This is a genomic window from Telluria sp. ZB4P36 (assembly GCF_059685865.1).
In genome coordinates this window covers 458,781-574,123 of record NZ_JCASIE010000002.1, presented here as the reverse complement: position 1 = coordinate 574,123, position 115,343 = coordinate 458,781, and the positions used below count along the sequence as shown (strand labels likewise).

The window sequence follows — 115,343 nt, the reverse complement described above, 5'->3', positions numbered from 1 at the left end:
CGGTGGCGCAGGCCTGGCTGGCCACGGTGGACGACGCCAAATACGAGGACAGCTGGAGCCAGGGCGCCGCCGCCTTCCGCAGCGCGGTGACCGGTCCGCAGTGGAACGATGCCATGCGCGCCGTCCGTGCGCCGCTCGGCGCCGTGAAGTCGCGCAAGCTCCTCGCCGCCCAGTACACCCGCAAGCTTCCCGGCGCCCCCGAGGGCGAATACGTCGTGGTCCAGTACATGACCGTGTTCGCCACCAGGTCGGCCACCGAGACCGTGACGCCGATGCGCGAGGCCGACGGCAGCTGGAAGGTGTCCGGCTACTACATCCAGTAAGTGTGAAGTTGGCCGCCGGCCGGCTTGCTCATGCCGCTCCTCGCATGGCGGCTGCCGCCTTCCGGCGGCGCGGCGCAGCTGCCTCCTTTCCGGGTGCGGCGGCGCGCTCCTTTTCGCGTTTTTTCTCTTCTTCCTGCTCGTGGCGCAGGCGCTGCTGCAGCATCGCCAGCACCGCGGCTTCCTCCGGCTGCAGCGCGTGCAGGTCTTCGGTGAGCTCCTGCTCGGTGCGCTCGCGCAGCGCTTCCAGCACGGTGCCGTCGAGGTAAGCGTCGAGCACCACCGGGTGGACGTAGCACTTGCGGCAGACCGAGGGCGTGTTGCCTAGCTTCTCGGCCACCGATTCGATGGCGCGCACGATGTTCTTCTTGGCCTGGGTTTCGGAATCGAATTTCTCGAATTCCTGCAGGGCCAGCGCCGCCAGTACCGTGCCCGACCAGGTGCGGAAGTCCTTGGCGGTGTAATCCTCGCCGGTGATCGAACGCAGGTAGTCGTTGACGTCGCTCGAATCGATGCTGTGGGTCTCGCCCCCGTCGTCCACGTACTGGAACAGTTCCTGGCCGGGCAGGTCGCGCGCGTGCCGGATGATGCGCGCCAGCCGGCGGTCGTGCACCTGCACCTTGTGGTAGACGCCGCTCTTGCCGCGGAAGCGGAACTCGACGTCGCTGCCGTCGACCTTGACGTGGCGGTTGCGCAGCGTGGTCAGGCCGAAGGACTTGTTGGTGCGGGCATATTCCTCATTGCCGACACGCATCATGGTCGCTTCGAGCAGGTAGACGATGGTGGCCAGTACCTTCTCGCGCGGCAGACCGGGCAGGGACAGGGCGCGGTTCACTTCCTTGCGGATGGCGGGCAGCGCCTGGCCGAAGTTCAGCATGCGTTCGTACTTCACCTCGTCGCGCACGGCGCGCCACTTCGGGTGGTAACGGTACTGCTTGCGGCCCCTGGCGTCGCGGCCGGTGGCCTGCAGGTGGCCGTTGGCCTGGGGGCAGATCCAGACATCCGTCCAGGCCGGCGGAATCACCAGCGACTTGATGCGTCCCAGCGTCGCGTCGTCCGTCACCGGGTCGCCGCCGGCGTCGAGGTAGCGGAAGCCGTCCCCCAGCTTCTCGCGCCGGATGCCGGGACGGTCGTCGTGGACGTAGCGCAGCCCGGCGGCTTTCGCGGCGGCGGGCGGATCGCTGAGCGGGATGTCGGCAGTGCCATTCTGTTCGCTGTGCATGTGGGGCTTCCTTGGGTCAGGTTGCCCGATGCTACGCCGATCAGAGGTGCCGCCACCGTTCGGGAGATAACTTAGGCGGACCCGTGCAAGCTCGCGGGCGGTGGCCTGGCGATAAGCTCATGGACTGTCTGTCGTTGAGTAGTATGATGTGCCGGCCGTCGAGCAACTGTGAGAGACCGCTCTCGGCCAAAGGCAGGCGCGGAGAACATTAGACGCTGATGGCCGTTCCCCGACGTTTGCATCGCACCTCCGTTCTCTGCCGCGCCGGTTTGCCGGAACTCACCGGTGACGGCCTCTGGGCTTAGATGAGCGTCAGATCTGGCGCATACCGCCATCCACGAACAGTTCAATACCATTGACGAAACTGGCGTCATCGGATGCGAGGAAGACCGCCGCCTTCGCGACCTCGTCCGGGTCGCCCACCCGGCCCATCGGAATCAAGGACGCGAGTTGGTCGAGGAATCCTTGCTGCTGATCCGGATCGGTGCCAACCAGCTCGACCAGCCCCGGTGTCTTGATTGGGCCCGGGCTGAGCGTGTTCACGCGAATGCCCTTGCCTTTCAGGTCGACGATCCAGTTCCGGGCAAACGCCCTCACAGCGGCCTTCGAGGCGGCATACACGCTGAACGCTTCGGTACCGCCGCTGGCAGCGGTGGAGCCGGTCATGATCACCGATGATCCCGGGCTCATCAAGGGCAGGGCTTCCTGCACTGTGAACAGGGTGCCTTTCACATTGCGTGAGAAAGTGTCCTCGTAGTGTGCTTCGGTGATCTTCCCCATAGGTAGCAGGGAGCCGCCGCCGGCATTGGCCACGAGGACGTCTAACTTGCCGTGCTCCTGCTTGATCCGCTCGTACAGCGCCTGCAACTGGCCGACGTCGGCCGAGTCGACCCGCACGCCGGTGGCGGCGCCACCGATGGCCGCGGCCGCGGCATCGAGTTCCGCCTGACGACGGCCGGTGATGTAGACGGTCGCGCCTTCGCTGACGAAACGCCTGGCGATGGCTAGGCCGATACCGGTGCTTCCGCCGGTAACGACCGCTACTTTTCCTGCAAGTTTCAGTGACATGGATTTTCCCCTGAGGATGGATTTCAATAAGCGCTCGGCATTGAGCACAGGATCTAGTGTGGGGCGGAGGAAGCCAAGGCGGAAGACAGGCCAGACGCATATGATTTATGCTCGGACTGCATGAATTGCGTAAGGGGCTCTCAAATTGGATAAATTACTTTGGATGCATTGCTTCGTACGGGCCGTGGAGACGGGAAGCTTTTCTGCGGTAGCGCGGGAACTGCAGATCGGCCAACCCAACGTCAGCAGGCACATCGCATCGCTCGAGAAGTTGCTCGATACCCGGCTCCTGCACCGTTCGACCCGCCGGCTGGCCACGACGCCCGAAGGACAAAGCTATTACGCCCAGGCCCGTCACGCTCTCGATGTCATTGCGCAGGCAGAGTCCGATGCGCGCGGAGAAAAGAACCCGCATGGACTCCTGCGGGTGTCTTGTGCGGAAAGCCTGGGTACGGAAGTAGTGATGGGTGCCATGCCGGCCTTCCTTGCGCGCTATCCTGACGTGCAAGTCGAGCTGCGACTTAGTGACGGCTACATCGACTTGGTGGCGGAAGGTGTCGATATCGCGCTGCGCGGCGGGGCATTGAAGGATAGCGCGCTGCGCGCGCGCCGGGTCGGAACGTCCGAGCGCATCTGCGTGGCAAGCACGGCCTATATAGCGCGGCATGGCAGGCCAGCCGTCCCTTCCGATTTGCCGCAGCATGAGTGCCTGATTTACACATTGCTGGGCAGCGGCAGCGCAAGCGGACGCTGGCCGTTCAGCAGCGGCGACGTCCATGTGAGCGGTCGCCTGAGGCTTAACAGCCTGGAGGGCATCCGTCGCGCGGTATTACGCGACATGGGGATCGGCTATCTTCCCTCATGGATGCTTGCCGCCGAACTCGAGCGTGGCGAGGTGACGGCCCTATTGGTAGACCATGCTGCGGCCGGCACACCTCTTAATGCGCTGTATTCGGCTGAGCGTCTGCTTCCACGGCGGGTCTCCGCCTTCATCGAATTTATGAGAGGGGTCTTTGCCAACACGCCAGGACTCGACGGCGTATCCTTGGTCTGAGCGCTAGCTTCAGGGCACTGCCGCACCAGCGTGATCCGTTTGCCGTAAGGGATCTGGCCCGAGGCTGAAATGGCGATTGAAGACGCCGGTGTCCCGCGCTCAGGATGCGGTCTGAAGCGCGCTGGCAAGCTGGCATCTCGGCCTGCTTGAGCCTGGCGCGGCACGCTCAATGCAACGAATGTCGGACAGCGCGCGGCAGCTGGTACGGCGCGCAATAGCGGTAGGTCGTCGACGTGCCCTTGACGGTCTGCGTGAATGTCAGGGCGTCATGGACGGTCACCAGCTGGCGCTGCATTTCCCGGCGCTTTGATCCCATTTTGGTGCCGACGCAGCTTTGGTCGACTGTGGCGCGGTTGGCCTTGAGCGCCAGCACCTTGGCCCTGCATGTGTGGGTGTGCGTCGTACTGATGCCACGGCCGTCGTACTGGCGGATCGCGGCATTGGCAGGCGCTGCGCACTCGGTGCCGCGGGCCACGTAGATCCCGGGTTTAAGCGGGTACACACCGCCTGGTTTCGCAGTGGTATCGACGCTGGCCGATACGCTCGTGCCGCATCCGAGCGCCGCGAGCAGCAGCACAGCCCGCGCGATCCGTCGTTGTTGGAGCTTCATGTCATCCTTGTGGTCGGTGGGGCGGTCCCCAGGGGAGGCGATTTTACCTGCGGCGCCTGGTGAACCAGCGTCCCGCGACAGAAGCGCGACAGCTCGATACATTCGATGACAGCCGGCTGGGCGGTGGCAGGCTAGGGCTCGAGACTGGGATGGGTCCGCAAGTGTTCGACGATGCCGTCGATGAACCTGCGGATTTTCAGGGAACCGTACTTCCCCTCGCGATGGACCACCTGCACCGGCCATGGCGCTTCCTCGAAGTTCTCGAGCAGGAGGCGCAGCTGGCCGGCATTGACCGCGTCCGCCACCTGGTAGGAAAACAGGCGGGTGATGCCGACTCCGGCAATCGCTGCCGACAGTGCCGCATCGTTGCTGGTAACGGTCAGGCGCGGCTTCATCCTGACGGTGAATGGCTCCGGGTCGCGCCCAAAGCGCCATTCGACCCTAGGGGACACGGCACTCGAGGACACCACCGTATGCTGCAGCAGATCCGAGGGATGGGATGGAACGCCGGAGGCCTCGAGGTAGCTCGGTGCGGCGCACAGAACGCGTCGAACCTGGCCGACGCGGGTGGCGCGCAAGGCCGAATCGGGCAAATGGCCAATCCGGATGGCGACGTCGATGCCTTCCTCAACAACATTGACCACTCGGTCCAGGAACTGCGCGGTAACTTCGACCTGAGGATACTGCCGCATATATTCGACAATGCAAGGCAGCACCATCATTCGGCCGAACAGTATTGGCGCTGTGATAGCCAGCGTACCTTGCGGCTGGCTACTGGTGCCCGAAACAGCTTCATTGGCCTCGGCTATGCTGGCCAGGATTGCGCGGGCTGAGTCGAAATACTGGCGCCCGGCGTCCGTCATGCGGACATTTCGCGTAGTTCGCAGCAATAGCCGCACGCCTAGCTGCTCTTCGAGAGCAACGATCGCACGCGTGACCGCAGCCGGAGAGACGTCCAGTTTGCGCGAGGCAGAGGCAAATCCGCTTTCTTCGCCAACCGTCACGAACACTTGCATGAGGTGGATTTGGTCGATGACTGTTCTCCTGACGAAAAAAGTAAAAACCTCAAATGGTCTTGCACAGGCATTATTTCGGAAAAGCCAGGTAAGCACAATCGTCCCTGGCGAGCTCGCATTCCGGAGCCCATGGGCAGGGCAGCGCCGAGGGCATACAGGGATACCAGCAGGGCAGAGCGCCCTGGATCACCTGCCCGCACGACCAGTGCGAGTGTGGAAGCAGGGGAGAACGCAGGGTGACGCTATAGTGGCAGCACCGGCCAAGAAGGCCAGAACGAAATCGATCGTATTGGACAAGGAACACTTCGCGGCTGATGGAAGCCACCGTCAGACGCGGCACATGTATCGGGCACATGTTGGCCGAGCCGGGGTTATGTATGCGTAGGTATCTGGAGCGGGTTGCGCTACCTGACGCAACTTACCGGTCAACACGTGGGCGCTCGTGGGCACGAAACCGGTCACGCCCCAGGTCCACCAGTGCCCGAAGACTGGGTGAGACGTGCCGTCGCCCAGGGTAGTAGAGGCATAGTCCCTCGACCTCCAGGGTGGCATCGTCGAGCACCTGCTCCAGACGTCTGCTAGAGATGTCATCGGCGACGTGCCACTCCGCGAGGTAAGCCAGACCCAGTCCCCCGCGCGCGGCTTCCCTTGCCAGAGCCGGATTGTCGAAGGTCAGCGTACCGCTCACGTCGATCTCGACTGGTAGGCCGTTGGCCATGAATTCCCAGCGATAGAGTGCGCCGCTAGGCATGCGCATCCGGATACACGGTTTGGTGCGCAAGTCGGCTGGGGTGGCTGGCGCACCGATTGCCTCGATTAAAGCCGGTGCGCCGACGACGAGGTAGCGCAGTGCCGGTTCGATCTGTATTGAAATCATATCTTGCGGAACACTCTGTGCCAGCCGGATGCCAGCATCATAGCCACCGGCGACAATGTCAATCAGCCGGCCTTCGGTCACGACGTCGAGATACACCGCCGGATAGCGGGCGGCGAACTCCATGAACAAGGGCATGCAGCGCAAGGCGGCGGCCGCCGAGGTGTTGATGCGAAGCGTACCCGATGGCTGGCCGCTGCTGCTGCCCGCCGTTTCCATCGCACGCCGAATGTCCAGGAGCGCCGGTGCAATTACAGCCATGAACTCGGCGCCGGCGTCCGTTACTGCCACGCTACGGGTCGTCCGATTGAACAAACGCGTACCCAACCGCCCCTCTAGCCCGGCAACCGTATGGCTGACAGCGGAAGTCGAGACGCCAAGTGAGGTAGCAGCCGCGCGGAAGCTGCGCATGCGCGCGACGGTGAGTACTGCTTCAAGTTCAGCAAGTGTGGTCATGAATCCGAAGGAGGAATTTCGCGGTTCATTGCGGGTGACGATCAGGTACCGGAGGGACTTCAGGCGCCAGCATGGGCTGGCGTCGCATCCTGGTGTGGCCGGCAAGCATCGCAGCTGCCGGCCGTCCGGGTCATTTGCGCATGGCTTTGGCCAGGAAGGGACGCATCAGGGCGCCTATCTTGGCACTGTCTTCTTCGAGGGCGAAGTGACCGGTATCGAGAAGGTGCAGTTGCGCCTTCGGCAGGTCGCGCAAGTAAGGGCTGGCGCCAGCCGGTGGGAAGATTTTGTCGTTCTTCCCCCAGACAATCAGCATGGGTGGCTGATGCTTGCGGAAATAGGACTGCCACTGTGCGTAACGCCCCGGATTGCTGCCATAGCTGTAGAACAGTTCGAGCTGGATGTCCTTGTTGCCGGGGCGGTCCATGTAGGCCTGGTCCACGGTCCAGGCATCGGGACTAATCCGGGTGACATCGCGCGCGCCTTCCGTATATTGCCATTTGGTGGCGCCCAGTTCGAACAATGGTCGCAGTTTCGCGCCATTGGCTTCGGACTTGTCCGCCCAATATTGCTTCAAGGGCTTCCAGAAGTCGTTGTCAATACCTTCATCGTAAGCATTACCGTTTTGCACGACGATGGCGGTGACACGTTCGGGATGCGCAGCGGCGATCCGGAAACCGATCGGCGCACCGTAATCCTGCACGTACATCGCATACTTGGTCACGCCCACAGCTTCGGTGAATTTGTCGACCACCTTGGCCAGGTTGTCGAAGCTGTAGGTGAAGTCCTTCATCGCAGGCATGTCGCTTTGCCCATAGCCCGGATAATCCGGCGCGATAACATGGTAACGGTCAGCCAGCAGCGGAATCAAGTTGCGGAACATCTGCGATGAGGTTGGGAAGCCATGTAGAAGCAGAATGGTCGGGGCATCCTTCGGGCCGGCTTCACGGTAAAAAATATTGACGCCATCGACCTTGACGGTGCGGTAGCTGACGCTGGCAGTACTGGCCACGTTGGGTGCGGCCTTGGTGGGAGCCGGGGCCTGCGCCGCGTGGGTCGCATGGGAAGCGAAGACAAGGGTGATCGCTGCTGCGAAAGGGGCGAGAATGCGGATGATGCGCATGATGTTTCTCCTGTGGACGAATCAGTTGAATGAAGTTCGTATGCGCTGTGCCAGACTGCGCAATTTGGCGCCTGCCGGGTCTGCTATCGCTCACGCATTTGATTGGCGAGAACCGTGCAGCAGATGAATCCATTCTAGGGAAGGTCGTGAAGGAGAAAAATGGTGGGGGTCTCAATTCAGTATTTCGCTTGCCGAAACCGAGGTGCCATTTGATAGGGCGCCGCATGCCTATCCAGTTGACATCGCCAGCCCTGTTGGTGGCTATCAGTGGGAAGTTCGGATTGATCCTGCGCCGCCCAAGTTCATGTGCGTGCACTGCGCGGGAGGACTCGTGTATAGAGCCTGTACACCGGCGTCCTCGATATCTTCGAGAAGCCGTATCAAGATTGTAGAGACCTGTTTTAGTTCATACAGCAGAGGGACAATATCATTGAGCTCCGCGCCTGCGCGAATACGGCCGACGAGTTGTCCCCCTACATCGTGCAGGCTCCGGTGCGGCGCATCGATGGCCTGATACATGGGTGTATCGGCAAAATAGCGCCCATCGCCGATATACCATTTTCCAAGCGCACATTTGGTTAGACAGAGGGGGGGAAAGCCCTCCACCTGCCGGAGCGGGGAATCTGCTGGGAGAGCGCTGCGCTGGATCGCGTAACTGACCATCTGACGCCGCCATTGAACGTGGTCGACGATGGCCATGTGTACCAGCCCTATCGGCATGCCCCGGCATTTGCCAATGTTATGTCGGAACACATCGAATTCTGCCAGGGGCAACGGGTGGCTCACCAGGTAGCCTTGCGCGATCTCGCAGCCAGCCTCGACCAGGAAGTCATGCTGCTCGGACGCCTCGACACCCTCGGCGACCACATGCAGTCCGAGTTCGTGCCCGAGCCGGATCGAGGAGCGAACGATGGTGGCGTTCTTGGTTGAATTCAGCATGCGGCCGACGATGCCCTGGTCCAGCTTGATGCTGGTAAACGGCCACTGGCTGAGGGTATCGATGGAGGAGTAGCCGACGCCGTAGTCGTCCATTGCAAGCCCAATACCCGCCTCGGCCAGCGCATCGACATTGCGCACCATCCTGTGCCCGGCCTGCATGGCCTGGGTCTCGGTGATCTCGAGTTCGAGCGAGCCCGACAGCAAGCTGCCGTGTGCCACGCTGGCAAGAATCTGTTCCGTCAGCACGTCGTCTTCGAGGTCGGGCGCCGTGACGTTGAACGAGACGCACATGTCGCTGCCGATCCCTTTTGCTGCAAGGTCATCCATCAGCTTCGGCAGCAGTTGCAGCGTCAAGCGGTTGATCAGGCCGGAGCGCTCCGCCACCGGGATAAAGGCGCCAGGCGGGAGCAGCACGCCGTCCGGGCGCTGCCAGCGCGCCAGCGCTTCGGCCCCGACGATGCGGTTACTGATCAAGGACGCTTTGGGCTGGTAGTGAAGGATGAATTCGCTACCTCGCAAGCCCTGCATGACCTCGTTCCTCGTTACCGTGACCATGGCGACTCCCATGCGGAAAGGATGTGTCCTTTATCCGCCGATCGGTTGGTAACGTCAAGCGATTCTACAGGCTGTGGCACTCCGGGACGCCGGTGTGCGGGTCATTCGCGGGAACAAGGGAGGCAGCCGCCAGGCTAGGGCCGTCGCCAGCCCGATGAGGGAACCGAGCAGGCTGCGCAAGAGCCCGAGGGCGGGACAGGCAAGCTCGTTGCCAGGTAACGCATAGCATTCTCCGGTGGGTTCCGGGTGAGAACCGGTTGACAGGTATAGGCTGTGCGAGCTAGTCCCGCAGGTCGCGTTGGCGGCGACATGGAGCCATTCTAGGGAGCGCCTGCACAAGCAGAAACGGTCCCGCCCAGTACCGGGCCGAACGGCAGGAACACGGCGGCGTCTTCGCCGCGCTCGAAGAGCTGGGATGCGCAGTGCGCATTGCTGGCCCGATCGATGCCAGGCACGGGCACCTGATTCCAGTTCGCGGTTGCGAACGGCAACGGTGCTGAAGGCGCCACGAAAGCCTGGTCGTGTTTGCCCCGCACGAGCAGGGTCGGCAGCTGCTGCTTGCGTAGCCAGGCCTGCCACTCGGGGTAGCGGTTGAGGCGATGCGGGTAGTCGTGGGGTGATTAAGCCATGCACATCGGGAATTTGTTTTCGATTGTCCCAACTTGCTCAACAAGGCATCAAGCTTTATCGATCTAGTCTCATCAATGCGCTTGTCCTATGCTTGGGTCATGCGGCGCAGACACCGCGCCATCGACCAAGAGGATCAAGCAATGACATCGATGATTACCACCCCATTCGGCTTCGCCTCCACCGCGGACGAGGTTCTGCAAGGCGTCGACCTGCGCGGCAAGCGCGCCGTCGTTACCGGTGGATCGTCCGGTATCGGTACCGACACAGCGCGCGCCCTGGCCGCCGCTGGAGCCGAAGTCACCATCGCCGTGCGCAACCTGGAAGCAGGCCACCGAGTCGCCGCCGACCTCAAAGCCGCATGCGGACACGGCCTTGTGAAAGTCGGCGTTCTCGACCTTGCGGACCAATCCAGCGTACAGGCCTTCATCGCCGCTTGGCAGGGGCCGCTTCACATGCTGATCAATAACGCTGGCGTGATGGCCATTCCCGAGCGGAACTTGACAGCGGAGGGCTGGGAAATGCAATTGGCCACCAATTACATCGGGCACTTCACGTTGACGCTGGGCCTGCATGGCGCACTGGCCGCGGCGAAACCGGATGGCGGGGCGCGTGTCGTGTCGGTAAGCTCCAGCGGCAACCTGATCGCGCCTGTGCTCTTTGGTGACATACATTTCAACTTCCTGGCCTACGATCCTCTCGTGGCCTACGGCCAGTCCAAGTCAGCTTGCGCCCTGATGGCGGTCGAAGCAACCCGGCGCTGGGCCACAGACGGCATTTTCGCCAATGCCCTTAACCCGGGTGCAATCGCCACTAACCTGCAAAAGCATACCGGTGGCCTCAAGGCGCCCCGGGAACGACGCAAGAATGCGGCGCAGGGCGCGGCCACCTCGGTGCTGCTAGCAGCCTCACCCCTGCTCGACGGCATCGGTGGACGCTACTTCGAAGACTGCAATGAAGCGCCAGTCATGGACCACCGCCCCGTCGACTTCCGTGGAGTAGCCGCTTATGCAATCGACCCGGTGCTGGCCGAGAGGCTGTGGGAAGATACGCTGCGGATGATTGCCCGATGAAGCCGCCAACCCTCGCTGACGATCGGGCGCTAAAGGTCGGCTTTATTGGCCTGGGCGGCCAGGGCAGCCCGATCCGCGCAGGAGAGGGTTTCGGAAAGGCGGGCTCGATAGAAGCGGCACCGTCCGTCGCCAAAGCCGGATACGCCTGGCGGTCAGGAATTTCCTTCCATGTCTGAAGGCTGTCGCCGTCTTCATGGCATTTATCATGACGCTCCCGGATGGCTGACCGCTGCCCGCTTGCGTTGCCTGGATCGGTGTCAGGATGAGCGTGGAATTTTCCTACTCACCGAGCTCGTAAGGGGGTTTAAAGATCGTCACTGCCGAGTCCTGGCTGTCGGCGGGCTCAAGGCCCGTCAGCGAAGCGTCAAGGGCAGGCACCTCCAGCCGCACACCCTGCTTGCGTTTTTCGGCTTGGGTGATAAGCATGATCTGCCGGCGGATCGCCTCGACCATCTCCTCCACAGCAGTAATCTGGCGCCGGAGCGCCATCCGTTCTCCGATGGTCCCGGCACTTTCCAGCTGCTTGTGCAGCGAGCGCAGCTGTTTTCTCAACTCCTGCAGGGTCTTGTACAACTGTTCGAGCTTGGAACGCGAATCCGATGCCTTTGCATCAGGTAAGCGGGAAAGCGAATTTCGGCTGATCACGGTCATGGATTTGTCTGGGCAGGTCTGGTTGAACTACATCGACCGCACGTGGTTTAGTAATTAGCGAGAAAAGATTTTAGACAAGCTCGACTACTAGAACGTCTAAAAATTGTCATCTGGCAACAGATAGAGCGGTTACTGCATTCTGCATCAACAGCCTGGCATGTCCTGGACATTCCATTTCGCGAAACAATCCATTTCTCCACGCCCCGTTTCTCGATATGCGTCGGTCGGCCAGAATGACTTCCATGCCGTAACGACGGCTACCGATTCAACCGAACCATCCCAAGCAGGAGCGCATCATGAAAGCAGTGGACGGGAGTCACGCATCGCCACTACCGTCCCGGGAGAGCGCCATCGAAACGATCCGCCTTGCGGAGATGGCTGGAACAGCCGTGATCCCGCCCGGGTTGCCCTGGCCTACAGCTTGGATACCCGCTGGCGCAACCGCGCTGAATTCGCGCATGGACGGGACCAGGCACAGGCCTTCCTCGAGCGTAAGTGGCGCAGGGAGCTGGAGTACCGGCTCATCAAGGACATGCTGGCATGGCTAATGAGATTACTAGTGCGTCCCCCTCACCAGAGGCCCGCGGACGCGTCGCAAGACAGCGCGGAATGGCGGGCCGACCTTGGGGCATGGATGATGGTGCCATGGCGGTAACCCAGGTAGGGCATTGCGGCAACCCAAATGAATGCGCCTATCGGCACGGGCAGCACTTTCTACATCACTTCCTTTCATGCAAAGGCTTGAGATCATGCGCTACCTCATTCAAACCGTTGTGCAGCACGGCCCCCATGTGAAGGAGTTCCGCATGATGCCCGCCGATGGTCGATCGCAGCCAGGCGGCCGTTGACGCGGTAGCGCCGTCGGCTCCCTAACTCAATGAACAACATACCGATGCTCGGGTTCGCGCCTATGTTTGCCCAGAACGGATCGGTCTGGTCGCGCTCCTGCTCCGGTACCGACAGGCCGATCGCCTTGCCCGTTTCGGTTTGTGCGAACCCGGGCTGGCCGAAGAGGACCGATGCCCAGACACCACCGCCACCGTCGATGCTCGCAACGACAGCCATGGCCTGCTTGCCGATGCGCTCCACCGATGACCGTGTCGGTCAGCACGGAGATGTTCCGGTCAGCTTGGGCTGTTTCTCCGGCACGTTCCTGGATGACGCGCTCGCGGCGGTGAAACTTGGAGTGTTCGCTCATTGATGTCTCCGCTCATGGTGTGGAGTTAGTCACATGCACTGCGTGAGTGCGGCAAGAATAGTGCGCCATCATTCTTTCGTATTGACAGTCAAGCATAGGCCTGCATGCCCCCAAGGGCAAGGACCATGCTGGATCGGCATCCGCGCTGATTGTTTGCCGGACAAGCGCTTCCTACCGAAACAATCAATTTCTCCCTGCACTGTTTTTCCGCATCTCTTTAACCTCCAGAATGTGATCCATGCCTTGAACGGCTACCTCTCCCAACCGCAACATCCCAGATCAGGAGCACATCATGAAAGCAGCGATCATCATTTTTTCGGACCTAAGCCATGGCGGCGAAGAAGCCCTTGGACGCCTGTTTAACGGCCTGGCCGCAGCCTACGATTTCAAACAGCGCGGCACCGACGTTGCGATCTACTTCCAAGGCACCGGTACCCGCTGGGCCGGCGTGGTCGGCAACCCCGCCCACCCGGTCCATGCGCTCTACCAAGCAGTGGCCGATACCGTCGCCGGCGTGTCATGCGGCTGCGCCGACGTCTTCGGGGCGCGCGAGGACGCTGAGAAAAACGGCTTCGACCTGGTGACCGACAACAGCGTGCCAGGTACCTCGGGCCTGCCGATCATTGCTCAGCTTGCCGCGGACGGCTATTCCATCTTCAGCTTCTAGCCCAGCGCACAGGCGGGCGGTGCTCGCCGCTGCCCATATACAACATGGACGTCGGATCGTCGGATTATGAGGTGACGCATGGAAGACCAAGCGAACACGGGCAGGGACGCCGAGAGCAGAGCTGGCGCACGCAATGCTGTCGATGGACTGCCGGACCTGAAACGCCACCGCGATACGCTGGCCCAGTCCTGGCACGATGCGCGTTCGGCCGGCTCGGCGCTATCGTTGCTGCACCTGCAACTAGGCCGTCTGCGAGAGATCGGCCAGGTGTTTGGCGACGAGATTGCGGACGAACTTTTTTGGCAGGCCATTGTCCGGCTCGAAGCAAGTCTTCCCAGGGATAGCATCCTGGCACGCTTCAGCGACGATACGTTAAGCTTGATCCTGCGCGGCAGTGCGACGGACGATGCCGCAGAGTACGCTGAAGCCCTGTGCCATCTCATGGATCGGCCTTTTGCAGTCGCCGGAATGTCTTTTTGCATCCAGGTCAGCGGCGGACTGGCCGGCGATACCGACGACGTAGTCTCGCCAGCCGCGCTTTGCCGTCGAGCCAATGCTGCCCTCGCTCAGACCAGGCCCGGCGGCAGGCGAGTCGCTCTATACACCAATGCACAGCAGCGGATGCAGGCAAGCCGGCTGGCACTGATGGGTGACCTGTTCGGCGCCGTTGAACGCGACGAACTACGCTTGTACTGCCAACCGAAGATCGATTTACGCACGGGTCGCATTGCGGGCGCTGAGACCCTTGTGCGCTGGGCCCATCCCAGGCTGGGCCTGATTCCTGCCGCACAGTTTATCGCGCTGGCGGAACAAAGCGGCATGATCGGCCGGGTGACCAGTTGGGTCTTGAACGCGACGCTGGGTTTTTTGCGCGGCTGGCAGGCGTATGACGACGTGCAGACGCTAGCGGTGAACCTGTCGGCGCACGACATTCGGCATCCGGCGATGGCGCAACGGGTCCAGAACCAGCTCGATGCCTGGGGCGTGCGCCCCGAACTGCTGCAGTTCGAGCTGACCGAAAGCGCGTTGATCGAAGATCCCGATGCGGCCTTGGCGACGCTCAGGCGTTTGAAGGATTGCGGCGTGGAGATCATGATCGACGATTACGGAACCGGCTACGCCAGCCTGAGCTATCTACGGCAATTTCCAATGGACGGCATCAAAATCGATCAGTCCTTCATTGCGCCGATCCTGGGCGACGTAGAAGCGGCAGCGATCGTTCGGTCGACTATTGCCCTCGGCCATGCACTGGGACGGAAAGTTGTCGCAGAAGGTGTGGAGTGCAGGAACGTGTCGAACTGCCTGGCCCAGCAGGGCTGCGATTTGGCGCAGGGCTATCTGTTCAGCATGCCAATGCCCATCGAAGAATTACCTGGCTGGCAAGCCGCTCATATAAAAGGGCCAGCCGTGTAAGCCAATGTATCTGCCACGGGCCCAGCTACATTCGGAAGCAAAAAGAGCCCGTTCGGAACACAAGAGGGATACATCCGTTTGATGTAATGGATGTGCGCCATTGATGTGTACGGTTAGAAGCCATTCATTTATCGCCAACGTTCAGCCGAAAGAGGACCATGTCCAGCCGCCACACCTATGACCAGATTGCTCCGGCAGCACTACAAGCGCACGAGGTGCGTGTCGTTGTCGGCCGATCTGCACACGGCAGGTAATCGTGGCGCATCGAGCGCGCATTGCGTAACCGGCAGGGCGACTCATGCGCAGCGGGATTCAGCGTCAGCTCGCCGGCGCAGGAATCCATCGCAGTCTATTACCCTCATTTAAACAAACCCTTGCATGATCCTTAGGATACCTATGAAAACTCTCTCTAAAGCTGTGATGGCTACCGTGTTCTTCGCGTGTTTCTCCAGCCAAGCCCTTGCTTTCACGCCGAACGCCGATGCGCTACCGGCGCCGGCGTTCGATGCCAAAGGAATTGCCCGCACAGAGACCGTGCGTCGGGAATACGACAGCAAGACCCTCGCTATCCAGGTTCGCGTCGACTTCGCTCCCCAGGCATCGTTTCCAAAGCACTCTCACCCAGGCGTCGAAATTGCCTATGTTCTAAGAGGCACGATCGAGTACGAGATGGACGGGAAGACCTATCGCCTCAGAGCAGGCGAGTCGCTCTATATTCCAGCCGGCGCCTCGCACTCGGCACGCAACGTAGGCTCTGACGTTACTTCTGAGCTCGCGACCTACCTGGTCGAAAAAGACAAACCCATCGTAGTTATCGATAAGTAATCGCATTCGTGCATTGCCTTCGTGTAGCCAGCCGTTCCGGCCGCAATAGTGTTCGTAGGTCTGGCATCGCGGCACACTCTCTTCATTGGCAACCACCTTACTTACCGGCGACATGGAAAATTCACCGCACATCTTGATTGTCGACGACTGAGCGATACGTCCATCTTGGGTCGGATTCGGTCCTTGGTGACAATATGCGATTTTTCGTCCCTTGCAGCTTGCTATGCTGAGCTTGATGGCGGGGAGAAAAAAGTCCCGCACTGTACCCGTTTCTCAGGTGATCGCTGTTTAATTCTTAGCTTTCGATGAGCCAAATGTTCAGAACCCGTTCAACCCGCGCACTTGCTGCCATGCTGCTTACCGGTACGCTGCAGGCTGCCGCTCAGGAACTCCCTCTCCCCAATCCGCAATTTCGCGATTGGGAGCAGGAGCACGGCGGCCCTGCGCGTTGGTTCATGAACCTGAAGGGCTATGCGGCCGAGCAGGTGTGCGATGCGGCGCCGCCCGCGCCCTGCGCTGTGAAGCTGAGCGCAACGGCGTCGCGCGCAACCGGGCAGTTTGGTGCGTTCTGCCATGACCTGCCAGTCGCCGGGGCGGGAGGCCATGCGGTTACGCTGTCCGGACGGATTCGAACCCAGGCGGTAAAAGATGGCTGGGCCGGTTTGTTCGTGAGCGTTCAAGCGACAGGGCAGTCAGTCGCTTACAAAAATTCTGGAGAAGATGGGGCGCGCGGCGACACGGAATGGCGCGAATTCAGGATCCTCGTGCCTGTCGCGCCGAATGCGGAGACGGTGCGGATTGGCACCCTAATGACAGGAACCGGCAGCGCCTGGTTCTCCGACTTGAAACTGGCGGTGGACGGACAAAGCAAAGTAGCACCTGCTGTTCTCCGAGAAGTGCAAGTTCCGCCGCGGCCGACGCCATCACAAACTTTGCTGGCAGACAGCGATCTGACCTTGCCGGCGGCGGCCGTGCCGACTGTTCGCCCTGCCTGGCGTCGCGACGTGCTTGCGCATCGCCATCCGATCCGCTCTTTGTTCAGCGACGATTTTTCCGATCTCGCCTTTCTCGGACCATTGCTCAGGGATCGACGCGTCATCCAACTGGGCGAGAGCAGCCACGGCATCGCTGAATTCAATTGGATGAAAGTACGGCTGATCAGATTCCTTCACGAAAAGCTCGGCTTTGACGTGATTGCGTTCGAAAGTTCGATGACGGACTGTGATGCGGCAGGCGAAACGGCTGGGACGGAAAGTGCGGAGAAAACCATGCGGTCTTGCGTGTTCGGTGTCTGGCACACGGACGAGGTCTTGACCCTGTTCGATTACGTACGCAAAACCCAAGCCGGTCCGCGTCCGCTGCGTATTACCGGCTTTGATAACCAGCCGAGCGGCAGCTCCGGCGCGACCAGCGGCCGATTCCGCACAATGCTCGAAATCCTTGATCCGACCTCTGTGCCTGCCCTGTTGCAGCATGAAGCCACATTGAAGAAGTTCAAGAAGGAAGACGCGGACAGCTTGCTCGCTTACTACATGGGCTTGCTGCACATCCTGGAACAGAACCGTCCACGCTTGCTGGAGCATTTGCCTGAACATCCAAAATGGGTCGACCTCGCCATTCAGGAAGCGCGCTCGCGGATTGCCTTCGTCCACATGCGCAGTTTGCCGATGGCGGAAGGGATGTCGGTAAGGGATCGTGCGATGGCGGACAATCTGGATTTCGTTGTCGACACACTGTATCCGAAGCGAAAAGTAATCGTTTGGGCCCATAACGCGCACATCGCCTACGCGCCTGAGCACGCCGGAAGCTGGAAACCGATGGGCGCCTGGCTTGCGGAACGGCGCCGCTCCGAGCTGTACACGCTAGGCCTGTACATGGGGCGTGGCGCTGGGGCCATGAACGACCGTCGCATCTACACGATCTTGCCTCCCGCAGCGGAATCGTTCGAGTCGATCCTTGCCAACGGCGGCTACAAGATGAGCCTGCTTAATTTCTCCCGCCCGCAGGGCACTCCGGATGCTGCGTGGCTGCACACTGGCCTTGACGCACGGACATGGGGGACCAGACCCGTCCAACTGGTGCCCGCAGACAGCTACGACGGCGTGCTCTACATCGACACCGTGACGCCGCCGCGGTATCGCTAGTTCGAGGCCTACCGGGTGTCAGGCCGGGAGCGAAAGAAGGTGGAAATGCTGTTTGCCCACCTCAAATTCGATTGCCGTAGTGCAGGCAAGATCGCATTTGCCTGGCAGGCAACTTTGGCGCCCGCCCGCGCCGGTCAAAGCGCTGTCCTGCCCAATGACACCGCGCCACGCCTATCGCGCCACTGGCGTCGCGCTGGCCTGCGCCAGCAGCTCGCTCAGCTGCACCGTATTCACCGGCTTGACCATGTAGTGGTCGAAGCCGGCCTCATGCGCGGCATTGCGGTCCTGCTGGCGGCCGTAGCCGGTGGCGGCGATCAGGGTGGCGCCGCTGGTTTGCGGCAGTTGGCGCAGCCGGCGCGCCAGTTCGTTGCCGTCCATGTCGGGCAGGCCGATGTCGAGCAGGCAGACCTGGGGCGTGAACACCTTGGCCACCTCGATGGCGTCGAGCGCGTTGTAGGCGATCTCGACCCGGTGTCCGGCGGCGGCCAGGAACAGGTTGAGGGTGTGGGCGGCGTCCAGGTTGTCGTCCACCACCAGCACCCGCAGCGGCGCCTGGGCGGTGGCGGCGTGGCGCACCGCCTCCGCCACCGGCGACTCGATTTCCTGGCTGAAGCGCGGCAGGCGCACGGTGAAGGTGCTGCCTTTGCCCGGCCCCGGGCTGGCGGCGCTGACGCCGCCGCCGTGCAGTTCGACCAGGCTCCTGGCCAGCGCCAGGCCCAGGCCCAGGCCGCCCTGCGAGCGGTCCGGGCTGCGTTCGGCCTGGGTGAACAGGTCGAACACGCGGTCCACCAGCGCGGCGTCCATGCCGATGCCGTCGTCGGCTACCGTCAGCACGTAGTTGTCGCCATCCTCGGCCAGGCGCAGCTCGATGTGGCCGCCCTCGGGCGTGTACTTGGTGGCGTTACCCAGCAGGTTCGCGACCACCTGCACCAGGCGCTTGTGGTCGCCCTTGGCCCGGGCCGGGCCGGGCGGCAGGTCGAGCACCACCTTGTGGCGGCGCGCGGTGATCAGGGGGCGGATCTGTTCGGCGGCATCGTCCACCACCTTGCGCAGGTCCAGCACCTGGGTCGAGATCGACACCAGGCCGCGGGTCACGCGCGAGACGTCCAGCAGGTCGTCGACCAGGCTGGTCATGTGCTCGACCTGGCGCGCGATGATGGCGCAGGTCTGGGTGATTTGAGTATTGTCCGAATGCAGGAGCTTGAGCAGGTGGGCGCCGGTGCTGATCGGCGCCAGCGGGTTGCGCAGCTCGTGGGCCAGCATTGCCAGGAATTCGTCCTTGCGCTGGTCGGCCGCGCGCAGCTCGCGCTCGGCCTGGCTGCGCGCCGCTTCCTTGGCCTGCAGCGCGGCCGCCATTTCGTCGAGGGCCGCGGCCAGGCGTCCGATTTCCTCGTTGCCGTAGCTGATGCCGGAACGCGCCTGCAGCTCGCCGGCGGCGATGCGGCGCGCGGTGTCCATCAGCTTGCGCACCCGCTGGACGATCAGGATGTCGCCCGCGAGCCAGGCCGCCAGCATGGCCAGCATGGTGGTCACGCCCAGTCCCAGCAGCGACATCAGCTGGGCCTCGCGCGCCGCCGCCGTGATGGTCTCGACGGGCACGCCGATCGTCACCGTGTATTCCGACAGGGACGGACCGCCCACGCGCGCGAAGGCATGCAGGCGCTCGATGCCGTCTTCGCCGCGCAGCAGCAGCGGGCGCTGTTGCGGATCGCGCATGGCAGCCAGCAGCGGCTGGCTGATCTTCTTGCCGAACCAGCGCTCGGGGTCGGGCCGGCGCGAGATCAGCAGGCCGTTCGAATCGGCCGTCTCCAGGATCGAGCCGGCCGGCAGGTTGATGTCGTTCACGAAGGTGTCGAGCCCGGCCAGGTCCATCGCCGAGAACACCACCGCCACCACCTTGCCGCTGCGGTCGGTGACCGGATAGGTGAGGTTGATGGTATGGCGGCGGATGACGCGGCCGAACACGTAATCGCCGGCGATGAAGCGGCGCTCGGCGATGGCGCGCCGGAAGTGGCGGCGGTCGCCCAGGTTTACCGGGTGCAGCATCGGCACCGCGCTGCAGGTCACTTCGCCGTCCATGCGGATCAGGCCGAAGTTGACGTAGCCTTCGTTGCGGTCGAGGACGTCGGACAGCAGGGCGTTGCAGCGCTCGCTCGGACCCATCAGGTCGGGAACGCTCACCAGGTCGACCAGGATCTGGCGCGCGCGGTCGAGCGACTGCGCCTCGTTGGCGGCGGCGAGGTTGGTCAGGCGCTGGAGGTTTTCCTCGGAGGCCCGGATCGCCGTTTCGCGCTCGCGGACGCCACCGAGCACCGTCATCACGGCAATCGGCGTGATCGCCAGCGCAACCAGCAGCATCAGGCGGCTGCGCAGGCTGTTCAGGCGTAGGCGCTGGAGCAGGGGATTCATCGACATCGGCGAGACTCGCGGTTGCGGTGCACCGAAGTGGTGCGACCGTTTCCGTATTGTACTAAAACAGCGTCGCCAGATATATGGGGATCGAATGCCCGGCCACGATTACTTGACACCTAAAGCATTCGCCCATGTAAGATGTCGGCAACACCAGACAGGGAGTGGGAATGAACATCGTGTGCGTGGGCGGTGGCCCGGCGGGCCTGTACTTCGGACTGCTCATGAAGAAGCGCCATCCGGACTACGCCGTGACCGTCGTCGAGCGCAACCGCGCCAGCGACACCTTCGGCTGGGGCGTGGTGTTTTCCGACCAGACCCTCGGCCACCTGGCCGGCGCCGACGAAGAGAGCGCGCGCGCCATCCTGCAATCCTTCAACCACTGGGACGACATCGACGTCCACTTCAAGGGGCGCACCCTCACGTCCGGCGGACACGGCTTCTGCGGCATCGGCCGCAAACGCCTGCTGAACATCCTGCAGGAGCGCGGCGCCGCCCTCGGCGTGCGCCTGGAATTCGAGCATGAGGTGCGCGACGATGCCGAATTGGCACGGGCCGAAATTGGTCACTACAACGCGGACCTGGTGATCGCCTGCGACGGCGTCAACAGCGCCGTACGCAGCCGCCACGCCGAGGTATTCCAGCCCGAGGTGGAGCAGCGCCACTGCCGCTTCGTCTGGCTCGGCACGCGCAAGAAATTCGATGCCTTCACGTTCGCGTTCGAAGAGACCGAACACGGCTGGTTCCAGGCCCACGCCTACCAGTACGACGGCGACACCTCGACCTTCATCGTCGAGACGCCGGAGGAAACCTGGCGTGCCGCCGGGCTGGAAGCGATGGACCAGCGGGAGGCGCTGGCCTTCTGCGAGCGCCTGTTCGCGCGCTACCTCGACGGCCAGCCCCTGATGGCCAACGCCGCCCACCTGCGCGGCTCGGCGATGTGGATCCGTTTCCCACGTATCGCCTGCCGCCGCTGGGTCCATTGGAACGAGATCGACGGGCGCAGGGTGCCGACGGTGCTGATGGGCGATGCGGCCCACACTGCCCACTTCTCGATCGGCTCGGGCACCAAGCTGGCGCTGGAAGACGCGATCGAGCTGGCGCGCTGCCTCGACGATCCGGCCGCGCCGATCGAAGAGGCGCTGGCCGCCTACGAGGAAGCGCGCCGGGTCGAGGTGCTCAAGCTGCAGAGCGCGGCGCGCAACTCGATGGAATGGTTCGAGAACGTGCGGCGCTACACGGCGCTGGAGGCCGAGCAGTTCGCCTATTCGCTGCTCACGCGCAGCCAGCGCCTGTCGCACGAGAACCTGCGCCTGCGCGACCCGGACTATGTCGCCGGCTTCGAAGCCTGGTTCGCCGGACGGGCCGCGGCCCAGGCCGGCGTGGCGGCGCCGGGCGGGCCGACCCCGCCCATGTTCACCCCCTATAAAGTACGCGGCCTGCTGCTGAAGAACCGCGTGATCGTCTCGCCGATGGCCCAGTACTCGGCCGTGGACGGCACGGTGGGCGACTTCCACCTGGCCCACCTCGGCGCCCGCGCCCTCGGCGGCGCGGCCCTGGTGATGGCCGAGATGACCTGCGTCTCCGCCGACGCGCGCATCACGCCCGGCTGCCCCGGCCTGTACTCGCAGGAACACACGGCCGCCTGGGCCCGCATCGTCGGCTTCGTGCATGCGAATGCGGACGCGAAGATCGGCATCCAGCTGGGCCATGCCGGCGCCAAGGGCTCGACCCGGCCGATGTGGGACGGGATCGACCTGCCGCTCGATGAAGGCAACTGGCCGCTGGTGTCGGCATCGAGGCAGCAGTACCTGCAGGGCGTGTCGCAGGTGGCGCGCGAAGCCGGACCGGACGACCTGGAGCGCATCAAGCTGGACTTCGTGCGCGCCACCCGGGCCGCCGCCGAAGCGGGCTTCGACTGGCTGGAACTGCATTGTGCCCATGGCTACCTGCTGTCGAGCTTCATCTCGCCGCTGACCAACCACCGCCAGGACGCCTACGGCGGCAGCCTGGAAAACCGCTGCCGCTATCCGCTCGAGGTATTCGCCGCGATCCGCGCCGTCTGGCCGGTCGATCTGCCGATCAGTGTACGCTTGTCGGCCCACGATTGGGTCGAAGGCGGCATCACGCCGGATGACGCCGTGGCGATCGCGCGCCTGTTCAAGGCGGCCGGTGCGGACATGATCGACTGTTCCTCGGGCCAGGTCAGCAAGGAAGAAAAGCCGGTGTACGGACGCATGTTCCAGACCCCGTTCGCCGACCGTATCCGCAACGAGGCCGGCATCCCGACCATCGCGGTCGGCTCGATCTACGAAGCCGACCACGTCAACGGCATCGTCTCGGCCGGCCGCGCCGACCTGTGCGCCGTCGCCCGCCCGCACCTGGCCAACCCGGCCTGGACGCTGAACGAGGCCGCCCGCATCGGCTACACGGGCGCGGCCTGGCCGCGCCAGTACCGCGCCGGCAAGACCCAGCTCGAACGCAATCTCGAACGCGAGCGCCAGATGCAGGCAGCCGGCAATGGCTTGACGCCGCAGCAACTGGCCGCGCGCCTGCTCGAAGGCTGAATCACCCTTATCAGGAGCTACCGCATGCATTACTTACCGGGCGAAGCGCACCGGCTGCCGGGCAGCCGCGCCAGCCTTGCCGCCTACCAGGCCACCCATTTCCATTTCGCCGTGCAGGAGCGGGTCGCCACCATCACACTGAACCGGCCGGAGCGCAAGAATCCGCTGACCTTCGAGTCCTATGCCGAACTGCGCGACCTGTTCCGCGCGCTGGCTTATGCCGACGACATCAAGGCGATCGTCATCACGGGCGCCGGCGAGAACTTCTGCTCGGGCGGCGACGTGCACGAGATCATCGGGCCGCTGACCAAACTCGACATGCCCGGCCTGCTGGCATTCACCCGCATGACCGGCGACCTCGTCAAGGCGATGCGCGCCTGCCCGCAGCCGATCGTCGCGGCCGTGGACGGCGTCTGCGCCGGCGCCGGCGCGATCCTGGCGCTGTCTTCCGACATCCGCTACGGCACCACGCGCAGCAAGACCGCCTTCCTGTTCACCCGGGTCGGCCTGGCCGGCTGCGACATGGGCGCCTGCGCGCTGCTGCCGCGCGTGATCGGCCAGGGCAGGGCGGCCGAACTGCTCTACACCGGCCGCGCCATGAAGGGCGAGGAGGCCGAGCGCTGGGGTTTCTTCAACCGCCTGTGCGAGCCGGATGCGCTGCTGGGCGAGGCGCAGGCTTTCGCGGCGACGCTCGCGAATGGCCCGACCTTTGCCCACGGCATGACCAAGAAAATGCTGCAGCAGGAGTGGAACATGGGCGTCGACGAAGCCATCGAAGCCGAAGCCCAGGCCCAGGCGATCTGCATGGCCACCAATGACTTCCACCGCGCCTACCACGCCTTCGTGGCCAAGGACACGCCACATTTCGAAGGGGATTGAGATGGCTGACCGCGATTTCCTCGACTGGCCTTTCCTGGAGCCGCGCCACCGCGCACTGGCGCTGGAACTCGACGCCTGGGCCGGCGACCACCTGCGGCACGCGCACGGCAGGGATGTCGATGCCGCCTGCCGCGCGCTGGTCGCGGCGCTCGGCAGCGGCGGCTGGCTGCGCCATGCGATCGGCGGCGCGGATCAAGCGATCGATACCCGCGCCATCTGCCTGATCCGCGAGACCCTGGCACGCCATGCCGGCCTGGCGGACTTCGCCTTCGCCATGCAGGGCCTGGGTAGCGGGGCAATCTCGCTGTTCGGCACGGCGGCGCAGCAGGAAGCCTGGCTGCCGCGCGTGGCGAGCGGCGCGGCGATCGCCGCTTTTGCGCTCTCCGAGCCGCAAGCCGGTTCCGACGTGGCGGCGATGCAGTGCGCTGCCCGGCGCGAGGGCGACAGCTATGTGCTCGATGGCGAAAAGACCTGGATCTCGAACGGCGGCATCGCCGACTTCTACGTGGTGTTCGCGCGCACCGGCGACGGCGGCGGCGAAGGGGGACGCGGCGCGCGCGGCATTTCCGCCTTCATCGTCGAAGCGGGCATGCCCGGCTTCGAGATCGCCGAGCGCATCGACGTGATCGCCCCCCACCCGCTGGCGCGTTTGCGTTTCGATGGCTGCCGGGTGCCGGCCGCCAACCGCATCGGCGAGGAAGGGCAGGGCTTCAAGGTGGCAATGGCCACGCTCGACGTGTTCCGCACCTCGGTGGCGGCGGCCAGCCTCGGCTTCGCGCGCCGCGCGCTGGACGAAGCCCTGAAACGCGCCCGCGAACGTGCCATGTTCGGCAAGACCCTGGCCGACTTCCAGCTCACCCAGGCCAAGCTGGCCCAGATGGCGACCGGCATCGACGCCGCCGCGCTGCTGACCTACCGCGCGGCCTGGATGCGCGACCAGGGCAAGCGTGTGACCAAGGAAGCGGCCATGGCCAAGCTGACGGCGACCGAGACGGCCCAGCAGGTCATCGACGCGGCCGTGCAGATGTTCGGCGGCCAGGGCGTGGTCAGCGGCGAGACGGTCGAGACGCTGTACCGCGAAATCCGCGCGTTGCGCATCTACGAAGGGGCGAGCGAGGTGCAGCTGCTGATCATCGCGCGCGAACTGCTGGCAGGGGAGGCCGCATGATCGAGATCCTGCAACCGCCGGGCTGGGTACGCCCGAAAGGCTACGCCAACGGCATCGCCGCCCGCGGCCGCCAGGTCTACGTGAGCGGCATGATCGGCTGGGATGCCGAATGCCGCTTCCAGACCGACGACTTCGTGGGCCAGGCGCGCCAGGCACTGGAGAACGTGGTCGCGGTGCTGCGCGAAGCGGGGGCGGGGCCGGAGCACATCGTCCGCATGACCTGGTACGTGCTCGACCGGCAGGAATACCTTGGCGCCGGCGCGGCACTGGGGGCGGCCTATCGCGACGTGATCGGGCGGCATTATCCGGCCATGAGTGCGGTGCAGGTGGCGGCCCTCATGGAAGAGCGGGCGCGGGTGGAGATCGAGGTCACGGCGGTGATACCGGACCGCGAGCCTGGCACCACCGTAGGCCGGCCTCGCGAGTAAGCGGCGCCGCTAGCAGACTTGACAGGCATGGTACAGACGACGTTGTACTGCCTTACATACTCGGCTTGCCGGGCTATATTGCGGCGCTTCTCATCGGCATTCCCGTGCATGTGCTTCTACAGCGAAAAGGCGTCCGCGGCCTGTACGCCTATGTGCTGGCCAGGATTCGCGATTCCCATGGTGTGGTGCCGTCAGGCAAAGAACCGCTGTTCATTGATGAGCTTCCGGCAATGGCGGCCCGCCCGAGCGCCAGCCCCGTCCCATTTCTGGTACGGTAACCTCCAACAGGAACCGAAGGAGGCGCCATGAACAAGCAGATCGTCAGGGTGATCGACAACTTCGCGGATGCCGAGCGCGCGCGCCAGGCGCTGCTGGACGCGGGCTTCGACCGGAACGGGATCGACATCACCCATACCGGTGACGAAGCCGGTCCTTCCGAAGCCAATTTCACGGTGGGCGATTCGCCCTCGGTGAAGGGCGGCACCGACTACAAGGACGTGTACACGCCGGGGCTGGAGATCGGCAAGTGCGTCGTCACCATCACCGCCGACGAAGCGCTGCTGGAAAGGGCGGCGACGATCCTCGACTACCACGGGGCCAAGGACAACGATCCCGCGCACCGCCATTGAAGCCCGACCTCAGCTCCAGCTGAGGTCGGTTTTGCTCAGCGGCAGCTGACGCACCCGCTTGCCCGTGGCGGCGAAGATCGCATTGCACACGGCCGGCGCCAGCGGCGGCAGGGCGGGCTCGCCCAGGCCGGTCACCGGATTGTCGGTCTTGATGAAGTGCGTCTCGATCCTGGCCGGCGCGTCCGGCATGCGCAGCAGCTGGTAATCGTGGAAGTTGCTCTGCACGATGCGGCCCTTCTCGATGTTCAGCTCCGGGAACATCATGGTCGACAGGCCGTCGATGACCGAGCCTTGCACCTGGTTCTCGGCGCCCGACAGGTTGACGATCTGCGCGCCGACGTCGGCCGCCACCACCACCCGATCCACCTTCAGCTTGCCTTCACGCGACACCGTCACCTCGGCCACTTGCGCCACATAGCCGCGGTGGCTGAAGTGGAAGGCGATGCCCTGGCCCTGGCCGCGCGGGAATTTTTTCTTGCCCCAACCGGCGCGCTGCGCGACTTCGACCAGCACATTGCGCATGCGCTTGACGTCGTAGGGCAGGCCGCGTTCGCTGCTGGCCGGCACGAGATCCTTGTTACCCAGCAGCTCCAGGCGGAACGCCAGTGGATCGCGTCCGCCGGCGTGCGCCAGCTCGTCGATGAAGCTGTGCAGCACCCAGGAGAACACGCAGCTGCCCGGTGCGCGCCATGGACCCATTGGAACGCGGGTTTCCAGCATGGTCTGCTCGAACAGGCAGTGATCGATCCAGCGGCCCGGGAATTCATCGGCAGACAGGTTGCCGCCGCTGCCCGGCTGCAGCACGCTCTTGCCCTCGCGCTCGACCCGGTTGGCGAAAGTCACGAAATGGTTGTGCCAGGCCACCGCCTTGCCGGACGCATCGACGCCGCCGCGCAGGAAGTGGAAGCCGCCCGGGCGGAAGTGGTCGTGCTGCAGGTCGTCCTCGCGGGTCCAGGTCAGCTTGACCGGGGCGCCGGCCTTGCGGGCGATCGCGGTGGCCTCGACGATGAAGTCCGAGCTCAGGCGCCGGCCGAAGCCGCCGCCGCTGCGGATGATGTGCAGGGTGATGTTTTCTTTCGGGATGCCGAAGGTGGTGCTGACCAGTGCCTGGCCGGCGCCCGGATTCTGGGTCGGCGCCCACAGTTCGAGTGCGCCGTCTTCCTTGAGCCAGGCGGTGCAGTTCTGCGGCTCCATGCTCGCGTGCGAGATGAAGGGGTAGCTGTAGGCGGCCTCCACCACCTTGGCCGCGCCCGCCAGTGCCGCCGGGACGTCGCCGTCCTTGCGCACGGTGCTTGTGCTGCCACCTTCGCCGGCCTTCCTGGATGCCGCCTGGGCCTGGGCCGTAAAGTCGGCCCAGCTGTGGTTCGCGCCTTCGCCTTCGTCCCACACCACCTGCAGCTCGCGGCGCGCGCGCATGGCGGCCCAGGTCGAGGTGGCGACGATCGCCACGCCCGGACGCAGGCCGTTCAGGTTGGCCGTGCCCTCGACGAGGAAGGCGTCCTTCACGCCCGGCATGGCCTTGACCGCGTCCAGGTTGGCGCTGAGCGGCTTGCCGCCGAACACCGGGCACTTGGCATACACGGCGTACAGCATGCCGGGCAGGCGCACGTCGATGCCGAACAGCGGCTTGCCACTGACGATGGCGGCATTGTCGACGCCGCCGATCCGGGTGCCCAGCAGCTTGTAGGCGGCGGGGTCTTTCAGCACCACGCTCTTCACATCGGGCACGGCCAGCTTCGACGCGGCGTCCACCAGGGCGCCGTAGCCGAGCCGGCGCTTGCTGGCGCCGTGCACCACGGCGCCGTTCGCGGCCGCGCATTCGGAAACCGGCACTTTCCAGCTGTCGGCCGCGGCCTGCACCAGCATCATGCGCGCGGCGGCGCCGAGGCGGTGGAAGTTCTCGTAGTTGGTCGGGGTCGAGGTCGAGCCGCCGGCGCCCTGCGGTCCGTACAGCGCGGTGTCGAGGTCGCCCTGGACGATGCGCACGTCCTTCCAGTCCACCTCGAGCTGCTCCGCGATCACCATCGGCAGCGAGGTCTTGATGCCCTGGCCGATCTCGGGCTGCTTCGAGATCAGGGTCACCCGGCCGTCGCGGCCGATGCGGATGAAGGCGTTCGGCCTGAAGTCCGCCGGTGTTCCGGCCGCCGCCTGTGCGGCAGCCGCCAGCTCGCCGTCGGCCGACATGCCGAGCATGAAGGCGCCGCCAACGGCAGTGCTGCGCAGGAAGCTGCGGCGCGACGAAGAAAGCGGTGCGCTCATTTCTTGCCCTTCCCATTGGAATTGATCTCGGCCGCGCGGTGGATGCCGGCGCGGATGCGGGTATAGGCGGCGCAGCGGCACAGGTTGCCCGCCATCGCTTCGTCGATCTGGGCGTCGGTCGGCTTCGGATGCTGCTTGAGCAGGTGGCAGGCCGTCATGATCTGGCCCGACTGGCAGTAGCCGCACTGCGGCACGTCGAGCTCCTGCCAGGCCAGCTGCAGCGGGTGCCGGGCCTTCGGGTCGAGGCCCTCGATGGTGGTGATCTTCCGCTTGCCCAGGCTGGACACCGGCGTCAGGCAGGCGCGCGCCGGAACGCCGTCGATGTGCACGGTGCAGGCGCCGCACTGGCCGAGGCCGCAGCCGTACTTGGTGCCGACCAGGCCAAGCGTGTCGCGCAGGGTCCACAGCAGCGGCGTGTCGGGTTCCACGTCCACGGCCTGTGCCTTGCCGTTGATGTGCAGCGTGTATGTACTCATGCGGACCTCGTCCTTCGCAGGGGGAAATAAAGGCTAATCCGCCATGCTAAACGAATCGGCGGGTCTCAACAATATGGACGATTTCTTTGCGGAACGAAACGTAGCGGGCAGCCGGAATATGTAATACTTTGTCATCCTGCTGATCAGTCTCGTCACCATCCATGACCACACCCGGTCCTCGTCTGACATCGGCGAACCTCAAGTTGCGGCTGGCTTCGGTGGCGGCCGTGCTCGTGTTCGCGGCCACCCTGTTGGTGACGCTGTCGACGCTGTCGGTCGCCGAGCGCGGCATGAAAGGGGTGATCGGCGACCAGCAATACACCCTGCTGTCGGGCGCCGCGTCCTTCATGGATGACCGCCTTGCCGCGCGGCTGGGCCAGGTCGAGGCGCTCGCGGCCGCCATCCCGCCGCGGCTGCGCACCGACTGGACCGGGCTGCGGCCCTTCCTGGCCGCCCAGGTCCGGCTGTGGGCCGCCGACGAGTACCTGAACCTGGTGGTTTTCGACGCCGGCGGCGAGATGCGGATGTCGCTGCGCGAGCTGCCCGGGCCGGCATCGCTGAATGCGCGCGGCACCGACTATTTCGAGCGCACGCTCGAGACGCGCAAGGGCGTGATCTCGCGGCCGCTCCGCAGCCGCCTTACCGGCAACCACATCGTGGTATTCAGCGCGCCGGTGACGGACGAAACCGGCCAGCTCGCCGCGGTCCTGACCGGCAGCGTGGACTTGCGGCGCTCCGGCTTCCTGCGCCAGATCAGCACCCTCAAGCCGGGCAAGACCGGTTATCTGTTCATGATGACGGCCGACGGCGTGGTCATCGACCATCCCGACGCATCACGCCTGCTCCAGCATGTCGGCAGCGTCCCTGGCGTGAACCGGGGCACCGACCGCGCCCTGGCCGGCTTCGAAGGCTGGCTGGAGGCCCGCAGCAAGGACGGCAGCGATTCGATCTATGCGTACAAGCGCTTGCGCACGACCGGCTGGATCCTGGCGGCGCGCTATCCGAGCGCGGAAGCCTTCGCGCCGATGGAGGCGATGCGCCAGAACGCCTTCTTCAGCGCCGGCGGGCTGGCGCTGGCGGCCGGCCTGCTGGCCTGGGTGCTGGTATTCCGTCTGCTGGCGCCGCTGCAGGACCTGCGTGACAACGTCGCCGCGATCCGCGACGAGGGCGCCGACATCGCGGTGCTGCGCGACGGGCGCAGGGATGAAATCGGCGAACTCGGGCGCGCCTTTCATGCCCTGATGGCCGAACGCGAGCGGGCCGAACGCGACCGCGCCGCCAGCGAGAAGCGCCTGCAGCTAATCACCGACAACCTGCCGGTGCTGATCTCCTACATCGACCGCGAGCAGCGCTTCCGTTTCGGAAACGCCACCTACGAAAAATGGTTCGGCGTCACGCCCGACCGGCTGGTGGGCATGCCGGTGGCCGAGGTGCTGGGCGCGGAAACGGCCGCCGACATCGGTCCGCACCTCGAGCAGGCATTCGGCGGGCAGGCGGTGACGCACGAGGTGCGGATTCCGGTGCGCGGGGACCCGCGCATCCTGCAGGCCACCTACATACCCGACTACCAGTCCGACGGCAAGGTGGCGGGCGTGTATTCGCTGGTGCACGACATGACGCACGTGAAGGAAGTCGAGGAACAGCTGCAGCAGCTGGCGCGGATCGACACCCTGACCGGCATCGCCAACCGCCGCATGTTCGGCGAGACGCTGCACCATGCGCTGGACCGTGCCCGCCGCAGCGGCCGGCCGCTGGCGCTGGCCTACCTCGATATCGATCACTTCAAGAAGATCAACGACACCCATGGGCACGGCGTGGGCGACGAGGTGCTGAAGGAGTTTGCGCGGCGCCTGACGGTGGGGGTGCGCGCCACCGACACGCCGGCGCGCCTGTCGGGCGACGAGTTTGTGGTCATCCTCGAAGAGATCGGGGGCAGGGCGGAAGCCGAGCGCATCGCCGTCAAGATTGTCGAGAGTATGCGGGTGCCGTTCCGCACCAGCGCCGGGCTGGTCCAGGCCAGCACCAGCGTCGGACTGGCGCTGTCGCAGGCGCGCCAGCCGCAGGAGCAACTGCTGGCGGCAGCGGACAGTGCGTTGTACGCGGCCAAGGGGCAGGGCAGGAACGGGTATGCCTTCCATGAGGGCTGACCGGAGGCGGGGCGCCGCCCCCGCCTGGCCCGTCACAAGCCCTGCGGATAGGTCTCGGGCGGTTCGCCCGAATGCCAGCCGCTGGTGGCATCCAGCGGGGTCACGGCGCTGGTGCGGTCGATGTGGATCACGGCGTCGAACTGGCGCGGGAGCTGGGCCATGAAGTAATGGCTGTGGCGCTCGGTGCGCGGCAGATAGAGCACGCCGATGGCGCGCTCCAGCCGTTCTTCCATCAGCACGTCGCGCGCCGCGCCGGGCGCACGCAGCGGCAGGAAGAAGCGCTCCATGCCGACACTGTGCAGCAGGTGCTCGTAACTGCCGGGCATGCCGGGCCGCACGTGCTTGTGCAGGGCCGGGCCATCCCATTCCGATGCCGCCGTCACCCGGCCGTCGTAGGTGGTGAAACCGATCAGGCAGGCGTCCGCGCCATGGGCCGTGCGCGCCAGCTGGCCCACGTTCCATTCACCCTGGCGCCCGATCTCGGTGGCGCGCGCGTCGCCGATGTGCGAATTGTGTTCCCAGACGACGATCTTGGCCGGCTGGCCGTCGCGCGACAGGTGCCGTGCGAGCGCATCCAGCGTATCAGCCATGTGGCTGTCGCGCAGGTTCCAGGATGAGATGCGGCCGCGGAACATGGTGCGGTAGTACTCCTCGGCATTCTTCACCAGCCGCGCATTCTGCTGAGCGTAGAAGAAGGCGTCTTCGGGACTCGCATTTGCCCCCCCTTCGGCGCCGGCCACGCCGTCCGCCTGCATGTAGTCGAAGGCACGCTGCTGCAGTTCCTGCAGCGCCGCCTGCACGCCTTGCTGGCAGGATTCCGACATGCCGACGCCGGTAGCGTAGCCATAGTGCTGGCTGTCCTCGCCGTAGTGGTCGAAACAGGCATAGCGGCGGCGCGTCTCGTCGGCCGCCACCGGATCGACCTGGTCCAGGTAGCGCAGCACTTCCTGGATCGAGGTGAACAGGCTGTACAGGTCGAGTCCGTAGAAGCCGGCCTTGGCCGCGTCTTGCCTCGCAGCCGTCGCGTCGTTGCGCTTGCGGAGCCATTCGACGAATGCCAGCACCGGCGTGTTGCGCCACATCCACGCGGGGAAACGCTCGAAGCCGGACAGGGCCGTGCGCCCATCGGGATCGCTCCCCTCGCCGCGCACGTAGCGGTTGACGCGCCAGGCGTCCGGCCAGTCGGCTTCGACGGCAACTGCCGTGAAGCCTTTTTCTTCGATCAGGCGCTGGCTGATGCGCGCGCGCTCGTCATAGAACTCGGCCGTGCCGTGGGTGGCCTCGCCGAGCAGCACGAAGCGCGCATCGCCGACGAGATCGAGCAATGCGTCGTAGTCGGACGCGCCGCCGGTGAGTGGGGTGGCCGCCGCCCGCAGGGCGGCGGTTTCATAGTCGGTAACGGTAGCCATGAACAGATCGACCGGGCTGCGGGAAAATCAATGCAGGTAGCGGCTGCCGGCCTGTTCGCCCGTCGCGCCGAGTGGCGCCTGGCCATGCTCGTCGCCGTCGCGCCCAATGTCACGCATGCTGCCGGACATGTTGTCGCTGACGCGGTAGGTCTTGTTGCGCGTGGCCTGCATCAACACGCCCAGCGCGGCGAGGCCGATCAGCAGGCCGCCCGGCGAGCGCCGCATCAGGCTGAGCAGGCCGAGCATGCCGCCGCCCAGCAGGGCCGGATGCGCCGCGCCATAGTCGCGGCTCGGTTCGTAGCGCTTGTGGGGCGCCGGCGAGCGACTGGACGCTGCTTCGTAGCGGCTGTGCGCATCGGCGCTTTCTTCCCAGGCCCTGGCCCGCGCCCGGGCGCGGTCCGCGTTGTCCTCGAGACGCTGGGTCGCTTCCTGCGCGCCGTGGCGCGCGCGTTCGATCATGGGCGCTGCCTGCGCATGCAGGCGGTCGGCACCGCGCGACAGTGCGCTGGCGGCGCTGTCCTTCAGGCCCACCAGGCGGTCGCCGGCGTTGTGCAGGGCATGGTCGACCGTCGCGCCGGTGCGGGCGCCGGCGGTGCGCAGTGCGGACAAGGCCCGCGAGCGGCGCGCGGAGCCGCGTTCGGGGTCGAGCAGGTACATCAGCAGCGCTCCGGCCGCCGCTGCCCCCAGCCATTTGCCCACGCTGCCCACATCGGTTGCCGTCTCGGTTGGTATCGGTTTCATGTCCGCTCCTTTCGGTTGTCCTGGTTGCCATGCCGCGCGGCGGGCCTTGCCCATGCCTGCGCCAGCAGATCCTGCACTTCTTCGTCCTCCGTCTGCCCGAAGCGGCGGTAGTACTGGCCGACCGCGTGGAAGCGGAAGGGTGCGAGCGGGCAGACGACTTCGTCGGCTTCGCGCTCGAGCAGGCCGATCGTGTCGGGCGCGCCCACCGGCGCCGCCACGACCAGCCGCGCCACGCGCTGCTTGCGCACCACCCGGACCGCGGCCAGCATGCTGGCGCCGGTCGCGATGCCGTCGTCGACCAGGATCACGCAGCGTCCTTCGAGCCGCGGCGGCGGGCGGCCACCGCGGTAGAGGCGGTCGCGCCGTTCGAGCTCGGCCAGCTCGCGCGCGGCCACAGCCTCGACCTGCTCCTGCGTCACGCCCATCAGCCCGGGCACGCCCGGCTGCAGCACGCGCACGCCACCGCTGCCGATCGCGCCCATCGCGTATTCCTTATTGCCGGGCATGCCCAGCTTGCGTACCAGCAGCACGTCGAGTTCCGCCCCCAATGCCTGGGCCACTTCGAAGGCCACCGGCACGCCGCCGCGCGGCAGGCCCAGCACGATCGGGTCGGCCTGGCCGGCGAGGTGGCGCAGCACGCGCGCCAGCTGGCGGCCGGCGTGGGTGCGATCCTTGTAGCCTTCTGTATCGGACATGGTGCAACGACCAAAAAGCTGCGGACATGAAACGAAAAGCGGCCGCGCCGCGCCGCGGCAGGGCGCCGCAACGCGGTAGGCGGACCATGGACAGCGCGAACGCTTACTGGATGGTCAGACGGCGTGCTTCAGTGCCCTGCTTTTTGGGCAGGCTCAGCTGCAGAACGCCGTTCTCGAGCCGCGCTTGTGCCGTACCGTCGTCGACCTCGGTGGGCAGGGCGAAGCTGCGCATGAACCTGCGTGCGGTACGTTCAGCATACACCACGGTTTCGCCCTCACGGCGTTCGTTTGCCTCACGGCATTCAGCTTCGATCGTGACCCGCTGGCCATCGACCGAGACCTTGACGTCCTCCTTGTTTACGCCCGGCAGTTCGGCCTGGATTTCGTAGGACTTTTCGGTTTCCTTGACGTCCAGGCGCGGCGATACGGCGCCTTCACCGGCCCATTGGCCGCCCTGGGAGAGCGGGCTGAAGAAATCCTGGAACATGCTCTCGACCATGCGTCCGAACTGGTCCTCGACGGAACCCGGACGGTAGGCCGGCAGTGGGGAAGCACCCCTCTTGATGAGATTCATGATGGCCTCCATGGATGAACAGTGATCGCTGGTAGATACCAGCAATTTATTTATAGGATGGAGACCGGCTGTTTTCAAGCGGGCGGAGCCGCAACGGGCGGCGCCCTAGCGCCGCTCGGTTTTCGCTTGCGTCAGGTAACTGCGCAGCTCGTCGAAGGTGACGGCGCCGCGGCCCCTGGTGTCGATGGCGTCGAAATGCCGGGCGACGAAGCCGAAGCCCTTCGCCTCCTCGCGCGACAAGCTGCGGTTACCGTCGGTATCGGCTGCCCGGAACTGCGCCTCGAGCTTGGCCAGCGCCTGTGCGCGCAGTGCCGCGCCCGACGCCGGCGGCGTGTCGGCCGGGCGGTTGCGCAGCGCGGGCGGCAGCTGGGCGTCGGCGCCGATCTGCCCCTGTGCGGAAGCCGGGGCTGCCAGATGCGCCGCGCCCAGGAGGAGGAATGATAAGAGATGCATGGTCTTCATTGTGCCACCGATACGCTGTTGTAGAAGGCGCGCAGGTCGGCCTTCTGGAGGCGGCGCACGCGGTCGTCGAGGTAGCTCATGTGCCCGCTGTCGTAGTTGCGGATCTGGATGCCGGGGGCGGGGCCGAGCCGCGCCAGGTCCAGTTCGGTCTGGTAGAAGGGCGTCGCCAGGTCGTGGTAGCCGCCCATGGCCAGCACCTTCATGGACGGATTGAGCGTCAGGGCCGCGGCAAGGTCCGGTATCGTGTCCGGCACCGCCTTGCCGTCGTGGCTGAAGTTCCATTGCTCGAGAACGTTGTTGGAACTCAGGTAGGGCGTCATCGCGGTATAGCGCAACTCGGTCTCGAGATAGGTGCGGATGGTGTTGACGAAGGCGCTGCCGACCAGGTTCATCGACGGATCGCCGCCGGCCGCCAGCGCACTGCCGACCGGCGCTTTCACCCGAGCATCGTAACGCCCGATCACTTGTCCCGGCTGAAAGCGGGCGCGGTAGGCCCCCGGGACCATCGACAGGTCCTGGCGCCAGGTCAGCGCCGCCACGCCGGTATAGGCGGCCAGTTGGGTCACGGTGGCATCGCTCGGCGGCGTGCCGCCGGAGAGGAAGGCGCCGACCTCGCTGCGGTAGGGGCCGGCGGCGAACTCGCGCGCTTTCTGCAGCACCGACGAGAAGTCGGCCGGCAGGCTGCTGCCGTTCTGGTGGTAGGCCGACACCGCCGCATAGCTCGGGATATAGCCTTCGCAGCTGACCTGGCCGGGATTGAACACGCCGCAATTCGCGTTGTAGTTCATGGCGGGCGACTGCAGCATGACGCCGGCCACGCGCACGCCGGCGCTCTCGAGCAGGTTGGCCAGCACGGCCGTGCGCGGCCCGCCATAGGATTCGCCGAACAGGTAGACCGGCGAGGCCTGCCGGTTGTTGGCGGCGAGATAGCGGCGCACGAAGTCGCGGAAGGCCGCCGCGTCCTGGTCGACGCCCCAGAACTGGGCATTGGTGCGCGGCGCGATCGCCTGCGAATAGCCGGTGCCGATGGCGTCGACGAAGACCAGGTCGGAATGGTCGAGCAGGGTTTCCTGGTTGTCGACCAGCTGCGGCGGACTGGTTGGCGGTTCAGTGGATGGAAAGGTGGTGGCCATCCGGCGCGGCCCGAATGCACCCAGGTGCAGCCAGATCGACGCCGAACCCGGCCCGCCGTTGTAGAAGAAGGTGAGCGGCCGCTGCGCCGCGGGCTGGGTGCCGGCGGTGTAGGCGACGTAGAAGAAGGACGCCGCCGGCTGGCCGGTCTGCAGGTCGGTGGCGGTCAGGTGGCCGGCGCTGGCGGTGTAGGCGAGCGCTTTGCCGTCCAGGGTGATGTTCTTGTCGACCTTGGAGGAGCGCTCCTCGGCGCTTGCCAGCGAGGCCGCGGCGGCACCCGAGTAGAGGACGGGATCGGCATAGCTGCCAGGTAGTGCCGCGACCGGCGGCGGCGGCGGCGTCTGGACCGGCGCCGGGGCCGGGGCACTGCCGCCACCGCCGCCGCCGCACGCGGCCAGGGTGGCTGCGAGCAGAACGCTGGCCAGCCAGGGTAGTGGACCGGCGTGGCGCGGCCGTCGCGCAGGAGCATGAGAGGCCATGGTCGTCCTGGTGAGAAACTGTCGGGGTTGGTGCCGATTATGCGCCGACTGAAGAAAAACTCAACAGTAAATACATGGCCCGATACAGGCGCTTACATGCAGACTGGCACGACCGGCAGGATCTGACCTGAAGCAGACCTACAAAAGCTCGCGATTCAGTTTTTGCTGTCGCCCGTGTGCGTGCGCCGTTCATGCGTTTGGCTCACCCAAGCAGCCGGCGATGGAAGCGCAGGTGATCCTCGACGAAGCTTGAGATGAAGTAATAGCCGTGGTCATAGCCCGCATGGCGGCGCAGCGTGAGCGGCTGGCCGACGCGCGCGCAGGCTTGCTCGAAGGCTTCCGGATATAGCTGCTCTTCCAGGAACTTGTCCGCCAGGCCCTGGTCGATCAGGATCCCGCCGGGGAAGGGCGCCGACGTCATCGCGGCCATCAATTCCGTCGCATCGTACTGGTGCCATGCAGCCTGGTCCGCGCCGAGGTAGCCGCCGAAGGCTTTCTGGCCCCAGGGGCAGCGCATCGGCGCGGCGATCGGCGCGAAGGCCGACACCGACCGGAACAGCTCAGGGTTCCTCAGCGCCATCATGAGGGCGCCATGCCCACCCATCGAGTGGCCGAAGATGCCGACCCGCGCCGGGTCGGCCGGCAGGCTCGTCGGCACCAGTTCGCGCAGCTCGAGGATGTGGCTGTACATGCGGTAATGGCGTGACCACTGGGGCTCGGTCGCGTCGACGTAGAAGCCGGCGCCGGCGCCGAAATCCCAGCTGTCGGTCTCGCCGGCCACGCCGGCGCCGCGTGGGCTGGTATCGGGCGTGACCAGGATCAGGCCCTCCTGGGCCGCCACGCGCTGGGCGCCGGCCTTGATCATGAAGGTCTCTTCGGCGCAGGTCAGGCCGGCGAGGAAGAACAGCACGGGCAGGCGCTTGCCTTCGGCGCCGGGCGGCAGGTAGACGGAAAAGCGCATCGGCAGGCCGGTCGCCTGCGAGTCGAAGCGGTAGAAGCGCTGGACGCCGCCGAAACAGGCGTGCTCGCTGAGGAGTTCAGGCATGGGGTCACTGGATGAGTGGTCGATTCCGCAAGTATGCCTTGCCGGGACCGGGTCTGCCAGTCACACGAAGCCGAACGCGCCCAGCAGGGCGCCGGCGCCGAGCACCCACAGCAGGTGCAGGCGGGTGCGCCAGACCACCAGGCAGCTGAGCGCCGCCAGCAGCCAGAGCGGCCAGCTGCTCCGTTCCGATCCCGCACCGGCAAGCAGCCAGCTGGTCGCCAGCAGCATGCCGATCACGACCGGTGCCATGCCGAGGCGGAAGGCGCGCACCGCGCGCAGCTCGCGGTTGCGGTGGCCCCATTGCGCGACCTGGTAGTTGAGCAGGGAAGAGGGCAGCAGGATGCCGAGCATGGTCAGGGCCATGCCGGCGAAGGCGGCGCCCAGGCTGCCCGTGTTCATGCCCAGGTTCCAGCCCATCAGGGCGACGAACAGCACGTTCGGCCCCGGCGCTGCTTGCGCCAGCGCAATCGAGTCGCTGAACTGCGACTGGCTCAGCCAGCCCTTGTCCTCGACCAGGTAGCGCTGCATGTCGGCGGTGACCGAAATCGCGCCGCCGAACTGCATCAGCGACAGCATCAGGAAATGGACGAGCAGGCCGGTCCAGTCGTCCGGGCCCAGGACCAGGCCGGGTGGGAGCGCCGGCATCATGGGCGCAGCCTGCGCCAGGCCAGCACGCACCCGAGCCCGCCCAGGGCCGGCAGCACCCAGACCAGCGGCACCCGCAGCCAGGCCAGCAGCACGAAGGCGGCAGCGGCGAGGCCGATGGACCAGGGCAGCGGGATCGGGTTCCTGGCCAGTGCGGTGGACAGCTTGAAACCGGTGGCGGCGATCAGGCCGGCCGAGACGGCCGCCATGCCGCGCAGCGCGCCGGCCATCGCAGAGTGGCCGGCAAAGCGTGCGTGGATAGCGGCCAGCAGCAGCACCAGCGCCAGCGGCAGCACCAGCAGGCCGGCCATCGCGGTCAGCGCCCCGACCGGTCCGAACCAGCGGGCGCCGAGCATGATCGACAGGTTGACCACATTCGGCCCCGGCATGATCTGCGCCACCGCCCAGTCCTCGATGAACTCTTCTTGGGTCAGCCAGCGCTTGCGCTCGACGACCTCGCGCTGCACGACCGCCAGCACGCCGCCGAAACCCTGCAGGGCCAGGACGGTGAAGGAGACGAACAGGTCGAAGAGCGAGGCGGGACGGGGGCGGTCGGGAGCGGAAGGCGGAGAACTCATCCGGGGATTATCGCCGCCCCGGTCCCGTCCTGTCCATGCATGCCCGGACCTTCAGCCGCCTCCGATGCCCCGCATGACCTTGCCGCTGCCGCCGCAGTTGGGGCAGGGCTTGCCGTCGACCTTGCCGGTGCCGGCGCAGTCGTCGCAGACGTCTTCGCCGGCGCCGGGCGTGCCGGGCTGCGCTTCATCGCCGGGATTCAAGTCGGGGTCGGGTTGCATGCTCATGGCGTCCTCGCGTGGTTGGTGTGCGCGGCCATTGTAGGCGGCGTCCGCGCGGGATGGCGCAGCGCTGCTTCCTGTGCATACGGGAGCGCGAAAACCAGGCGCGCTTCGATTCGACTCTGGTATTGACATTGCTCGCGCTTCGCCCATACTCCGGTGCAGCCGACCACCCTTTATCCGAAAGGCCAGGCGCATGATGAATCCTCTCCGCAACTCCCAAGCCAGTCCAGACGCCGCCGTTATTGATGCACGGCACGACCAGCGCCAGCGCGACATCGTGGACGACGGCCTCGCCCTGATGCGTGTCGCGGGCACCCTATCCGCACTTGAATACCTCAAATCCCATGCCGTCGACGGACGGGTCATCGCACGCGTGCTGCTGGAGCCCGGCAGACGGCGCGGCAGCGCCGGACTGGCAGCGGCCTGAGTTTGCCCTTCCGCGGCAGGGACAGCGTCGGGTCAGCGTACACTGGCTTATGCACAAAGATTTCCCTAAAATAATTTTGTGCTTTTACGTGCCGACTGCGCGACAAGTGCGCCTAAGCCCTTGATTTGCGGGGCTATCGGCCCTGCCTTCCCAATAGGCAAATTGTTGAAAGCCGCACGGAAGGCCGCATTCGGCGTGTCAAGCCCCCGCTTTTCCACATAGTTATTCACAGAGTTTGTGGATATCCGGAAAACTTTTTAAATATTAACTACTTAGCACGCATTTCGCATGTATTCCATGACCTGATGCCCAGCAATAGGCGGCTGTGAATCGCGTGCGCACTTGACTGTGGAATTCTTTCGACTTGCGCATTAGAACTGGATAAATGTACAGTACGGCATTTCCAAAGATCTAAGCCATGTCAGCCTCCCTCGACCAGCCCGCTACCGACGATCCCTTCGCCGGCCTGAATGCCGAACAGCGTGCCGCGGTCGAGCACGACATCGGCGCCGCCGGCGTGCGGCCGCTGCTGGTCGTGGCCGGTGCGGGTTCGGGCAAGACCAACACCTTGGCGCACCGGGTCGCCCGCCTGATCGGGACCGGGGCCGATCCGCAGCGTATCCTGCTGCTGACCTTTTCGCGGCGTGCAGCCGGGGAAATGAGCCAGCGCGCCAGCGGCGTGCTGCAGCGCCTGCTGGGAAAATCCGGTTCGCAGGGAACGGTGACCTTGCCCTGGGCCGGCACCTTCCACGCGATCGGCGCACGCCTGCTGCGTGAATACGCGGGCCGCATCGGCCTGGACGAGTCCTTCACCATCCATGACCGCGGCGATTCCGAAGACCTGATGGGACTGGTGCGCCACGAGATCGGCCTGTCGAATACGGAGAAGCGCTTTCCCCTGAAGGGTACCTGCCTGTCGATCTATTCGCGGGTGGTGAACAGCCGCGCACCGCTCGAGGAAGTGCTGCAGTCTACCTTCCCCTGGTGCAGCGAGTGGGAAGGACAGTTGAAGACCCTGTTCGGCGCCTACGTCGACGCCAAGCAGGAGCAGAACGTGCTCGACTACGACGACCTGCTGCTGTTCTGGGCCGAGATGGCGGCCGACCCGGAGCTGGGGCCGGAGATTGGCGCCCGCTTCGACCACGTGCTGGTCGACGAATACCAGGACACCAACCGCCTGCAGGCGGCCATCATCACCGGCATGAAGCCGGACGGCGCCGGCGTGATGGTGGTGGGCGACGATGCCCAGTCGATCTATGCCTTCCGCGGCGCGACGGTGCGCAACATCCTCGATTTCCCGAAGCAGTTCTCGCAGCCCGCCGCGCTCATCACGCTGGAGCGCAATTACCGCTCGACCCAGCCCATCCTCGACGCTTCGAATGCGATGATTGCCGGTGCGCGCGAGCGTCATGCGAAGACGCTGTGGACCGACAAGGTGTCCAGCCTCAAGCCGCAACTGGTCCTGATCCCGGACGAAGCCGAACAGGCGCGCTGGGTCTGCAATCGCATTCTCGAACACCGCGAAGCGGGCATCACGCTGAAGTCGCAGGCGGTGCTGTTCCGCGCGGCCAGCCACAGCGCCGCGCTGGAACTGGAGCTGATGCGCCGCAACATCCCCTTCGTGAAGTTCGGCGGCCTCAAGTTCCTCGAGGCCGCCCACATCAAGGATGTGCTGGCAGTTCTGCGCTTCGCCCAGAACCCGAACGGCCGCATGGCGGGCTTCCGCGTGGCCCAGCTGATTCCGGGCATCGGTCCGGCCACCGCCACCCGCCTGCTGGACGCGGTGGGCGAGGCAACCGACCCGGCGGCCGCGGTGGAAGCCTTCGCTCCGCCGGCCAGGAGCAGCGCCGACTGGGCCGCCTTCAGCGCCCTGTACCGGCGCCTGCGGACGCCGGGGCTGCGCTGGCCGGCCGACATCGAGCTGGTCAAGCAATGGTATCTGCCGCACCTGGAGCGCATGGTCGACGACGCCACGGTGCGCGTGGCCGACGTCGAACAGTTGACTGCACTGGCGGGCGGCCACGCGACGCGTGAAAGCTTCCTGGCCGAGATCACGCTCGACCCGCCGGAAGCGACCAGCGACCGCGCCGGCCCGCCGCTGCTGGACGAGGACTATGTGATCCTGTCGACCATCCATTCGAGCAAGGGACAGGAGTGGAAGTCGGTGCACGTGCTGAACGTGGTGGACGGCTGCATTCCCTCGGACATGAGTACCGGGAGCCAGGACGACATCGAGGAAGAGCGGCGCCTGCTCTACGTGGCGATGACGCGCGCCCGCGAGCACCTGCACCTGGTGCTGCCGAACCGCTTCTTCATCAAGCAGCAGGCACAGATGGGCGACCGCCACGTTTATGCGGCGCGCACCCGCTTCATCACGCCGGCCATGCTCAAGCTTTTCGAGGAAGTAGCCTGGCTCAATGCCGATATCCGAGAGGTTCGCAGACCGGTTCCAGAGACCGTCCGGATGCTGGTACGCGAGCGGTCGAAAAACGCGTGGAAATAGCAGGAGATGCCGACATCTAGAGGACTTCTCCCCGGCAAGAAGGTTTTGTAGGATTTCGCCGCATATTTTTACATGCTCTAACGTAGTCCATATTTAAGTCATTGATTTATATGGAAGTTTTCTATTGCCTTCTTAATGGGCAATTTGTTGAAAGCCGCATTCTTACTACACTTGCAGCTTGTCAAGTAGTGCTTATCCACAAAGTTATCCACTTTTCTTGTGGATAGTTAAAAGGCTTTGAAAAATCAGTAACTTGCAGACACTTGTCCAGTGCAGTCTGGTGACGCCGCTGAAGAACTTGCATTTAATGCAATTTCATCGGTGGAGTGCCATTCCGGCGGCGTCCTCTTCTTGCCATACCATTGCTATCCATTCAGCATCGCCAAACTCGACAGTCCCATTTTGTCTGACTTGAAAGACGTCAGGATGCCGGTTCCTGTCCATGCAATCCCATATCAGCCTACCGACGCTCTGACATAGGTAGAGCGTTTAATTCTCCGCAAGGTTTTTATGAATCCGCGTGCAGCCCACGGTAGCGCCCCGCGTCGGTGCTCGCAATTCAACAGGTATATCTTGAACTGTTGAATGCCGGATTGTGCGGCATTTCTGGTCACTACAAAAAAATTCCGGACATAATGGCCGCGTGTTCGATAAATGTCGAGGTTCGCCATGTCATGTTGAACACCGGACAGTTTATACTTATACAGATTACGGCCCCAGCAGAAATGCGCTTTCCGTGCTCCGCGCAGAATGATTTCCTTAACGGTCAGGTAACAGCAGAGGGTTCCCAGTCCGTATCTCGCGAACCTGGCATCGTATGCCAACACGTGCACGAAGTAGTTGTCGCAAAGACGCAGGCTCAAGGTGCCTCCACACATCCTATTCTCGAGAATCGCTACTGTCAGCAAGCCTCCCGCCTTCACCCGCTCTACCAGCCATTCTGTCTCTGCTTGTGTCATGCCGAACTTCAGTCGCCTCTCTTCAAAATTCGCTTTTTTCAGTTCGACCAGTTCATATATATCCTGCTGCGTGATGTCATGGTCTTCATAGGTCTTGAACTGCAAGTCGGGGTGATCCCGCGAAATTGCCTTGAAGTGGCGTTTTAAGGAGTAACGCGTACTCGGGCTGAGGCTGGACAGATACGCATCCTCTGTTCGCGGCAAATTAACGACAATATCTTCGGAATGTCCGTGTTGCTGGTGAGGAAGCGAAAGAGGCCCGATTTGTTTTCCGATGAGTGAAAAGCTAATCAACGATACCGACGGGCAGCGTTCAAACATATATCTCGTAAAGCGCTCAATCTCTTCGCGGTCGATCTCGATCAATTCATTGAGAACGCTGATCCTGTTTTTGTCACGCTTAAGCAGTAGGATCGCCACTGCTTGGGCTCCCCGCCGCGCAACGTACACACTCGCATCCTTCGCTCGTCGTCGGAATTCAAAGTGACTCATGGAGGAAATCAGATGTTGATACAAATGGTCGAGCTCCGCTTCCACAAACTGTGGTAAGGATTCAAAATATGAAATGGTGATGTCGGAGCCGGGTCCAGGTGCGCACGGCGGGTGGTTTGGACGATCGACAGACGCGTCAGCGATAAGCGAACTATCAGTGTTCTGCATCCAATCCTCCCTAAAGGCCATATTGCAATCAAAGCGTCGGTATCAATAGCATCCTCATCCCTGGACCTGCGATCCGATCTGAGGGGGGCGCCAATATGAGCTTAACTGTTTGTATAAACTGTGCATAAAATTTTCCGCGAGTTTGATCCGGATCAAATCTCTTGCGTTCTCTCGTTCATTCTTCCACGTGATCGGCTTTCCCTCGCTTCCGATTGCGGTCAAATGCCTAGAATGCATGAGTTATCTTTGATCTGTATCAAAGGTCGGATTCCTATAGCGTATCTATCTGACTTTTATCAGTTGTGCTATGAGTGAACTTAATTTCATCCAAATTTGAGTTTCCTGTGGGAAGCATTCGTGCGGTAGTAGCTTTTTGATCTATATCAAGCTGTTCGGCTCGCTTTCTTCTACGATTGACCCATCTCATTTCAAATCGTGATAAAGCTCAAGCAAGAGCTTCTCCTCCAGTAATTTGCTCGGTTGTAAATAGAGTTCGGCATAGCGAGTGTGTCAGCATCGCTCCACGCCGAACATCTATCTGTGCTCAGAAGAATGGGTGTTTCTTGCTCGATCACGATGGCGCATTTATCGACCATGCCAGCCATGTTTGTTCCGTGGATGTCACTGCGTGTGTCGTCGAAGTTCCTCCAGTATGGCTGCCTCGTGTGGACTCATGAGAATCTTGTTTATCCACAATTCATATCAGCGTTTCGGAGGCGAGGACGCGGTCGTCCAGGCTGAAATCGCGCTATTGCGTCTCAACGGGAACGTGGTGCATTTGTACAGCCGGAGCAATAGCGAACTTCATCATCTGCGGGCGGTGACGGCGGGTATGTCGGCAGTGTGGTCGAGACGTGCGGCCGCCGATATCGACGAGATATGCGAGGAATTCAAGCCTGATGTACTACACGTCCACAATACATTTCTCGTTATATCGCCGTCAATTTATTGGGTAGCGGCGAAAAGGCAAATCGCACTGGTGCAGACACTGCACAATTTTAGGCTGTTATGTCCGCAAGGGACATTCCTGAGGAATGATACGGTATGTGAGGACTGCCTGAACAAGAAGCTGTGGCGCCCAGTGATCAGAAAATGCTACCGGGGCAGTGCATTGCAGTCGTCGATGCTGGCCGGCCTGCTGACCGTGCATGCATGTCTTGGCACCTACCAGAACAAAGTGACGCGTTACATTGTGTTGAGCGCGTTCTCGCGGGCCCGGTTTGTCGCGGGAGGGCTGCCAGCGGCAAAATTTCGCATCAAGCCGAATTTTGTCGACAGTGAGCCCCATCCGCAATGGAAAAACCGGAACGGCGGACTATTTGTCGGAAGACTCTCGAAAGAGAAAGGTATCGAGACCTTGCTCGAGGCTATTCGCATCGCCAATAACAGGGGAATACGTGTTATCGGTGACGGCCCCTATGAGCGTGATCTTGCATCGTGCCTGGGCAAGCAATATTTAGGCTTCCTGCCGGCAGATCAAGTCAGGAAAGAGATGCATGCATCGGCGTTTCTTGTATTGCCGAGTATCGGTCACGAACAGATGCCGATGACAGTGCTTGAGGCATTTGCGTGCGGCTTGCCGGTTATTGCAAGCCGTCGTGGAGCGCTTGCGGAAATTGTCGAGGATGGCGTTACCGGCATGCTGACCGTGCCGGGAGATGCCTTCGACCTGGCCGAAAAAATCCGTTGGGCAGAAAGCCATCCTGCGAGCATGGAAGCAATGGGGCGTGCAGCCCGCTGCGACTACGAGGCTAAGTACACCGGAGGGAAGAACTACCAGATCCTGATGGATATCTACAAAGACGCAATTGCAGCTGTGCATTAAGAATAGCCATGTTGCAGACAAAGGGGGCCGGTATGACGATGCGACTTCAGCTACGTGCGGAAAAAGATGTTTTACGAAAAGGCGGAATGGTTCTCGGTACCTGGATTGATGCCCTGGCGTGGGACGAAGCAATAGAGACAGTCATTCGTTGGGGCTCTACCTGTAACTCACGGTATATCTGTGTCTGCAATGTACATTCCGTGGTGACGACCAAACGCGATCCCGTGTTCAAGCGTGCCTTAAGTGGGGCTGACATGGCAACCTGCGATGGCGAGCCGGTGGCATGGGCACTGCGGCATCTGGGATTTCCTGGGCAGGAGCGGATTGCAGGTCCAGACCTGATGGCACGATATCTACGGCGGGCCGAGCCGCTGGGCCAACGGGTGTATTTATATGGGAGCACTGAGGCCACGCTGTCGAAATTGCAGACCTGGCTGATGCGTGAGTTCCCTGGAATCGTTCTGACAGGAATGCACTCTCCACCGTTCGAACCGTCGTCGCCGACTGAGGACGCGGCAGAGGTGGCAGCGATTAACCTTGCCGAACCGAATGTGGTGTTTGTCAGCCTTGGATGTCCAAAGCAGGAAAAATGGATGGCCGAGCACCGGGGGCGCGTGAATGCGCTCATGATTGGCGTCGGAGCGGCATTCGACTACCATTCCGGAACACTGGCGCGTGCTCCGCTATGGCTCCAGCATCACGGTCTGGAGTGGCTCTACCGTCTTGGCTGCGAACCGCGAAGGCTCATGCGGCGCTACCTCGTCACAAACAGCCTGTTTGTTCTCGGAATCGCGCGGCAACTTCTTCACACCAAGTTGATCAAAGAGAGAAGATTGTCGAATCGATAAGAAAAGGTCGGCGGGGTCCTGCGCTTGCGGCGCGTCGCTGCCTGGCCTTTAGTCTCCGCGTGGCCCAGAGATCGTCAGGGATCGTGCGTCCTGGCCCGACCACAGTTTCCATGCCGAATAGCTGTGGGTGATACCGGCCGAACGGCCATCCCAGGTACGGGCAAAGGTGTCGACGCTGTAGCTGGTGTAGGCATTGGCGTCGAACCTGGCAAAGGTCTTCAGGTTGGTGCCCGCTTCGAGGTTATACGTCTGCTCGGTACCGACCGTCTTGAAGATGTTGTTGGTCACGGTGTTGTTGCGGATCGTGCCACGGTGCTGGGCGAAGACCAGATGAGTGATCCCGCTGCCATTGAAGGTGTTGTTGGTGATGACGTTGTCGAACGCATCGTGCAGGAACATGCCACGGGTATTATTGGTGACAGTGTTGCGGTTGACCGTCACACCATTGGCAAAGTCGTCCAGGTAGATGCCCATACCTTCGGTGCCTTTGACGTTGCTCACGGTGTTGCCTTCAATCTTCAAGCTCAACGGAAGCTGGTCACGCGCACCGGTATAAATGCCGCCGCAGTCGGTCAGGCGGATGCATGCCGAGTCAACCACGCTGTTCAGCACCGAAGTACGACGATTGTGCAGCACGCTGATCCCGTGATAGGACGAGTTCGTCACACGCACGTTCTCGATACGGTTATCCTGGCCGTCACCGAAGAAGATGCCTGCATCCGATGGCGATGGCAGGTTCACCATGCCGGTGTTGCTGATGGTCGAATTGGTCACGACTGCGTTGGTGATCCAGTACCAGCCATCGATACCGCTGTTACGTGAATTCGTCACGGTGCTGCTGTCTACCGTCAGGTACTTGGCGCCGCTGGCCCAGATGCCGTCGTGCTCGCTGTTGACGACGTCGGTGTTCAGTACTTTCAGGTTTGACGAATCGCGGGCGCTGATGCCGTCGTAGGACGAGAAGACCTTGACACCGTTGATCGTCACGCCAGTCGAATTATCGGCATTGATACCGTTGGCCTTGGGGGAAGCCCAGACCTTGCCTTCCGGGCTGAGGCCATCGGCGGCCCAGACATACAGGCGGCCGTTCTGCACTGCCCATTCGCCTGCGCTGTCGAGCATCCAGAGCTTGCCTTCGACATAGAATGGCTTGCTGGTGCTGACACTGTTAGTCGACAGCACCTGCTTCTTGACGACCGACTGATTTTCCAGCCACACCAGGTTCGCGCCGGCCAGGTCGCTGTTCGGAATCGAACCGGTGCTGGTTGCCCACGGTTGGTTAGGCCAGTGTGCCATGGCCACCGGTGCACCCGAGATCGAGACCTGCTCAGGGGTGAAACTGATCGGGGCGGAGTAGATATTGCCCGAGGACTTGGTCCAGCCAGTGATCGGCTTGCCGGCCGTGATGGTGGCCTTGCCACAAGTGCCGGCGGTTGTGACGGTTACGTTGGACTTGCCATTCAGTTGCAGCGGACCCTGGTAGGTCTTGCCGCACTCGAGCGCCACCGTCGCACCGTTGGCGATCGTGCCCGGCAGTGCCAGCAGGCCCGGCGCTGGTTCCTGCGCTGCGGTTGCGGCAGTGGCCACAGCCATCTTTGTGCATAACGCGTACACCCGTGCCTTGCCGCGGTGTCGGGAAAGCGGTGCCAACGGAGCGCTAGGCCTTTCAGAGGAAAAATGGGCAATCCGGTTCACGCGAGGGCCTCATGTGTTACCGCTCAAGCCGTTCTACGTCGTATTCTAAGCGTCTGCCATGCTTTTGCGCGGCACGAACGATGGCGTAAGATAAAAAAAGGAGATCATGATTGATCTCCTGGGTTGAACCAATTCATCAGAGCACTCAGGGACTGTAAGACTAGACAGCGCGGAACAGGCAAGCGCCGCAGTCATTTACATCTTCATGCGACGCGCAATTCCGTCGGCGTGATGCCGACGGAATTGCGCGTATCCCTTACTGCCTGCCGTTCATGGTCGAGGTACTGTCCTGGCCCGACCACAGTTTCCATGCCGAATAGCTGTGGGTGACACCGGCCGAACGGCCATCCCAGCTACGGGCAAAGGTGTTGACGCTGTAGCTGGTGTAGACATTGGCGTCGAACCTGGCAAAGGTCTTCAGGTTGGTGCCGGCTTCGAGGTTATACGTCTGCTCGGTACCGACCGTCTTGAAGATGTTGTTGGTCACGGTGTTGTTGCGGATCGTGCCACTGTGCTGGGCGAAGACCAGATGAGTGATCCCGCTGCCATTGAAGGTGTTGTTGGTGATGACGTTGTCGAACGCATCGTGCAGGAACATGCCACGGGTATTATTGGTGACAGTGTTGCGGTTGACCGTCACACCATTGGCAAAGTCGTCCAGGTAGATGCCCATACCTTCGGTGCCTTTGACGTTGCTCACGGTGTTGCCTTCAATCTTCAAGCTCAACGGAAGCTGGTCACGCGCACCGGTATAAATGCCGCCGCAGTCGGTCAGGCGGATGCATGCCGAGTCAACCACGCTGTTCAGCACCGAAGTACGACGATTGTGCAGCACGCTGATCCCGTGATAGGACGAGTTCGTCACACGCACGTTCTCGATACGGTTATCCTGGCCGTCACCGAAGAAGATGCCTGCATCCGATGGCGATGGCAGGTTCACCATGCCGGTGTTGCTGATGGTCGAATTGGTCACGACTGCGTTGGTGATCCAGTACCAGCCATCGATACCGCTGTTACGTGAATTCGTCACGGTGCTGCTGTCTACCGTCAGGTACTTGGCGCCGCTGGCCCAGATGCCGTCGTGCTCGCTGTTGACGACGTCGGTGTTCAGTACTTTCAGGTTTGACGAATCGCGGGCGCTGATGCCGTCGTAGGACGAGAAGACCTTGACACCGTTGATCGTCACGCCAGTCGAATTATCGGCATTGATACCGTTGGCCTTGGGGGAAGCCCAGACCTTGCCTTCCGGGCTGAGGCCATCGGCGGCCCAGACATACAGGCGGCCGTTCTGCACTGCCCATTCGCCTGCGCTGTCGAGCATCCAGAGCTTGCCTTCGACATAGAATGGCTTGCTGGTGCTGACACTGTTAGTCGACAGCACCTGCTTCTTGACGACCGACTGATTTTCCAGCCACACCAGGTTCGCGCCGGCCAGGTCGCTGTTCGGAATCGAACCGGTGCTGGTTGCCCACGGTTGGTTAGGCCAGTGTGCCATGGCCACCGGTGCACCCGAGATCGAGACCTGCTCAGGGGTGAAACTGATCGGGGCGGAGTAGATATTGCCCGAGGACTTGGTCCAGCCAGTGATCGGCTTGCCGGCCGTGATGGTGGCCTTGCCACAAGTGCCGGCGGTTGTGACGGTTACGTTGGACTTGCCATTCAGTTGCAGCGGACCCTGGTAGGTCTTGCCGCACTCGAGCGCCACCGTCGCACCGTTGGCGATCGTGCCCGGCAGTGCCAGCAGGCCGCTCGACGGGACCGATGTGGTCGGCGTGCTCGGCGCAGTCGTGGTAGGAGGCGTTCCAGCAGAAACTGCGCAGGACTTCTGGACACCAGGGGCTGGATCACCGAAGACGGAGTTCGCGCAAAGTACTGGACCGGTGACGGTTTTGAACACGTATTTTGTAGGCGCGCCATAGCGCACTTGCTTGCTCCCGCTGAACGAACAGGTTTGCCATTCGTTTGCACAGTGGGTCAGGGTCGATTCCGTCGGGGTCGGGGCCGGTGCCGGCGCCGGGGCCGGCGCCGGTGCCGTGGTCGTCGTATTCGCGATTGCACAGGTCTTGCCGATGCCCGGGGCAGGATCGCCGAACACGGCGTTCGAGCAAGCTACAGGGCCAGTGACCGTTTTGTAAACATACTTCGTAGGTGCGCCATAACGCACTTGCTTGCTGCCGGTAAACGAGCAGGTTTGGCTCTCATAGGCACACTGGGTGTAGGTCGTGGTTTGCGCAACTGCCGGGGCGCTACCACCAGCGAAGAGGCCGGACATCAGTGCCGCCCCAACGAAGAGGCGGGGCAGTTGGATACCAATCTGTAAAGCTTTAATTTGTTGCATTTAAAATCCTAAAACATGATAACTATTGCAAAGCGCTATCAGAAACTGCAAAAAGTTTCCTATAGTCAAGAAATGCCGCGTACAAAGCGAAACCTGTCGGCGTTCTTGACCGAAGGTGGACTAATGAAGTTGAGGGAAGTCCAGCTGAGCGCAGCTGTTGTCAGGCACGGTCCTTACCTTGATTTCTCCCTGTCACCTAGTGGATGGGGGGAATTGGCCGTGCTGTGGTCTCTATGTCAAATTGCTTAAAAGATACATTAAATGTTTCCTCCCGTTTTCATGGAAATGTGCAGCGTTTGAGCATGCCCAAGTTCAATTAGTTCCGGCCGTAAAGGAAAAAAAATTCGACGTGGCAATGGCCTTAAATGAATATCAATGGTATGCCATTCATGGCAACACAATTCTTGGCAATATTCCTCATTTCAATGAATAATGACAATCACAGACCTTTATAGATATATGTCCTCAGGAGAAATATTTCCGTCTTGGTATGCTTACCCCGGCTGCTTGATCGATCGTCGATATTGCGGGGCTCGTAGCTGCGGGCGCAATAGGACCTGATTTCCTGGCGGATAATCGCGACGATGAGATGCAGTGGTGCTATAGGTAGCAGTTGCTAAATGCGTTATGCACTTAGAATCTATAGTTCATTGAACATGCGGACTGAGATTGAATGGCTGACAATTGCGTGCGCGGTATAGGCCGACAAGCTCGAGTCTGAGGTGAAAATGTGCTTGAGCACGCCTCAGTTTTTCCGCATGGGCTGGTCCGAGCAAGGGAGCGCAGGGAGGCGGTGGACCGGTACCCGCGTGATCCTGTAGCGGGCTAACGTGAAGACCGTCGGCTTCGGTCGGGGCCTGACAGGCCTTCCATGCGTAACCGGTTCCTGGACGGCGTTGCATCTTTCATTTTCTCAAATTGGCACGCCCCTTCGAGTCCAATAACATGAGGCCGGACATAAGCACGTCCATAAGCGAGAGAACTGATATTTCATCGCTTAGCGAACCTGGCATCCGACGCAACGGCCGTGGGTATGATCGAGTGCCCATGGCTTCTACCTGATCTTGTGCACGACAAGTACGTTAATCAAACCCCTACCCGCCATCCTCGCAAACGTGCGGAGCTACCGCCTACCCATTGTCTGAGGTGTCAGCCCGCCGTTCGGGACAGCGAGCTCGACGATGCAGGTAAGCATGCCCCTCGAGGCCGATGCAGGCGGCGGCCGCTGTCCCGACCACCATGAAGGACCAGAACCAGGCGCCCCACGTGAGCACGGGTCCGTCGGCAACAATTCGCAGCAAGGATGCACGATTGGGGTCACCCGCTCCCAGCACGCTGTGCAATGTGATGTTCATACCTGCGTGCAGGCCAATCGCCGACCACAGTGTCCCGGTCCGTAGGAAACCGAGGCAAAAGATCACTGAGCACAGACTCGTGATCGCTACGGTCTTGAGCAAGGCAAGACCGTGCATACCCGGGAAGTGAAACAGGCCGAAAGCAAGCGAAACGATTACCACCCCAGCCACTCGCCCGTAGGCACAGCGCAGGCGCAGCAAGGGGTAACCCCGAAATGCGAGCTCCTCTGTGATCGATCCGAACAGGTAGACGATAAGTGACAAGGCCAGCCCGGTCACTGTCAAGGTTCCGGCTTCAATGTGGAAAGGCATCAAGCCGCGCAGCAATAGGCACCAGAGCAAGATAATGACAGCAGCCACTAAGGCCCAGCCGCATAACATACCCATGTTTCTCGCGTTGATAGCTAGATCGAGCATGCCTCGCGCTTCACCGTCGCGACGGATAAACAACCAAGTCAGGAGGAACATTAGCGAGGCGCCTAGAACCTTGCAGATCGCTGGTTCCACGCGATCGAACCTGTGCGCCATCGGAACAAAGCTGGGCCCGATGCCGATTACGGTAAAGGCCGCTGCGATGAACAGCAACAACAGCAGTATTGGCTTGAACTGTAATGCTCTCATTTTTGGAGATTTGTTTGTCTAACGCTTCGCGTGAAAGTGTGCGATCACGCGGCGGCGTAAGTACGTCGTCCACCAATCTCATGCAGGTCCGAGCGTAGCGGATTGTCAGCAAACATCTTCTTCCAGATCCGCGGCGTAAGCTGATACACCAGTGACGCCGGGTGCTGGCCGGCACGTCGCAGCACATCGACGAAATAGTCGTACGGATTGATGTCTTGCAGCCGGCAGGTAGCCAGCAGGCTTCGCATAATGCCGGCATGCTTGGCGCCCAGTTCGGTCCACCTGAACAGCCAGTTCTTTCTGCGCATCGGGATGACCTGTAGAGCGCGCTCGAGGCGGTTCGTGTCGATCGATACCTCCGGGTCATCCAGGTACACCGACAGGCCGACCCGGCGTTCGCGGATATACGCCAGCGCAGCAAGAAATGGGCTGCTCGGCAAGAATCCCTGCTTGTCGAACTGCTCGTGAATCCAGGTGAAGAAGCGCTCGAGCATGATTTCACGCTCCTTAGCGTCGAGCAAAGCGCTCATCTCCGGCGCGGTCAATCCCACTGCCGGACTGGCGATGTCGGAAACGGGATGTGGGTCGGAATGCATGCCAATATTATAAAATTTCCCAGGGCGAACAGGCTCACTTTGGGTGCCGGCGACAGGTATTCTGTAGCGCTTGCGAACCTGTCTCGCCTCGATCCCTTCGAGCAGCAGTTTCAGAACGTTGAAGATTTTACTGGACGCTGCGAGCCGAGCGGTGGTTGCCTGACAGGATACTGGCCCTTCGTCATTCGTGTTACCAGTTGGAAGTTGCTTAGGCGGTCTTCAAGCGGGATCCTACTTGCGACATAGGCCAAGAAGAGATCAAGCTCTCGCCAGCCATCCTGTTGATCGATTTCAGCCGAGTGTCCCCATAGATGAAAGGTGCTTGCGTTCTGGCAAGAATAATCAAACAGCCTGAAAATTCGCTCGATCCAACTGTTCGCCTGCAAAGCCAACAGGAGCCCTTGGTAACGTTCACCCCAACGTCCGCTCTTAAGAAAGTTTCTTAAATAGACTGCCTTTGAATGCGGATAAAACTGGATAGTAGTGGGGAGCTGGAATCGGCAGTGGCCGGGATCAAAGCAGAAATTGACGGTTGTCCTCGCGTATGCGAACCCGGCCGCCTCCACCAATGCGGTATGAGCAGGTCTGAGCTTGCCGCCAGGATAGCAAAAGCCTTCTACGGATCGTCCAATAAGGTTTTCCAGTGCAATTTTTCCGGAAGTTACCTGATGAGCAGCTTCGGCATCTGTAAGCCTGCTGAGATAGCAATGATCGTAGGTGTGCGAGCCGATCTCGAATCGCTGTCCTATTTCCCGCATCGCACTGGGGCTTGCTACCGGTGGACCTTCACGATTACGAATCGGTATAAAAAAGGTAGCGTTCAGATCATGTTTGCTCAACAGTTCTGCCATTTTCATGTCTGACGGATGGCCATCATCGATGGAGCATGTAAATACAGTTTTCATATTCAGCCTCGCAACTACATCACGTGTTTAATTTACCCTTTCTTTACTGCCGGTCCGACCTTACGCCGTTTTGCTAGCGCCGCAGCATGGCGACACGCTGCCAGGATGCCCTCAGCCGCCTTCTCCGACGTAAAGTCATTTGCCAGAGCGCGGCTTCGACTTGAGTAGGATTGATAAATTGCAGGCTCCGTCAGCAGCTCGACTGCACGGTCGGCCCACAGGTCGACGTTGAGTTCGCAGACATAGCCGTTCTGTCCATCCAGTACCAATTCTCCGGCAGCGCCAGCATACGGCGATATCAGGACTGGCAGCCCGGCCGCGCAGGCCTCGTTCGCTACCACGCCCCAGGGGTCCCAGGCTGTCGGAAACAGGAAAACGCGAGCCGATCGATATAGCGCCGGCAGTTCGTCCTGAGTCGCCGCCCCGTAGAAATCGGCTTCGACAGAATTGCGAGACAGTGCTGCGCTCTTCTGCACCTCAGCTTCCTTGCTACCCGTGCCGACAAACACTATTTTCGTCTTTCTACCAAGCTTCGCGGCTACGGCTCTGGCAACATCCAAAGCAAAATGCGGGTTTTTCACCGGCTCGACTCTTCCACAAAAGATGAAATCGAAATTGCCATGCGCGCCCGTCTCCGTCCCTGCGAACTTCATGTTTTCCACACATAGTCCGGCCCGGTAACAGCGGCCACCCTCGATGCCATAGCTGGCAAACAGCTTCTGTCCTCCGAGACTTGAGCAAACAAATGCTGACGAGCCGGAAAAGACGACGCGCCTCACCGCGCGGTGCAGGAAATTGAGGATTTTTTCGGAATCGTAGGTGCCATCGGTCATGGCGATATGCGGTATTTTCATGAGCTTCGTATAGGCAAACGCGTAGAGATGGGTAGGGTTGAAGCCGGTGGTAATGATCATTTCTGGTCGCAGTTTTCGTAATGTCTTGACCACATCAATATTATTATGAATATACCGGTCGTTTATCTTCAGCATGCGCTCGCGCAGGAAGGTATAGCAGAATTCGATGGACGGCAGGTTCCACCCGCGATTAGGCTCACGCTTACAGCAGAAAACAACGTGCAGGCTGATTCCCGCCTGTGCTGCCAACTCGTTGAGGGCAGGTATTCGATACGGAGCCGGACCGTTTGTGACTAGAACGACCTTCATGGTCACCACCTTATGGTTCTGCGCCTGCCAGGATCGAGGATTTCACTTCGTGGCTCAGTTCCTGTAAGTCCCGAGCCAGCGTGATGTCATAACGACTTTGGCATATGGCCAGATCCAGAATATCGGCCAGAGAAGGCCGGTATGGCGCCGACAGAGCACGAGCCACGGTCGCCACGGCAGCCCCTTCGGACCCATGATTTTTTTCAGGCGTGAGCTCAGGGGCAACATGCGGTCGGAGAAACCTTCGGCTCCCACGCTATCATTCTCGCAGCGACCGGCGAAGCGCGGCATTACCCACATTGGTACACCGGCGCGTTTTGCACGGAAGCCATAATCGGTATCGCCAATCGCATGGACGAAATCGACGTCCAGATTACCGAGTTGAGTCGCCGCCTGTCGCGAAATCAGGACGCAGTTGCCATTGAACGTATCACAGGACTGGATCTCGTCATTTGGTTCGACCGTCGTCAGCCGCAATGGCCGCAAACGGCTTCTCTGCAGTTCGCCACCATAACTGGTCCGCCCATGTTGGTCGTGCGTCGAACCTATCACGATGCCCGGTCTCCCACACCGATTCATACAGGAGGAATGGGTATCGAGCATTCTCTGCAATGTATCGGGATATAAAAATGTGTCGTCGTTCAGCCATAAAAAGAAGTCGTAAGATCCTTTGAAGGCTTCAGCCCAAGCCAGCCGCATCCCGCCGTTCCAGTACAGGGAGCCATCGCCTCTCAATATCCGCACTTCCGGATAATTGCGTAAAATGGCTTCGCTCGTGCCGTCTTCGCTTGCATCATCGGTAATGAAGAAGTCGAGGGTGACGGTTTCAAGACCCGACTGTGCCAGGATACACGCGATGGATTGGAGCGTTTTCTGTTTACGATTGAAACATGAAATGATTACCGCAATGCTGCATGTGCAAGGAATACTCGTCTCGCCAGTTGTTTGCGTGTTCATCTCCGCGATTCCTTTCGTGTTTCGGTGCTGCGAGGGAGAACTTGCGACCGATAGTGTCAACTGCAGGTTTACTGATCCAGTGATCTTGAGGCATATGGCGCAGGCAGTCTCCAGGGCGCAAACTGTGCAACTGCCGGCCGCAATGAGATCGATAAATTCCTGCTTCTTTCGTACCGAAAATAACTTAGTGCAATCCCAAGCAGAATGCCGCTTTCATAAGCTGCCCAATATGGGATGCAATAGGCAAGTAGGGCGGACATGAAAGAAAGAATGAAAAGCGCGCTAGGCTTCGCGTTTCCCTTCGCATGCATCAATGCGGTCTTCCACACGGTCCAGAAAATTGCCAGCGTCGCCAATAAGCCGATCACTCCACCTCTATACAAAACGTGAATGAAGTGATTATGGGGGACCATGTCATTCATCGTTCCATCCGGGTTCTCGAAGGGGTTGAAGCCGCTGCCATAAGGTTTTCCGATCGAATAGGTGACCGGATCTTTCGAGTCTACCCACTTATTCAACAGATCCTGCCAATTCGTCAGCCTTCCCGCCATGGTTCCCTCGGACAGGCTCATTGCACGATCTGCGGATCCCTTGATCGAAGCTAGGACGCTGTTCTCTTGTGTTGGGAGGCCCAGCATGACCAGCAAGGGAATCGCCAACAGGACGGTGGCTGCCATTGTGCGCGCCGGGCTTGTTCGCGCGGGCCTTACCCACAGCAAGCAGCACAGGCCGACGAATGTGCCGACCCAAACCGAGCGATGTTGCAGAACTGCTATTGTCAGCAGCAGTACTGGCAAGAGCAAACGCACAGGCAGCGGTAAGCGCCCCTGCAATATGCGGAACAGAAGCCCCAGCGCCCCGATAGCGATTACCATCGTAGCGCCGGCGCCTAGCACCCGGAAACGCACCCCAGTTGTGTCTAAACTCATGATTTGCTGTTCATAGGAAGGATCGAGCCCGGAGCGAATCCAATGGTAGTACGCGAGTAAGGACAGGCATACCGCGCATACGATCCACATGTTGATTACTCGGGTGATCATTCCCTCCGTACATGTCGTTGAGCAGAAGTACACAACGGTAATCCAGAGGTAAAAATGTTCTCGCGCATCGACACCGGCGCCGGGGCCAAAAGAAGAAATTCCCCACACTGCGAGCCCAAGCTGTACCGCGCCCAAGACCCACCATGAAGCCGGGACGAGCGTGGTACGGGAAAACAACAGGAACCGGATGATGCAAGCACTCCCTAATAATATGAAAAAGATATCTTTAGGATAGAGCGTTATGCCGAGCTCGAAGGAGAGGGGGATCCTCGATGCGTCTAGAAGAACGAGGAAGAACATGAGCATTGCAGCGTGGACGGGCCTGGACGCGAGCCATCCCGACAGGCAGACGAGCACGATGAATGCGGTGACTGTCAGCACTCCGGCGAAAAGAAGGTCATATGGCACGGGGCATCCTCATTCCTGGTAACCCAACCCGACATGGAAAGGGCAAAACTGATCCAATACGGGGGCGCTTATGGGCCGGCTTTGTATGCTTCTATAACTGACGCGTAAACGTCGAGGTAAGCTGGCACGACTGCCTCGGCGGACCAGAGGCGCAGCGCCCGGTCTCGGGCCGCCTTGCCCATTCGTTGGCGCAAGGACCTGTCGCTTAGAATCCACCGAACGCCATGCGCAAGATCTGCTGGATCGAAAGGGCGCGCGAGATAGCCGGTCACCCCATGCTCGACAACATCCGGAAGGCCGGTACAGTCGAACGCAACGACCGGGCAGCCGCAGGCGTGCGCTTCGGTACCTGACTGCGGCAGATTTTCCAGTCTCGATGGGCTGACCATGACGTCAGCCGCGCTGTAGAGCAGGGCGAGGGTAGTATCATCATGCACGTGCCCCATCCATCGCACCGGAAACGGAACAGGTGATGCCTGTTTTGGCTCACCCTGCCCGAACACAACGCACAGGAGTTGAGTCGCGTCAGCTTTCAGGCATTTCAGCGCTTCCAGCAAGAGGTCGTAGCCTTTGTTCGCGTCCCGTGTTCCACCAAGCGCTCCAAACAATACAATTTGTTTCTCGAGCGGCAAGTTCAGCGCATAACGGCTGTGCTCGCGATCAAGTGGCTTGAACACGTCTGTTTGCAAGACATTGGGTATAACCGTCACTGGCCAGTTGTTCATGAGCGAACTAGTTCTAACGCAATCAGCGAGCCAGCGGCTGGGGGCAATGACGTGGATGGGAGTTCTCCAGGCTCGCCGTTTTCGATTCCATGTATAGCGATCCAGGTCTAATCCCGAAGAACCAGGGGGGCGGTTATGTGAAAAATATCCCATCCGCCATCGCGCATTTGGTCCGCAATCGGTAAAATGTTCCGCCCCACACAATGCCCACATGTCGTGAAAGGTCCAGACCAGGGGCTTCCGAATTTTCCCCAGGTCCTCAATTGACAGCGCCTCCCCACCCACCCAATGGAGGTTGACCAGCTCTACAGCGCTTTTATTGATCCTGGCTGCCATGTTCGACGGCAGAAAATTCATCGAATGAATACACTCGTCTGCACTTCTTTGCAGCGTTACGAGTCTTCCTCCAATCTTGGGCCGGAGGTAGCCGCTCGCTTTCTCGAAAACGTTCGCCGGTCCACGAATTCCCCAGTCGTCGGTCCTTTTCTCCATGACCGTCATACGGGCTCCGGTAACCGAGGAACGCAGCGCTCGGTACAAGCGATATGCCGCGCGGCTTGCTCCACCAACCGTGTCGGACGAGCTGAGAATTTCAATATTCTTCATCTGCGTTCTTTCGTCAGTTCGCCAGCCGCTCCGCATCCGGCACGATCAGCGACGCTCCGGTTCTTTTAAAAAGCCTGTTGCTCCAAGGGTGTTGGAAAGCGGGCAGCTTGTGGAGCTCGTGAATCCATGAGCGCGGCGAGCCAGCGCCTCGCAAGCATGTTGCTGCAGAATTTGCTCCGGTAACGGGACAGTGCGGCGCTGGAGAATTTCCTGTAGATGTCGGCGTCACTGAGTACCTCGATCAACAATGCCGCGGCAGCGTCGACATTGTCGAGCGGCCAGTAGTAGCCTTCCACTGCATTGTCGAATACTTCAGTGATGCCCCCGACTGCGGGCGCGAGGATGGGGCGCCCCGCCGCCAACGCCTCGATCAGCGAAATAGGCAAGTTTTCCATCAGAGCCGAGTGCACCAGAACGCGATGGTGCGGGATCATCCTGGCGGCGTTTTTTTGAAAACCTGCAAAGTTGACCTGTGCCACTATATCCAGCTCTTCGGCCAGATCGACCAGGCGTGCCTGTTCCGGCCCGTTTCCGACGATCGTGAGGGAGTAGCAAAAACCAAGTTGCCCGGCGCGCGCGAGCACCTTGAGGAGGAAAGCATGGTTCTTGCGGGGCTCGAGTGTACCGATTGCGATCAGGTCCCCGGCAATGGCCGGATCAAGCTCGGTACGGGGCTGCTCGCCAATGAAATTCGGGATCACGGTATGCGGGACCTCTGCTACCCTTGGAATACGTTGTAACACCACGCGGCGCATGTAGTCCGAGACAAAGATGACCTGGTCGACATAGGGCAGTGTGGACTCTTCGGTGCGTGCAGCGAGGCGCCAAAGCGGCCCGTGCATGGTCGTCTCACCTTTTACCAACAGCTCGTCCGCTACCGAGACGTTGAAATGAATGACGGTTACTACTCGACAGTGATGCCGCGTTTTCATTTTCAGCGCAATCTTTGCGCTCAACGGATCCTGCGCGTAGAGAGTCACGGCGAAACCCCGGCCGGCGCTGCTCGACAGCGTCTCCATCAACTTTCTTTCGATAACTAGCCCAGCAACGTAGGTCGAAAAGATTTGCGCCTGTTCCCGGCTCACCCCGGCGAGAAGCCGTCTTGCCACGTAGGCAAATTTGGTCCAGGTGCGATTCGATGGAAACGGCGAAATCAGGCGCGCTTCGATGCCATGGGCGCCGGCCTGTTCAATCACCTGATTTAGGTGTGCTTCCACGCCCGTTGGCCCCTTGCCATCCAGCAGGCTGACAATGAGTAGAATGTTGTTCAAGATGGCGACCTCATACGTGAATGAACTTCCGTAAAGGCAAGGACAGGTTCTCGATCTTGACCAGGTTGGGCAGGTTCCTTCTCACGAAGACCGCACCGAAGCGCTTGGCCAGTACGAGTGAGACAGAAGCGCAAGTCAGCGCCACCGTCACTAACCTGGGGGTCGGGGGGAGAAACAGGAAGCATTGCTCCGCAAGCGAGCCAAAGGCTGCGATCAGCACGCCGAAGCATGTGGGAAAGCCGAGACTACGTCCGTAATCGGCGATGGATGCTCCGGTGAAGCGCAAGGTAGCAAGGGAAAGCAGCACCCATCGCACCAGGTAGGTTGCAAGGACAGCCCAGGCTGTAGCGGTCATCGAATACTGGATTGCCACGAGCAGCAGTGGAATGAACACGAGAATGGTGTACATCTGGTTGCGTATCTCGACACCGACCCTGTCGCCGGCCATCAATATCGGTCCCTTGATCGCGAGAAGGACATTCACCAAAACGGCTAACGCCAGCGGTGTGACAAGGGGTACCGACGCTTCCCACTCCGAACCATAGATCCCAAGAATGAGCGTTCTTGGAATGACCGCGGCTGTGGCGAAGAGCGGCACGCATACCAGTGCCACGACCGCGCTGGTCTCAAGATAGATGCCTCGTAAGCGCCCGAAGTCGTGCTGCTCGCGCGAACAGGCCGCGAAGAGGACTCCCTGGAATCCAGTGGCAATGATGCTCATCGGTGTATTCAGAAGGTTCAGAGCGCGGTTGTACAAACCAAGGTTCGATACGCCGAAGGCGCGGCCGACAAAGACGGTATCGAGGTTGCTGATTGCCCAACTGCTCAGATTGGCCACCACGACCTTGCCACCGAATTTGACAATGTCGGGCGTTTTGCAGCGGAATGATGGCGTCAGCGGTATCGGTGCGCTCCGCAGCAGCAGCACGGTATTCAGCAGCGACTGTGTCAGTTGAGCCGCAACCAGACTCCATTCGCCATGGCCGAGGAAGGCGGCTGGCACGCCGACGACCAGGTAACCCATCAGATAGGAGGCAATGCCGATCTGTTGCACGGTCTTGAAATTCAGGGTTCTTCGCAACAAGGCAGCCGAGATCTGCCCCGGACAGTCGACCAGAAATAGAAGGAACAGAACCTGGAGCACCGGCGCAGCCAGTGGCTTGTGGAAGTAGGAGCTAATAGCGTGTGCAGAGAATACCCCTGCGCCCGTCAGCAGGACTGCGAAGCTCATTTGGCAAGTGCAGATGAACCGCAGTTCCTGCGTCGACAAGGTGCTTCGCTGTACCAGTGCTGCTCCGAATCCGAGATCGGCAAACAGCCTGCCCAGCCCCATGATCATCCATGCCAACGCCACGACACCGAAGGGTTCCGGACCAAGCAGGCGGGCCAGAAGGACGCCGATCATGAACTGCGATAATCCTCGTGTCAGGTTACCGAGATAGTTCCATTTCAGGGCGCTCAAGCCGGACATGAGGCCTTTCACTGGTCCCTCTTCGGCTGTATCGTTGTTCATTGCTGGCCCACGTTCGCGTACCAAGTCGGTGTGCACAAGGACATCCCGTCCTGTCTTGCTATGGAATTCGCCTCCTCACTCAGGGATGCCATGCGAGGCGCCTCGGGGCAATATATTTGTCCTGATAATCGAACGCCTGGTGTCGAAGCTTGGCATCGTTGAGCAGGATTCCTTCCGGCGAAATTCCCGCCTGGTTCAGGCATCTGACCGATTCACTGAGCTCTTCCTCGGTTGTCATTCCGGCCCTCGCCACGAGGTAGACAGCGCCGCAATGGGCGCCAATGATGGCTGCGTCGGCAGCGGCCAGGATCGGCGGGGCATCGATCAGCACCAGTTCATAGCCCTCACTGATGGTCTGCAACCAGCGGTCGAAATCGCGGTGCATGAGAAATTCGTTCCGGTCTGCCGTCCACGTGCCGGTCGGGACGAAATCGAGATTTTCCAGTACGCGATAACGTATGCTTCTATCGGTATCGATCGCACCTGTGACCGTTTCGTATAGCCCATTTTCCTGTTCAGTATTGAAGTAGCGGTGCAGATGTCCGTTGCGTACGTCCATGTCGATCAGGAGTACTCTCTTGCCACCAGCGGCAACGACCGCAGCTGTGTTAGCCGCGATGAAGGACTTGCCCAGGTGTGAGGTTGCTCCCGTAATCATGACGATATTGTTTCGAAAGTTCGGCATTGCGAACTGCAGCGATGTTCGAAAGCTGCGCAGGGCTTCGATGGCCGGATCGGCAGGTGCGAGCTTTGCCAGCAGAGGTATGCTGTTCCAGCCTTCGTATGATCGCTTGGCCAGCCGCTTTTGCTGGCGACTGTGCGGGATGTTGGCAAGCACGACCTTGGCACCCAGCGAGTGCTCGATTCTCTTGGCATTTTCGATCCCACCCGACATGGCTCGACGAACGAAAGCAGAAGCCGTCCCGAGAAGCAAGCCGGCCATGACCGCCCCAGAAATAATGACAGGGCGGTTTGGCCCGACCGGCTGCTCTGGAATCGTTGGACTGTCGACGAGCCGGACATTGCTCACAGGGTTGACGGTAGCCAACCGCAATTGTTGGGTCGTATTCAGCAAGGCCGTGTAAAGATCGGTATCGACCTTCACTTCGCGTGCCAGCCGCAGCTCATCTTGTTCGAGCAGAGGAAGCTTGCCCACGTCCTGCGCCACGCTGCTCAGCTCGAGATTGATATCTGCCAATTGCCTGTTGAGGCCAACAACGCTCGGGTGTTGTTCACCCAGGCGTGTCAGCAGCTCGTTCCTTTTTTGCAGCAGGTCGAATCGCTCGGCTTTTGCGGTGGCCGCCTGCTGCAGGCTGATTTTCGCCTCCTCGTCGAGGCTGACTGCACCGTGGCGATGGCGAAACTGGTTGTACTCTGCCTCCGAGCGTTCCAGCTTGCGTTTTAACAGAGGCAGTTGCTTGTCCAGGAATGCGAGGGACTTTCCGGTGTTTTCAATATTGTGGGCGACGTTCTGGCGCAAGTATTCCTGTCCAATTTCAGCGAGTATGTTGCGCACGCGCTCGGGATGGTCTCCTGTGAGCGTTACCTGCATGATCCCCGATTGTTTTCCGATCTCTGCAACTGCCAAGGCTTTTTGCAGTTCGGCAGTAACCGATTGTTTGGACGAGCGACTCAACAGGAACTGCCCTCCCGGCCTGCTAGTGAGACTCTCGACGCGCAACTCGATGTCACCGGCTTGCGTGCGTGCGACCAAGGTCTGTCCAACGCGTCCGGTCCAGGCATTCCGGAACTCGTCCTCGATGCGATAACGGTTGTGGCCCAATGCCGTGATGACGAATCCATGTCCCAGGAGCTGTTCCGGAACGTTAAAAACAGGCACGTCGATTTTTTCCGAACCCCAGACATAACCTCCCCGGCCAAATATTCCTGGCTGGGACAGGCCATCGCGCGCCGCACCTGCGTTCGCGAGATGAATAAACGGAAAACGTTTCGGCTCGGCCACGATATCGAGACGCAGTTTGTCGACCACTGGGGAAATGACCTTGCGTGACTTCAGTAATTCAATCTCGGCCATCATCGTTTTTTTCGTCTCGTACATCGAAGTTGCTTCGCTCAAAGCATTTTTTGCCGCTGTAGAACTCGGCTCCTCGATATGAATCATTAAATTTGCTTCATACATGGATTTGATACTGGACGCATACAGCACACCGGCCGCGCCGATCAAAGCGCCTAATGCCACGATCAACCAACAGTGATCCAACAGGACCCCGAAGTAGGTTTTCAGCTCCTCGGAATTTTCTTCTTGCACCATCCGCTGATTGATATCTTTGCTCTGTTTGCTCATCATGATGGTAATCCGGTAGGGTCTTGCGGGATTGCGGTATCGGTTCGGTGTCCGCGGCTCGCGCTGCCACGTACTATTGCGTATTCAGAAACGAGAGATAGGCGAGCTGCAGGCCGTTTTCCAGAGGCATCCGGGCCGACCAGCCCAGCGATCGGAGCTTCGACACGTCGAGGAGTTTTCGTGGTGTGCCGTCGGGCTTTGAGGTGTCGAAAGCGATGCCTCCTTCATACCCTACAGTTTTGCTGACTAGTTTGGCCAGGCAGCCGATCGTGATGTCTTCCCCGGTGCCGACGTTAATGTGTGATTGCATCGGAGCGGTATGTGCGGAGTAGGTATGCTTGTCGAGCCGCATGATATGCATGCTCGCACTGGCCATGTCGTCGACATAGAGGAATTCACGCATGGGCTTGCCGCTGCCCCAGATAGTGACCTCTTCCGCGCGCGCAAGCTTTGCCTCATGGAAGCGCCGTATCAGTCCCGGTATCACATGGCTGTTTTGAGGGTGAAAATTGTCCCCAGGTCCATATAAGTTCGTCGGCATGACGCTTCGATAATCGGTTCCATATTGACGGTTATAACTTTCGCAAAGTTTGATCCCTGCGATTTTCGCCATTGCGTAGGGCTCGTTGGTCGGCTCGAGAGTCCCATTCATTAAATAATCCTCTCGAATCGGTTGCTCGGCCATCCTTGGATAAATGCAGGAAGAGCCGAGAAACAATAGTTTCTTGACCCCGCAACGCCATGCCTCATGCACGACATTTGATTGGACCATCAGATTGTCGTATATAAAATCCGCAGGATAGCTGTTATTGGCATGAATTCCGCCGACCCGCGCAGCCGCGAGATAGACTTCATCGATTTCTTCCGAGGCGAAGAAATCGCGAACGTCGGCCTGATTGGTCAGTTCAAGTTCAGCATGGTCGCGCGTGACGACGTTTTCGTGCCCGTCAGCCCGGAGGGCACGGAGGATGGCCGAGCCGACCAGTCCCCGGTGGCCGGCAACGAAAATTCGAGCTTGGAGACTGTTCATGTTTACTCCGTGAATCTTTGTGTCCTGCTGGCGGGACGCGGGCATCCGGCGCATTGTGCCGAAGGCGGTTCAGGGTCTCTGTCTCCTGTATTGGACCCCTAAGCTTATTTAGGGCCGGTCCCGGTGTGCCGCTGAGAAACCTTGCTGTCGCGTCGGCGTAATCCATTGGCCATCTAAGTTTATCGAGAACGTTCCGGAAGTTGATAATAATCAATCTTGTGTCCCTGCATTTTAAATATAGTTCGCAGAGATCTTGATAGTACTAATATGGAGGAGTGTCCCTGTGGACCGAAGGTTCTTAAATAAGTTCCTAAGCTTATGTTCGTTTGAATAAAGTCGGGTCGATTTGATCTAGATCAGTTATAACTATTTTGATCGAAAATGGATTCTTAGTAAAAGATTCTCTCAGGAACGTATTCACTCCATCGAATTGCCGGTTAGGCTGAGCGATATACCATACGATTCATTTGAGACTTCAAAAGAGGAAGCTCAGGAGGCATTCGCCACCAGCAACGCGCTGGCGGCGCTGACGGGTGAAGTTCTAGCGACGCGCCGTGCCGGTAGCCGCCTTCAGGCGGTCGAGTTCGGCCAGGAAGCGCTCGGCCGCCACGGCTGGCGGCCAAGGCTCCCAGGGCGCGCAGCCGTAGTGGGCCGCCAGCGGGTCGTGCTCCAGGACATCTGCCCGGATCTTGAGCGTGCGCCTCACTTCGTCGCGGGTCCAGCCGGTGACATGCACTGCCTCGGTAGCGGCGGCCAGCCGGTCGGCCTGCTTGTGTAGCTTGTGCTCGCGCTCGGTCCAGGCGGGCAGGCCATAGCGCAGGAACACCACCTGTTCCAGGCGCTGGGTCAGGGCGCGGAAGCCTTCGCCCAGGAAGGGTTTGATGACCGAGACCGCGTCGAAGCCGAGCAGGCCTTCCTCGGCATCGTGCAGCAACTCGCGCAGTTCCTGCAGCGCGCTCGGCCGAGGTGCCAGCGCACGCCGCAGCAGCATCACGGCGATCGAGTGCTGGGCCACCGACAGCGGCAGCGGCCAGGCCGAATGACCGCCCCAGCGGTAGGTGCGGGCCAGGCCGAGCGCCAGGTCGGCGTCGTCCCAGTCGAAGGGGGTCGGGTTGAGCAGGTCCAGCCGTTTTCCCGAAGGCATGCGGACCCAGGCGCGCACGTCGGCGCTGGAAGAGTTGTGCATGTGCCGATTTTACACACGGGCAGGAGCATTCTCCGCATAATTGATGCATGCAAAGATGCGGCGCCGCCGAGTCCTTACACTGGACCGGTTGGGCGGACCGGGCCCGCGGACAGGAGGCGACATGAAAGATGACACGCAGCTGGAATGTGATGTGCTGGTGGTCGGCGGCGGCATCAACGGCGCCGGCATCGCGCGCGACGCGGCCGGGCGCGGCCTGCGCGTGGTCCTGTGCGACAAGGACGATCTCGGGAGCCACACCTCGTCCGCGTCCAGCAAGCTGATTCACGGCGGCCTGCGCTACCTCGAGCACCGCGAATTCGGCCTGGTGCGCAAGGCGCTGGCCGAGCGCGAGCGGCTGCTGTGCAGCGCGCCGCACATCATGCATGCGCTGCGTTTCGTGATGCCGCACGACGCCACGCAGCGGCCCGCCTGGCTGATCCGCGCCGGCCTGTTCCTTTACGACCGCCTGGCGCCGCGCGCCTTCCTGCCCCCGTCGAGAGCGGTGGCGCTGGCCGGACACCGTGCCGGCGGCCCGCTCCAGCCGGCCTTCACGCGCGCTTTCGAGTACTCCGACGGCTGGGTCGACGATGCCCGGCTGGTGCTGCTCAATGCCCTCGACGCCCACGAGCGCGGCGCGCTGGTGCTCACCCACACGCGCTGCAGCGCCTTCGAGCGCCACCCCGGCCACTGGATGGCGACGCTGGCAAGGGGCGATCAGCGGCAGCGCGTGAAAGCGCGCTGCCTGGTGAATGCCGCCGGTCCGTGGGCGGCGCAGGTGGCCCAGGCCGCCACCGGCAAGGCCCCCGCGCGCCGCCTGCGCCTGGTGAAGGGCAGCCACATCGTGGTGCCGCGCCTGTTCGATCACGACTACGCCTACCTGTTCCAGCACCCGGACGGCCGCATCGTGTTCGCGATGCCCTACGAAGGCGCTTTCACCCTGATCGGCACCACCGACGTCGACTTCCGGGGCGACCCGGACCAGGTCGCGATCGCGGCCAACGAAACCGCCTACCTGTGCGAACTGGCCAACCGCTACTTCCGGCGCCAGCTCGCGCCCGCGGACGTGGTGTGGAGCTATTCGGGCGTGCGTCCCCTGATCGAGGACGAGGCGGCCAGCGCCAGCGCCGCCACGCGTGACTACCTGCTCGGCCACGACCTGGCCGGCGCGCCGCTGCTGTCGGTCTTCGGCGGCAAGATCACCACCTACCGGCGGCTGGCCGAAGAAGCGGCGGACTGGATCGGCGGCGCACTCGGCCGCCCGCATGCGGCATGGACCGCGAGCGCCGTGCTGCCGGGCGGCGACCTGTTCGGCGGCACGCCGGACAGCCGCGGCGTGCTCGAATTCGAGCGCTGGGTGGCCGCGCTCGAACGCCGCCACCCCTGGCTGCCGCAGGCCCTGGCGCAGCGCTGGGCACGCACCTACGGCACCCGGGTCGAGACCCTGCTGGCGGGCGCCGCCTGCATGGCCGGCCTGGGCGAGGAAGTGGCGCCCGGCCTCTACGCCGCCGAACTGCGCTACCTGATGCGGCACGAATGGGCCAGCTGCGCCGACGACGTATTGTGGCGCCGCACCAAGCTCGGGCTGCACCTGCCGCCGGGCTGCGCCGATGTGGTGGATACCTGGATGGCGCCCGCGGCTGCCATGAACGAACCAGCCTGAGCGCGCTATCATGGGCGTCCTGCCCACTGACGAAAGCTTTCATGCGCCTGTACACCAGCCCCCGTGCGCCGAATCCGCGGCGCGTCACCATGTTCATGGCGGCGAAAGGCATCGCCGGCATCGAGCTGGTCGACATCGACCTGAACGCGGGCGCCCACCGCGCGGCGGAGTTCACCGCCCTGAATCCTCTGGCGCGGGTGCCGGTGCTGGTGCTCGACGACGGCCGCGCGCTGAGCGAGACGCGGGCGATCTGCACCTACCTCGAGGGCTTGTATCCAGAGCCGAACCTGATGGGGCGCGACGCCACCGAGCGCGCCTTCATCGAGATGGCCGACCGCCGCATGGAGCTGCACCTGATGCTGGAAACCGCCTTGTGTGTGCGCCACACCCATCCGGGGCTGGCGGTGCTGGAACAGCCGCAGTTCCCGGACTTTGGCGCGGCGCAAGGGGACAAGATGCGCGCGACGGCGCACTGGCTGGACGGCGAGCTGGCAAGGCGGCCCTACGTGGCGGGGGAACGGTTCACGATTGCCGACATCACGGCCTTCTGCACGCTGGAGTTTGCACGGGGACTGCTGAAATTCAGGCCGGGGCAGGAGGGGATGCCCCACCTGCAGGCTTGGCGCGACCGCATCGCGGCCGAATTCCAGGGATAGGGCAGGCGTAAAAAAGGCCGGCATGCAGCCTGCCCCTGATCAGCGTACCCGCTTGTACCACCCGCCGCCATCGAACAGCGGCTGGTAATCGCCGACCGCCGCGTCGGTGGGACCGAGCTCGCGGTCCAGCCCCAGCACCCCGAACAGCGACAGGCTGTCGCGGAACAGGCGCAGCACGCGCTGGCGCAGCACCGGACCGAAGTCGGGCAGGGCGCGGCGGCAGATAATGCTGTGGAATTCCTGGAAGGACGCGTCCGTCACCAGGCTGTACTGGGCCCAGGTGATGCGCTCGCGCAGGCGCGGCAGCAGGCGCGCTTCGCCGTTCGCGACCTCGAAGTAGTCGGCCAGCCTGCCGCTGCCGCCGCTGGCCTCGTACTGCGCCTGCGACTGGGCCAGCTGGGCCACCGGCAGCGAGGCATTGCGCGCCTCGAGCAGCAGTTCGTCGCTGGCCAGCGTGGCGAACACCTCGGTGCGGCCATACAGCTTTTCCTCGGCCAACAGGATCGCCAGCGTCCAGGCCTCGGCCACGCCGGCCGGCTCGGCCAGCCATACCTTGGGCAGGGCGGTCGGGCGCAGGGTGTCGCCGAGCGCGGTGCGCAGGCGGCGCGTATCCTCGGGCAGGTCGAACAGCAGCGCCGGCGCGACCGCCAGCGCCCGCACCACGTCCTGGGCGACGCCGCCTTCGTGCAGCACCCGCTCCTGCAGGCTCGAGATGGTCGCCAGCCCGCGCGCGCGGAGCAGGGCAAGCAGCCGGTCGCGCAGCCCGGAACGGGCATAGCCACGGAAATCGAAACCGAAGCGCTGGTAGACGGCTTCCAGCAGCAGTTCGATCTCGAGGTCCTCGGTAGCCTGGGCGGCGGCAAATCCGCTCCAGGCGCTCAGCTCGCCCATCAGTGCAGCCAAACCCGCATCATCGACAGCAGCTGGGCCACATCGACCGGCTTGGTGATGTAGTCCGAGGCGCCGGCGGCGATGCACTTGTCGCGGTCACCCTTCATCGCCTTCGCGGTCAGGGTGATGATCGGCAGCGAACGGAACTTCGGAATGCGGCGGATTGCCCGCATCGTGTCGTAGCCGTCCATCTCCGGCATCATGATGTCCATCAGGACGATCTCGATGGTCGGGTCCTTTTCCAGCACTTCGATGCCGTCGCGGCCGTTCTCGGCGAACAGCACCTGCATCTGCTGGCGCTCGAGCAGGGTGGACAGCGCGAAGATGTTACGCAGGTCGTCGTCGACGATCAGCACCTTGCGTCCGGCCAAGCCGCCGTCGGCCGCGTGGATCTCTTCCAGGATGCGGCGCTGCTGCTCCGGCAGGCTGGCCTGCGAGCGGTGCAGGAACAGCGCGGTCTCGTCCAGCAGGCGTTCCGGCGAGCGGGCGTCCTTCATGACGATGGTCTTGGCATAGCGCTTGAGCTTCGTGACTTCCTTGCGCGACAGCTCCTTGGCCGTGTAGATCACGACCGGCAGGTCGCGCAGGCGTTCGTTGGCGCCGATGCGGTCCAGCAGGTCGAAGCCCGAGATGTCCGGCAGGGTCAGGTCCAGCACCATGCAGTCGAAGCGCGAGCTCTCCAGCGCCTCCATCGCCGCGGCGCCGGTGTCCACCGTCACAATGTGGATGTCGGTGTTGCCGATCAGGCCCACGATCGACTCGCGCTGGGCCATGTCGTCTTCCACCACCAGCAGCGAACGCTTGCCGCCCAACAGGAACTTCTGGATGCGCTTGAATTCTTCCTGCAGCGCCTCGCGGCTCACCGGCTTGTTGATGTACGAGATGGCGCCCTGGCGCAGCGCGCGCTCGCGCTCGCGCAGCGAGGACATCACGTGCACCGGGATGTGGCGGGTGCTCGGGTCACGCTTGAGGCGGTCGAGCACCGTGAAGCCGTCGATGTCCGGCAGGTCGATGTCGAGCAGGATCGCCGACGGCAGGTAGTCGCGCGCCAGCGACAGCGCCGAGTCGCCGCGCTGGGTGACGATGCCCTTGAAGTTCTTTTCGCGGGCGAAGTCGAGCAGCACCTTGGCGAAGCGCTCGTCGTCTTCCACGATCAGCACCGACGGGTCGCCCGGGGTCACCAGGCCGCGGTCGTCCAGCACCGACGAATACTCGACCAGCGTGCCGGTATCGGCCGCCGTGTCGACGGCCGCCACGTCGGCGGCGGCCTGCGGCACCGGCTGGTAGGACACGGTGGTCGCGGCCGACGGCGGCGGGGCCAGGCGAGCCGGCTGGGGCTGGCGCGTCTGCTCGTAGTTGATGAAGCCGGCGCGGTTGTACGGCAGGTAGAGGGTGAAGGTCGAGCCGACGTTGACGGTCGATTCGACGCGGATCTCGCCGCCCAGCAGGCGCGCCAGTTCGCGCGAGATCGACAGGCCCAGGCCGGTGCCGCCGTATTTGCGGGCGGTCGAGCCGTCGGCCTGCTGGAATGCCTCGAAGATCAGCTGCAGCTTGTCGGACGGGATACCGACGCCGGTGTCGCGCACCGAGAAGGCCAGCACCGCATCGGCGTGCACCAGGTTCGGGTGGTCGTGGGTCCAGCCGCTGTTGACCAGGCTGATGGTCAGTTCGACCTGGCCGTGGCTGGTGAACTTGAATGCGTTCGACAGCAGGTTCTTCAGGACCTGCTGCAGGCGCGTGGTGTCGGTCATCACCGCGGTCGGCAGGTTGTCCGCCAGCCCCACCTCGAAGCCGAGGTGCTTGGCTTCGGCCATGTGGCGGAAGGTGCGGTCCACGTAGTTACGCAGGTTCGAGAAGCGGTATTCCGACACGTCCAGCGTGACGGTACCGGATTCGATCTTCGACAGGTCGAGAATGTCGTTAATCAGGGTCAGCAGGTCGGAGCCGGAGCCGTGGATGGTCTTCGCGAACTCCACCTGCTTGCCCGACAGGTTGCCCTCGGGATTATCCGAGAGCTGCTGCGCCAGGATCAGGAGCGAGTTCAATGGTGTACGCAGTTCGTGCGACATATTCGCCAGGAACTCGGACTTGTACTTCGAGGACAGGGCCAGCTGGGTCGCCTTTTCTTCCAGCGCCAGCTTGGCCTGCTCCACCTCGCGGTTCTTGCGTTCCACCTCGATGTTCTGCTCGGACAGCAGGCGCGCCTTTTCCGCCAGTTCCTGGTTGGTCTGCTGCAGTTCCTGCGCCAGCGACTGCGACTGGGTCAGCAGCGACTCGGTACGGCTGTTCGCCTCGATGGTGTTCAGGACCACGCCGATCGATTCCATCAGCTGGTCGAGGAAGGACAGGTGGGTCTCGGTGAAACGGTCGAGCGAGGCGATCTCGATGACCGCCTTGACCTGCTGTTCGAACAGGATCGGCAGCACCACGATGTTGTTCGGCGGCGCCGAACCCAGGCCGGACGAGACCACGATGTAGTCGCGCGGGACGTCGGTCAGCCAGATACGGTTTTTCTCCAGCGCGCACTGGCCCACCAGGCCTTCGCCCGGCAGGAAGGAAGTCGGCAGCTTGCGGCTGGAACGGTAGCCGTAGGAGGCGATCATGCGCAGGCGCGCGTCGGTCTCCTGCGAGTCCATCATGTAGAACACGCCGTGGTGGGCCGAGACCAGCGGGGCCAGTTCCGAAAGAATCAGCTTGGTCACGGCCTGCAGGTCGCGCTGGCCCTGCAGCAGTCGGGTGAAGCGCGCCAGGTTGGTCTTCAGCCAGTCCTGCTGCGCGTTCTTCTGCGTGGTCTCCTTCAGGTTACGGATCATCTCGTTGATGTTGTCCTTCAGGTAGGACACCTCGCCGCGCGCTTCCACCTGGATGCTACGCGAGAGGTCACCACGGGTCACCGCGGTCGCCACCTCACCGATCGCGCGCATCTGGTTGGTCAGGTTCGCCGCCAGCTGGTTGACGTTCTCGGTCAAGTCCTTCCAGGTACCCGCCACACCGGACACGTTCGCCTGGCCACCGAGTTTACCTTCAGTCCCCACCTCACGGGCGACCCGGGTCACCTCGGATGCGAAGGAGGACAGCTGGTCCACCATGACGTTGATCGTATCCTTCAGTTCCAGGATCTCGCCCTTCACGTCCACGGTGATTTTCTTGGACAAGTCGCCACGCGCCACCGCGGTCGTCACCGCCGCGATGTTACGCACCTGGCCCGTCAGGTTCGACGCCATGAAGTTCACGTTGTCGGTCAAGTCCTTCCAGGTACCGCCGACGCCCGGCACGTAAGCCTGTCCACCGAGTTTACCTTCCGTCCCCACCTCACGGGCGACGCGGGTCACCTCGGATGCGAACGAGGACAGCTGGTCCACCATGACGTTAATGGTGTTCTTCAGTTCGAGAATCTCGCCTTTCACGTCCACGGTAATCTTCTTGGACAGGTCGCCGTTCGCCACCGCGGTCGTCACCTCCGCGATGTTACGCACCTGGCCGGTCAGGTTACCTGCCATGAAGTTCACGTTGTCGGTCAAGTCTTTCCACGTACCCGCAACACCCGGCACGTTTGCCTGGCCGCCCAGGCGGCCCTCGGTACCCACTTCACGCGCCACGCGGGTCACTTCCGATGCGAAGGAGTTCAGCTGGTCGACCATCACGTTGATGGTGTTCTTCAGCTCGAGAATCTCGCCCTTCACGTCCACGGTAATCTTCTTCGACAAGTCGCCGTTCGCCACCGCGGTGGTCACGTCCGCGATGTTACGCACCTGGCCGGTCAGGTTACCCGCCATCGAGTTCACCGAGTCCGTCAAGTCCTTCCAGGTACCGCCGACGCCCTTCACCTGCGCCTGGCCGCCCAGCTTGCCCTCGGTACCGACTTCGCGCGCCACGCGCGTCACTTCGGATGCGAAGGAGGACAGCTGGTCCACCATGACGTTAATCGTGTTCTTCAGTTCGAGAATCTCGCCCTTCACGTCCACGGTAATCTTCTTCGACAAGTCGCCGTTCGCCACCGCGGTCGTCACCGCCGCGATGTTACGCACCTGGCCCGTCAGGTTCGACGCCATGAAGTTCACGTTGTCGGTCAAGTCCTTCCAGGTACCGCCGACGCCCGGCACGTAAGCCTGTCCACCGAGTTTACCTTCCGTCCCCACCTCACGCGCCACACGGGTCACTTCCGATGCGAAGGAGCGCAGCTGGTCCACCATGACGTTGATGGTGTCCTTCAGCTGCAGGATCTCGCCGCGCACGTCCACGGTAATCTTTTTCGACAAGTCGCCGTTCGCCACCGCGGTCGTCACCTCCGCGATGTTACGCACCTGGGAGGTCAGGTTACCCGCCATCGAGTTCACCGAGTCGGTCAAGTCCTTCCAGGTACCCGCCACGCCCTTCACCTGCGCCTGGCCGCCCAGCTTGCCCTCGGTACCCACTTCGCGCGCCACGCGCGTCACTTCGGAAGAGAAGGAGGAGAGCTGTTCCACCATGGTGTTCGCGGTCATCGCCGCGCGCAGGTATTGCCCCTTCAGCGGGTGGCCGTCCACTTCCAGCGCCATGGTCTGCGACAGGTCGCCCTTCGCCACCGCGCCGATGACGCGCGCCATCTCGGTGGTCGGGCGCACCAGGTCGTCGATCAGGGTGTTGACCGAGCTGATGATCGTCGCCCAGCCGCCCACCACGCCCGGCAAGTCCGCGCGCTGGGTCAGGTGGCCTTCGCGGCCGACGACACGCGACACGTCGGTGACCGTCTCCACCATTTTCTGCTTGGTTTCGATGATGTCGTTCAGGGTGTCGGCAATCTTGCCGGACACGCCGGTCCAGTCCGAGGGCATGCGGACCGAGAAGTCGCCTTTCTTCAGCGCCATCAGTGTGGTCAGCAATAGCTTGACGTCCAACTGTTCGCCCATGTCGGTCATGTTGTTCATCGACTAAATCCTTGTTCGGTGAGAGTGGTGCGCCGGAGGCAAAGCCTGCGACTGTGAACTGTGAAATGCAGAGAAGATACTCTTGTGTGAAATCAAGTCAAGCATGGAATGCCAAGTCGTGCCTACTACAAGAAATATTGCAATTTAGAAAACTTCAGATGGGTATCCGGCGGAGGGTAACGCACGGGGGATTTACTAAGCGCACGATTGGAAAGTGGTGTTGCGTAAACACTACACCTAATTAAGGTGCTGACTCGCAATTCAGGAAGGATGTGGCTTTTGGTGAGTATTCCTTTAGGAAACTCATTTACGATGAACAGACATTGACCCGCACTGTCTATGATTGACACCGCATCACTGCTAGCACTGCTGGAAGCCGGAGACGATCGCATCTGGACCGAGCGCCTGTGCGCGTTGGCGCGCAGCCTCGGTTTCGACCAGATGCTCTACGGTGTCGTGCCCTCGCGGCATGTGCGCTTCGAAAACGCATTTACGCGCAGTAATTATTCTCCGGAATGGCGCGACCGCTACGACGCCAATGGTTTTGCCTATCTCGATCCGACCGTCGTTCATTGCGTCTCGAATACGCTGCCGCTGATCTGGGCGCCTTCCACCTTCGGCAACGGGGTGCCCGGCGCCATCTATGAAGAAGCCAGCGCCCACGGCCTGCGCAGCGGCGTCACCCTGCCGATCCACGGACCCCAGGGCGAGCTGGGCATGATCAGTTTCGCCTCCGACCTGCGTCCCGATGCGCCTTTCGAGCGCTCGCTGTTCCAGGCACTGCCGGCGCTGTCGCTGGTGCGCGACTACGCCTTCGCCTCCTCTGCGCGCTTCCGCCAGGCCAGGAATGAACCGGAACTGCCGCGCCTGACCCGGCGCGAGCTCGAGGTGCTGCAATGGGTCATGGTCGGCAAGTCCTCATGGGAGATCGCCCGGATCACCAATTGCTCCGAGGCGACCGTCAACTTCCACCTGGCCAATGTGCGACAGAAATTCGGCGTCAACACGCGCCAGCAGGCGGTGGTCAAGGCAATCTCCCTTGGCCTGATCACGCCTGAAGATCACCATCGCTGACCCGTCCGTTGACGTAGAGGCGCAACAGGATGGCCACCGGGGCAGGGACCGCGAGTCCGGTCTCGAAGCGGCTCCCGCTCGATTGGGTCACCCCGAAACGGCTCCAGAATTTTTCCTGGCTTTCGCGCTTGGCGATGCGCAGGCGCCGCAGCTCGTGCGGCGTGGAGCGCAGCGCGCCCCCGGCCTGCGCCGCGTATTGCGCTTCCAGTTCCGCCGCCAGTGCATCGCACATCATCTCGTTTCCCATCTCTGCTCCTTCCCGTCGTTGACTATGCAAACTGCAAGTATTCCACCAGCCGGCCGCATAGCCACCTAGCAGAGCTGATAGTTCCGGTTTTGCCCTCCATGCATGAATCTTGTATGCGAAGTGCATAGCTTTGAACCACCACAACCAGGGGCCTAAAAATGACGATGCAAATCAAAATCGCAGCACGCCGTGAGTTCAAATCGAAAGACCTGTGGGAAATGCATACCCTGCGCGCCAAGGTGTTCAGCGGACGGCTGGGCTGGGAGGTGCCGGTGATGTCCGGCATGGAAATCGACGGCTACGACGCCCTCGACCCGGCCTACATGGTGATGCGCGAGCCCGGCGGCCCGCTGCTCGGCTGCTGGCGCCTGCTGCCGACCGAGGGCCCGTACATGCTGAAGGATTCCTTCCCGCAGCTGCTCGAAGGCCGTGATGCGCCGAGCGACGCCCGCATCTGGGAACTGTCGCGCTTCGCCCTCGAGACCGACAAGGAGAACCGCTACGGCTTCTCGGACATGACGATGCAATGCTTCGAGGCCGTGGTCCGCTACGGCATCGAGAACGGCCTGACCCACTTCGTGACGGTGACCACGACCGCGATGGAGCGCCTGACGCGGCGCGCCGGCGTGGTCACCAGCCGCCTCGGCGAGCCGCAGCGCATCGGCATCGAGAACGCGGTGGCCTTCTACGTCGACGTACGCGCCACCTGGGAAGCGCTGTACGCCCGGCGTCTGGCTTCCCAGGCGGCCTAGTCTGGCCCGGCTACAGGCCGCCGCGCAGCTGGCGCCGCAGGAAGGTCCAGGTCAGCGCCCACATGCGCGCGGTCTGCGCATTGTCGGCCGCGCCGGCATGGCCGCCTTCGGTATTTTCCCAGTACAGCAGGTCGTGGCCCTGTTCGAGCATGCGCGCAGCCATCTTGCGCGCATGGCCCGGGTGGACCCGGTCGTCGCGGGTCGAGGTGGTGAACAGCACGCGCGGATAGCGCCTGCCCGCCTGCAGCTGGTGGTAGGGCGAGTAGCGGCCGATCCAGGCCCACGCGGCGGGATCGTCGGGGTCGCCGTATTCGCCCATCCAGGAGGCGCCGGCCAGCAGCAGGTGGTAGCGCCGCATGTCCAGCAGCGGCACCTGGCAGACCACGGCATTGAACAGCTCGGGGCGCTGGGTGAGCACGGCGCCGACCAGCAGGCCGCCGTTGCTGCCGCCCATGATGCCGAGGCGGCGCGGGCTGCTGATCTTGCGCGCCATGAGGTCCTCGGCCACGGCGATGAAGTCGTCGAAGGCGCGCTGGCGGTGCTGCTTGAGCGCCGCCTGGTGCCAGCCCGGTCCGAATTCGCCGCCGCCGCGGATGTTGGCGACCACGTAGACGCCGCCGCTCTCCAGCCAGGCGGCGCCGCTGATGGCGCCGTAGGAGGGCTTGAGCGAGACCTCGAAGCCGCCGTAGCCGTACAGGACCGCGGGATTGTCGCCGTCGAGCCGGGTGTCGCGGTGCATCACGGCGAAGTAGGGAACGCGGGTGCCGTCCTTGGAGAGGGCCTCGAACTGGTGAACCTGAAGGCCCTGCGCGTCGAAGAAGGCGGGCGTCGCCTTGAGCTGTTCGCGCTCGTCGCGACCCGCTCCCATCAGGTACAGGGTAGCGGGCTCGGTGAAGCCGGTCACGGTGAGGAAGTAGCGGTTCGAGGCCACGGCATCGAAGGCCCAGGTGTCCAGCGCCCCCATGGCCGGGAGGTCGACGTCGCGCGCCTGCCAGCCGGCGTCCTTGCGGCGCAGCTCGACGATGCGGTTTTTCACCTTGTCGAGCACCGTGAGCAGGAGGGCGTCGCGGGTCACCGTCAGGCCGTCGAGCGAGGTGGTGGGCGAAGGCAGGAACAGCGTCTCGAACACAGCGCTGCCGTCGAGAAAGGCGTCGAAATCCGCGGCCAGCAGCGCGCCTTGCGGGTAGCTGCGGCCACCATGCTCCCAGTCGGAACGCAGTTCGATCACGACCTGGTCGCGCACCGCAAAGGCATTCGCGTCCTCTGGTTTGGGCAGCTTGACCAGGGCGCCGTCGCGGCGCACGAACAGCTCGCTGCTGTAGAAACCGATCTGGCGCTGCACGAACTCGCGCTCGAAGCCGGGCGTCGCGTCGCGCCAGGCCGAGGCCGACAGGTCCTCGGGCCCGGCCTCGTAGACGGTTACGGCGGCGGCGAGCGGCGTGCCGCGCCGCCACTGCTTGACGATGCGCGGATAGCCCGATTCGGTCAGCGAGCCGGGGCCGAAGTCGGTGCCGACGAACAGGGTGTCGCGGTCGATCCAGGCACAATCGCACTTGGCTTCCGGCAGCGTGAACCCGTCGGCCACGAAGCAGCCGCTTGCGGCGTCGAACTCGCGCACCACGTGGGCGTCCCCGCCGCCGCGCGACAGCGAGACCAGGCAGCGGTCGCCTTCCGGCTCGAGCCAGGTCACGCCGCCCCAGACCCAGTTCTCGCCTTCTTCGCGCGCCAGCCGGTCGAGGTCGATCAGGATGTCCCAGCCGGGCGAATCCTTGCGGTACTCATCCAGCGTGGTGCGGCGCCAGATGCCGCGCGCATGGCCGGCGTCGCGCCAGAAGTTGTACAGCAGGCCGGCGTGGCAGCCGGCGTAGGGGATCTTCCCGGTCGAGTCGAGGATGGCGCGCAGGCGCCCGCGCAGGCCGGCGTGGGCCGCCTGCGCCTCCAGTTCGCGCTCGGCGGCCCGGTTGCGCCCGGCGACCCAGTCGAGGGCGCGCGCGCCGTCGACTTCCTCGAGCCAGAGGTAGGGGTCGTCGGTGGCTGGGGAGGGGGGGGCGGTCATGGTGTGAATATAGTTGAGTAAGTGGGCCGTCCGATTGCCTATACTAGCAAGTTGGAGCAGGCAGAACCGCACACATGGAGCCTCATGGATTCGACAGCGAACATCGCAGCCAACAGCGCAGCCACCGCCGACCAGCAGGGCGCAAGCGCCGCACCCTGGGTGGCCGGGCTCGCGCTGTCGCTGGCGGTGGGTGCGCTCTGCTACCGGGTCGCCGCCGGCGCGGTCGAGGACGATGCGCGGCGCCGCTTCGAGACGATGGCCCGGCTGGCGCAGGAGCGGGTGGCGAACGCCGTGGTCTCCTACGCCCGGGTGGTGCGCGGGCTGGCCGCGCTGCACGCGGCCGGCAGCGGGCCGCTCGACCGGCAGCGTTTCCACCGTTACGTGGAAGCGCTCGACCTGCCGGCGCAGTTCCCGGCGATCGAGGCGGTCTCCTTCGTCGCCCACGTGCCCGACGCCCGGCGTGAAGCCTTCATCGCCGGCGTGCGCCAGGACCGCAGCGTCAACCCGGCCGGTTACCCGCGCTTCGATATCTTCCCCCCGGGACGCCGCCCCTACTACGAGGTGATCACCTGGGTGGCGCCGGCCAACTTGCCGAACGACCGGCTCGGCTTCGACCTCGCCGCCCAGCCGTTCGCGGCGGCGGCCATGGCGCGGGCGCGCGACCGCGGGACCATCTCCGCCTCCGGCACGCCGATCCGGCTCGCGCTGCCGACCCCGCACACCGCACTCGGCATGCGCGAACCGCTGTACCTGGGCGGCCGGCTGCCGGCCAGCCTGGAAGAACGCCGCGCGCGCTACTTCGGCAGCATCGGCATCGCGTTCTCGGTCGACGCGCTGGTGCAGCGCGCGCTCGGATCCGGGGCACGCCAGCCGATGACGCTCAGCCTGTACAGCGAAACGCCGCCGCACGGCAGCGGCGCGGCGCCCCTGGCGCTGGATGCGCGCGACCGCCTGCTGGTCGGCCCGGAGCTGCGCAAGGCGGGGCGTGAAGGGCCGGCCCAGGACGGCCGCTTCACCATCCTGCTGCCGATCGACTACGCGGGTACGCGCTGGAAGGCGCACTTCTCGGCCGAGCGCGCCGCCATGGCGGTAGGGGCCGACCGCTACCTGCCGCTGCTGGCCTTTGGCTCCGGCTTCGGGGTCAGCCTGCTGGGCTTCGCCCTGTTCTTCAACCTGGTGCGTTCGCGCCGCGCCGCGCTCGACCAGCGCCTGCTGCTCGATTCGGTGCTCGACAACCTCGATGCCTACGTCTACCTGAAGGACAGCGGCCGGCGCTTCCGTTACGTGAATGCGAAGAGCGCCGCGCTGATCGGCCTCCCGGCGGCGCAGATCGTCGGCCGGCGCGACCTCGAGGTCTTGCCGGGGGGCACCGCCGAGGCCAGCTGGGAACGCGACCGCATGGCGCTGGAGAGCGGCGAGCGGCATGCCTGCCAGGCCGAACTGCCGCTTGCCGACGGCACGGTGCATCAGATGTGGAGCGTGCGCATGCCCCTGCGCCCGGAAGGCGAGGTGCCGGCGGTGCTGTGCATCTCGACCGACGTCACCGCGCTGCACGAGCTCAAGGCGCGCGCCGACGCCGCCAACCGGGCCAAGAGCGACTTCCTGTCGAACATGAGCCACGAGATCCGCACGCCGATGAACAGCATCATCGGCATGACCCACCTGGCCCTGCACTCCCATCCGGCTCCGCAGCTGCGCGCCTACCTGGACAAGATCTACCACTCGGGCCAGCACCTGCTGGGCATCATCAACGACATCCTCGATTTTTCCAAGATCGAGGCCGGCAAGCTGGAACTCGATACGGTCGGCTTCATGCTGGAGGCGGTGATGCGCAACGTCGAGCAGCAGCTGGGGCAGGCCGCCGCCGCCAAGGGGCTCGGCTTCGACCTCGAGATCGCTCCCGAGCTGATGCGCCCCCTGCGCGGCGACCCGCTGCGCCTCGAACAGGTGCTGCTGAACTTCGCCGGCAATGCCGTCAAGTTCTCCGAACACGGCCGCATCCTGCTGCGGGCCCGGCTCGAGCACGCCTTCGGACCGGAACTGCTGGTGCGCTTCGAGGTGCGGGACAGCGGCATCGGCATCGCGCCCGACAAGCTGGCCGGCCTGTTCACGCCCTTCCACCAGGCCGACCCCTCGGCCACGCGGCGCCATGGCGGCACCGGCCTGGGCCTGGTGATCAGCAAGCAGCTGGCGGAACTGATGCGCGGCGAGGTCGGGGTCGACAGCACGCCGGGCCAGGGCAGCACTTTCTGGTTCACGGCGCGCCTCGGGCTGGAAGACGGCGCCGGCAGTCCCGGTCTCGGTGCGGCGCCGCCTTCGCCGGCGCAGGCGCAGGGGCAGGCCACGCGCCTCGACAGCTGCGCCGTGCTGCTGGTCGAGGACAACCCGTTCAACCAGCAGGTCGCACGCGAGCTGCTGCTCCAGGCCGGCGCCGCGGTGAGCGTCGCCGGCAACGGCGAGGAAGCGCTGGAGGCGATGGCGCGGCAGCGCTTCGACTGTGTGCTGATGGACGTCCAGATGCCGGTCATGGACGGCCTGGAAGCAACCCGCCGGATCCGCCAGGACCCGCGCCTGGCCGGCACCCTGGTGATCGCGATGACGGCCAACGCCGGGGTGGAAGACCGCGCACGCTGCCTGCAGGCCGGCATGGACGAATTCCTGAGCAAGCCGGTGGTGCCCGAACTGCTGGCGGCAACCATCGCGCGCTGCCTGGGACGCAGCGCGGCCGCGGCGCCCGACGTGGTGCCGGTCGCGGCCCCCGGGCCCGGCGCCGGCGCGGCCGGTGGCCTGGTCGACCTGGCGCAGCTGGAATCCAGCGTCGGCGGCGACCGCGAGCGGATGCGTAAATACGCCTTCCTGTTCGTGTCCACGGCGCGCGAAGCCCTGGCCGGGATCGACGCCGCGCTCGGCGCCGGCGACCTGGCGGCGGTGGCGGCGCTGGCGCACCGCATCAAGTCCTCGGCGCGCATGGTCGGCGCCGGCGGCTTCGCGGCCCTGTGCGAGGAACTCGAGGGGCAGGACGGGCGCCCGGCCCAGGCGCGGGCCCTGGCGGCACGCCTGCGCGCCCAGCTGGCGCGGGTCGAACGCGAGCTCGTCGCACGGCTCGGCGTGCGCAGCGACGACCGCGCTTGTCGATGAGCTAATGCGCGGCGCCAAGCCTTCCGCCCGGGGGCCAAACCGGGTATCCTTTGCCCCTTGAGCAACCCGACTGTTCCGATGTCTTCCCCGATCACCCCAGGCTTGTTAATTTTGCACGGCAACCAGATGGAATTGCTGCGCAGCGCCATGTTCGACTGGCTGCGCATGCACCCGCTGGGTCCGCTCGAGCAGGAGACCATCCTGGTGCAGTCGAACGGGGTGGCCGAGTGGCTGAAGATCTCGCTGGCCGAGGAAATGGGCGTGTGCGCCGCCACCCGCGTGGCGCTGCCGGCGCGCTTCCTGTGGGAAGCCTACCGCGGCATGCTGGGACGCGAGCGCGTGCCGACCCGTGCGCCCTTCGACAAGGATCCGCTGACCTGGCGCCTGATGCGCCTGCTGCCGGCGCTGCTGGAGGACGCCAGCTATGCCCCGCTCAGGCAGTTCCTCGGAGACGGCTGCCCCGAGCGCCGCCTGCAGCTGGCCGAGCGCCTGGCCGACCTGTACGACCAGTACCAGGTCTACCGGGCCGACTGGCTGGCCGACTGGGAAGCCGGGCGCGACCAGCTGCGGCGCGCGGTCGGCGACCCGGTGCCGCTGGGCCCGGACCTGAAATGGCAGGCCTGCCTGTGGCGCGAAATCCACGCCAGCCTGCCGCCGGAACAGCGCGTGACCGGACGCGCCAGCATCCACGCCCAGTTCCTGGCCGCGGTGGAATCGGGCCGTGAACCGGTCTCGCGCTTGCCGCGCCGCGTGATCCTGTTCGGCATGTCGACCCTGCCTTACCAGACCCTGCAGGCCATCGCCGCGCTGTCGCGCCACACCCAGGTGCTGTTCGCGGTGCCGAATCCCTGCCGCTTCTACTGGGGCGACATCATCGAGGGCCGCGAGCTGCTCAAGGCCGCGCGCCGCCGCCAGCAGCCGCGCGACGGCCGCGAACTGGCCAGCGTGCCGGTCGAGGAACTGCACATGCACAGCCACCCGCTGCTGGCGAGCTGGGGCCGGCAGGGGCGCGACTTCGTGCGCATGCTCGACGAGTTCGACCAGGGCGAAGGGGCGCGCTTCGAGAACCTGCGCGTCGACCTGTTCGACGAGGCCGAAGGCGGGACCCTGCTGCAGCAGGTGCAGGCCGCGGTGCGCGACCTGCTGCCCCCCGGCGAGCATCCGCACACGCCGCCGCCGCGCACGGACCGCTCGATCGAATTCCACATCACCCACAGCGTCCAGCGCGAGGTCGAGGTGCTGCACGACCAGCTGCTGTCCTGGTTCGTCCAGGACCCGAGCCTGCGCCCGCGCGACGTGGTGGTGATGGTGCCGGACATCGACGTGTTCTCGGCCGCCGTCCACGCGGTGTTCGACCAGCACCGCCGCAGCGACCCGCGCCACATTCCCTTCGAGATCGGCGACGTGCGCGACCGCAGCGTGAACCCGCTGCTGGTGGCGCTCGAGTGGCTGCTGCGCCTGCCGCAGCAGCGCTGCCGCCAGAGCGAGGTGCGCGACCTGCTCGACGTCCCGGCCGTGGCCGGGCGCTTCGGCCTGGATGCCGAGGACCTGCCGATCCTGGGCCGCTGGATCGAAGGCTCGGGCGTGCGCTGGGGCCTGGACCGCGAGCACCGCGCCGGCCTGGGACTGGCCTCGGTGGGCGAGCAGAATGCCTGGATCTTCGGCGTGCGCCGCATGCTGCTGGGCTATGCCAGCGGCGCCGGCGCCAGCTTCGGCGACATCGAACCGTATGCCGAAGTGGGCGGCCTGGACGCCGCGCTGGCCGGTTCGCTGGCCGAGTTCATCGACAGCCTGCTGCATTACCGCGCCGCGCTGGCGCAGTCGCGCACCCCGGCCGCATGGGGCGAGGCGGCGCGCGCGCTGCTGGCCGCCTTCTTCCACCCGGGCGACGAGAAAGACCGCCTGACCCTGGCGCAGCTGAACGAGGCCCTGCAATGCTGGCTCGAGACCTGCGACAGTGCCGAGTTCAGCGAGCCGGTGCCGCTGGCGGTGATGCGCGAATCCTGGCTTGGCGAGCTCGACCAGCCGACCCTGAACCACCAGTTCGTCTCGGGCGGCGTCACCTTCTGCACCCTGATGCCGATGCGCGCCGTGCCCTTCCGCGTGGTCTGCCTGCTCGGCATGAACGACGGCGACTTCCCGCGCCGCACCCAGCAGGCCGACTTCGACCTGCTGGCGCTGCCCGGCATGGCGCGCCCGGGCGACCGCTCGCGCCGCGACGACGACCGCTACCTGATGCTGGAAGCGCTGCTGTCGGCGCGCGACAAGCTGTACCTCAGCTGGGTCGGGCGCAACGTGCGCGACAACAGCGAGCAGCCGGCCTCGGTGCTGGTGGCCCAGCTGCGCGACTACCTGCAGAACGGCTGGAATCTCAAGCTGGACGAGCGCACCACGGAACACGCGCTGCAACCCTTCAGCCGCCGCTACTTCGAGCGCGGCGGCCTGCTCACCTATGCGGGCGAATGGCGTTCGGCCCACGGCATGGAAGAAGGCGAGACTGCCGTCGACGGTTTGCCGCCCTACGAGCTGGAGCCGGGATTCGTGCTCAAGCTGGGCGAGCTGGCGGCCTTCCTTCGCCAGCCGGCGCGCTACTTCTTCCGGCGCCGCCTGGGCGTGGTGTTCGCCGACGCCGCCGTGGTCGGCGAGGACGAGGAACCCTTCGCCCTCGACGCGCTCGAACGCTATTTCATCGAAGACCACCTGCTCGACGACAGCGGGCCGCTCGAGGCGCCGCACGAGGTGCGCGCCACGCTCGAGGCGCGCGCCGAACGCCTGGTGCGCGAAGGCGTACTGCCGATCGGGCTGATGGGCCGGCAGTGGCAGCGCGAGCTGGTCGACGGCCTGGTGCCGGTGCGCAGCGCCTGGCTGGCACTGGGCGCGCGTTTCCCGCATGCCGCTCCGAAGCGCGCCGTCAGCCTCGGGCTGGGCGACGCCATCGTGCTGGACGACTGGATCGACCGCCTGCGCACCGACGGCAGTGAAACCGCATGGCTGATGCAGGTGTCCTCGAAGGTGCTGGACCGGGAAGGCCGTCCGCGCGGCGACAAGCTGATCGGCCCCTGGCTGCGCCAGCTGGCCGCCGCCGCCGCGGGCGCCCCGGTGGCCGGCCACCTGGTGGCGCGCGACGCCATCCTGACCATGCATGCGCTCAACCCGACCGAGGCAGCGGCCATCCTGCACGACCTGGTCACGCTGTGGCGCACCAACCTGGACCGGCCGCTGGGCGTGGCCTGCAAGACCGCGCTGGCGCTGCTGCAGGAAGGCGCGCACGACAGCGATGCACGCCTGGTCTACGAGGGCAGCTATGAGCTCTCGGGCGAAGTCGAGGAATTGTGCCTGGCGCGCCTGTGGCCGGATTTCGCGAGCCTGGTGGCGGCCGGCGACTGGCCGCACCTGGCGCGCGACCTGTACGGCCCACTGGCCGAGTGGCTCGAATCCGGCCTGCGGGTCGCGCCATTGCAGGCGGATGCGGCAGGGGAGGCGGCATGAGCCAGCACCTCGAACCGCTGGTCTTCCCGCTGCACGGCACGCGCCTGATCGAGGCCTCGGCCGGCACGGGCAAGACCTGGACCATTGCCGCGCTCTACCTGCGCCTGGTGCTCGGCCATGGCGGCGAAGCCGCCTTCGCGCGCCCGCTGCTGCCGAGCGAGATCCTGGTGATGACCTTCACCCGTGCCGCCACGCGCGAGCTGGCCAACCGGGTGCGCGAGCGCCTGGTCGAGGCGGCGGCCTATTTCCGCGGCCAGCTGGACGAGGGCGATGCCGCACTGGGCGACCCCTATCTGCGCGAACTGGCCGATGCCTATCCGGGCGAGGCCGAACGCAGCGTCGCCGCCCACCGCCTGGTGCTGGCGGCGGAAACCATGGACGAGGCGGCGATCTTCACCATCGATGCCTGGTGCCAGCGCATGCTGCGCGAACACGCCTTCGACTCCGGCAGCCTGTTCGACGAGGAGCTGGTCAGCGACGAACGCGCGCTGTTCGAGGACGCGGCCCACGACTACTGGCGCCAGCACATTTATCCCCTGGGCGTGAACGCCCTGGCCTCGGTGCGCGAATGCTGGAAGGATGTCGAGGCCCTGAAGACCGGCGTGCGCGAGCTGGTGACACGTACCCACCTGCTGGGCGAAAGCGTGCCGGAACCGCTCGGGGTGCTGGTCGCGCGCATCGAGCGCAGCCTGCGTGCCGAGCTGGCCGGCCTGAAGGAAGGCTGGGCCGCGCGCGCCGACGAGATGGAAAGCTGGATCGCAGCCCAGCGTGAGCGCAACCCGAAATGCTTCAACGGGAACAAGATGCGCGCCGATTCGCTGGTCAAGTGGTTCGAGGCGCTGCGCGCCTGGGCCAATGATCCGGCCCAGGTCCTGCCGGAGCTGAACGGGACGGCATGGAAGCGCCTGTGCCCGGACGGCATCGTCGATGCCTTCAGCAAGGACTTCGTGGCCGAGGTGCCGGCCTGCTTCGGATTCACCGCGCCGTTGCAGGAAGCCCTGGAGGCGCTGGAGCCGCTGTCGCATTCGCTGTTGCGCCATGCCGCCAGCCACATCGCCGCCCGTATGCGCGAACTGAAGGCGCGCAACCGCCAGTTCGGCTTCGCCGACATGCTGGAACGCCTGAAGGACGCCCTCGAGGGGCCGAACGGCGAGGCCCTGCGCCGCCGCATCGTGCTGCAGTTCCCGGTGGCGATGGTCGACGAATTCCAGGATACCTCGCCCGACCAGTACCGCATCTTCGACCTGCTGTACCGGGTGGCGGACAACGATCCGGACCAGGGCCTGTTCCTGATCGGCGACCCCAAGCAGTCGATCTACGGCTTCCGCGGCGCCGACATCCACAGCTACCTGGCGGCGCGGCGCGCCACCGCGGGACGGCATTACCAGCTCGGCGTCAACTACCGTTCCACCGCCCAGCTGGTGGAAGCGGTGAACCAGATGTTCCGCCACGCGGAAGGCGATGGCGAGCGCGCCGGCTACCCAGCCGGCGCCTTCCGCTTCCGCCGCGGCGAGGACAATCCGCTTCCCTTCGAAGCGGTGCGGGCCAAGGACCACCGCGAGCGCCTGGTCGGCGCCGCCGGGCCCCAGCATGCGATGTCGGTATGCTGCGCCGGGCCGATGAACCAGGAAGCCTACCGCGAGTACTTCGCTCACCACTGCGCCGAGCACATCGTCGGCCTGCTGGGCGACGAGCGGGTCGGCTTCTCGGACGGCGAGCGCTTCCGCCGCCTGATGCCGGCCGATATCGCGATCCTGGTGCGCGACCGCCGCGAGGCCGCGGCCGTGCGCCGGGCGCTGGTCGAACGCAAGGTGGCTAGTGTCTACCTGTCCGACAAGGATTCGGTGGTCGAAAGCGAGGAAGCCGCCGACGTGCTGCGCTGGCTGTACGCGGTCGCCAATCCGCTCGACGGCACCCTGGCGCGCGCCGCCTTCGCCACCCGCACCGCCGGCCTGCCGCTGGGCGAGCTGGCCAGGCTGTCGTCCGACGAGGTGGCCTGGGAGGGGCGCGTGGAACAACTGAAGGCCTTGCACGGCGCCTGGCAGCGCCAGGGCGTGCTGGCCATGCTGCGCCGCTTCGTCCACGAACTCGGCTTGCCGGCGCGCCTGCTGCGCCAGCCGGGCGGCGAACGGCGCCTGACCAACCTGCTGCACCTGGCCGAGCTGCTGCAGGAAGCCAGCGGCCAGCTGGAAGGCGAGCAGGCCCTGATCCGCTGGCTGGCCGAGCAGCTCGAGGGTGTCGGCGAAGGCAAGGGTGAGGATAGCGAGCGCGTGCTGCGCCTGGAGAGCGATGCCGAACTGGTGAAGGTGGTCACGGTCCACAAGTCCAAGGGCCTGGAATACCCACTGGTCTATTTACCGTTCGCCGTCACCGCGCGCCGCACCGACCGCCGCAATCGCGCCTTCTTCGAATTCGTCGGCCTCGATGGTGCGCGCCGTCTCGACCTGGCGATGGGCGACGAGGCGCTGGAAGCGGTCGACCGCGCACGCCTCGAGGAGGACCTGCGCCTGCTCTACGTGGCGCTGACCCGTGCCCGCCATTTCCTGTGGCTGGGCGCGGCGCCGATCAGCGGCCGCAGCAAGCACGAGAATCGGCTGCACGAGTCGGCGCTGGGCTACCTGCTGGGCGGCGGCGAGAAAATCGAGGCGGAACTGATGCGCGAACGGCTCGAGCGCCTGCGCGGCGGCGCGGAGGGCATCGTGCTGCACGACCTGAGCGAAGCACAGGAACGCACCCTGCTGGCGCGCGAAGACATCCGCCCGGACCTGCTGGCCGCCCCGCGCTATGAAGCGCGCTTCGAACGCGACTGGTCGATCGGCTCCTTCACCTCGCTCGTGCGCCATGCGGTGGCTGTTCAACCCGCGCCGCCGCCGGCGCCGATGCGGGCCCAGGAACAGACCCTGCTCGAGGAAGACCCGCAGCTGGCGACCCCGCCGCGCATCGAAGACGCGCCCTGGCACCGCTTCCCGCGCGGCTCGGTGCCCGGCAACTTCATGCACGAGCAGCTCGAATGGATGGCGGCGGAAGGTTTCGAGCGCGCCGACGAGCCGGATTTCCTTCTCCGTCTGGGCCAGCGCATCGAACGCGCCGGCTGGGGCCATCGCCAGGACGATGCGCTGGCCTGGCTGCATGCGGTGGTAACGACAAAGCTGCCACCCCTCGGCGCGGCCCTCGCCGATATACGCGACCCGGTACCGGAGCTGGAATTCTGGTTCCCCAGCGAGCGCCTCGACGTGGGCAAGCTCGACCGCCTGTGCCGCGCCCACGTCATGAAGGGCCTCGAGCGTCCGACCCTGCCGGAACGGACCCTGCACGGCATGTTGAAGGGCTTCGCCGACCTGGTGTTCGAACACGATGGCCGCTACTGGGTGCTCGACTACAAGAGCAATGCGCTGGGGCCGGGCGATGCCGCCTATACCCAGGCGGCGATGGAGCTGGGCATGGCCGGCCACCGCTACGACATCCAGGCCACGATCTACATGCTGGCGCTGCACCGCCTGCTGCGCAGCCGCCTGGGCGATCGCTATGAACCGCGGCGCCAGCTGGGCGGCGCCGTGTTCCTGTTCCTGCGCGGGATCGCGAATGCCGACACGCGCGGCTGCTGCGTGCTGGGGCCGGACCTGGAACTGCTGGGCGGGCTGGAAGCGCTGCTCGACAAGGACGGGGAGGAATGAGCATGGCCAGGCACGAAGCGAATATCGCCTTGCTGTGGAGCGAGCTGGCGCGCCTGGCTGAAGCCGGAGAATTGCGCCGCCTGTCCTGCGCCTTCGCGCGCTTCATCGCCTCGCTCGGCGCAGCCTCGCCCGCCTTGGTGCTTGCCTCGAGCGTGCTGTCCGAGCTGGAAGGGAAGGGCCACAGCTGCCTGCTGTTGTCCGACCTGGCCGCCGGCCCGGCCGCGCTGCTCGGCTGGGAAGACGAGCAGTGGAAGCAGCTGGCGCGCGCCGCCGGCCCCTTGCCGAAGACCGCCCAGGGCTGGGCCCAGCAGCTGGCCGGCTGCCGGCAGGTATGGGACGTCAGCGCCTTCGACTACGACCAGCCCCTGGTGCTGGACGGCGACCGGCTCTACCTGCGCCGTTACTGGCGCGACGAGATGCTGGTGGCCCAGGCCGTGCGCGAACGGGCCACCAGGCGGCGCGAGGTCGACCAGGAGGACGTGCGCGGCTGGCTCGACATCCTGTTCTCCTCGGACCGCACGCTGGCGGGACCGGACTGGCAGAAGCTGGCCTGCGCCATCGCCGTGCGCGGCGCGGTGGCGATCATCACCGGCGGTCCCGGCACCGGCAAGACCTATACCGTGGCGCGCCTGCTGGCGCTGCTGTTCGCCACCGCCCCGGAAGCCGGCAGCCAGCGCATCGCCCTGGCCGCGCCGACCGGCAAGGCGGCGGCGCGCCTCAAGCAGTCGATCGACAAGGCCCTGACCGAGCTGGCCGACAAGGTCGGCGCCACGCTCCCGCTGCGCGAGCTGAACCTGCGCATGGGGCCCGCGCGCACCCTGCACAGCCTGCTCGGCGCGCGTCCCGATACCCGCGCCTTCGCCCACCACCGCGGCAACCCGCTCGACGTCGACGTGCTGATCGTCGACGAAGCCTCGATGGTGCACCTGGAGATGATGGCCTCGCTGCTGGACGCGCTGCCGCCCGGCGCGACCCTGATCCTGCTGGGCGACAAGGACCAGCTGGCCTCGGTGGAGGCCGGGGCCGTGCTGGGCGACCTGTGCCACAACGCCGGGGCCGGCGGCTACACCGACGCCACCTGCGACTACGTGCTCGCGGCCAGCGGCGAGTTGTTGCCCGACGAATTCCTCGGCGACGCCGGCGCGCTGGCCCAGCAAACCGTGATGCTGCGCCACAGCCGGCGCTTCGGCGGCCCGATCGGCCAGCTGGCGCTGGCGGTGAATGCGGGCGATGCCCTGCGCGCCGAAGCGGTGCTGCGTGCCGGCGAGGCGGGCGTGCGCTGGATCGAGAATGCCCAGCAGCAGCAGGTGCTGCAGCTGGCGCAGTCCGGCTATGGTTCTTACCTGGACGTGTTGAATACCGGCCTGAAGGCCGCATTGAACACGAACCATGAAGAATGGGTGCGCCAGGTCTTGCAGCGCTTCGAGTCCTTTCGCATCCTGTGCGCGGTGCGCGACGGCGAGTGGGGCGTGGCCGGCCTGAACGAGGCGGTGGCCGCGCGCCTGGCCCAGGCCGGGCTGCTGCATCCGAACGGCGAATGGTATGTCGGCCGCCCGGTGATGGTCACCCGCAACGATTACGGCACCGGCGTCTACAACGGCGACATCGGCGTCACCCTGCCGGATCCGGCGCGGCCGGGTGCCTTGCGCGTCTACTTCCTGGAAGGCGACACGGTGCGCAGCGTGCTGGCGACCCGCCTGCGCAACGTCGAGACGGCATTCGCGATGACGGTCCACAAATCGCAGGGCTCGGAGTTCCGCCATACCGTGCTGGCGCTGCCGCGCGAGCGCAACGCCGTGCTCACCCGCGAGCTGGTCTACACCGGCATCACCCGCACCAGCGAACTGTTCACCCTGGTATCGCCGCCCGGCGCCGTGCTGGCCGAAGCCATCGCCCAGCGCACCCACCGCACCAGCGGCCTGCGCGGCATGATCGCACCCACCTCGCGCTGAGCCGGCGGTCCTTCAGTCGCGCCGCTGCGACGCCCGGCCTTGATCGAGGCCAAGGATGGCGCCGAGTCCCGCCACCGTGATCGAACTCTGCCGTACATGTCGGGTCTTATTCGTGTGTAATCATTATTCCTGACATCCCGGCGTGACACGCCTGGCGCGAGCATGCAGCCAATCGACCAGCAGACGGACTTGTTCGGTCCCACCATGGGCAGGGCGGTGGCGCGCGCGCCGGCCGCGTGCGAGGTCCTGCCGGCCTTCCCGCCGGCCGGCGCCTGGCCGCGCTGGTTCGCCCGCAGCTTCGACCTCTGGTGGCAGACCGCCCTGGTGGCCTTCGTGCTCGGCCAGCTGCTCGGTCTTGCCTCGCCCTTGTTCCTGCGCTGGCTCGAGACCCCGTTCGGCTGGAAACTGTTCGGCCTGGCATGCATGCCAGGCGGCCTCCTGCTGGACGCGGCGCTGCAGGCCCTGGCCGGCAACACGCCGGGCAAGGCGCTGCTGGGCCTGCGGGTCCTCATGGCGGATGGGCGCGCGCCCCGCTTCGGCGAGCTTGCCGGGCGCAACATGGCGCTGTGGCGATCCGGCCTGGCCCTCGGCCTGCCCCTGCTCAGCCTGGCCACCATGGCGCGCCAGGGCTTGCGCCTGCGCAAGGGACTGCAGGCCAGCTACGATGCCAACGACTTCCTGGTCTGCGCCGGCGGCAGCAGCCGCCTGGCCAGGGGCGTGTTCGGCATCGCCTTCGCCGGCCTGTTCGGCGCGATCCTGGCGCTCGACGCGGTGGACCGCCAGGACAGCCGCGAGGCCAGCGCCATGCTGGAAGCCCCGCCTTATGCCTGGACCAATCCGGCGACCGGCCGCACGGTGCGGGTCGCGCCGCAATGGCGGGTCGAGGCCAGGACCGGGCCGGATGGCACGCCGCAGCACCTGTTCACCCAGCACAGCGGCCATGCGGCGGTGCTGTTCGCGCATGAACGGACGGGCGGGCGGGCCCTGCGCCGGGATGCGCAGGTGCTGGCGGACCGGCTGTCCGACCGCTTCGAACTGGCGGACAGCTACTTCGCCGAGTTCCGCGGACGCCCTTCCTGGGTCGGCAGGGGCTTGCACAAGAAGGGGCCGGAGCGGGTACAGCTGCGCATCGTCGAGGTGGACGGCAAGGCCTGGCGGGTGGTGGCGATGCAATCCCCGCCCGCGGCCTATACCGACGACCTGGTGGAAGAGCTGAGCGGCGCGCTGTGGGACTCGGTCGCGCCGGCGCCCGCGCGGCAGGGGCAGTAAAAAGGGGCCTTGCGGCCCCTTGGTGGCTTACTTCTTACTTCTTGCGGCGCTTCGGCAGCACTTTCACCTTGGTGCGCTTCTTGACCACCTTGAGCTTGCCCTTGGCGGCGCTCGCCTTGATGCGGGCGCGGCTGGACGAAGCCTTGTAGCGCGGGACGCGCTGCGATGCCTTCGCCAGGCTGACCGGTTCGTCGCCGCTGATGAAGCGGCGGATGTTCAGGGCGTCCAGGATGCGCGCCGAGGAAGCATTGGCGTTCAACAGGATCATGGTCGCGTTCTTGCCGCCGGCCTTGATGTTCATGATCAGGCAGCGGCCCGCTTCCTGGATATAACCGGTCTTCGACAGGCCGATGTCCCAGCCCTTGGCGCCGACCAGGCGGTTGGTATTGCGGTATTCGACTTCGCGGCCGTTGATGTTGATCAGGTCCTTCGACTCGGTCGACATGCGCGTGATCTCGGGATACTTGCTCGAGGCGGCCGCCATCTTGACCAGGTCGCCCGCGGTCGAGCGATTGCGCGGCGACAGGCCGGTCGGCTCCTCGATCACGGTCTGGCTCATGCCCAGCGCGGCGATCTTCTGGCGCACCGCGGCCTTGAAGCCGGTCATGCCGCCCGGGTAGGTGCGCGCCAGCGCATGGGCGGCGCGGTTGTCCGAAGACATCAGGGCCAGTTGCAGCACGTCGCGGCGCGAGATCAGGGCGCCGACAGGCACCCGCGAGCTGCTGTGCTTGACGGTATCGACGTCGCTGCGGTCGATTTCGATCAATTCGTCCAGATCCAGCCTGGCGTCGAGCACGACCATCGCGGTCATCAGCTTGGTGAGCGATGCGATCGGCGCGACACGGTCGGCGTTCTTTTCCAGCAAAATCTTGCCGGTGTCATCTTCTACCACGAGCACCGATTGTGAGCCGAACGGGACCGCGAATGCGGCAACCGAAAACGACATCAATGCGGCAGCGAACAATTTTTTTAGCATTGTCGGGTTCAGGATCAAGTGTGGCGTTGAGCGGAAAGCGCGGGGCGCGCAGTCAACGATCTAGCTGTAGGGCAACTACATGGGGTGGAAGATAGCATCAAGCCTGATGCATGTCTATGGCGCACAGGCAAAAACAGGCTTGTGGACCGGAATTTTTGTGCAGAATAACGACTCCCTTGGTAGAACGAACAAGCCCTGCGCGAGGCAGGGCTTGTCGGGGACGCTTATTTTGACTGGTAAATCTTGTCGAACTCGCCGCCATCGTTGAAGTGGACCAGCTGGGCCTTGCGCCAGCCACCGAACAGCTCATCCACGGTGAACAGCTGGATCGGCTTGTAGTTGGCCGCATACTTCTTCATCACCGCATCCGAGCGCACGCGCAGGTAGTGCTTGGCGCCGATTTCCTGGCCGGCAGGGGTGTACAGGAAGTTCAGGTAGGCGGTGGCTTCCTTGCGCTGCTTGCGCTTGTCGACCACCTTGTCGACCACGGCCACCGGCGATTCGGCCAGGATCGACACGCTCGGGTAGACCACTTCGAAGTTGTCGCCGAACTCGGCGCGCACCATGCTGACTTCGTTCTCGAAGGTCACCAGCACGTCGCCGATCTGGCGCTGGGTGAAGGTGGTGGTGGCGGCACGGCCGCCGGCGTCCAGGATCGGCACGTTCTTGAAGATGCGGCCGACCAGCTCGCGCGCCTGCGCTTCATTGCCGCCTTGCTTCTTCAGCGCCGCTCCCCAGGCCGCCAGGTAGGTGTAGCGGCCGTTGCCGGCGGTCTTCGGGTTCGGGATGATCACCTGCACGCCCGGGCGCGCCAGGTCGTCCCAGTCGCGGATCTTCTTCGGGTTACCCTTGCGCACCAGGTAGACCATGGTCGAGTAGTAAGGCGCGGCATTGTTCGGGAATTTCGTGGCCCAATCCTTTGCCACCAAGCCACGGTCGGCCAGCATGTCGATGTCGTTGGCCTGGTTCATGGTCACGACCGAGGCTTCCAGGCCGTCGGCGACGGCGCGCGCCTGCTTGCTCGACCCGCCGTGCGATTGCTTGATGCTGACGGTCTGGCCGGTCTGTTGTTTGTAGGCTGCGATGAAGGCCGGGTTGATGTCCTTGTACAGCTCGCGTGCAACGTCGTAGGAAACGTTCAGCAGCTCGGTCGTGGCGGCGCCGGCCGACAGCGGCAGGGCGGCGCCCAGCGACAGGGCCAGGATCAGGCGGCGCAGGGGGGAGGTCAGGCTCATGGAGGGCTCTCTTTTCGGAATCTTGTGGTGACAGGATGCATCATCCGCAAGTTCCTCGAAATACGGAACAATAGTTTTGTCATATGCTTAGTACTGCAGAGCAGAGGCCTTGCGCGGCGTCGCACGAGTCCGATGCCGGCAGCAAGGTCGGGGGCTTTCGGTGTATAGTCGTGCCCAGCCATTGCGCCACCCGGCGCGGCCCGACCTTTTTTGCATAGTGATGTTTGAGTGATGTTTGATGTCCACGCGTTTTGACATTCGCAAGGCGGTATCCGGTGATGCTCCCGCCGCCTGCGCGCTGCTGCGCCGCTCGATCGAAATCGGCTGCCAGGCCGACCACCAGGACCAGCCCGCCGTGCTGGACGCCTGGCTCGGCAACAAAACCACCGCCAATGTCGCCACCTGGTTTTCCTCGCCCAGCAACCATGTCCTGGTCGCCGAACGCGGCGGCGAGCTGCTGGGACTGTGCCTGCTGACCCAGGCCGGCAAGCTCGCGCTGTGCTATGTGGCGCCGGACGCCCTGCGCAGCGGTGTCGGCGGCGCACTGATCGCGGCAGCCGAGGCGCAGGCGCGCGCCTGGAACATCACCAAGCTGCATTTGCACAGTCCGCCAAGCGCGAGCGCCTTCTTCGAGCGCCAGGGCTTTGTCAACGCCGGCAAGGACAAGTCATGCTGGGGCCTCGAGTGCGACCTGCTGTGGAAGCCGCTCGACGCCGCCGGCGACGCCGGTCCGGGCGCGGCAGCCCGCAAGCGCTTCTGCAACTGTAACGGCTGAGCGTCTCCCAAGCAACAGTCTTGGTGAACTCTTCTTTTGTCCGAGAGAAGCTTGCGATATAGTAAGCGCCCCGATTGGCTGAGTTCGCTTGTTATGGTTTCACGTAGAGACTTCCTGCAGCAAAGTACCCGGCTGTGCGCCCTGGGCGTCGCCGGTATTCCCCTGATCACCCCGGCGCACGCGGCGCCCCAGAGCACCGACCTGCAACCCCCGCCCGACCTGTTCGACGCCCAGTTGCTCGACCTCGACTTCTGGGTCAAGCCGCGCACGCTCTCGCTGGTGCGCCCGCAGAGCGGCGAACGGGCCAAGGTCCTGTACTGGAAGGATGGCGAAGTCATCGATTCCGCCTACCAGGAACTGTGCCATATCCTGCGCGACGTCAACGGCCGCGAATCGGCGCCGATCGACCCCAAGCTGTTCGAAGTGCTGTGGGGCACCCAGGCCTTCATCGCCCGCTACGGCATGATCCAGCCGCTCGAGATCCTGTCCGGCTACCGCACCGAAGCCTCGAACAAGCGCCTGGTCGAAGAAGGCGTGCCGGCCGCACGCAAGTCGCTGCACATGGTCGGCAAGGCGGCGGACATCCGCATCGCCAGCCTGAACGAGGAAGTGCTCGGCGGATTGATCCGCAGCTTCCGCCAGGGCGGTGTCGGCTATTACTACCGTTCCGGCCCGAAAGGCGGCTGGATCCACGCGGACACGGGACTGAACCGTACCTGGAAGGGCTGATTCCGCAGCGGTAGGCGTGCGTGCAGGCCGTCAAACTTCCGCTAATATGAGTTGTCAAGGCCAGGGCAGGCCGCTCTGGCCGATCCCATGCTTTTTGAAAAGGAGGCAGTGATGGCAACGATGAACACTCCCACGATGGACCGCAGGACGACGGGCGAACGGCGCACTTCCGCACACCCCCATCAACGTTCCGCCATGTCGGCGCTCGACTACCTGGCGATGGCCCTCTTGATTGTTGGCGGCCTGAATTGGGCGATGGTCGGCCTGTTCGACGTCGACATGGTCGCTACCACCTTCGGTCCGGGCAGCCCGGCAACCCGCATCGTCTACGTGGTGGTGGGCCTGGCGGCGCTGTACTCGATCTACACCACGGCCAAGATGGCCGGCAGCAAGCGCCCGGCCTGAGCGCGATGCGGGTCGGGCTGATTTCCGATACCCACGGCTTGCTGCGCCCGCAGGCGCTGGACTTCCTGCGGGGCAGCGACCACATCATTCACGCGGGCGACATCACCGGTCCCGAGATCCTGCCGCCGCTCGCAGCGATCGCGCCGCTGACCGTCGTGCGTGGCAACAATGACCGCGACGCGTGGGCCCGCGAACTGCCCGAGACCGCCGTGCTGCGGCTGGGGCCGGTCGCCATCTACGTCATCCACGACCTGAAGGATTTGCCGATCGATCCGGCGCGCGAAGGCATGCGCGTGGTCGTATCTGGGCATTCGCACAAGCCCTCGTCCCAGGAACGTGATGGCGTGCTCTACGTGAATCCCGGCAGTGCCGGACGGCGGCGCTTCAGCCTGCCGATCTCGGTAGGCGAGCTGCTGGTGGACGGCGGACAGCTGCGGGTGCGCCTGGCGACGCTCGAGGCGCAATAAGATCGCGTGACCAGTGACAATTTGCGCAGGTTATACCGCATGCAACTGATAACGTGACGGGCTGATTTGTAAGTGTCAGCAGCCCTCATGTTCCGCACATCTTCTACGACCTCACTCATTCTCCCAGTACCAGCAGACCCGGCGCGAGCTGGACGCTTACGCGCTCTACAAGTTCAACCCGCGTGAGACCAGCTTTGATACCGGCTTTGTCAGGCTCGCGGCAAATATCAAGATGAAGTTCTGATCGAGCCATTGACGTGGTCGGTAGCACTCGCTGCGGCCTGGGCGGAACGTTTCCGGAAATTGCGGAAAATTCAATTGTATTGACGTCAAATTGAATCGTGCGCGGGTTATGATTTATCGCAAAACATCCTTGGGCGGCGGCTTGGGCGATAATGCGATAAACCGAGGAGCCAGCATGACTACCCATTCCGACGCATCCATCATCGATGCATGGTCGCGCAACACCGACCCCTGGACCGCCGCGGTGCGGGGCGGGGAGATCGAGTCGCGGACCCTGGTCACCAACGCCGCCATCGTGGAGGCGGTGCGGGCGCGCAAGCCGCGTTCCGGCGTCGATCTCGGCTGCGGCGAAGGCTGGCTGGTGCGGGCCCTGCCCGAGGTGCGGATGCTGGGCGTCGATGCGAGCGCAGGCCTGGTGGAGCAGGCGAAGGCGGCCGGCGGCGGCGAGTTCCGCCAGCTGAGTTACGAAGAGATCGCTGCCGGACGGCTGCAACTGGCGGCCGACGTCGCCATCTGCAACTTCTCGCTGATCGGCGACGAAGCGGTACGCGGCCTGTTCCGCGCCGCGCCGGGCTACCTGCGCCCGGGCGGGCAGTTGATCGTGCAGACCGTCCATCCGCTCATGGCCTGCGGCGACGCGCCCTACGTCGACGGCTGGCGCGACGGCAGCTGGGCCGGCTTCAGCAGCGCGTTTTCCGATCCGGCGCCCTGGTACTTCCGCACGGTCTCGAGCTGGCTGGCCCTGTTCGAGGACCACGGCCTGCGCGTGCTGGAGATGCGCGAGCCACTGCACCCGCGCACGGGCAAGCCGGTCTCGCTGATCCTGGCCGGACAAGTTGCCTTACGCAACACTCAAACATTACCGTAAGATGCGGGCTCGTTCCGCTCTCACCGCACCACATGAACCTCCCACCCGAATCGCCACCGCCGCGCTTCCGTCCCCGTCCCTGGACCGTGCTGGAAACCCCGCAGGACGTCGAACTCTGGATCGACGAGCATAACCGCGCGCTGCAGGAACTGGTCAAGCCGACCGAAACCGGCGTCGGCATCTGCTTCACGCTGGCCGAGGGCGGCAACGTCACCATGCAGACCACCGGCGATGCCGTGATCCTCGACGTCGAGCCCGAAGCCGACTGGATCGCCCCGCTGATCATGGCCGCCACCGGCGCCGAGCCGCCGCGCGGCCAGGTCTGGGTGCTGCCCGACGACCGGCTGGTGCAGCTGATCCTCGGCCTGTCGACCCTGGTCCTGAGCACGACCCTGGTCACAGGCCACCCGTTCGGATCGCGCGCACGCCGTTATTGAGCTTGCGGGGGCCCCGGCCTTCCCGCCGCTGCCGCTTTCGGTTATAACGTCAGCTCTACCTGGGATGGAGACGAATTGATGGGCAAGCAGTCGAACACCGCGGTGCGCCGCAGCATTCTTGGCCTGAGCTTGGCAGCCGCCGCATCGCTGGCAGTGTCCACCCCGGCGCGGGCCGCCGACCTGCTCACCGAAGCGAAAGCGCGCGGCACCCTGCGCATCGCGATGGAAGGCACCTACCCGCCCTTCAACTTCAAGGACCCGAAGACCGGCCAGCTGGCAGGCTACGACGTCGAGGTCGCGCGCCTGGTCGCGGGCAAGCTGGGAGTGAAGCCCGAATTCGTCACCACCGAATGGGCCGCCATCCTGGCCGGCCTGGCCGCCGGCAAGTACGACGTGATCGTCAGTCAGGTCGGCATCACGGCCCGGCGCGAGCAGGCCTTCGATTTCTCGCGTCCCTATACCTATTCGAGTCCGCAGCTCATCGTGCGCAAGAACGACCGCGCGCTCTACACCAGCCTGGCCGACCTGAAGGGCAGGAAGGTCGGCGTGGGGCAGGGCAGTGTGTTCGAACAGCAGGTCAAGGCGGTACCGGGGATCGAGGTCAAGAGCTATCCGGCGGCGCCCGAGAACCTGCAGGACCTGGCCTTCGGCCGCATCGACGCGGCCCTCAACGACAGCCTGATGGTGTCCTACCTGCTGAAGCATTCGCAATTGCCGATCAAGGCCGGCGCGCGCGTCGGCGCGATCGAGCGCACCGGCATCCCTTTCCGCAAGGGCAACCCGCAGTTCAAGGCCGCGGTCGACAAGATCCTCGCCGACGCCACGGCCGACGGCACGCTGAAGTCGATGTCGCTCAAGTGGTTCGGCACCGACGCCAGCCGTCCGGCGCAATAAGGGCGGCCGCGTGGAGTTGATCGCGCTGCTGCGCGAAGCGGCGCCGACCCTCCTGACCGGGGCCGGCTACACCCTGCTGTTCGCGGTCGCCTCGATGATCGGCGGGCTGGCGATCGGCGTGCCGGTGGCGCTGATGCGCATTTCGCCCTGGGCCGTGCTGCGCCTGCCGGCCAGCCTGTACGTCAGCCTGATGCGCGGCACGCCGCTGCTGGTGCAGATCTTCGTCATCTACTATGGCCTGCCCAGCATCGGGATCGAATTCACGCCGGTGACGGCGGGCATCCTAGCGTTGTCGCTGAATGCCGGCGCCTATCTGTCGGAAAGCCTGCGCGGCGCGATCCGTGCCGTCAGCGAAGGGCAGTGGCGCGCCAGTTTCAGCCTCGGCCTCGGCTACTGGCAAACCCTGCACCACATCATCATGCCGCAGGCGCTGCGCATCGCGGTGCCCTCGATGAGCAATACGCTCATCAGCCTGATCAAGGACACCTCGCTGGTCTCCGTGATCACCGTGACCGAGCTGATGCTTGCGACCAAGGAAGTGATCGCCGTGAGCTTCCAGCCGCTGCCGCTGTACATCGCGGCGGCTGGCATCTACTGGTGCCTGAGCCTGTTCTTCGAAGCGCTCCAGCGCCGCGCCGAGCGGCGCCTGAACCGGGCCCACGCCACCCGCTGAGTCATCAATGGCGACGCGCACCGGACAGGCGGTGCGCGTCGATGTCGAACCGGATGCTTCAGCGGTTCGCGCGCTGGGTATCGGCGTTGCCGCCCTTGCGCTGGTCCTGCCCTCTGATGTCTCCATCTTGATCCTACAGGGAGAGGGAACAATCGGAGGAGGTGCAGTCCCTGCGTAGGAATGGACGCAGGCAGCCGGCAAGAATAGCGGGAGATGCCCATGCGAAAGCACCGTGACAGGCAAGGGCCCGTCACGGTGCGGTAGTGCTTCAGGAAGAATGATCCGACAGGAATTCAGCGCTTACCGCGTTGCTTGTCGCTGCTGTTGTCCTGGCTCCAGGCCTGCGATGCGTCCTTGGCCGATTCGCCCTGGCGGCTGCCCAGGTCATCCAGTGCAGGCGTGCCGCCGGATGCGTGCTGGCCGCCGGACTGCTGGCTGCCCTGCTGCTGGCCCGACTGCTGGCTGCCTTGCTGTTGCTGGCCGGATTGCTGACTGCCTTGCTGGCGTTGACCCGACTGCTGGCTGCCTTGTTGCTGGCCGGACTGTTGGCTGCCTTGCTGCTGGCCTGACTGCTGGCCACCCTGGCGTCCCGATTGCAGGTTGCCCGAACTCACGTTCAGATCATCCATGTCGTTGTCGTGACGCGGTCCTTTGACACCATGTCCTTTGTTTTCACCCATGCCAGTCTCCTATGTGAGTGTGTAGAAGTCCATGATAGTCTTCTGAGCAGGAGGGGCAATCGGAATCGGGGAGGCGCCGCCGTAGGACGGACCGTACAAAGTCAGCAGTAAAAGGAGGGGGCTGCTTGTCACTTGCGGCAGCGCACGGCGCGCCGCAAGCGCATTCAGGGCTGTGCCGGCGCGACGCCGAGGCCACGCAGGAAGGCGTGGGCCGCCTCGTAGGCGCCGACGTGCTGCTCGGCCGTGAATCCGCCGTGGCCGCCGCCCTTGATGGTATGCAGCACGTTCTTCACGCCGGCCTTGTCGAGCGCCGCCTTGAGCCGCAGGCCGTGCGCATAGGGGACCAGCGGATCGGCGTCGCCGTGGATCGTGAACACGGCCGGCCCGCCGGCGCGCACGTGACTCAGCGGCGAGACCGCCTGCGCGAGCGCCAGCCGGTCCGGGTCGCGCATGCTGCCGAACCAGGCCACCGCATACGAGCGGACGTTCGGGCCCTGCAGCATGTCGGCCACGTCGGTGATGCCGTACCAGTTGATCACCGCGGCCACCTTCGGCGCCACGTTCTGGTACGGCCCGCTCCAGCTGGGCTCGTTGGCCGCGCACTGGTGGGTGAGCGGCGAATCCGACGGGATCATGGCGGTCGCCAGCGCCAGGTGGCCGCCGGCCGAATCGCCGGTGGTGACGACTTTCGACAGGTCGAAGTTGTATTTCTTCGCATTGCGGCCGACCCACTGCAGGGCGCACAGCGTGTCCTCGAGCGCCGCCGGCGCAGGCGCCACCTTGGCCAGCCGGTAGCTGACGTTCACGAAAGCGAAGCCCATTTCCATGAAGGGCATGGCGGACAGCGCCGCACCCTCGCGCCGGCCCGCGACCCAGCCGCCGCCGTGGAAGTGCATCACCACGGGCAGCGGCTTGTCGCTCTTTTTCGTCGGCAGGTAGACGTCGAGCTTGAGCTCCTGGCCGCTGGCCGTCAGGTAAGTGACGTTCGGGTCGATCCACCAGCCGTGGTCGAGCAGGGCGGCGCTGCGCACGCCGCCGTCGCCGGCCTGTGCCGCCGGGATGGCGAGCGCGCAGGCGAAGAGCGCGGCGCCCAGCCGTGCGAAGTTGGTCCGCATGGCCGCCCTTACATGTTCGGGTAGTTCGGGCCGCCGCCGCCTTCCGGCGTCACCCAGACGATGTTCTGGGTCGGATCCTTGATGTCGCAGGTCTTGCAGTGCACGCAGTTCTGCGCGTTGATCTGGAGGCGGTCCTTGCCCTCGTCGGTCTTCACGAACTCATAGACGCCGGCCGGGCAGTAGCGCTGTTCCGGACCCGCGTACTTGGCCAGGTTGACGTCCACCGGGATGCCGGGGTTCTTCAAGGTCAGGTGCACCGGCTGGTCTTCGGTGTGGTTGGTGTTCGAGATGAACACCGAGGACAGGCGGTCGAAGGTCAGCTTGCCGTCCGGCTTCGGGTAGGCGATCGGCTGGAACTGCGAGGCGGGTTTGAGGCACTCGTGGTCGGCGTGCTTGTGGTGCAGGGTCCACGGCGCCTTGCCGCGGAAGACCATCTGGTCGATGCCGGTCATGATGGTGCCGAGGTACAGGCCCTTCGACATCCAGGGCTTGAAGTTGCGGGCCACGTGCAGCTCTTCGTGCAGCCAGGACTTCTCGAAGGCGGCCGGGTAGGAGGCCAGTTCGTCGTGCTGGCGGCCTTCGCCCAGCGCCGCGAAGGCGCTTTCCGCGGCCAGCATGCCGGTCTTGATCGCGGCGTGGCTGCCCTTGATGCGGCTGGTGTTCAGGAAGCCGGCATCGCAGCCGATCAGGGCGCCGCCCGGGAACACGGTCTTCGGCAGGGACTGGAGGCCGCCCGCGGTGATGGCGCGCGCGCCGTAGGAGATGCGCTTGCCGCCTTCGAAGAAGTGGCGGATCGCCGGGTGCGTCTTGTAGCGCTGGAATTCCTCGTAGGGCGACAGGTAGGGGTTCTGGTAAGCCAGGCCCACCACGAAGCCGACCGCCACCTGGTTGTTCTCCAGGTGGTACAGGAAGGAACCGCCGTAGGTGCTGTTATCCAGCGGCCAGCCGGCGGTGTGGATCACCAGGCCGGGCTTGTGCTTGGCTGGATCGATCTCCCACAGTTCCTTGATGCCGATGCCGTAGGTCTGCGGGTCCTTGCCCTTGTTCAGGTCATACTTGGCCATCAGCTGCTTGCCGAGGTGGCCGCGCGAGCCTTCCGCGAACAGGGTGTACTTGGCGTGCAGCTCCATGCCGAGCTGGAAATCCGAACCCGGCTCGCCGTCGCGCTTGACGCCCATGTTGCCGGTGGCGACACCCTTGACCGAGCCGTCCTCGTTGTACAGCACCTCGGCCGCCGGGAAGCCCGGGAAGATCTCGACGCCCAGGGCCTCGGCCTGCTGGCCCAGCCAGCGCGTGACGTTGGCCAGCGAGATCACGTAGTTGCCGTGGTTGGTCAGCATCTTCGGGACCATGAAGTTGGGCGTGCGGATCGCCTTGGACTCGGTGAGGAACAGCACCTGGTCTTCGGTGACCGCGGTATTCAGCGGCGCGCCTTTTTCCTTCCAGTCCGGGATCAGCTCGTTCAGGGCGATCGGGTCCATGACCGCGCCGGACAGGATGTGGGCGCCCAGCTCGCCGCCTTTTTCGAGCACGCAGACCGACACCTCGCGACCCTGTTCGGCCGCCAGCTGCTTCAGGCGGATCGCGGCCGACAGGCCAGCAGGGCCGCCGCCGACGACGACCACGTCGTACTCCATTGCTTCACGCGGTCCGTATTGTTCGAGGATGTTGGTTGGCTCAGTCATGATTATTTTAATATGAGGTGAAAAATTTAAGCACGAGTGTGCACTTTTTTGCTGCCCTTTGCAACGTTGGCCGCCATTTTACGGAGATTATTAGATGCAGCAATCTAATACTGATGATTTGTGTAATATGGTGACTTCGCTAAGGGGGAGCCAACGTGGGCATCGAAGTCAATTACGAAGGAAAAATCGCCATGGTCACCGGCGCCTCGAGCGGACTCGGCGCCCGCTTCGCGAAGGCGCTGGCCGGGGCCGGAGCGCAGGTGGTACTGGCCTCGCGCCGGGTCGAGCGGCTCAAGGAGCTGCGCGCCGAGATCGAAGCCGACGGCGGCGCCGCCCACGTGGTGCGCCTGGACGTCACCGACCTGGGGTCAATCAAGTCGGCCATCGCCCACGCCGAGACCGAGGCCGGGCCGATCGACATCCTGGTCAACAATTCGGGCGTGTCGAGCACCCAGCGCCTGCTGGACGTGACCGAAGACGATTACAACTACATCATGGACACCAACCTGCGCGGGGCCTTCTTCGTCGCGCAGCAGACCGCCAAGCGCATGATCCAGCGCGCCAAGGGCGACCCGCGCAAGCAGCACCGCATCGTCAACATCGCCTCGGTGGCCGGCCTGCGCGTGCTGCCGCAGATCGGCGTCTACTGCATGAGCAAGGCCGGCGTGGTGCAGATGACCAAGGCCATGGCGGTGGAGTGGGGCAGGTACGGCATCAACGTGAATGCCATCTGCCCCGGCTACATCAGCACCGAAATGAACGAGGATTATTTCGACACCGAGCAGGGGCGCAAGCTGATCGACATGCTGCCGCGCAAGCGCGCCGGCAAACCGGAAGACCTCGACGGGCTCCTGCTGCTGCTGGCAGCGGACGAAGCCCACTTCATCAATGGCGCCATCATCACGGCCGACGACGGCATGACGGCGCAGTAAAGTTCATTAGACAGGTGTAGCGGACCCCCAGGCAGTCTATACATTCTATGAGGATCGTCATCCGCTGGGGCGATGGGATGGCCCCCATCAACGTCATCGTCCCTGACCACGGCGGTGTCGGATCCGGCCGGACGGTGCCAGGCCGGCGATCGTCACTGCCTACTGCCTATCCCCTATCAGCCGTCTAAGCGGTGAGTTGGAAGTCATGCGTCGTGTCAGCGTGGCAGGGTGCTGGCGCCAGTTTGACGCACCCGCATCTTGCTCGTCAGGCAAAATATTCCCGGCCGCTTATTCCTAATCCCAAATTAGGGAGAGATGTCGAGGCGACCTTATTCATGTATATTGCATAGATCAGAAAAGTTCCCAAATAATCAAGATACCTTGATCTGTTTCATTAGCCAAAGGTTTCGGCGTGGAATTCAAAAATGGGTGCGTTGCGATTTCTCAAGAAATGTTGATGCACTAGTTGTTGCTTAAGTGAGCGCGCTTGAAGGCAAGGAATTCTTTTATTAGCGTAATAGTGCGATCCATTATTTATATGCACTCCTGGCGCTGAGTCATCTGCCCGTGGACAGCGCATCGCAGATGCTGCCCGTTGAGTAATCCGTAATGCACGTAAAGAGTGAATTAATTGCTAAGAAAAGCAGGTGGTTAATCATGATTGGCGTTGTTTTGACAAGCAATCTCACGGTTGTTCGTGAAGGGATGAAGCGGATACTTGCGCCGGTGGACGACATCGAGATCGTTGGGGAGTTTGAGCATGTACGGGAGGTTTCCTTTGACGGAAAATCAGGAAACGCCGATGTGATCGTCGTTGCATATTCTTCGACGGCGATCATCAACGATCATCTCTCATATTTGCAGCAGTCTTGTCCGAGTCTCCGCGTGATCGTCGTCTCGCGGTTTCCCACATTGCAGCAAATTTTGTTTGTGCTTAGAGTGGGAGCACGCGGTCTTATAAGTGCAAGCTGTGCTGTTAGTCATCTGCCGGCTGCGATCCGCACTGTTTGTTCAGGGAAGATCTATCTGCATGAAGAGCTGTCAAGGCTTATTGCAGCCGACCTCGGAAAAGTCGCCAAGGATTATACGCATAAATCGCTGACACAGCGTGAACTCGAAATCTTCAGAAAACTGGCAGCTGGAATGAAAGTGTCCGAGATCGCGTGCGAACTCGGAATAAGCGTCAAGACGGTAAGCACGCACAAGACAAGGATGATGGAAAAAATGGATATCGCTTCGACCACTCAACTTATCCAGTATGCCATTGTCCACCACCTCTTATAAAGCCACACACAATCTGACTTGACGAGGACCGGTTCCGGCACTGCGCTAGTCAGGTATGGCTCCCATGCAAGCGAGCATGCCGCCGGGCGAGCAGGGCTGCCTGTATTGCTCTGAAGCTGGATCAACACCTCAGTTCGGAAAGGTCGACCATATTGTTCTTGATCGCATATTCCACCAGTTCCGCGTGGGTGCGCAAACCAGTCTTCGCCATGATCCTGCTCTTGCGATTCCGCACAACGTCGATGCTAATGTGACAAATGTCCGCTATCTTTGCGACGGTCGCGCCTTTGGCCATGAGACAGAAAATTTCGAAATCGGCGTCGGACAGGTTTTCATGCTGAAGTTTTACGCACTTTTCCGTAATGCTTTCAACGATCAATTCACATACGGTCTCGCTGACGTAAGGGCGGCGATCTGCCGCTGTTCGTATCGCGTAGACAAGTTGCTGCTCTGAACAATTTTTGGGGAGATAGCCTGCCGCGCCTGCACGGATTGCGCGCAGCGCAAAATCGCGTTCGAGACGGTCGCTCATTACCAAGATCGGCTTCATGCATGCATGTTTTTTTGTCTCGCGGACAAAGCGCAACCCACTATCGAAAGCCATAGCAATTTCCAAGACGCAAACGTCGATAGGGTATTCGCGTAGCATTTGAAATGTTTCCGTCACGCTGTCAGCTTCGCATGCCACCTGCAAATCATCATATTTTGCAAGCATCTGCTTGATTCCCTCTCGCGCAAAAAGATCTGCATCGCAAATCATGATCCTAATCATAGCCACCCCCGTTCAATAGTTGAGCTCGCCCATTGCTTTAACGTCGAGTTGCCGCTCTTGTTAAGCTCGCCATCTTGGAATCTTACTAACTATGTCCCGTCTTGGCTGCCTTTTAGTTGTATGTGCGCTACGCCAGCCTCTCCATTAATCTCGTGAATGATTTCTGCTGTCAATCTTCAATGTATGCATCCTTGCCAATGCGGAAATAAATCCTAGCTCGTCCGCAAGAATTCCGAAGTATTCGCTACGATCCGCCCTGGACCTTCTTTCTCGAATGGAAATTGCGCCTCGAATTTCCAAACTGCATTTCGACGCTTGAATCTTCGTCGTTTGATTTTTCGCAAATGCGCGAAATCCTCTCGCCATAGAATAAATTTTATATTATAGAAATTGTTCGTCGCAAAGATTTCCTGCTTATCAGGCGATAGACGCAGGCGCCGCACAGGTATGCTTATCGTCATCAAGTTACGGTTTTTCCGAGATCAAAATTCTTCTTGCCTGGCGCGTTAGCGGAATACAAGGCAGATCCATGTCGGGCCGGGCGGACGAAGGGGGCGTATATGAATCTTTGCGCAAACGTAGAGAATATTGCCGGGCGTGCTATAGATACTATGGAGCTGATCGTGGCGCAGCCGTTCCCAGACCATGTGCGGGAGGGGCTTGAGAAAATTTACGGAAACGTATTTTGCACGCTGGCGCGTCTCTCCGATGAGCAAACACGCGACGGGATTGCGGCCTACCTTTCACTTGAAGACGGCGCTGTAAAGCACATCGTTCTGTTCCGCCGTGACGCCGACAGAATTACAGTGTTGAACGATTATTTCACCATGCCCGCATGTGTCCTGGAGCGTATGGCACGCTTTCTTTTCGCAGCGTACCCCGAAGTAAATCTCATCCGCTTTTCCGCGGTAGCGGTTGGCCGTATTTCGCTGCCTTTCCCGATTCAACGATATAACGCTACGGAAGACATTGTCATTGCCTTGCCTGCAACGCAGGAAATCTACTTTGCCTCGCTGGGGCGAAGTCTGCGTGGCGCCATTCGGCGCGCGCAACGTCTATTGACAGTGCAGCAGCCCGCTATTGATTTTAAGATATTTGAGAAAAGTCAGGTCGGGCATGAACGGATTGCGAGGCTGATCGAGTTGAGTCGATTAAGGATCGCCGGGAAGGGAAAGCGATCATGTCATAGTGAGCGCTCGGTGGCTGAGCTCATCCGTATGGTCGACAGTTACGGCATCACATTAGTCGCGCAGTCCGGAGAACGTGTGTGTGGCGGCATCATTGCTACACAGATTGGCTCTCAATTTTATATGCACGTAGTAACACACGACCCTGTATTCGATGAAATGAGACTTGGTATGCTTTGCTGCTATATGGGCATCTGCGAAGGAATTCGCCGGAGCGTGAAGCAGTACCACTTCATGTCCGGCAGGAATGAATATAAATTCCGGTTCTTAGGAGAGGAGCAGGGCTACGAACGAATCATCATTTATCGATCATTTCAGGGGGCGCTCGTCAACCTGCCAATATGCATAAGTACATTGGTCCAAGGGAAAAAGAGAATAGCAAAGCGCTGGGTAGATTCATGGAGAAGCAAATGGAATCGATAAATGCTGAGGTTCAGGATGCCGGGTCGGAAATTCCTCGGCAAACCGCGGAGATGCCTCAAATCTTGGGCGCAGTGCGCGCGGAAATGGCGCCGGACGCGCGTGCCATGCAAAATATTCGCATGAGGGGGGGCCTTCCCCCTCCGACGGTAGATGGTTCGGAAGACTTGATGGAAACCGGTACCAGGAGGACAAAGGCAGTATGTTTGATATTGTTTGGAATCGGACTTCTTTCCATACAACTTTTTGGTTCGTAACGGTGCCTCTTCGAGCTTCCTTGGGTGTTCCCGATATATGGGCAGGCGATCACGCCGGCAGCGGGTGCGAAGTATCTGGCTCCCGCATCTTCGCGAAGAAGCCTTTGCCTGGTGTAATCGGGAAGATCATCAACGAGACCTGAGCACTGCTGCAATGGTATCGCGTGCACGGTGAATCCGACTGCGCACCGTCCCTACCGGACAATGCATTTGCTCGGCAATCTCCTCGTAGCTCAAACCTTCGATTTCCCGCAGGATGAGCGAAGTCCTCTGCCCTGTAGGCAGGTCGGCAAGGGCTGCATCAAGGAGGTCCAGAATCTGCTTGTTTTCCAGTTTCGCTTCTGGCGTCTCGTAGTCTGCCTCGGTTTCGAAGGCTTGCTGGTTACCGCGCCCTTCGCTCGGCGGTTCGATTGTCTGCGCCAAGCGACGGCCGTTGCGTGCCAAGCTCCGTTTTGCCGTATTGATACCGATTCGAAATAACCAAGTTGAAAAGGACGAGTCTCCGCGGAAGCTATCGATTGCCATGTAGACTTTTATAAAAGTTTCTTGTACCACATCCTCAGTATCTCGCGCATCCTTCATGTATGTTGATAGGTAGCGGATGAGTCGACTTCTATAACGTTTCATCAGGGACTCAAACGCCCCGACGTTACCAGCCTGCGCCGATCTGACGAGTTCCACATCGATTTGCTGTCTGCTCTTCATGATAGGTGCAGTGGAACGCCAAATTCGCTCTAGCATTAAATGCGCTACTACCACGAGAATCAACGAGAAGCTGTGAAGGCGCAGCAATTGCTCGGATCGTTGAGCCAAATGTGGCGGTTGACTAGGCTGTATTCGAAGCGTGCTCCTAGCAGGAACCAGAACATCGATACAGTCTCTAGTAAAGATTGTTCGCCAAATGGAATTAAGCGCCGTACATCGATCAGCGCGTTATTGTAGAGCCGGCACAGATCACGACTTGCAGTCGCGATATCGAGAGATATGTTGATTGATACGGCGGATCCGCCTCTCGGGTGAAGGCAGGCTTGGCGGATGTGTGTAGTCTGCTGCTTACGGGCCAAAACAGGTCCGTGAAGTGATTTTTCACCCTATCTCAATATCAGCTTTGATATTCATCAATGAGCCATGGACAATTACCTGTAGGAATAATTTCAGAATTGAGTTAATGCCCTAAGGTATGGGAGCCATTCCAGATTAACTGGGGTTTGGAGTAGAGGAAAAGCAATGAGCGTTGCGACGCATTGGCTCTCATCCGCCTCCATGATGCATGGCGATCGTCCCGGCCCTTGGCAGAAACGATCTCAATATGCGCCGACAAGCTTGTTGACGAGTTCCGAGGAGGTCGATGCTGCAAACTTACGCATCAGGCTGGCCCGATGCATCTCCACCGTCCGCGGACTAAGGTCGATGAGGCGCGCGATGACCTTGCTGGTTTTACCCTCGACCAGCAGCGCAGCGATCTCGCGCTCGCGCGGCGTCAGCTGGGCCGATACCGGGCGCTTCTCGCTCAAGTCTTCGAAGGTCCACACGCCTGCACCCAGCGGCTGTGCCGGATCGAGCGCGCGCCCCGTAACGTGGCACCAGAACAGTTCGCCGTTAGCACGGCGCATGATGCGCTCGTCCGAATAGCGCGCCTTTGCGTTCATGATTGGCACGATGCGGTCGCCAGTGCGCAAGAACTCGTCCATCGTTGGGTAGAGCACGCTGAACGACTGCCCTTGCAGCTCGCTCGGTGAATGGCCGAACATTGCCGCCAGGGCCAGGTTGGACGACTGGATCACCCGGTCCACGGACACGCACATCCCGACCGGCGCGTACTGGAAGATCACCTCGTAATCGATGTTGGAGGCTGTTGTCATCTGATCTGGATCGACTGCTCGGTTCATGGACGGGGCGGGCCGTAGTTCTACGGTATTGTTATTCAGTACAGCGTATTTTATGCTGAGACTCTACTCTGTAGTACAGAAGAGCTTTCGCTTAACCTATTCAAGGGACGAGTATGAACAAAGTGTATCCTGATGCGAAGTCGGCGCTGGCCGGCATCGTTGCAGACGGCCAGACCATCGCCGTGGGCGGCTTCGGCCTGTGCGGCATTCCGGAGGCGCTGATCGCGGCGCTGCGCGATTCCGGCGTCAAGAACCTGACGGCGATTTCGAACAATGCCGGCGTGGACGGCTTCGGCCTGGGCCAGCTGCTGGAAACCCGCCAGATCAAGAAGATGATCTCGTCCTACGTCGGCGAAAACAAGGAATTCGCACGCCAGTTCCTGGCCGGCGAACTCGAACTCGAATTCACCCCGCAGGGCACGCTGGCCGAGAAGCTGCGCGCCGGCGGCGCCGGCATCCCGGCCTTCTACACCAAGACCGGCTTTGGCACCATCGTCGCCGACGGCAAGGAAACCCGCGAATTCGACGGCGAGCACTACGTGATGGAACGTGCGCTGCTGCCGGACGTCTCCCTGGTCAAGGCATGGAAGGCCGACAAGGCCGGCAATCTCCTGTACCGCAAGACGGCGCGCAACTTCAACCCGAACGTGGCCACTGCCGGCAAGGTCTGCATCGTGGAAGTCGAGGAACTGGTCGAGATCGGCGAGATCGATCCGGACCAGGTGCACACCCCGAGCATCTTCGTGCACCGCATCGTCCACAACCCGGCGCCGGAAAAGCGCATCGAACAGCGCACCGTGCGCGCGAACTAACGCGCTTTTTGCGAACACTGGAGACAGAACATGGCTTGGACTCGTGATGAAATGGCCGCGCGCGCGGCGAAGGAACTGCAGGATGGTTTCTATGTGAACCTGGGCATCGGCCTGCCGACCCTGGTGGCGAACTACGTCCCCAACGATATCGAGGTCTTCCTGCAGTCGGAAAACGGCTTGCTGGGCATCGGCCCCTTCCCGACGGAAGCGGAAGTCGACGCCGACCTGATCAACGCCGGCAAGCAGACCGTGACCGCACTGCCGGGCGCTGCCTACTTCAGCTCGGCCGATTCCTTCGGCATGATCCGCGGCGGCAAGATCAACCTGGCGATCCTGGGCGCGATGCAGGTGTCCGAGCGTGGCGACCTGGCCAACTGGATGATCCCGGGCAAGATGGTCAAGGGCATGGGCGGGGCGATGGACCTGGTGGCCGGCGTCAAGCGCGTGGTCGTCGTGATGGAACACGTCGCCACCGCCAAGGACGGCTCGACCTCGCACAAGATCCTCAAGAAATGCGACCTGCCGCTGACCGGCGTGGGCGTGGTGGACCGCATCATCACCGACCTGGGCGTCCTGGATGTTACCGACACCGGCCTCAAGCTGGTGGAGCTGGCGCCCGGCGTCGGCAAGGACGAGGTGCTGAGCGCGACCGGCTGCGAGCTGGACGTGTCGGCGGTGTAAACGAACAAGGCGGCTTGCGCCGCCCATGGGTCGATCCAACAGCCCGGCGAGCGTCCTTGCCGGGCTGTTTCTTTCAGCTTACTCCAGGGTCCAGACGTACTGCACCGCAGCCCAGGCCTCGACCGGCTTGCCCGTGGTGGTGGCCGGCTTGAAGCTGCACTTTGTCAGCGCGGTGTGCGCCGCCTCGTCGAGCGCCACATGACCGGAGGATTTCGTGACTTTCGAGTCTTTCACCGAGCCGTTCTTCGCCACCAGGAAGCCCAGGGTGACGGTACCGGTATGCTGCTGCTTGACCGATTCGGCCGGGTATTCGGGACGCTTGCAAGACTCGAAGTTGGCGATGGCCTGCTTTTCCGGCTCCGCCAGCTTGCTCGCCGGCGCCGCATGCGCGAACACCGCGGCGCTCATTGCCGCCAGGCCCAATACGGGAATGGCCGCCTTCCAGTTCAGCGCTTGCGTATCGGGACGAACCAATCGTTTGATGCGTGACATAAGATCTCCTCCGTTGGCCGCCTGGGCCAGGTGGTGGGTGGAAAACTGGAGTTTCTCCAGCTCGGAAAGGGCCAGGGCCAGGCGCCGCGGTTCGCCCAGTTGCCTTGCCGCGAAATCGTCGGCGATCTGTTCCCGTTCGACGCGGATACGTCCCGAGATCCACCAGACCGCCGGGTGGTAGAAGAACAGGGTCTCGACCAGGCTCTGGCCGAGGTTGACCAGGTAGTCGTGGCGCTTGATGTGGGCCAGCTCGTGCGCCAGCAGCGCTTCCAGCAGGGGCGCAGGCATGCCGGACACCAGCGTGGCGGGGACCAGCACGACGGGACGCCACCAGCCGGCCGTGACCGGGCTGCCGAGGCTTTCCACGATGCGCAGGCGCACCGCGCGGTCGATGCCGAACTGCGCCGCCATGCGCTCGACACGCGCCTGCCAGGCCGGGTCGATGCGCTCCTGGGCCGCGGCGCGGCCGATCCAGAGCAGGCCGGCCACCATCCGCAGGCTCATCGCGAGGGCGCATACGGCCCAGGTGCCGACGATCCAGGTCAGCTGGTCGGCGAGCAGGGCGGCCCAGCCATCGTCGACCGGTGAAGCGGCCACCAGCCCGGCGGCGAAGAGCACCATCGCATCGCCGCCCGACCCGCTGCCGCCGAGCAGGCGCAGCGCGAGTTCGGTGGCGGGCCAGGCCAGGCAGAGGAACAGGCCGCTGCAGGCGGCCAGGTAGCGCGATTCCGGCCGCGCATTGCGCACCAGGGTCAGGAGTACGGCGGTGGCGCAGCCGATCAGCGCGCCCTGCCACAGGAAGTGGACCAGGGTCCAGCCGACGCTGGCGACGAGGTCGGCGGCGCTCATTGCTTGTCCCCCGGCTTGTCTTCACGGAGCAACTGCTCGATCTCGTCGCGTTCCTTCTTCGAGATGCCACTCTTGAGCGCGGCCAGCACCAGCGCCTTGGCCGAACCGGCGAAGGCACGCTGCATCAGGTCTTTGAGCAGATTGGTCTCGACCGAATCCTGGGGATGGGCCGGGGTGTAGACGTGCGAACGTTCGCTCTCGTCGCGCACCAGCAGGCCCTTGCCGTGCATGATCTGCATGAGGCGCAGCACGGTGGCATAGGTGACCTCGGGCTTGGTCTTCTGCATTTTCTGGTGCACCTGCCTGGCGGTGCCGGAGGCCATCGGCCAGAGCACCTGCAGCAGTTCGAGTTCGGCCGGGGTCGGCTTTGGGGTATCGGGCTTGCGTGGCATGAGCGTCCTCATAAGTATTGGCAGTTCTAGAATAGTCTGTCTAGACAGTGGTGTCTACAGTTTTCTGCTAGGCGTGCGCAAATTATTTGCTAGGCTGAGGTCATTTCAGATTGCATACTGCGCCCCGTAGAGACGAAAAAAAACCGCATCCGTAGATGCGGTTTGCCGTGAGCAGGAAGTACTTACGCGGCGGCGCGCACCGGCTCCAGGTCCTTCTCGCCATCGACCGGCACGCGGCCGTTCAGCACGGCATCCATGCGCTCGGTGTCGAGTTCCTTTTCCCACTTCGACACCACCACGGTGGCCACGCCGTTGCCGATGAAGTTGGTCAGGGCGCGGGCTTCGCTCATGAAGCGGTCGATGCCGAGGATCAGGGCCATGCCGGCCACCGGGATGGTCGGAACCACCGCCAGCGTCGCCGCCAGGGTGATGAAGCCGGCGCCGGTGATGCCCGATGCGCCCTTCGAGGTCAGCATCGCCACCGCCAGGATGGTCAGTTCCTGCATCAGGGTCAGCTCGGTGTTGGTGGCCTGGGCCACGAACAGGGCAGCCATCGTCATGTAGATGTTGGTGCCGTCCAGGTTGAACGAGTAGCCGGTCGGGACCACCAGGCCGACCACCGGCTTGGAGCAGCCGAGGCGTTCCAGCTTGCGCATCAGGGCCGGCAGGGCGCTTTCCGACGAGCTGGTGCCGAGCACGATCAGCAGTTCTTCCTTGATGTACTTGATGAAGCGGAAGATCGAGAAGCCGGTGTACTTCGCGATGGCGCCCAGCACCACGACCACGAACAGGAAGCAGGTCAGGTAGAAGGAACCCATCAGCTTGGCCAGCGGCAGCAGCGAATCGACGCCGTACTTACCGATGGTGAAGGCCATCGCGCCAAAGGCGCCGATCGGGGCGGCCTTCATGACGATGTTTACGACGCCGAAGATGGCGTGCGAGAAGTCGTCGATCATCTTGGTCACCGGGCGGCCGCGCTCGCCCATCATCGACAGCGAGAAGCCGAACAGCAGCGCGATCAGCAGCACCTGCAGGATGTCGCCCTTGGCGAAGGCATCCACGAAGGTGTTCGGGATGATGTTCATGATGAAGTCGGTCGTGGTCTGGCTTTGCGCCTTCTCGGTGTACTTGGCGATCGAGGAGGCGTCGAGGTGTGCGACGTCGACGTTGAAGCCGGCGCCCGGCTTGAGGACGTTGGCGACCACCAGGCCGATGGCCAGCGCGAAGGTCGACACGACCTCGAAGTAGAGCAGGGCCTTGCCGCCGACCCGGCCGATCTTCTTCATGTCCTGCATGCCGGCGATGCCGGCGACGACGGTACAGAAGATCACCGGGGCGATGATCATCTTGATCAGTTTGATGAAGCCGTCTCCCAATGGCTTCATCTTGGCGCCCAGTTCAGGATAGAACACCCCGAGCAACACGCCGAGCACGATGGCGATCAGCACCTGGACATACAGGATCTTGTAAAAAGGCTTTTTCATGGCAACGCTTCTTGGAGAAGTTTGTGGTGTTGCCATCTTGTCGGAAGCGGACCGCCTTATCTATTGTGGATATCCGCAGGCCTTATATCTTGTTATGCCTTATGCCAATTCTGTATAGCGTGCTATTTCCGGAACACCTCGCCGCCCTTCATCACGAAGCCCACCTTGGCCGCTGCCCCGATGTCCTCGGTCGGATCTCCATCGACCGCCACCACGGTCGCCGCCCGCATCGCCATGCGGATGGCGTCGTCGCTGCTGGCATGCACCGCGACCTGGGTGCAGGTCGATCATGCCGGGGGTGAGGGTCTTGCCGGGGAGGTCGATGCGCTCGGCGTCCGCGGGGACCGTTAGTGTTTCAACGGGACCGACGGCCTCGATGCGGCCTTTCGAGACCAGCACCGCCCAGCCGTTCTTCGGCGATCCCTCGCCGGTCCAGACGCGGTCGGCGGTGAGGAGGACAGGGCGAGGATGGCCAGGGCGAGTGCCCTGGTGGTGCGTTGCATGCAGTGTCCCGTTATTGTAGGTAGGTGAACGCTATCTTTCCAGGTCCCCCAGCGACTGCTCGATCCCCAAGCGGTCGGCCAGGGTCTCGAGGATGTCGTTCGAGACCTGGGGCTGGCCGGCCGCGAGCACCACCCGCGCCAGGTCGAGGCAGGCGTCCTGCAAGGCGGCTTCGTCGAGGCGCTGTGTCATCGTGGCCTTATTGCGCGGCCCAGCCGCCGTCCATGTTCCAGGCCACGCCGCGCACCTGGTCGCCGGCCGGGCTGCAGAAGAACACGGCCAGCGCACCCAGTTCCGCCGGGGTCACGAATTCGCCCGAGGGCTGCTTCTCGGCCAGCAGGGCCTTGCGCGCCGCATCGTTGCTCAGGCCGTCGCGCGCGGCGCGGTCGTCCACCTGCTTCTGCACCAGCGGCGTCAAGACCCAGCCCGGGCAGATCGCGTTGCAGGTGACGCCGGTGGTTGCCAGCTCCAGCGCGGTGACCTTGGTGAAGCCGACCAGGCCGTGCTTGGCCGCGACATAGGCCGACTTGCCGGCCGAGCCCACCAGGCCGTGCACCGAGGCCAGATTGATGATGCGTCCCCAGTTCTTCTGCTTCATGCCGGGCAGGGCCAGGCGGGTGGTGTGGAAGGCCGAGGTCAGGTTGATCGCGATGATCGCGTCCCATTTCTCGGGCGGGAACTCGTCCACGGTCGCCACGTGCTGGATGCCCGCGTTGTTGACCAGGATGTCGAC

Annotated in this window: 94 protein-coding genes and 1 pseudogene (2 of these 95 cut by a window edge); 40 read left to right on the top strand and 55 right to left on the bottom strand. The window is 63.2% G+C overall.

Annotated elements, in window-relative coordinates; genetic code table 11:
- Positions 1 to 323 carry the 3' portion of a DUF4019 domain-containing protein gene (locus AC56LK_RS05240; RefSeq protein WP_497183502.1) on the top strand. The gene continues 94 nt to the left of window position 1, outside the view, so 323 of the gene's 417 nt are visible here — the last part of the coding sequence; its start codon lies beyond the left edge, outside the window; its stop codon occupies positions 321 to 323.
- A gap of 28 nt (positions 324 to 351) precedes the next feature.
- Here the strand turns inward: AC56LK_RS05240 and AC56LK_RS05235 are convergent, their stop codons facing one another.
- Together AC56LK_RS05235 and AC56LK_RS05230 are read right to left on the bottom strand one after the other, a co-directional pair.
- Positions 352 to 1,542: a DNA topoisomerase IB gene (locus AC56LK_RS05235; protein WP_497183501.1), complete on the bottom strand. Its 1,191-nt coding sequence runs from the start codon at positions 1,540 to 1,542 to the stop codon at positions 352 to 354.
- A 312-nt stretch (positions 1,543 to 1,854) separates the two neighbouring features.
- Positions 1,855 to 2,610, bottom strand: a complete 756-nt coding sequence (locus AC56LK_RS05230) for an SDR family NAD(P)-dependent oxidoreductase (RefSeq protein WP_497183524.1) — start codon at positions 2,608 to 2,610, stop codon at positions 1,855 to 1,857.
- A gap of 145 nt (positions 2,611 to 2,755) precedes the next feature.
- Between AC56LK_RS05230 and AC56LK_RS05225 the strand changes: the two genes are divergently transcribed.
- The gene (locus AC56LK_RS05225) at positions 2,756 to 3,664 is read left to right on the top strand and encodes a LysR family transcriptional regulator (protein WP_497183500.1); all 909 of its coding nucleotides are present in this window, start codon (positions 2,756 to 2,758) and stop codon (positions 3,662 to 3,664) included.
- A gap of 166 nt (positions 3,665 to 3,830) precedes the next feature.
- Here AC56LK_RS05225 and AC56LK_RS05220 read toward each other — a convergent pair whose 3' ends face one another.
- From AC56LK_RS05220 to AC56LK_RS05200, 5 genes are all read right to left on the bottom strand, one after another.
- Positions 3,831 to 4,274: a hypothetical protein gene (locus tag AC56LK_RS05220; RefSeq protein WP_497183499.1), complete on the bottom strand. Its 444-nt coding sequence runs from the start codon at positions 4,272 to 4,274 to the stop codon at positions 3,831 to 3,833.
- 131 nt (positions 4,275 to 4,405) lie between these two features.
- Positions 4,406 to 5,290 carry a LysR family transcriptional regulator gene (locus AC56LK_RS05215; protein ID WP_497183498.1) on the bottom strand — a complete coding sequence of 295 codons (885 nt, stop codon included), beginning with the start codon at positions 5,288 to 5,290 and terminating at the stop codon, positions 4,406 to 4,408.
- 418 nt (positions 5,291 to 5,708) lie between these two features.
- Positions 5,709 to 6,620, bottom strand: a complete 912-nt coding sequence (locus AC56LK_RS05210) for a LysR family transcriptional regulator (RefSeq protein ID WP_497183497.1) — start codon at positions 6,618 to 6,620, stop codon at positions 5,709 to 5,711.
- A gap of 130 nt (positions 6,621 to 6,750) precedes the next feature.
- A complete protein-coding gene (locus AC56LK_RS05205; protein WP_497183496.1) occupies positions 6,751 to 7,740 on the bottom strand; it encodes an alpha/beta fold hydrolase in 990 nt (329 codons plus the stop codon).
- Between the two features lie 264 nt (positions 7,741 to 8,004).
- A complete protein-coding gene (locus AC56LK_RS05200; protein ID WP_497183495.1) occupies positions 8,005 to 9,234 on the bottom strand; it encodes an EAL domain-containing protein in 1,230 nt (409 codons plus the stop codon).
- 770 nt (positions 9,235 to 10,004) lie between these two features.
- On the opposite strand from AC56LK_RS05200, the gene AC56LK_RS05195 reads away from it, so the two are divergent.
- Positions 10,005 to 10,934, top strand: a complete 930-nt coding sequence (locus tag AC56LK_RS05195) for an SDR family NAD(P)-dependent oxidoreductase (protein ID WP_497183494.1) — start codon at positions 10,005 to 10,007, stop codon at positions 10,932 to 10,934.
- Between the two features lie 279 nt (positions 10,935 to 11,213).
- Here the strand turns inward: AC56LK_RS05195 and AC56LK_RS05190 are convergent, their stop codons facing one another.
- Positions 11,214 to 11,585 carry a hypothetical protein gene (locus AC56LK_RS05190; protein ID WP_497183493.1) on the bottom strand — a complete coding sequence of 124 codons (372 nt, stop codon included), beginning with the start codon at positions 11,583 to 11,585 and terminating at the stop codon, positions 11,214 to 11,216.
- Positions 11,586 to 11,881: 296 nt separating this feature from the next.
- Between AC56LK_RS05190 and AC56LK_RS05185 the strand changes: the two are divergent.
- Positions 11,882 to 12,219 (top strand): annotated as a pseudogene (locus AC56LK_RS05185) (DUF1348 family protein); the annotation flags it as partial.
- A gap of 125 nt (positions 12,220 to 12,344) precedes the next feature.
- On the opposite strand, the gene AC56LK_RS05180 reads toward AC56LK_RS05185, so the two are convergent.
- A complete protein-coding gene (locus AC56LK_RS05180) occupies positions 12,345 to 12,674 on the bottom strand; it encodes a hypothetical protein (protein WP_497183492.1) in 330 nt (109 codons plus the stop codon).
- Between the two features lie 401 nt (positions 12,675 to 13,075).
- On the opposite strand from AC56LK_RS05180, the gene AC56LK_RS05175 reads away from it, so the two are divergent.
- From AC56LK_RS05175 to AC56LK_RS05160, 4 genes are all read left to right on the top strand, one after another.
- The gene (locus AC56LK_RS05175; RefSeq protein ID WP_497183491.1) at positions 13,076 to 13,450 is read left to right on the top strand and encodes a DsrE family protein; all 375 of its coding nucleotides are present in this window, start codon (positions 13,076 to 13,078) and stop codon (positions 13,448 to 13,450) included.
- A gap of 78 nt (positions 13,451 to 13,528) precedes the next feature.
- Positions 13,529 to 14,863 (top strand): putative bifunctional diguanylate cyclase/phosphodiesterase, encoded by a 1,335-nt coding sequence (locus AC56LK_RS05170; protein WP_497183490.1) that lies wholly within the window; start codon positions 13,529 to 13,531, stop codon positions 14,861 to 14,863.
- 396 nt (positions 14,864 to 15,259) lie between these two features.
- Positions 15,260 to 15,688, top strand: coding sequence for a cupin domain-containing protein (locus tag AC56LK_RS05165; protein WP_497183489.1), 429 nt, complete (start codon positions 15,260 to 15,262; stop codon positions 15,686 to 15,688).
- Positions 15,689 to 16,002: 314 nt separating this feature from the next.
- Complete coding sequence (locus AC56LK_RS05160; protein WP_497183488.1) at positions 16,003 to 17,832, top strand: erythromycin esterase family protein; 1,830 nt, start codon at positions 16,003 to 16,005, stop codon at positions 17,830 to 17,832.
- 171 nt (positions 17,833 to 18,003) lie between these two features.
- On the opposite strand, the gene AC56LK_RS05155 is transcribed toward AC56LK_RS05160, so the two are convergent.
- A complete protein-coding gene (locus tag AC56LK_RS05155; RefSeq protein ID WP_497183487.1) occupies positions 18,004 to 20,241 on the bottom strand; it encodes a hybrid sensor histidine kinase/response regulator in 2,238 nt (745 codons plus the stop codon).
- Positions 20,242 to 20,411: 170 nt separating this feature from the next.
- On the opposite strand from AC56LK_RS05155, the gene AC56LK_RS05150 reads away from it, so the two are divergent.
- The 5 genes from AC56LK_RS05150 (at position 20,412) to AC56LK_RS05130 (ending at position 25,912) form a co-directional block, all read left to right on the top strand.
- Entirely contained in the window at positions 20,412 to 22,808 is a 2,397-nt protein-coding gene (locus AC56LK_RS05150) for a bifunctional salicylyl-CoA 5-hydroxylase/oxidoreductase (RefSeq protein WP_497183486.1), read from the top strand.
- A gap of 24 nt (positions 22,809 to 22,832) precedes the next feature.
- Positions 22,833 to 23,687, top strand: a complete 855-nt coding sequence (locus tag AC56LK_RS05145; RefSeq protein ID WP_497183485.1) for an enoyl-CoA hydratase family protein — start codon at positions 22,833 to 22,835, stop codon at positions 23,685 to 23,687.
- A gap of 1 nt (position 23,688) precedes the next feature.
- Positions 23,689 to 24,855, top strand: a complete 1,167-nt coding sequence (locus AC56LK_RS05140) for an acyl-CoA dehydrogenase family protein (protein ID WP_497183484.1) — start codon at positions 23,689 to 23,691, stop codon at positions 24,853 to 24,855.
- Entirely contained in the window at positions 24,855 to 25,283 is a 429-nt protein-coding gene (locus tag AC56LK_RS05135; RefSeq protein WP_497183523.1) for a RidA family protein, read from the top strand. Before AC56LK_RS05140 ends, AC56LK_RS05135 begins: the two co-directional genes overlap by 1 nt.
- Before the next feature lie 305 nt (positions 25,284 to 25,588).
- Entirely contained in the window at positions 25,589 to 25,912 is a 324-nt protein-coding gene (locus tag AC56LK_RS05130) for a hypothetical protein (RefSeq protein WP_497183483.1), read from the top strand.
- 9 nt (positions 25,913 to 25,921) lie between these two features.
- Here AC56LK_RS05130 and AC56LK_RS05125 read toward each other — a convergent pair whose 3' ends face one another.
- Together AC56LK_RS05125 and AC56LK_RS05120 are read right to left on the bottom strand one after the other, a co-directional pair.
- A complete protein-coding gene (locus AC56LK_RS05125) occupies positions 25,922 to 28,171 on the bottom strand; it encodes a xanthine dehydrogenase family protein molybdopterin-binding subunit (protein ID WP_497183482.1) in 2,250 nt (749 codons plus the stop codon).
- Positions 28,168 to 28,647 carry a (2Fe-2S)-binding protein gene (locus tag AC56LK_RS05120; RefSeq protein WP_497183481.1) on the bottom strand — a complete coding sequence of 160 codons (480 nt, stop codon included), beginning with the start codon at positions 28,645 to 28,647 and terminating at the stop codon, positions 28,168 to 28,170. Before AC56LK_RS05120 ends, AC56LK_RS05125 begins: the two co-directional genes overlap by 4 nt.
- Positions 28,648 to 28,850: 203 nt before the next feature.
- Between AC56LK_RS05120 and AC56LK_RS05115 the strand changes: the two genes are divergently transcribed.
- The gene (locus AC56LK_RS05115; protein ID WP_497183480.1) at positions 28,851 to 30,794 is read left to right on the top strand and encodes a diguanylate cyclase domain-containing protein; all 1,944 of its coding nucleotides are present in this window, start codon (positions 28,851 to 28,853) and stop codon (positions 30,792 to 30,794) included.
- A 32-nt stretch (positions 30,795 to 30,826) separates the two neighbouring features.
- Here the strand turns inward: AC56LK_RS05115 and AC56LK_RS05110 are convergent, their stop codons facing one another.
- The 10 genes from AC56LK_RS05110 to AC56LK_RS05065 all read right to left on the bottom strand — a co-directional run bounded on the left by AC56LK_RS05110 (position 30,827) and on the right by AC56LK_RS05065 (position 38,778).
- Positions 30,827 to 32,203: an erythromycin esterase family protein gene (locus AC56LK_RS05110; protein ID WP_497183479.1), complete on the bottom strand. Its 1,377-nt coding sequence runs from the start codon at positions 32,201 to 32,203 to the stop codon at positions 30,827 to 30,829.
- Positions 32,204 to 32,230: 27 nt separating this feature from the next.
- Positions 32,231 to 32,944, bottom strand: a complete 714-nt coding sequence (locus tag AC56LK_RS05105; protein WP_497183478.1) for a hypothetical protein — start codon at positions 32,942 to 32,944, stop codon at positions 32,231 to 32,233.
- Positions 32,941 to 33,639, bottom strand: a complete 699-nt coding sequence (locus AC56LK_RS05100) for a phosphoribosyltransferase (RefSeq protein WP_497183477.1) — start codon at positions 33,637 to 33,639, stop codon at positions 32,941 to 32,943. Before AC56LK_RS05100 ends, AC56LK_RS05105 begins: the two co-directional genes overlap by 4 nt.
- 103 nt (positions 33,640 to 33,742) lie before the next feature.
- Positions 33,743 to 34,213, bottom strand: coding sequence for an Hsp20/alpha crystallin family protein (locus tag AC56LK_RS05095; RefSeq protein ID WP_497183476.1), 471 nt, complete (start codon positions 34,211 to 34,213; stop codon positions 33,743 to 33,745).
- A 105-nt stretch (positions 34,214 to 34,318) separates the two neighbouring features.
- On the bottom strand, positions 34,319 to 34,666 hold the full coding sequence (locus AC56LK_RS05090; RefSeq protein ID WP_497183475.1) for an EF-hand domain-containing protein: 348 nt from the start codon (positions 34,664 to 34,666) through the stop codon (positions 34,319 to 34,321).
- Between the two features lie 5 nt (positions 34,667 to 34,671).
- Positions 34,672 to 36,285: a S10 family peptidase gene (locus tag AC56LK_RS05085; protein ID WP_497183474.1), complete on the bottom strand. Its 1,614-nt coding sequence runs from the start codon at positions 36,283 to 36,285 to the stop codon at positions 34,672 to 34,674.
- Between the two features lie 202 nt (positions 36,286 to 36,487).
- Complete coding sequence (gene fghA, locus AC56LK_RS05080; RefSeq protein ID WP_497183473.1) at positions 36,488 to 37,330, bottom strand: S-formylglutathione hydrolase; 843 nt, start codon at positions 37,328 to 37,330, stop codon at positions 36,488 to 36,490.
- Positions 37,331 to 37,390: 60 nt separating this feature from the next.
- Positions 37,391 to 37,975, bottom strand: a complete 585-nt coding sequence (locus AC56LK_RS05075; protein ID WP_497183522.1) for a chromate transporter — start codon at positions 37,973 to 37,975, stop codon at positions 37,391 to 37,393.
- Complete coding sequence (locus AC56LK_RS05070; protein WP_497183472.1) at positions 37,975 to 38,553, bottom strand: chromate transporter; 579 nt, start codon at positions 38,551 to 38,553, stop codon at positions 37,975 to 37,977. Before AC56LK_RS05070 ends, AC56LK_RS05075 begins: the two co-directional genes overlap by 1 nt.
- Positions 38,554 to 38,604: 51 nt before the next feature.
- Complete coding sequence (locus AC56LK_RS05065; protein WP_497183526.1) at positions 38,605 to 38,778, bottom strand: hypothetical protein; 174 nt, start codon at positions 38,776 to 38,778, stop codon at positions 38,605 to 38,607.
- Positions 38,779 to 38,968: 190 nt separating this feature from the next.
- On the opposite strand from AC56LK_RS05065, the gene AC56LK_RS05060 reads away from it, so the two are divergent.
- Both AC56LK_RS05060 and AC56LK_RS05055 read left to right on the top strand, forming a co-directional pair.
- On the top strand, positions 38,969 to 39,202 hold the full coding sequence (locus tag AC56LK_RS05060) for a hypothetical protein (protein ID WP_497183471.1): 234 nt from the start codon (positions 38,969 to 38,971) through the stop codon (positions 39,200 to 39,202).
- Between the two features lie 418 nt (positions 39,203 to 39,620).
- Positions 39,621 to 41,705 (top strand): ATP-dependent helicase, encoded by a 2,085-nt coding sequence (locus tag AC56LK_RS05055; protein ID WP_497183470.1) that lies wholly within the window; start codon positions 39,621 to 39,623, stop codon positions 41,703 to 41,705.
- 455 nt (positions 41,706 to 42,160) lie between these two features.
- Here the strand turns inward: AC56LK_RS05055 and AC56LK_RS05050 are convergent, their stop codons facing one another.
- Positions 42,161 to 43,324 (bottom strand): GNAT family N-acetyltransferase, encoded by a 1,164-nt coding sequence (locus AC56LK_RS05050; protein ID WP_497183469.1) that lies wholly within the window; start codon positions 43,322 to 43,324, stop codon positions 42,161 to 42,163.
- Positions 43,325 to 43,997: 673 nt separating this feature from the next.
- On the opposite strand from AC56LK_RS05050, the gene AC56LK_RS05045 reads away from it, so the two are divergent.
- Both AC56LK_RS05045 and AC56LK_RS05040 read left to right on the top strand, forming a co-directional pair.
- Positions 43,998 to 45,149 (top strand): glycosyltransferase family 4 protein, encoded by a 1,152-nt coding sequence (locus tag AC56LK_RS05045; RefSeq protein WP_497183468.1) that lies wholly within the window; start codon positions 43,998 to 44,000, stop codon positions 45,147 to 45,149.
- A gap of 32 nt (positions 45,150 to 45,181) precedes the next feature.
- On the top strand, positions 45,182 to 45,997 hold the full coding sequence (locus AC56LK_RS05040; protein WP_497183467.1) for a WecB/TagA/CpsF family glycosyltransferase: 816 nt from the start codon (positions 45,182 to 45,184) through the stop codon (positions 45,995 to 45,997).
- A 48-nt stretch (positions 45,998 to 46,045) separates the two neighbouring features.
- On the opposite strand, the gene AC56LK_RS05035 is transcribed toward AC56LK_RS05040, so the two are convergent.
- From AC56LK_RS05035 to AC56LK_RS04970, 14 genes are all read right to left on the bottom strand, one after another.
- The gene (locus tag AC56LK_RS05035) at positions 46,046 to 47,692 is read right to left on the bottom strand and encodes a right-handed parallel beta-helix repeat-containing protein (RefSeq protein WP_497183466.1); all 1,647 of its coding nucleotides are present in this window, start codon (positions 47,690 to 47,692) and stop codon (positions 46,046 to 46,048) included.
- Between the two features lie 256 nt (positions 47,693 to 47,948).
- Positions 47,949 to 50,030, bottom strand: coding sequence for a right-handed parallel beta-helix repeat-containing protein (locus AC56LK_RS05030; protein WP_497183465.1), 2,082 nt, complete (start codon positions 50,028 to 50,030; stop codon positions 47,949 to 47,951).
- A gap of 1,130 nt (positions 50,031 to 51,160) precedes the next feature.
- The gene (locus tag AC56LK_RS05025; protein WP_497183464.1) at positions 51,161 to 52,006 is read right to left on the bottom strand and encodes a CPBP family intramembrane glutamic endopeptidase; all 846 of its coding nucleotides are present in this window, start codon (positions 52,004 to 52,006) and stop codon (positions 51,161 to 51,163) included.
- Between the two features lie 44 nt (positions 52,007 to 52,050).
- Positions 52,051 to 52,602 carry an IS66 family transposase gene (locus AC56LK_RS05020; RefSeq protein WP_497183463.1) on the bottom strand — a complete coding sequence of 184 codons (552 nt, stop codon included), beginning with the start codon at positions 52,600 to 52,602 and terminating at the stop codon, positions 52,051 to 52,053.
- A 110-nt stretch (positions 52,603 to 52,712) separates the two neighbouring features.
- The gene (locus AC56LK_RS05015; RefSeq protein ID WP_497183462.1) at positions 52,713 to 53,507 is read right to left on the bottom strand and encodes a polysaccharide deacetylase family protein; all 795 of its coding nucleotides are present in this window, start codon (positions 53,505 to 53,507) and stop codon (positions 52,713 to 52,715) included.
- A gap of 32 nt (positions 53,508 to 53,539) precedes the next feature.
- Entirely contained in the window at positions 53,540 to 54,670 is a 1,131-nt protein-coding gene (locus AC56LK_RS05010) for a glycosyltransferase family 4 protein (protein ID WP_497183461.1), read from the bottom strand.
- A 54-nt stretch (positions 54,671 to 54,724) separates the two neighbouring features.
- Positions 54,725 to 55,627: a glycosyltransferase family 2 protein gene (locus tag AC56LK_RS05005; protein ID WP_497183460.1), complete on the bottom strand. Its 903-nt coding sequence runs from the start codon at positions 55,625 to 55,627 to the stop codon at positions 54,725 to 54,727.
- A 68-nt stretch (positions 55,628 to 55,695) separates the two neighbouring features.
- Positions 55,696 to 57,075 carry an O-antigen ligase family protein gene (locus tag AC56LK_RS05000; protein WP_497183459.1) on the bottom strand — a complete coding sequence of 460 codons (1,380 nt, stop codon included), beginning with the start codon at positions 57,073 to 57,075 and terminating at the stop codon, positions 55,696 to 55,698.
- Positions 57,076 to 57,143: 68 nt separating this feature from the next.
- Positions 57,144 to 58,406 (bottom strand): glycosyltransferase, encoded by a 1,263-nt coding sequence (locus AC56LK_RS04995; RefSeq protein ID WP_497183458.1) that lies wholly within the window; start codon positions 58,404 to 58,406, stop codon positions 57,144 to 57,146.
- A 65-nt stretch (positions 58,407 to 58,471) separates the two neighbouring features.
- Positions 58,472 to 59,677, bottom strand: coding sequence for a glycosyltransferase family 4 protein (locus tag AC56LK_RS04990; protein WP_497183457.1), 1,206 nt, complete (start codon positions 59,675 to 59,677; stop codon positions 58,472 to 58,474).
- Positions 59,678 to 59,687: 10 nt separating this feature from the next.
- Positions 59,688 to 61,190 (bottom strand): lipopolysaccharide biosynthesis protein, encoded by a 1,503-nt coding sequence (locus AC56LK_RS04985; protein ID WP_497183456.1) that lies wholly within the window; start codon positions 61,188 to 61,190, stop codon positions 59,688 to 59,690.
- 79 nt (positions 61,191 to 61,269) lie between these two features.
- Positions 61,270 to 63,498 carry a polysaccharide biosynthesis tyrosine autokinase gene (locus AC56LK_RS04980; RefSeq protein ID WP_497183455.1) on the bottom strand — a complete coding sequence of 743 codons (2,229 nt, stop codon included), beginning with the start codon at positions 63,496 to 63,498 and terminating at the stop codon, positions 61,270 to 61,272.
- A gap of 70 nt (positions 63,499 to 63,568) precedes the next feature.
- Entirely contained in the window at positions 63,569 to 64,525 is a 957-nt protein-coding gene (gene fcl, locus AC56LK_RS04975; protein ID WP_497183454.1) for a GDP-L-fucose synthase, read from the bottom strand.
- 541 nt (positions 64,526 to 65,066) lie between these two features.
- The gene (locus AC56LK_RS04970) at positions 65,067 to 65,711 is read right to left on the bottom strand and encodes a phosphohydrolase (protein WP_497183453.1); all 645 of its coding nucleotides are present in this window, start codon (positions 65,709 to 65,711) and stop codon (positions 65,067 to 65,069) included.
- Positions 65,712 to 65,832: 121 nt separating this feature from the next.
- Here AC56LK_RS04970 and glpD point away from each other — a divergent pair, with 121 nt between their 5' ends.
- Both glpD and AC56LK_RS04960 read left to right on the top strand, forming a co-directional pair.
- Entirely contained in the window at positions 65,833 to 67,371 is a 1,539-nt protein-coding gene (gene glpD / locus AC56LK_RS04965) for a glycerol-3-phosphate dehydrogenase (protein ID WP_497183452.1), read from the top strand.
- Positions 67,372 to 67,412: 41 nt separating this feature from the next.
- Positions 67,413 to 68,027 carry a glutathione S-transferase family protein gene (locus tag AC56LK_RS04960; protein WP_497183451.1) on the top strand — a complete coding sequence of 205 codons (615 nt, stop codon included), beginning with the start codon at positions 67,413 to 67,415 and terminating at the stop codon, positions 68,025 to 68,027.
- A gap of 39 nt (positions 68,028 to 68,066) precedes the next feature.
- Here AC56LK_RS04960 and AC56LK_RS04955 read toward each other — a convergent pair whose 3' ends face one another.
- On the bottom strand, positions 68,067 to 68,930 hold the full coding sequence (locus tag AC56LK_RS04955; RefSeq protein WP_497183450.1) for a CheR family methyltransferase: 864 nt from the start codon (positions 68,928 to 68,930) through the stop codon (positions 68,067 to 68,069).
- A complete protein-coding gene (locus tag AC56LK_RS04950) occupies positions 68,918 to 73,825 on the bottom strand; it encodes a response regulator (RefSeq protein ID WP_497183449.1) in 4,908 nt (1,635 codons plus the stop codon). Before AC56LK_RS04950 ends, AC56LK_RS04955 begins: the two co-directional genes overlap by 13 nt.
- A 339-nt stretch (positions 73,826 to 74,164) precedes the next feature.
- Here AC56LK_RS04950 and AC56LK_RS04945 point away from each other — a divergent pair, with 339 nt between their 5' ends.
- Complete coding sequence (locus tag AC56LK_RS04945; RefSeq protein ID WP_497183448.1) at positions 74,165 to 74,899, top strand: helix-turn-helix transcriptional regulator; 735 nt, start codon at positions 74,165 to 74,167, stop codon at positions 74,897 to 74,899.
- Here the strand turns inward: AC56LK_RS04945 and AC56LK_RS04940 are convergent.
- The gene (locus tag AC56LK_RS04940) at positions 74,874 to 75,146 is read right to left on the bottom strand and encodes a helix-turn-helix domain-containing protein (protein WP_497183447.1); all 273 of its coding nucleotides are present in this window, start codon (positions 75,144 to 75,146) and stop codon (positions 74,874 to 74,876) included. The two genes, AC56LK_RS04945 and AC56LK_RS04940, sit on opposite strands and share 26 nt — an antisense overlap.
- A gap of 158 nt (positions 75,147 to 75,304) precedes the next feature.
- Here AC56LK_RS04940 and AC56LK_RS04935 point away from each other — a divergent pair, with 158 nt between their 5' ends.
- Positions 75,305 to 75,898, top strand: a complete 594-nt coding sequence (locus tag AC56LK_RS04935; protein WP_497183446.1) for an acyl-homoserine-lactone synthase — start codon at positions 75,305 to 75,307, stop codon at positions 75,896 to 75,898.
- Between the two features lie 10 nt (positions 75,899 to 75,908).
- Here the strand turns inward: AC56LK_RS04935 and AC56LK_RS04930 are convergent, their stop codons facing one another.
- On the bottom strand, positions 75,909 to 77,954 hold the full coding sequence (locus AC56LK_RS04930; RefSeq protein ID WP_497183445.1) for a prolyl oligopeptidase family serine peptidase: 2,046 nt from the start codon (positions 77,952 to 77,954) through the stop codon (positions 75,909 to 75,911).
- Positions 77,955 to 78,038: 84 nt separating this feature from the next.
- Here AC56LK_RS04930 and AC56LK_RS04925 point away from each other — a divergent pair, with 84 nt between their 5' ends.
- From AC56LK_RS04925 to AC56LK_RS04905, 5 genes are all read left to right on the top strand, one after another.
- Positions 78,039 to 81,092 carry a CHASE domain-containing protein gene (locus AC56LK_RS04925; RefSeq protein WP_497183444.1) on the top strand — a complete coding sequence of 1,018 codons (3,054 nt, stop codon included), beginning with the start codon at positions 78,039 to 78,041 and terminating at the stop codon, positions 81,090 to 81,092.
- Between the two features lie 78 nt (positions 81,093 to 81,170).
- Entirely contained in the window at positions 81,171 to 84,581 is a 3,411-nt protein-coding gene (recC, locus tag AC56LK_RS04920) for an exodeoxyribonuclease V subunit gamma (RefSeq protein ID WP_497183443.1), read from the top strand.
- Positions 84,578 to 88,255: an exodeoxyribonuclease V subunit beta gene (recB, locus tag AC56LK_RS04915; protein WP_497183442.1), complete on the top strand. Its 3,678-nt coding sequence runs from the start codon at positions 84,578 to 84,580 to the stop codon at positions 88,253 to 88,255. The genes recC and recB overlap by 4 nt, the downstream gene beginning before the upstream one ends.
- A 2-nt stretch (positions 88,256 to 88,257) precedes the next feature.
- Complete coding sequence (recD, locus tag AC56LK_RS04910; protein ID WP_497183441.1) at positions 88,258 to 90,207, top strand: exodeoxyribonuclease V subunit alpha; 1,950 nt, start codon at positions 88,258 to 88,260, stop codon at positions 90,205 to 90,207.
- 162 nt (positions 90,208 to 90,369) lie between these two features.
- Positions 90,370 to 91,476 carry an RDD family protein gene (locus tag AC56LK_RS04905; RefSeq protein ID WP_497183440.1) on the top strand — a complete coding sequence of 369 codons (1,107 nt, stop codon included), beginning with the start codon at positions 90,370 to 90,372 and terminating at the stop codon, positions 91,474 to 91,476.
- Between the two features lie 34 nt (positions 91,477 to 91,510).
- On the opposite strand, the gene AC56LK_RS04900 is transcribed toward AC56LK_RS04905, so the two are convergent.
- Both AC56LK_RS04900 and AC56LK_RS04895 read right to left on the bottom strand, forming a co-directional pair.
- The gene (locus AC56LK_RS04900) at positions 91,511 to 92,452 is read right to left on the bottom strand and encodes a serine hydrolase (protein ID WP_497183439.1); all 942 of its coding nucleotides are present in this window, start codon (positions 92,450 to 92,452) and stop codon (positions 91,511 to 91,513) included.
- 224 nt (positions 92,453 to 92,676) lie between these two features.
- Positions 92,677 to 93,687, bottom strand: coding sequence for a sulfate ABC transporter substrate-binding protein (locus AC56LK_RS04895; protein ID WP_497183438.1), 1,011 nt, complete (start codon positions 93,685 to 93,687; stop codon positions 92,677 to 92,679).
- Between the two features lie 238 nt (positions 93,688 to 93,925).
- On the opposite strand from AC56LK_RS04895, the gene AC56LK_RS04890 reads away from it, so the two are divergent.
- From AC56LK_RS04890 to AC56LK_RS04855, 8 genes are all read left to right on the top strand, one after another.
- A complete protein-coding gene (locus AC56LK_RS04890; RefSeq protein WP_497183437.1) occupies positions 93,926 to 94,462 on the top strand; it encodes a GNAT family N-acetyltransferase in 537 nt (178 codons plus the stop codon).
- 93 nt (positions 94,463 to 94,555) lie between these two features.
- Positions 94,556 to 95,191, top strand: a complete 636-nt coding sequence (locus tag AC56LK_RS04885; protein ID WP_497183436.1) for a peptidoglycan L,D-endopeptidase MepK — start codon at positions 94,556 to 94,558, stop codon at positions 95,189 to 95,191.
- A gap of 111 nt (positions 95,192 to 95,302) precedes the next feature.
- A complete protein-coding gene (locus tag AC56LK_RS04880; RefSeq protein ID WP_497183435.1) occupies positions 95,303 to 95,596 on the top strand; it encodes a DUF378 domain-containing protein in 294 nt (97 codons plus the stop codon).
- 5 nt (positions 95,597 to 95,601) lie between these two features.
- Positions 95,602 to 96,063, top strand: a complete 462-nt coding sequence (locus AC56LK_RS04875; RefSeq protein WP_497183434.1) for a metallophosphoesterase family protein — start codon at positions 95,602 to 95,604, stop codon at positions 96,061 to 96,063.
- A gap of 418 nt (positions 96,064 to 96,481) precedes the next feature.
- Positions 96,482 to 97,174, top strand: a complete 693-nt coding sequence (locus AC56LK_RS04870; RefSeq protein WP_497183433.1) for a class I SAM-dependent methyltransferase — start codon at positions 96,482 to 96,484, stop codon at positions 97,172 to 97,174.
- 32 nt (positions 97,175 to 97,206) lie between these two features.
- Positions 97,207 to 97,611 carry a hypothetical protein gene (locus AC56LK_RS04865; protein WP_497183432.1) on the top strand — a complete coding sequence of 135 codons (405 nt, stop codon included), beginning with the start codon at positions 97,207 to 97,209 and terminating at the stop codon, positions 97,609 to 97,611.
- A gap of 78 nt (positions 97,612 to 97,689) precedes the next feature.
- Positions 97,690 to 98,505: a transporter substrate-binding domain-containing protein gene (locus AC56LK_RS04860; protein ID WP_497183431.1), complete on the top strand. Its 816-nt coding sequence runs from the start codon at positions 97,690 to 97,692 to the stop codon at positions 98,503 to 98,505.
- Between the two features lie 10 nt (positions 98,506 to 98,515).
- The gene (locus tag AC56LK_RS04855) at positions 98,516 to 99,178 is read left to right on the top strand and encodes an amino acid ABC transporter permease (RefSeq protein WP_497183430.1); all 663 of its coding nucleotides are present in this window, start codon (positions 98,516 to 98,518) and stop codon (positions 99,176 to 99,178) included.
- Positions 99,179 to 99,471: 293 nt separating this feature from the next.
- Here AC56LK_RS04855 and AC56LK_RS04850 read toward each other — a convergent pair whose 3' ends face one another.
- The 3 genes from AC56LK_RS04850 to AC56LK_RS04840 form a co-directional block, all read right to left on the bottom strand.
- Entirely contained in the window at positions 99,472 to 99,858 is a 387-nt protein-coding gene (locus tag AC56LK_RS04850) for a hypothetical protein (RefSeq protein WP_497183429.1), read from the bottom strand.
- Between the two features lie 164 nt (positions 99,859 to 100,022).
- Positions 100,023 to 100,973, bottom strand: coding sequence for an alpha/beta hydrolase fold domain-containing protein (locus tag AC56LK_RS04845; RefSeq protein ID WP_497183428.1), 951 nt, complete (start codon positions 100,971 to 100,973; stop codon positions 100,023 to 100,025).
- An 8-nt stretch (positions 100,974 to 100,981) separates the two neighbouring features.
- On the bottom strand, positions 100,982 to 102,658 hold the full coding sequence (locus tag AC56LK_RS04840) for an electron transfer flavoprotein-ubiquinone oxidoreductase (protein ID WP_497183427.1): 1,677 nt from the start codon (positions 102,656 to 102,658) through the stop codon (positions 100,982 to 100,984).
- 155 nt (positions 102,659 to 102,813) lie between these two features.
- On the opposite strand from AC56LK_RS04840, the gene AC56LK_RS04835 reads away from it, so the two are divergent.
- Entirely contained in the window at positions 102,814 to 103,590 is a 777-nt protein-coding gene (locus tag AC56LK_RS04835; protein ID WP_436105571.1) for an SDR family oxidoreductase, read from the top strand.
- A 657-nt stretch (positions 103,591 to 104,247) separates the two neighbouring features.
- Positions 104,248 to 104,874 (top strand): LuxR C-terminal-related transcriptional regulator, encoded by a 627-nt coding sequence (locus tag AC56LK_RS04830; protein ID WP_497183426.1) that lies wholly within the window; start codon positions 104,248 to 104,250, stop codon positions 104,872 to 104,874.
- Positions 104,875 to 104,995: 121 nt separating this feature from the next.
- Here the strand turns inward: AC56LK_RS04830 and AC56LK_RS04825 are convergent, their stop codons facing one another.
- Positions 104,996 to 105,646, bottom strand: a complete 651-nt coding sequence (locus AC56LK_RS04825; RefSeq protein ID WP_497183425.1) for a response regulator transcription factor — start codon at positions 105,644 to 105,646, stop codon at positions 104,996 to 104,998.
- A 611-nt stretch (positions 105,647 to 106,257) separates the two neighbouring features.
- On the opposite strand from AC56LK_RS04825, the gene AC56LK_RS04820 reads away from it, so the two are divergent.
- Entirely contained in the window at positions 106,258 to 107,256 is a 999-nt protein-coding gene (locus AC56LK_RS04820; protein ID WP_497183424.1) for a GNAT family N-acetyltransferase, read from the top strand.
- Between the two features lie 383 nt (positions 107,257 to 107,639).
- Here AC56LK_RS04820 and AC56LK_RS04815 read toward each other — a convergent pair whose 3' ends face one another.
- Both AC56LK_RS04815 and AC56LK_RS04810 read right to left on the bottom strand, forming a co-directional pair.
- A complete protein-coding gene (locus AC56LK_RS04815; RefSeq protein WP_497183423.1) occupies positions 107,640 to 108,215 on the bottom strand; it encodes a sigma-70 family RNA polymerase sigma factor in 576 nt (191 codons plus the stop codon).
- A gap of 599 nt (positions 108,216 to 108,814) precedes the next feature.
- Entirely contained in the window at positions 108,815 to 109,372 is a 558-nt protein-coding gene (locus AC56LK_RS04810; RefSeq protein ID WP_497183422.1) for a LuxR C-terminal-related transcriptional regulator, read from the bottom strand.
- A gap of 140 nt (positions 109,373 to 109,512) precedes the next feature.
- On the opposite strand from AC56LK_RS04810, the gene AC56LK_RS04805 reads away from it, so the two are divergent.
- Together AC56LK_RS04805 and AC56LK_RS04800 are read left to right on the top strand one after the other, a co-directional pair.
- Entirely contained in the window at positions 109,513 to 110,211 is a 699-nt protein-coding gene (locus AC56LK_RS04805; protein WP_497183421.1) for a CoA transferase subunit A, read from the top strand.
- 30 nt (positions 110,212 to 110,241) lie between these two features.
- Complete coding sequence (locus AC56LK_RS04800) at positions 110,242 to 110,892, top strand: 3-oxoacid CoA-transferase subunit B (protein ID WP_497183420.1); 651 nt, start codon at positions 110,242 to 110,244, stop codon at positions 110,890 to 110,892.
- A gap of 78 nt (positions 110,893 to 110,970) precedes the next feature.
- Here the strand turns inward: AC56LK_RS04800 and AC56LK_RS04795 are convergent, their stop codons facing one another.
- From AC56LK_RS04795 to AC56LK_RS04770, 6 genes are all read right to left on the bottom strand, one after another.
- Positions 110,971 to 112,233: a M56 family metallopeptidase gene (locus AC56LK_RS04795; protein WP_497183419.1), complete on the bottom strand. Its 1,263-nt coding sequence runs from the start codon at positions 112,231 to 112,233 to the stop codon at positions 110,971 to 110,973.
- The gene (locus AC56LK_RS04790) at positions 112,230 to 112,625 is read right to left on the bottom strand and encodes a BlaI/MecI/CopY family transcriptional regulator (protein ID WP_497183418.1); all 396 of its coding nucleotides are present in this window, start codon (positions 112,623 to 112,625) and stop codon (positions 112,230 to 112,232) included. The genes AC56LK_RS04795 and AC56LK_RS04790 overlap by 4 nt, the downstream gene beginning before the upstream one ends.
- A gap of 182 nt (positions 112,626 to 112,807) precedes the next feature.
- On the bottom strand, positions 112,808 to 114,109 hold the full coding sequence (locus AC56LK_RS04785; protein WP_497183417.1) for a dicarboxylate/amino acid:cation symporter: 1,302 nt from the start codon (positions 114,107 to 114,109) through the stop codon (positions 112,808 to 112,810).
- A gap of 122 nt (positions 114,110 to 114,231) precedes the next feature.
- Positions 114,232 to 114,375: a hypothetical protein gene (locus tag AC56LK_RS04780; RefSeq protein WP_497183416.1), complete on the bottom strand. Its 144-nt coding sequence runs from the start codon at positions 114,373 to 114,375 to the stop codon at positions 114,232 to 114,234.
- Between the two features lie 268 nt (positions 114,376 to 114,643).
- Positions 114,644 to 114,802 carry a hypothetical protein gene (locus AC56LK_RS04775; protein WP_497183415.1) on the bottom strand — a complete coding sequence of 53 codons (159 nt, stop codon included), beginning with the start codon at positions 114,800 to 114,802 and terminating at the stop codon, positions 114,644 to 114,646.
- A gap of 7 nt (positions 114,803 to 114,809) precedes the next feature.
- Positions 114,810 to 115,343, bottom strand: partial view of a 3-hydroxybutyrate dehydrogenase gene (locus AC56LK_RS04770; protein WP_497183414.1) — the 3' portion only. The gene runs 261 nt beyond the window's last position; only the last 534 of its 795 coding nucleotides appear in the window; the start codon falls outside the window, past its right edge; its stop codon occupies positions 114,810 to 114,812.

Excerpts from the sequence above, each read along its gene's own strand:
- AC56LK_RS05235 (WP_497183501.1), bottom strand. The coding sequence starts at position 1,542 with ATGCACAGCGAACAGAATGGCACTGCCGACATCCCGCTCAGCGATCCG.
- AC56LK_RS05230 (WP_497183524.1), bottom strand. The coding sequence starts at position 2,610 with ATGTCACTGAAACTTGCAGGAAAAGTAGCGGTCGTTACCGGCGGAAGC.
- AC56LK_RS05220 (WP_497183499.1), bottom strand. The coding sequence starts at position 4,274 with ATGAAGCTCCAACAACGACGGATCGCGCGGGCTGTGCTGCTGCTCGCG.
- AC56LK_RS05215 (WP_497183498.1), bottom strand. The coding sequence starts at position 5,290 with ATGCAAGTGTTCGTGACGGTTGGCGAAGAAAGCGGATTTGCCTCTGCC.
- AC56LK_RS05210 (WP_497183497.1), bottom strand. The coding sequence starts at position 6,620 with ATGACCACACTTGCTGAACTTGAAGCAGTACTCACCGTCGCGCGCATG.
- AC56LK_RS05205 (WP_497183496.1), bottom strand. The coding sequence starts at position 7,740 with ATGCGCATCATCCGCATTCTCGCCCCTTTCGCAGCAGCGATCACCCTT.
- AC56LK_RS05200 (WP_497183495.1), bottom strand. The coding sequence starts at position 9,234 with ATGGTCACGGTAACGAGGAACGAGGTCATGCAGGGCTTGCGAGGTAGC.
- AC56LK_RS05195 (WP_497183494.1), top strand. The coding sequence starts at position 10,005 with ATGACATCGATGATTACCACCCCATTCGGCTTCGCCTCCACCGCGGAC.
- AC56LK_RS05190 (WP_497183493.1), bottom strand. The coding sequence starts at position 11,585 with ATGACCGTGATCAGCCGAAATTCGCTTTCCCGCTTACCTGATGCAAAG.
- AC56LK_RS05175 (WP_497183491.1), top strand. The coding sequence starts at position 13,076 with ATGAAAGCAGCGATCATCATTTTTTCGGACCTAAGCCATGGCGGCGAA.
- AC56LK_RS05170 (WP_497183490.1), top strand. The coding sequence starts at position 13,529 with ATGGAAGACCAAGCGAACACGGGCAGGGACGCCGAGAGCAGAGCTGGC.
- AC56LK_RS05165 (WP_497183489.1), top strand. The coding sequence starts at position 15,260 with ATGAAAACTCTCTCTAAAGCTGTGATGGCTACCGTGTTCTTCGCGTGT.
- AC56LK_RS05160 (WP_497183488.1), top strand. The coding sequence starts at position 16,003 with ATGTTCAGAACCCGTTCAACCCGCGCACTTGCTGCCATGCTGCTTACC.
- AC56LK_RS05155 (WP_497183487.1), bottom strand. The coding sequence starts at position 20,241 with ATGAATCCCCTGCTCCAGCGCCTACGCCTGAACAGCCTGCGCAGCCGC.
- AC56LK_RS05150 (WP_497183486.1), top strand. The coding sequence starts at position 20,412 with ATGAACATCGTGTGCGTGGGCGGTGGCCCGGCGGGCCTGTACTTCGGA.
- AC56LK_RS05145 (WP_497183485.1), top strand. The coding sequence starts at position 22,833 with ATGCATTACTTACCGGGCGAAGCGCACCGGCTGCCGGGCAGCCGCGCC.
- AC56LK_RS05140 (WP_497183484.1), top strand. The coding sequence starts at position 23,689 with ATGGCTGACCGCGATTTCCTCGACTGGCCTTTCCTGGAGCCGCGCCAC.
- AC56LK_RS05130 (WP_497183483.1), top strand. The coding sequence starts at position 25,589 with ATGAACAAGCAGATCGTCAGGGTGATCGACAACTTCGCGGATGCCGAG.
- AC56LK_RS05125 (WP_497183482.1), bottom strand. The coding sequence starts at position 28,171 with ATGAGCGCACCGCTTTCTTCGTCGCGCCGCAGCTTCCTGCGCAGCACT.
- AC56LK_RS05120 (WP_497183481.1), bottom strand. The coding sequence starts at position 28,647 with ATGAGTACATACACGCTGCACATCAACGGCAAGGCACAGGCCGTGGAC.
- AC56LK_RS05110 (WP_497183479.1), bottom strand. The coding sequence starts at position 32,203 with ATGGCTACCGTTACCGACTATGAAACCGCCGCCCTGCGGGCGGCGGCC.
- AC56LK_RS05105 (WP_497183478.1), bottom strand. The coding sequence starts at position 32,944 with ATGAAACCGATACCAACCGAGACGGCAACCGATGTGGGCAGCGTGGGC.
- AC56LK_RS05100 (WP_497183477.1), bottom strand. The coding sequence starts at position 33,639 with ATGTCCGATACAGAAGGCTACAAGGATCGCACCCACGCCGGCCGCCAG.
- AC56LK_RS05095 (WP_497183476.1), bottom strand. The coding sequence starts at position 34,213 with ATGAATCTCATCAAGAGGGGTGCTTCCCCACTGCCGGCCTACCGTCCG.
- AC56LK_RS05090 (WP_497183475.1), bottom strand. The coding sequence starts at position 34,666 with ATGCATCTCTTATCATTCCTCCTCCTGGGCGCGGCGCATCTGGCAGCC.
- AC56LK_RS05085 (WP_497183474.1), bottom strand. The coding sequence starts at position 36,285 with ATGGCCTCTCATGCTCCTGCGCGACGGCCGCGCCACGCCGGTCCACTA.
- fghA (WP_497183473.1), bottom strand. The coding sequence starts at position 37,330 with ATGCCTGAACTCCTCAGCGAGCACGCCTGTTTCGGCGGCGTCCAGCGC.
- AC56LK_RS05075 (WP_497183522.1), bottom strand. The coding sequence starts at position 37,975 with ATGCCGGCGCTCCCACCCGGCCTGGTCCTGGGCCCGGACGACTGGACC.
- AC56LK_RS05070 (WP_497183472.1), bottom strand. The coding sequence starts at position 38,553 with ATGAGTTCTCCGCCTTCCGCTCCCGACCGCCCCCGTCCCGCCTCGCTC.
- AC56LK_RS05065 (WP_497183526.1), bottom strand. The coding sequence starts at position 38,778 with ATGAGCATGCAACCCGACCCCGACTTGAATCCCGGCGATGAAGCGCAG.
- AC56LK_RS05060 (WP_497183471.1), top strand. The coding sequence starts at position 38,969 with ATGATGAATCCTCTCCGCAACTCCCAAGCCAGTCCAGACGCCGCCGTT.
- AC56LK_RS05055 (WP_497183470.1), top strand. The coding sequence starts at position 39,621 with ATGTCAGCCTCCCTCGACCAGCCCGCTACCGACGATCCCTTCGCCGGC.
- AC56LK_RS05050 (WP_497183469.1), bottom strand. The coding sequence starts at position 43,324 with ATGCAGAACACTGATAGTTCGCTTATCGCTGACGCGTCTGTCGATCGT.
- AC56LK_RS05045 (WP_497183468.1), top strand. The coding sequence starts at position 43,998 with ATGAGAATCTTGTTTATCCACAATTCATATCAGCGTTTCGGAGGCGAG.
- AC56LK_RS05040 (WP_497183467.1), top strand. The coding sequence starts at position 45,182 with ATGACGATGCGACTTCAGCTACGTGCGGAAAAAGATGTTTTACGAAAA.
- AC56LK_RS05030 (WP_497183465.1), bottom strand. The coding sequence starts at position 50,030 with ATGCAACAAATTAAAGCTTTACAGATTGGTATCCAACTGCCCCGCCTC.
- AC56LK_RS05025 (WP_497183464.1), bottom strand. The coding sequence starts at position 52,006 with ATGAGAGCATTACAGTTCAAGCCAATACTGCTGTTGTTGCTGTTCATC.
- AC56LK_RS05020 (WP_497183463.1), bottom strand. The coding sequence starts at position 52,602 with ATGCATTCCGACCCACATCCCGTTTCCGACATCGCCAGTCCGGCAGTG.
- AC56LK_RS05015 (WP_497183462.1), bottom strand. The coding sequence starts at position 53,507 with ATGAAAACTGTATTTACATGCTCCATCGATGATGGCCATCCGTCAGAC.
- AC56LK_RS05010 (WP_497183461.1), bottom strand. The coding sequence starts at position 54,670 with ATGAAGGTCGTTCTAGTCACAAACGGTCCGGCTCCGTATCGAATACCT.
- AC56LK_RS05005 (WP_497183460.1), bottom strand. The coding sequence starts at position 55,627 with ATGAACACGCAAACAACTGGCGAGACGAGTATTCCTTGCACATGCAGC.
- AC56LK_RS04995 (WP_497183458.1), bottom strand. The coding sequence starts at position 58,406 with ATGAAGAATATTGAAATTCTCAGCTCGTCCGACACGGTTGGTGGAGCA.
- AC56LK_RS04985 (WP_497183456.1), bottom strand. The coding sequence starts at position 61,190 with ATGAACAACGATACAGCCGAAGAGGGACCAGTGAAAGGCCTCATGTCC.
- AC56LK_RS04980 (WP_497183455.1), bottom strand. The coding sequence starts at position 63,498 with ATGATGAGCAAACAGAGCAAAGATATCAATCAGCGGATGGTGCAAGAA.
- fcl (WP_497183454.1), bottom strand. The coding sequence starts at position 64,525 with ATGAACAGTCTCCAAGCTCGAATTTTCGTTGCCGGCCACCGGGGACTG.
- AC56LK_RS04970 (WP_497183453.1), bottom strand. The coding sequence starts at position 65,711 with ATGCACAACTCTTCCAGCGCCGACGTGCGCGCCTGGGTCCGCATGCCT.
- glpD (WP_497183452.1), top strand. The coding sequence starts at position 65,833 with ATGAAAGATGACACGCAGCTGGAATGTGATGTGCTGGTGGTCGGCGGC.
- AC56LK_RS04960 (WP_497183451.1), top strand. The coding sequence starts at position 67,413 with ATGCGCCTGTACACCAGCCCCCGTGCGCCGAATCCGCGGCGCGTCACC.
- AC56LK_RS04950 (WP_497183449.1), bottom strand. The coding sequence starts at position 73,825 with ATGAACAACATGACCGACATGGGCGAACAGTTGGACGTCAAGCTATTG.
- AC56LK_RS04945 (WP_497183448.1), top strand. The coding sequence starts at position 74,165 with ATGATTGACACCGCATCACTGCTAGCACTGCTGGAAGCCGGAGACGAT.
- AC56LK_RS04940 (WP_497183447.1), bottom strand. The coding sequence starts at position 75,146 with ATGGGAAACGAGATGATGTGCGATGCACTGGCGGCGGAACTGGAAGCG.
- AC56LK_RS04935 (WP_497183446.1), top strand. The coding sequence starts at position 75,305 with ATGACGATGCAAATCAAAATCGCAGCACGCCGTGAGTTCAAATCGAAA.
- AC56LK_RS04930 (WP_497183445.1), bottom strand. The coding sequence starts at position 77,954 with ATGACCGCCCCCCCCTCCCCAGCCACCGACGACCCCTACCTCTGGCTC.
- AC56LK_RS04925 (WP_497183444.1), top strand. The coding sequence starts at position 78,039 with ATGGATTCGACAGCGAACATCGCAGCCAACAGCGCAGCCACCGCCGAC.
- recC (WP_497183443.1), top strand. The coding sequence starts at position 81,171 with ATGTCTTCCCCGATCACCCCAGGCTTGTTAATTTTGCACGGCAACCAG.
- recB (WP_497183442.1), top strand. The coding sequence starts at position 84,578 with ATGAGCCAGCACCTCGAACCGCTGGTCTTCCCGCTGCACGGCACGCGC.
- recD (WP_497183441.1), top strand. The coding sequence starts at position 88,258 with ATGGCCAGGCACGAAGCGAATATCGCCTTGCTGTGGAGCGAGCTGGCG.
- AC56LK_RS04905 (WP_497183440.1), top strand. The coding sequence starts at position 90,370 with ATGCAGCCAATCGACCAGCAGACGGACTTGTTCGGTCCCACCATGGGC.
- AC56LK_RS04900 (WP_497183439.1), bottom strand. The coding sequence starts at position 92,452 with ATGCTAAAAAAATTGTTCGCTGCCGCATTGATGTCGTTTTCGGTTGCC.
- AC56LK_RS04895 (WP_497183438.1), bottom strand. The coding sequence starts at position 93,687 with ATGAGCCTGACCTCCCCCCTGCGCCGCCTGATCCTGGCCCTGTCGCTG.
- AC56LK_RS04890 (WP_497183437.1), top strand. The coding sequence starts at position 93,926 with ATGTCCACGCGTTTTGACATTCGCAAGGCGGTATCCGGTGATGCTCCC.
- AC56LK_RS04885 (WP_497183436.1), top strand. The coding sequence starts at position 94,556 with ATGGTTTCACGTAGAGACTTCCTGCAGCAAAGTACCCGGCTGTGCGCC.
- AC56LK_RS04880 (WP_497183435.1), top strand. The coding sequence starts at position 95,303 with ATGGCAACGATGAACACTCCCACGATGGACCGCAGGACGACGGGCGAA.
- AC56LK_RS04875 (WP_497183434.1), top strand. The coding sequence starts at position 95,602 with ATGCGGGTCGGGCTGATTTCCGATACCCACGGCTTGCTGCGCCCGCAG.
- AC56LK_RS04870 (WP_497183433.1), top strand. The coding sequence starts at position 96,482 with ATGACTACCCATTCCGACGCATCCATCATCGATGCATGGTCGCGCAAC.
- AC56LK_RS04865 (WP_497183432.1), top strand. The coding sequence starts at position 97,207 with ATGAACCTCCCACCCGAATCGCCACCGCCGCGCTTCCGTCCCCGTCCC.
- AC56LK_RS04860 (WP_497183431.1), top strand. The coding sequence starts at position 97,690 with ATGGGCAAGCAGTCGAACACCGCGGTGCGCCGCAGCATTCTTGGCCTG.
- AC56LK_RS04850 (WP_497183429.1), bottom strand. The coding sequence starts at position 99,858 with ATGGGTGAAAACAAAGGACATGGTGTCAAAGGACCGCGTCACGACAAC.
- AC56LK_RS04845 (WP_497183428.1), bottom strand. The coding sequence starts at position 100,973 with ATGCGGACCAACTTCGCACGGCTGGGCGCCGCGCTCTTCGCCTGCGCG.
- AC56LK_RS04840 (WP_497183427.1), bottom strand. The coding sequence starts at position 102,658 with ATGACTGAGCCAACCAACATCCTCGAACAATACGGACCGCGTGAAGCA.
- AC56LK_RS04830 (WP_497183426.1), top strand. The coding sequence starts at position 104,248 with ATGATTGGCGTTGTTTTGACAAGCAATCTCACGGTTGTTCGTGAAGGG.
- AC56LK_RS04825 (WP_497183425.1), bottom strand. The coding sequence starts at position 105,646 with ATGATTAGGATCATGATTTGCGATGCAGATCTTTTTGCGCGAGAGGGA.
- AC56LK_RS04820 (WP_497183424.1), top strand. The coding sequence starts at position 106,258 with ATGGAGCTGATCGTGGCGCAGCCGTTCCCAGACCATGTGCGGGAGGGG.
- AC56LK_RS04815 (WP_497183423.1), bottom strand. The coding sequence starts at position 108,215 with ATGAAGAGCAGACAGCAAATCGATGTGGAACTCGTCAGATCGGCGCAG.
- AC56LK_RS04810 (WP_497183422.1), bottom strand. The coding sequence starts at position 109,372 with ATGACAACAGCCTCCAACATCGATTACGAGGTGATCTTCCAGTACGCG.
- AC56LK_RS04805 (WP_497183421.1), top strand. The coding sequence starts at position 109,513 with ATGAACAAAGTGTATCCTGATGCGAAGTCGGCGCTGGCCGGCATCGTT.
- AC56LK_RS04800 (WP_497183420.1), top strand. The coding sequence starts at position 110,242 with ATGGCTTGGACTCGTGATGAAATGGCCGCGCGCGCGGCGAAGGAACTG.
- AC56LK_RS04795 (WP_497183419.1), bottom strand. The coding sequence starts at position 112,233 with ATGAGCGCCGCCGACCTCGTCGCCAGCGTCGGCTGGACCCTGGTCCAC.
- AC56LK_RS04790 (WP_497183418.1), bottom strand. The coding sequence starts at position 112,625 with ATGCCACGCAAGCCCGATACCCCAAAGCCGACCCCGGCCGAACTCGAA.
- AC56LK_RS04785 (WP_497183417.1), bottom strand. The coding sequence starts at position 114,109 with ATGAAAAAGCCTTTTTACAAGATCCTGTATGTCCAGGTGCTGATCGCC.
- AC56LK_RS04775 (WP_497183415.1), bottom strand. The coding sequence starts at position 114,802 with ATGACACAGCGCCTCGACGAAGCCGCCTTGCAGGACGCCTGCCTCGAC.